Origin of the sequence: Rhodococcus sp. JVH1 (assembly GCF_000280725.2) — a bacterium.
GTDB classification, from domain to species: Bacteria; Actinomycetota; Actinomycetes; order Mycobacteriales; family Mycobacteriaceae; genus Rhodococcus_F; species Rhodococcus_F jostii_A.
In genome coordinates this window covers 7511464-7626520 of the sequence record NZ_CP166289.1, presented here as the reverse complement: position 1 = coordinate 7626520, position 115057 = coordinate 7511464, and the positions used below count along the sequence as shown (strand labels likewise).

The window sequence follows — 115057 nt, the reverse complement described above, 5'->3', positions numbered from 1 at the left end:
GCCGTGGGTTGTTCATCGAGCCGACCATCTTCGTCGACGTCGACAACACGATGCGCGTGGCGCGCGAGGAGATCTTCGGCCCGGTGCTGACGGTGCTCCGATTCGATTCCGATGAGGAGGCGGTCGAGATCGCCAACGACAGCGACTACGGACTCGTCGCGGGGGTCTGGACCAGAGACCACGGCCGGGCTCATCGCGTGGCCGGCGCCATCGAGGCGGGGCAGGTCTTCATCAACCAGTATTTCGCCGGTGGTGTCGAAACCCCGTTCGGTGGCTACAAGTTGAGCGGTTTCGGCCGGGAGAAGGGCTTCGAGGCGCTCAAGCACTACTGCCAGCTCAAGACGATTACCGCACGGTTATGAGGTCCGCAGATCACGTCTCTCGATGACTAAGTACGCCGACGAGACAATCAACGGGATAGATCGCAGCACCCATAAGCGGCGCAGTAGCTGGGGCGTCGACGGGAGTGCGCAATGCACCAAACCCGAGGAGGCCCGAGTCGTCCACAATGCCGATCGGCATCGCTTCGAACTCCGGGTTCGAGGAGAGCCGGTCGGCATTCTGGGGTATTTCGATCTGCGACACCTCACTGAACCGCTCAGGATCCAAGGCAATATCGGGCCCAGCCCGAGGACGTCGTGACGTCCTACTCGCACACGAGAGTCGTGGAAAGATCCGAAAACCGTGCATTCGCTGCCCTATTCGTGCGACAGGCGCTCGACCTCGCCCGCGACAACCGATGAAAGGTGCGACCGGTCTGCCCGTATGTTCGAAGTTCCTCGACGATCGCCCGGAATACGGCGATCTCATTGTTCGCCTGGACAGTAGGCGGGCGCGTCACACACCGCGACAACGCCCCGGTACAGAGCACAGCTCAGCACGGGGGGCGTTCTCCATCGCTGAGGCATTGTGGAAGAAATTTCCCAAGTAGTTGTTGCGGGTCATGACGTTGTAGACGCCCGGCGGAGCATAGGCTGAGCGAAGGGACGGGCCTTCCGACGGCAGGATGAGAAGTACCACCAACGCATCCGCCGACAGGAAGAACCCGTCCGTGCTCCACCGTAACGCGCCGCTGTCCGTCGAAGGCCGCCGCCGACTCGTCGAACGTTGCCAGACCCGTCCCATCGCCCACGTCGCCGCCGAGATGGGCATCTCCCGCGCCTGCGCCAGCAAATGGGTAACCCGCTTCCGCGAGTTCGGGGAACTGGGACTGCTGGATCGCCCGAGCGTGCCCCACCACCAACCGACCGCCACCCCCACCTCGGTGGTGGCACGGATCGAGAAGCTGCGCCGCGACAAGAAATGGTCGGCCCGCCGCATCGCCCACGAACTGAGCAGTGATGGCACCGCGATATCCGTGCGCACCGTCAGCCGACACCTGGCCCTCCTCGGACTGAACCGGCGCAAGTTCCTCGACCCCACCGGTGAGAGCAACCGTGAACCAAGGCGAATCGTCGCCCGCTGGCCGGGGCACATGGTGCACGTGGACGTGAAGAACGTCGGGCGGATACCGGAAGGCGGTGGCTGGCGTGCCCACGGCAAGGGCTCTGACCAGGCGAAGGCCGTCGAACCCGCCAAGGCTGCCGGAGCCCGCGCCGGATACGTATACCTGCACTCCGCCGTCGACGGGTTCTCCCGCCTTGCCTACACCGAGGCTTTGACCGATGAGAAAGCCTCCACAGCAATCGGATTCATGCATCGAGCCCGGGTGTTCTTCGCTGCACACGGCATCGGCCACATCAATCGGATCGTCACCGACAACGGCTCATGCTACCGCGCGAAAGACTTCGCCAAGGTCCTGCACGGCGCGCGCCACCAGCGGATCAACCCATACACCCCACGGCACAATGGCAAGGTCGAGCGCTACAACCGGATCCTGTCCGAGGAGTTCCTCTACGCCCGAACCTGGACCAGCGAGCAGCAGCGCTCACAAGCTCTCGAAGTGTGGAACGTGCACTACAACTACCATCGACCTCACACTGCCGCCGGAAACCGGCCACCCGCGAGCAAGCTCCACGCCGGTGTCACCAACGTTATGGCCTCATACAAGTAGTAGCGATCCGCTGGCATGTAGAAGCCACGGACCGCGACCGGGAACCCCGTAGCCCTGTCAATCCTCCCGATCGCGACTGACTTACCTCGTACCTACACGATCGCAGTGAACACCGCGCGATCGTCACGGCCGTCCCGTCCGGAATCGCGGGGCACACCCCGCGAGCCCACCGTGATTTCCGCAGGTATGGCGCGATCGGGTGTTGTCCTGGGTTGCCCACTCCGATCCACTCCGCATGCCGCCCGCTTGTCGCCACCAAATCGGACGGACGGATGCCGGCATCTTCCGAATGACGAACCTACCCGCAGGCGAACCACGCTTCGCCCGGCTGTTGAAGGGGTCGTGCCGAGACGGGCAGTCAGCGGTGTTGCCAGACAGGGGGACGTTTGGCGAGGAAGGCGGTAATCCCCTCCTGCGCATCGTAAGTGGTGGCATTCACAGCCATCGTCTCTTGCATCTGCCGGTACGCTTCGTCCTCGGACAATTCGATTTGCCGGTAGAAGGCTTCTTTCCCGGTAGCCAGGGTCAGTGCGCTCGCCCCCGCGACCGTTTCGGCCAACGATCGCGTTACCTCGGTCAGGGTTTGGGGTTCGGCGACGAGGTTGATCAGACCCCAGGTCTCTGCCGTGACCGCATCGATCATCTCACCGGTAAGGAGCATCTGTAGGACCCGCTTTCTGCCGATCGCACGGGAGAGTGCGACCATCGGTGTCGAGCAGAACAAGCCGATCTTGACCCCCGGAGTGCCGAATCGAGCCGTCGAGGACGCCACCGCCAGGTCACAGGCAGCGACGAGTTGACAACCCGCGGCGAGTGCCACACCCTGCACCGAGGCTATGACCGGTTGAGGAACGCGATGTATCGCCTGCATCATCTCGATGCAAGCAGCGAAGACCGCGCGTCCGTCATCGAGAGAGCACCCAACGAGTTCATTGAGATCGTGGCCGGCGGAAAATGCCGCCCCGCTCGCCTGGAGCACGATCACTCGGATCGAGTTATCGCCTCCCAACGCACCGAGAGCGTCCCGAATCCCTCGCATCACGTTCACCGACAGGGGATTACGACGATCAGGATCCGTCAGAGTGATCCAACCAATGGGTCCGTCGGCGCTGATGCCGATTGAAGCCGAGCCAATTCTCGAGTCGGTCATCGTCTCCCTTTCTAAACCAGCAGCAGGACAATGCAGCCGCTGGGCGCTGATGGCACTCGGCCTAGCTGTTGCGGATACGCTCGGCGGACGCGAGGGACTTCAGGCCGTACACGACAGCACCTCCGGCTCTGAGACTGGCTGCGATATAGGTCGCCTCCGCCAACTCTTCATCGCTTGCACCGCAGGCGACGGCATCATTGGTGTGCACCTTGATGCATCCTTCGCACTGCGTGGTCAGTGCGACCGCCACGGCCATGAGTTCTCGGTATTTTCGGGGGATCTCACCGGGTCCGGTGAAGACCGAGGCATTGAAGGCGGCCAGCGCCTGCCCCATAGAGCTGGCTCGGTCACCGAGCGGCGCCGTGCGATGGTTGTGCGTCATCACAGTCATCAAGTTTCCTTCAGATAATGGCTCGAAGAGCGTTTCGAGACAACGGTCGCCAACGTCACCTTCGTGTGGACATTGGCCGAGTTCGTCTAAACCGCATTCTGCGTCGATGTCTTCTCCCGCCGAATTCTGGGTTGGCGGGTGATGACTACGAGGCCACGCCGTTGGTCAGCGGCGTCCTCGAGCAAGCGCTGTTCACGCGACGGAGGACTGATTTCCGTTTCACTCTAACAGGTTTGGTGCATCACGCGGATGCGGGCAGCCTGTACAGGTCGCTCGCGTTCACCGAGGCGTTGGTCGAATCCGGAATCACGGGCTCGATCGGCAGCGTCGCCGACGCCCTCGATAATGCCATGATGGAGTCGGCCATAGGGCTCTACATGACCGAGCCCATCCGCTGGGAATGGGTATGGACCGGACGGGCCGAGGCGGAGCGGGAGGCGGCCGAGTGAGTTCGCTGGTTCAATGCTCGACATAGACCTGGGGCACCGTGGGAGCAGCAGCCAGATAGCTCAACCGTGGACAACATCAGATCGGCCATTGTGGCCCGACCAGCGACGCTATCTCCGACATACTGAAAACGGGAATTGACAATGCAGACTCGGTGTTGGACTATCAACACACGGCGTGCCGACTAGCGGAACAGCATGCCAATAGACAGAGCTGCGGCGCGGATCTCCTGCGCACAAACCGACACGAAGGCGGAACCATGGGCGTGGGACTTGACGATGACCTGCTACGTGACTTTTTCGGCAACGCCGAACAACGTGCGATTTTCGACGGACCGCAGCGACTGCAGGGGTGGCTGGATGTAGAGCGCGCTCTAGCACAAACTCAGGCTGAACTCGGAATCATCCCGGCCGAAGCTGCGCAGCGTATTTCAGCGCACTGCCAGAGCGATCTTTTCGATATCAATAAGCTGCGCCAACACGTCAACGCAACGCAACATCCAATCGTTCCGATGGTTAACGCGCTGGAGAAGTTGGTTGGCACAGAGTTTGGACAGTTCGTGCACTATGGTGCAACTTCTCAAGACATTATGGATTCCGGTCAAGCCCTTCAACTGCGTCAATCACTGCAGGGTATTGAGCGCGACGTAGCTGCAGCCACGAAGGCAGCCGCGTCGCTCGCTCTGAAACATCGCAACACTACTCAAGTTGGTCGAACGCATGGACAACACGCCGTTCCGATCTCATTCGGCCTGAAGGCCGCTACCTGGGTAGATGAGCTGCAGCGGTTGCAAACACGCATAGCAGAATCGCGCGCTCGAATTCTCACAGTTCAGATCTTCGGTGCCGCCGGAAGCATGGCGGGGTACGGTGACCGTGCCTTCGAGGTGAAGGCGGGTGTGGCGTCGCGGCTCGGCCTCACGGAACCGGTGGCACCCTGGCACGCGACTCGAGACCGCATAGCCGAGCTAGGTTCCTTGATGGCCCTCCTCGCTGGTGTATCCGAGAGGATCGCGGCAGAGGTGATTCGCCTGCAATCCACAGAATTTGGGGAACTGGTCGAGCCACTCCAGCCGGGTCACATCGGATCATCGACGATGCCGCAAAAGCGAAATCCGCACCTTTCCGAAGGCATCGTAGCCAAAGCACGAATTGCGCAAAGCCTATCCGCTGGGCTACTCCGAAATGGCGCTCACCAGCACGAACGAGACATGGGGGCATGGGCTGTCGAGTGGCTGACTGTCCCTGAGTTGATGGTTGGATCTGGCGCGATGGCAGCCGATCTGAACCATCTGCTGGAAGGTTTGCAAGTAAATGCCGAGTGTATGCGAAGAAATGTCGGAATCACCGGGGGCCAGGTCAACGCCGAATCGCTGATGATGATTCTTGATTCATCAATTGGACGTGATCATGCCCATCACCTTCTTGTCGAGTTGACCCGATCCGCCGACCTTCAAAACCTGAACTTCTCCGAGGTTGCGACAGCCGATGAACGAGTAGCCTCCCACCTGTCGCAGGATCAGATAATGAAAGCTCTTGATCCAGCGCAATACCTAGGTTTCGCGCCCGAGGTGGCAGACCGCGTCAGTCGCGCGCTCACCGCTGAGGCGGAGGACCGACCCTCCATCAGCTCATAGCAACCGTACGGATCCGACACCTGTTCAATCTTACGGCGAGCAGGCCAGCGACAGGAACGATCCACTCAACTTGTACGGCGTTCCAGAGAAGTTGATTTCGAGCGCACACTCGTGCCCTATTCGGTTCAACGAGGGCACGAGCGCGGGAAACCCACCGGCGGTCGTGACTACCTTGTCGCGCACACCACACAATATGCAGTCGAAACAAGGCCGAACGCAAGCGCTGGGCTGACGAATCGTAAGGAACAAGAATTGAAACTTGGACTTCGGATACCACAACGCGACAAGGTGAACCTTCGTCTAGACGTCACCGAGGTGGCTCAGACTGCGGAAAATAACGGATTTGAGAGCCTCTGGGTCTATGAGCGAAGCCTCTATCCACTAACGCCCGAGGAACCCTATCCATACTCTGATCCGCCCGGTGGCGATTGGCCATCCTATTATCGGCAAACCGCAGATCCACTCAGCGTACTTGCCGCTGCCGCGATGGTAACGAGTCACGTGCGTCTTGGGACGAGCGTGCTGATAGCCGCGCAACATATTCCTTTCCAACTGGCGAAAACAATAGCAACAATCGATCAGATCAGTGAAGGCCGATTCGTCGCGGGATTCGGTGCCGGATGGTCGAAAGACGAAATGCGCGCCGCAGGAGCGGATCCCAAGTTTCGAGGGCGCTACCTCGACGAGACGCTCGATGTCCTCGCGGCAGCATGGGGACCGGACCCAGTGAGCTACCAAGGACGACGAACGATCGTCAACAACGCTATCGTGGCCCCAAAGCCGGCGTCACGAGTGCCTGTTCTCATCGGGGGCGGAGGTACCCCCCGGACCATCGAACGAATCGCTTCTCGAGCCGATGGATGGCTGTCTATTCCCTTCGGCTCAAAAGGTTTCCAGGAGATCGAATCCACCTGGAACAAGATCCGCGAGCGGGCCGTCGAACTAGGTCGCTCCGCCGAACACCTCGAGCACATCGTCTGTGCAAATATAACTCTCACCTCCGAGCTCGCGGGGGCCGAACGCACACCTTTCGTCGGCACGCTCGACCAGATTGTCGAGGACGTCGTCGCTGCGTCGAAAGTGGGCGTCGACGAGCTGATCATCGATCTGAACCTTCAAGATCCTTGGTTCACCGAGAGCAGAAAAATGCTGGACACGGCACTCGAGATCTTCCACCGTGTAAACAAACGCTGAACATACGGTAGCCGATAAGATGTCGGGTTCTTCGGAATCACAATAGGGAGATATCGGCACGAGGCAGCGTGCATACCGGTCCCCTGATCGCGACCACAAGGGCCACCGGAAACGCCGCGGATCCCGTCGGCCACCGCGAAGGCCGCAATCGCCTTCGCCGACCCATGGCCACCTCCGCCCATTGGCCATCATGGTCATTCGGTTTCATCGGACTGGCGTGGTTCAGCTATCGGTTACTGCCTACAACGAGGCCAAGGACGCCACAGAAGGTGCCGTTGGGAAACAGGCACAGGACGCAAACCCGGGAGCCAAAAGGACTCGTGATGCCGTACTTGATCGGAGTCGCGATCATCATCGTCACGCTGGCCTTCCTGCTACTCGAGACTTTCCGGCTGTATGGTCGCCGGGATCATTGCGTGATCACCGCGTAGGTGCCCGCTCGCAACTCGATCGAGGGTCGACGAGCCCGTGACAGCGGCCGAACCGATTGCCGGGTTCGCGATCAGGGCGAGAGCGGAGAATCCGGCGATCGCGCCGGCACAGACGATACGGCGCGTGATTGATGCAGCCACGAGAATGTGGCTTTTCGATTGTCACCGCGCCCCTGCGCACCGGTTGCCCAGGCGTCGCTTCCACCGATTGTGGTAACGATGCAGCTGTCCGATCCGGAAGCGTCTTGGGGACGACGAACCCCCGCTCCGATTTCGTTACCGCCCGCCTTCGACGGGAAGCTTTCGCGGCTGCCCTTTGGCGCACGATGTTGGCGAGCTGACAGTCGACCCAGCAATCCGCGGCTGGTTCGATCGGCTACCGGGGCATCAGTCTGTCGTTGTGGTCGCCGCCAAAAAGCAAGCAAGGTGTGGAATCCGGTGACGCAGCGCTCGACGGATCAGAGCAATGAACTCACGTTCGCTGCAGTGTCGGAGACCTGCTTCCCCCACCAGGGCACACGATTCTCGTCGAAACGGGTCTCCGGCATCGAGATGCCGATGCCACCTACCGGGCATCCCCCCTCCCCCAGCACAGCTGCCCCGACGGCACATACTCCCATCCGGTTCTGATTGACGTTCACCGCATATCCGACGCGGCGGATCTCCTCGATCTTCTTTCGGATAGATTCGGGATCGGTGTCGGTCTGCGGAGTCAGTTGCTGGATGGGACTGGAAAGAATTCTGTCGACCTCATCGTCCGGCAGGCACGCCATGATCGCCATTCCCCCCGACGTGTGAGGTAGCTGCCATGTGCTGCCGACCTTGATGAAGGTGCGAACCGCCTGATGGGAATCCATGCGTTCGATCTGAACCACCCGTTCCGCACCATCACGGACCTGGAGCGTGATGGTCTCGTTCGTCAGATCCCGCAGCTCACGCATCGGTTCGAGCGCGACCGTTCGCAAGTCTCCCTTGTCCCAGCCGCGCCTGCCCACGGCGAGCGCCCGCGAGGTGAGCTTCCATCGCGTGTACTCGCTCCCATCGCTGCGGATCCAGCCGGCGGATGCGAGCGCCTGAAGAGTCCGCTGCACGGTCGATTTCGGCAACTGAAGGGTGCGTGACAGTTCGCCTACTCCGACCGGCTGGCTCTCCGCCACAGCTTCGAGTACGCGCAAACCTCGTTCGATGCCTTGCACCTACTGTTCCTCTCCCTCGACCGCCGCTCCGCCGCGGTGCAACATTTCGTACTGTGCCGATTATCGGCACAGTATGTCGAAATGTCCAGTCTCGATGTCCGCTACCGGTTCACCGGAGGCGAATCTCGGCGGCCGCGCCGACGCCGACAGGCGGCGAACTGTCCGCGAGGATCTTGAAGACGCCCGTCGCCGTTGCCACCACCGAATCGTTCACCCGCAGGTCGGAGTCCGCGAAGACGATCGATGCCGTGCGCCGCACGATACGGGGTGAGCTCGTCAAGAGGTCACCGACCCGGACGATACCGAGGAAACTGACATTCAGTTGCACGGTCGCCATGTTCTGCGTGCCGGTTTCCGCGAGGGCGGTCGAACCGAGGGCTCGGTCGGCGAAGGCCATGATCAGGCCGCCCTGCACGACTCCTCGAAGGTTTCGATGTTTGGGTTCGCACCGCAGTCCGTATTCCCGTGCACCGCCATCTCCGCGACGCAGCAGCAGTGGACCGATCAGCCCGATGAACCCACCGTCGTGCACCTCGTCCCATTCGACTTCGCTCACGCCCACCTCTACTTCTACTTCCATCCTGGCTTCGATCTTTCATACCCATCGAGTCGGGTCGCGATCTGATGGGCGGCGCGGAGCCGCCGACGGCGAGGTTGGAGGAACTCGCTCGTCGGCGGCCCGCGAGGTTGCGCGGGCCTCGTGCCTCGTGACCACCACGAGCACTGCCGGCCGCGCAACCCGTCAGGGGGTTACGGGGTAGCCGAGAGCACCTTCGACGGCACAGCCGAGTCACGGATTTCCCACAGCACCGGCTTGATGCACCGGAAGAACTGGGCTGCGTCCTCGCTCATCGGGAAGTGTCCGAGTCCCGCCATCGGAACGACCTTCGCACCCTCGATCTGCGCGCCGAGTTCCGCGGCCTCCTCCGGTCCCGTCGCGAAGTCGTATTCGCCGTTGAGGATGTACACGGCGGTCTTCGACGTATCGATGTTCTGTGCCGTTTCCCGAAGATCGTGCTCGACGCTGTAGTAGTGGAGATCACCCTTGAAGACCGGAGGGGATCCTTGGCTGTAGACCCAGGTCGTTTCCCTGCGGCCGACCTCGGGCGCCGTCGGCGAGGTGAGCGCGTACATCGCCGCGGGCTTGGAGTCGTTGCTGATCTCGGGGTGGAACCAGTAGTCGAGGTAGAAGCCGGGCGAATGCAGCGCCGCCTCCAGCGCGATCACGGCACGGAAGACGCCGGGGTAGTGCAGTGCCAGATCGGGGGCGAGGTTGCCGCCCATCGAACTGCCCATGTACACCGCGTCCTCGCAGTCGAGGGCCTCGGCCAGGGCAACGACGAACTTCATGAAGAAGTCCTGGGTCAGGTTGTACTCCTGCTCCCACCATCGCACCGAGAGCGGCGGCAGCGACCGCCCGTGATACGGCAGATCCCACGTGATCACGCGGAAGTGCGAGGTGATCTCCTCGTCCTCGAGGAGATGACGATACTGGCGGCCGTCACAGCCGGCGGTGTGCTGGAGAAGTAGCGGGATTCCGGACCCGCTCTCCTCGTAGTAGACCCGGTACTCGACGTCGTCGATCGTGAGATGGACGTACCGTCCGACCGCCTTGTCGAACTTCGTCGTGGTCATTTCGCCTCCTCGGCAACGTTGGTGTACGAACGCATGAAATCGAACACTCGTCTGAGCGCGGCGTAGTAGGCGAAGAACATCTTCATGTCTCCCCCATAGCGGAAGTTGTGCCGGGTGACCGCCGAGAAGAGGTCCTGATAGAACGGGCGAGGCACCCGCTGGAAGAACTTGCTCCATTCTTCGATCGGCGCCGAGATCTCGATGTCGTAGTTCCGCGCAACCGTCATGAGGTTGTTGCCCTCGGGCGGTGTCATGGAGTCGAGTCGACCGTCACGAATCACCAGCACGTAGGTTTCATCGCCGATCTCCAACCGGACGATGGCGTTCCAGAAGCGCGCCGCAATCTTGAATTCGGGATCCAAGTTGAGCGCCTCTGTGAACCTCTCCGTGTCCACAAATGGCATGGCCTTTCCCTTTCCAGTAAGTCGCTATTCGACCTGCGATCACACGCGGGCGGCGTGGGGTTCGCGAGACATGGCGGCCGCGAGCCACCCCTATCGGGACTGTGCCGTTCAGCGGTACGCCGTGTCAGTTTCGAGTATGTGTACTGCCTCACAATTTGTCAATACGCTGACGTGGACCTCCGTTGCCCGAGCTCGCCACACCCCACCCAGCGCCGAACGGCATCGCTCGGAGACGCGAATACTCCCTGGGGTTCGACAACTGACCTGAATCTCACTATGTGGCACCGCTATTCCAGCATTTGGCTATGCGCGATAGCTTCTGTGTACCGCCGCCACTTCCGCCCGCTGCACCCACGCACTCGGGCTCGGCGACTCGTCACGCGCGGAAACAGTCCCGCGTTCGCAGTTCGGAGATCTGATGAAAATTGCAGTCATTCCAGGGGACGGAATCGGCCCCGAAGTCATCGACCAGGCGGTCAGGACCTTGCACGAGGTTGCCCCCACCATCGACACCAGCTACTTCGACCTGGGCGCCCGAAACTTCCGGGAAACAGGTCGTCTGCTCGCCCCGGAAACACTCGACGAGATCCGGCATCACGATGCGATCCTGCTCGGTGCCATCGGCGACCCCACTGTCCCCGCCGGCACGCTGGAACGTGGCATCCTGCTCGAAATGCGCTTCGCGCTAGATCATCACATCAACCTACGCCCGACGAAGACGATGCCCGGCGCGCCGCGAGTGCTTGCCGGAGACGTGAATGTCGACCTGTTGGTAGTCCGGGAGGGAACCGAAGGCCCGTACACCGGCAACGGGGGCGCACTCCGCGTCGGAACGCCGCATGAAGTCGCTACCGAAGTCAGTGTCAACACACGCTTCGGAGTCGATCGACTTCTCCGGGAAGCGTTCGAGCGCGCCACGGTCAGGCGGCAGAGGTTGACGATCGTGCACAAACCGAACGTTCTCGTCTTCGCAGGCTCCTTGTGGACGCGCGCTGCCGACGACCTGTCAGCGCTGTATCCGGACGTCGAGGTCGATCACATGCTCGTCGATGCGGCCATGCTGCACCTCGTCACAAACCCTGCCCGATTCGACGTCATCGCCACCGACAACCTCTTCGGCGACCTCATCACCGACCTCACGTCCGCCCTGGGCGGGGGTGTCGGGCTGGCGGCAAGCGCGAACATCGACGGCTCACGGAGGAATCCCGGCATGTTCGAACCGGTTCACGGGAGCGCCCCGGATATCGCAGGTCGAGGCGTCGCCGATCCCACAGCCGCGATCCTGTCGGTCGCGTTGATGCTGCATCACCTCGGGCGGTCACCTGAGGCGAACGCCATCGACCAGGCCGTTCAGGACCACGTCGCGACCCGCGGACCCGAATCCTGCTCCACCGAGGAAATCGGTGAGCAGATCAGGAGCCGAGTGGGCTCCTGATCACTCACACTGCTTCGCCATCGGCCGGCTGCCAGTTCGCGATGAGTTCCACGAGGCCGGGAAAGCGCTCATCGAGGTCTTCGATGCGGACTCGGCTTCGTCGCTCGAGCCCGTGCTGCCGCTGTCGGATGACACCTGCCTCCCTGAGCGCTTTGAAGTGGTGGGTGAGGCTCGACTTCGGCCGGTCGAATCCGAACCAACCGCAGGTGTGGTCGTACTCCTCAGAGCTGGTCAACAGCCGATTGACGATTGTGAGTCTCAGCGGGTCGGCGAGGACGCCCATGACCCGCTCCAGACGGATCTCCGATGCCGCGGGTTCGGGTAGCGGCGTCGGCAGAGAAGGCTCTTCGCTGTCGCTCATGCGATAGGTCGGCGCAAGGTCGGTCATAGATCCAGCATAGCGGCAGTACGAATTTTGTCGTACCATCTCTGTACGAATAATCTCGTACTAGTACGACCGGTATCGAACCGGGTGCGGAAGAGGAGACAGCGATGGCGAAGAGTTCGGCCGGCCCGAAGGAACTGAGGTGGTCCCTGGCCGCCGCCAGCACGGTGACAGCCGTCTTCGTGCTGTCCAACGCGCCCACACCGCTATACACGCGCTGGCAAGCAGAATGGGAATTCAGTTCCGGAACGTTGACGATCGTGTTCGGGGCCTACATGGTCGGGCTGATCGGGACCCTTCTCGTCGCCGGGAAACTCGCCGATCGATACGGGCGGAAGATCGTGCTCGTCCCAGGCCTGATCGCCGCGGTCACCGCGGCGGGGCTCTTCCTGTCGGCCACGAACGTAGTGTGGTTGCTGGCGGCCAGGCTACTGGCCGGCGCCGCGGTCGGCGCGGCCGTCACCGCGGGCATGTCGGCGACGATCGATCTCGCCCCCGACCACCGGCGCCGGACCGGATCCATGATCGCCTCCGCTGCAATGGTATTCGGTGCCGGACTCGGCCCCCTCCTGTCCGGGGCGCTCTCCCAGCTCATCGACACACCACAGTCCTGGATATTCGGAATCGTGCTCACGATAACGACGCTGACGCTGGTCGTCGCGATACGGTTGCCACTCCCCCACGGATTCGCAGAGGACGGTCCGGTCGGACCTCTCTGGTCATGGCCTTCCGTTCCTCGTCCGAATCGCCGTGAACTCGCTTGGGGAGCAGCAGCATTCGCTCCAGGCATTACCTCGACCTCCTTCTTCCTCTCCCTCGGGCCCACAGTCCTCGCCACCGGCATCGACGCCCCCAGCCCACTACTCGCGGGCGCGGCGGCATGCGGCATGTTTCTGGTAGCGACCGGAATCCAGTTCGCCCTGGCGCATCTGCGTACCAGAACCCATCTCGCCCTGAGTTCCACTGCCGCGTTCGTCTCGATGGCGACGCTGACAGTGAGCGTCACCCTCTCCCCGACGCCGGCGTTGTTCGTCATCGCGGCACTTCTTGCCGGCGCCGCACAGGGCCTCGGCCAACTTGCAGCATTGACGCTGATCGGCACCCGCATCCCCTCGAACCATCGCGCCGAAGCGAACGCGACATTGAACATCGCCGGCTACATTCCTGCGGCTCTGCTCCCCGTGGGAACGGGCTACCTGATCCAATTCCTCCCCTTCGGCGCGGCCATCGTCACGTTCGCGGCAGCCGTCATGGCATTCTCCCTCGCCGCCCTGATCACCGTACGAATCAGCACGGCCGAACACCTGCGTCCCCGCGCCTCGGACGGGCACGTGATCCGCGGGGAGACGGATGCCACCGCCGAGGAAGCACTGCTGGAGGGGGCACGGCCATGACACTCGGGCGGTCGCATCGCCGGGCGTCTTCCGTCTCCCGGTCGATGGGTCGGACCCCGTCAACCCTTGTCAGGAGCTCCGCTGAGGGGCTTGACTGAAACGTGGGTCTCGATCGCCCAGGATGAACAGACAGGGAGGATGCAGATGCCAACCCATCAGGCAGTTCACGTCCAGGCCCCCGGCGAACCGCTGACACTCGTCGACGTCGAAACAGGGTCGCCCCCGCGCGACCACGTACGCATCGCGGTGTCGGCGTGCGGAGTGTGCGGCACCGACCACGCCTTCGTCAACGGCGCGTTCCCGGACATGTCTTGGCCTCTGACACCTGGACACGAGATCGCCGGAACCATCGCCGAACTCGGTGAGGGCGTCGACAACTACGCCGTCGGCGACCGCGTCGCCGTGGGTTGGTTCGGTGGGCACTGCAACCAGTGCATCCCCTGTCGTCAGGGCTCCTTCATTCATTGCGAGAAGCTGCAGGTGCCGAGCTGGCAGTATCCCGGCGGATACGCCGAGTCGGTGATCGTTCCAGCAAACGCACTGGCCCGGATTCCGAACGAATTGTCCTTCGCGGAAGCAGCACCCATGAGTTGCGCTGGGGTCACCACGTACGACGCGCTGCGCAAAACCAGGGCGGTACCGGGCGACCGCGTCGCCATCCTCGGGATCGGCGGACTCGGCCACCTCGGTGTGCAGTTCGCCCGGGCGATGGGCTTCGAGACGATCGCCATCGCCCGCGGCGCCGACAAAGGCGACGACGCTCGTCAGCTCGGCGCCCACCACTACATCGATTCCACCGCCGGCGACGTCAGCGAAGCGTTGCAGGCTCTCGGGGGCGTATCCGTGGTTCTGGGGACCGCGGCGAGTTCGAAAGCGATGGGTGATGTGGTCGGTGGGCTGCTTCCGCTCGGTGAACTCACGGTCGTCGGTGTCACGCCCGACCCACTGCCGATCAGCCCCCTACAGCTGATCACTCCCGGCGTCGATGTCACCGGCCACCCGTCCGGCACCGCCCGCGACGTCGAAGAGACGATGCACTTCGCGGTCCTGTCAGGCGTGCGCGCCCGAATCGAGGAACAGCCCCTGGCTCGAGCGGCGGAGGCCTACGCCGCGATGGAGGAAGGACGCGCACGCTACCGGATGGTCCTCACGATGTGACCGTTCTCGGCAACGGTTGATCGACTGCCTTCAGCGGAGTTCGTTGCCGCTGCGCCGTCCGATGCCCCGGGTGCCGGACGGTCCGTGGAGCTTCTCGTACGCGGCCTTCTCGGCGTCATGACGGGACGCCTTCCTCGGGTTCTCCAGGTCGGGCGGCAGTCCGTGCCTCTCGAGACGTCGAGATCGGTTCTGCGCCATGTACGACACCGCATAGAACACGGCGAGCAGCACTCCGAGTAAGACCATGGACGCTCGCAGTCCGAGCGGCCCCGGGAACAGGAAGAACGCGGCGAAGACCGGAACGAACGGGACCATGCTGCGAAGGAGGTGCCGGGGAACCGCCCAGTCACCGACCAGGTCGTTGCGGACCCAGTCCTGCATGGAGTCGGGAAGTTTGCGGCCTACCGCGTAACCCAGCCACTGTAGGGGGCCGGGCCGGGTTCGTTGCGTGTTTCGCGACATGACAATTACCTGTTCATGTTGTGCTGAAGTCGAATTCGACATGATTGTCCTCAGTGATCGAGCGCGCCCGCTCTGAGCGCAGCCTGATTGACGCGGGTGAGAACGTCGTGAAGTTCTTCGAGTTCGGCCAGGCTGACACCGAGCTTTTCGATCACGGCGGGCGGAATCTTCTCGGCCTCCGCACGTAGCGCGGCACCGGCTTCGGTCAGTTCGACATCCAATTGCCTCTCGTCGGCGCGGCTGCGGGTGCGGGTGATCAGTCCGGACGCTTCGAGACGCTTGAGGAGCGGCGAGAGGGTGGGTGAATCGAGTTGCAGTGCGGTCCCGATCTCCTTGACCGCCATCGGGGCCTTCCCCCAGAGAGCAAGCATGACCAGGTACTGCGGATGCGTCAGCCCCATCGGTTCGAGCAAGGGGCGGTAGACGGCGAGCACCGCCCGGTTCGCGATCGCAAGCGCGAAACACACCTGCCGGTCGAGAGCGAGTAGGTCGTCGCCAGCCTTCCCCTGCTGGATGTCTGCGGTCATGCCACCAGGCTACCAGAATAATTCGTGCAATAACTAATATTGCACGAATCATTCTGGAGGTTGCCGCCGATCGTCACGGGAATCGCGCAACGAGGGCATCGAGGCCAGTTCGCGGGCCGGAGAAGAACGGCGTCTCCAGCCGAACGTGCCTGCGCGCGTCGGTAGCGCGAAGGTCTCGCATCATGTCGACTATCCGACTCGGGTCCGGAGCCTCGAAGGCGAGGATCCACTCGTAGTCGCTCAACCCGAAGGAACTCACGGTGTTGGCCCGCACGTCCGGGTAGGCGCGAGCCGCTCGGCCGTGTTCGGCGAGCTGCCGTCGCCGTTCGGCGTCCGGCAGCAGATACCACTCGAGCGATCGGTTGAACGGGTACACGCACACGAACTGACCCGGCTCCTCGTCGGCCACATATGCCGCGATGTGGCTGCGGTTGAATTCGGCAGGCCGGTGGAGCGCGACCGCACTCCATACCGTCGTGCACGCTCGACCGAGTCTGCAGCGCCGGAAACCGGAGTAGGCGGCCTGCAATTCCTCGACGGTGTCGGCATGCGTCCACATCATGAAGTCGGCGTCCCCACGTAGTCCTGCGACGTCGTAGATTCCGCGGATCGCGACACCCGACTCGGCGACTCGCTCGAGGTAAGTGTGCGCATCGTCCACGACCTCGTCGCGCACATCCGGCAGCGCGCCGGGGACCACCTGGAACACGGTGAACATCATGAACCGCACGCGCTGATTGAGTTCGGTGAAGCGAGACCGGGTCAAGGCGCGGGCTACCTCTCGACCGGAGCGCCGACCAACGAGCCGTACTCCACCCAGGAGCCGTCGTAGTTCCGGACGTCGGGGTAGCCGAGCAATTCGTGGAGAACGAACCAACTGTGCGCCGATCTTTCGCCGATCCGGCAATAGACGATGATGTCCTTCGTCTCGTCGAGGCCGGCGTCGCCGTACAGGGCGCGGAGCTCGTCCTCGCCGAGGAAGGTGCCGTCGTCAGCGGCAGCCTTGGACCACGGCACGTTGACGGCAGTCGGGACGTGCCCCGGAACCTGGGGTTGTTCCTGCGGGAAGTGCGCCGGCGCGAGGATCCTCCCGGAGAATTCGTCGGGAGACCGGACGTCGACGATGTTCTTGCTCCCGATCTGCTCGATCACCTCGTCGCGGTGCGCGCGGATTCCCGACACGGGCTCGGACGCCACGTAGTCGGTGGCCGGCCGGGTGACCTCCTCGCTCGACAGGGGCCGGCCGTCGAGCTCCCACTTCTTGCGTCCGCCGTCGAGCAGCCGGACGTCGCGGTGGCCGTAGAGCTTGAAGTACCAGTACGCGTAGGCGGCGAACCAGTTGTTGTTCCCCCCGTACAGGATCACCGTGTCGCCGTTGGCGATTCCTCTCTCGGACAGGAGTTTCTCGAACGATCGCCGGTCGATGACGTCGCGGCGTACCGGATCTTGAAGATCGCGCTTCCAGTCGATGCGGACGGCACCGTCGATGTGGTTCGTCTCGTACTGCGCGGTGTCCTCGTCCACCTCGACAAGGACGACGTCGGGGTCGTGACCGTGTTCGACGACCCATTCGGCGTCGACCAGAAAATTGCTTCTACTCATGGTTCATCCTTCACTTCGTCGGCAACCGGGTGTGCACATATAATTAATGCACGATCTATTCGCCTACGCTACAGTTTTGCGCACACAGTTTCGACAGGAGCACCGATGACCACACCGAAGACCCGCTCTGTTCAGGCGAAGGCCCCGCGCACGGAGGGGCAATGGGCTCAGGGCGACCGTGAGCCGCTCAATGTGAACGAGCAGGTCAAACAGGATGACGACGGCCTCAACGTGCGCAAGAGAATCGAGGAGGTGTACTGCCGTACCGGTGTCGCCGGCATCGACCCGACCGATCGGCGAAGCCGCTTCCGCTGGTGGGGGCTCTACACGCAGCGCGCACCTGGCATCGAGGGCGGCCGAACCGCCACGTTGCCGCCGGAAGAGCTCGAGGACGAGCACTTCATGCTCCGGATCCGCATCGACGGAGGGGCACTGACCACCGAACAGCTGCGCGTCGTCGGTGAAGTCTCCCGACTGTTCGCCCGCGACACCGCGGATCTCACCGACCGCCAGAACATTCAGCTGCACTGGATCAGGGTCGAGGACCTACCCGAGATCTGGCGGCGACTCGAAGGGGTAGGCCTCACGACCGCCGAATCCGCAGGCGACACGCCGCGCGTGGTCCTCGGCTCGCCGATGGCCGGCATCGCCGTCGACGAGGTTCTCGACGCCACACCCGCTCTGCACGAGATCACACGCCGATTGATCGCAAACCCCGACTACTCCAACCTGCCGCGTAAATTCAAAACCGCCATCTCCGGTCTCCAAGACGTGGTCCACGAGATCAACGACGTGGCGTTCATCGGTGTCGACCACCCGGACCATGGCCCGGGACTGGATGTCTGGGTCGGTGGCGGCCTGTCGACGAATCCACGGATCGGCGAGCGCCTCGGCGCGTGGGTACCACTGGAAGACGTGCCCGACGTGTGGATCGGAATCGTCTCCCTCTTCCGCGACTACGGGTATCGGCGACTGAGGGCGAAGGCACGCCTGAAGTTCCTCGTCTCGGACTGGGGTGTCGAGAAGTTCCGCGACGTGCTCGAGAAGGAATACCTCGGACGCGCGATGCTCGATGGACCAGCACCCGAACCGCTCGACGAACCACGCGATCACGTCGGCATCCAGCGCCAGAAGAACGGGCTGAACGCCGTCGGGATCGCACCCGTCGTCGGCAGGGTCGGCGGCACCGTGCTGACCGACTTGGCACGAGCAGCGGAAGCATCCGGATCCCGACGCGTCCGCATCACCCCGATGCAGAAACTGGTGATCCTCGACGTCGAGGACGACAGTATCGACTCCCTCCAAGCCGACCTCGAAAAGCTGGGTTTCCCCGCCCGTCCGTCGCCCTGGCGACGGAGCACCATGGCCTGCACCGGCATCGAGTTCTGCAAGTTCGGGATCGTCGAGACCAAGGCGCGAGCCGCCACACTCATCGCAGACGTCGAGAAACGACTTGCCGACGTGCAGGATCAGCTCGAGCACCCGATCACAGTGCACCTCAATGGGTGCCCCAACTCGTGCGCCCGCATTCAGGTCGCCGACATCGGTCTCAAGGGCATGATCGTGACCGACGTCGATTCCAACCAGGTCGAGGGATTCCAGGTCCATCTCGGCGGCGGCCTCGGGCTGGACACGAGCTTCGGGCGCAAATTGCGCGGCCACAAGCTCCCAGCCACCGAGGTGCCAGATTACGTCGAGCGGATCGTCCGCCGGTACGTGGCCGGCCGCGAAGGCTCCGAGAAGTTCGCGACCTGGGTCCAACGCGCCACCGAAACCGATCTCGCATGATCGGCTCGCACTGCCGTGCACCACGCAGTCGAGGCTGAGGACGTCCCGGAGCACCCGACTGTCGCGGTCTGCTACGTGCCGGAATCGGTGACGGGCTCGCGCTCGGGGACTGCGGCCGCATGGTCGTTGACCACGTGCTTCCACCACGAATCGAGCGGGCTCGGTTCCGGCCACACGATCGCGTCGGCCGGGAGCGGCCCTGTACTTTCCCGCGGGTGGCTCGATTCCTGTCGCATCAGCTCGCCTGTGCGTGTCGGCGGGGCGGAAGCTGGTTGACCAGCTGCTCCCACTCTTCGAATCGGGCAGCTTCGGGCGAGCGACGACGGGGCGAGGGTCCGGCAGCGAGGTCGACCAGGCTCCGGGCAGCGCCGAGGACGGTCAGGTGATGACGCCGCGCGACGTCGAGGAGTTCGTCGAACGCCTGGGCGTCACTGCAGCCGCGACCGGCGATCAGGATTCCCTTCGCCGTGCCGAGTAATTCGCGTCCGTCGGGACGCCTACGAGGGATCAGGCGTGTCGGGCCGGGAGTCGGAGTGAGTGGTTCGATGCTGTCCTCGATCATTCCGCGATGCTCCTTCGCTCTCGTGCATCGGCTTCCGACCCGCCGGTGTGCCGACGATCCCGTCCGGACGCAAAATGTGAGTCACGTCACTGTCGATGCCTCCACAGTTCTAGCCGACGGCGCCGCGCCTGTCATCTAGACAAATGTCCAGCTGTGCCGTCACATGACAAAGCGCTCAGGTAGTGGCCACCAACAAATCTTCTCCACTCGACGGGCGCGGGCCGTCGGATCGATCGGCGAAGTAGCGCTCGGCGAGTGAAGTTCCCGCCACATGCTGCGTGTCGGCGAAGCCGGCCTCGCGGGCCAGGGACAGCATTTCCTGCGGGGGCGAGAATCGAAGCCCGCCGCAGCCAGCTGCTCCGACCAGGACTCGCTCGCCTCGAAGTCGACCGGCACCAGCCGCAGCCAGTCGGGAACACCGAAGCCCGGCTCGATCAGCCGGTTCCGCTTCCAGGTTTGGGGGCCGGGCTGGTCGACCTCGAACCGCGAGCTGCGGGCCGATCTCGTCGACGAGAACGTGCGGCGGCGCGTCGACCTGTACGTGCATCGCCCGCCACAGGGCAACTCGCACGGCAGTGCTGTCCGGTCCGTCCGTCCGCTCGCCTGTCGTCGCCATGACGTTCTCGCTCCTCACGGTCAGTTCTCCGCCGTCCGATGCCACGCCCCAGCTAACGCCCGCCGCTACCAGCGTATATACCTCGTATGAATCCTTCAGTGACCCGAGCCGCCGGCCTGTTCACAGCCACGGCAGCCGCGTTCCTCGCGTTCGCCACGCCCGCGCAGGCGGACTCCCCCACCCCCGTCTACTTCCGGGTGGGGAACTTCAACCGCTCGATCGCACCCGACGAGACTGTGGGATGCGATCTGCCGCAACCATTGCCGATGGACTTCCCGATCCTCGGCGAGTTCGGACTGCCGTGGCTGGGACCCGTCCGGCACGTCGTCATCGACCTTCCCTGGCTTCCGGCGCACCCCACCTACCCGCCCGGCACCCCGTTCACCCTGCCCGGCGGCAACCCCGACATCTCCGAGGTCGCCACCAGCCAGAGCATGAATCAGAAGACGATCACCCACGGCGGAACCACCTGTCTCGCAGTGTTCATGGGCGAGGTCACCTGCACCGCCAAGGGCCACAGCTTCGTCTTCACCGTCTACGGAATCCACGCGCACTGAACCGGTACCGCATATGCAACGTCACACGGCGAGGTGCCGGGCGAGGTAAGCGGCGGTGGCGGAGCCGGCCGTCTCGGCAACGACCGTCGGTGGCCCCGAGGCGATGATCCGGCCGCCGTTGTCTCCGCCGCCGGGCCCGAGATCGATCATCCAGTCCGCCGAGGCAATGACCGGCATGTCGTGTTCGACGAGTACGACGGTATTTCCCGCCGCGACGAGACGTCGCAACACCGTCATGAGGCGGTCGACGTCGGCAGGGTGCAATCCGGTTGTCGGTTCGTCGAGTACGTAGAGCGTGTGCCCGGATCGGATGCGTTGCAGTTCGCTGGCGAGCTTGACGCGTTGTGCCTCCCCACCGGACAGGGTGGTGGCCGATTGGCCGAGTCGCATATATCCGAGACCCACTTCGACCAGCATGTCAAGGCTTTTCGCTGCTGCCGGAACGTGACTCAGGAACGCGCGGGCGTCGTCGACCGTCATCGCGAGAACGTCGGCGATCGTTCGGCCGTCGACGAGGACCTCGAGGGTCTCTGCGTTGTATCATGCGCCTGCGCACGCCGGGCACGGTGCGGAGGCCTCGGGTAGAAACAGCATGCCGATGGTGATCGAACCGGCGCCCTCGCATTCCTCGCAACGGCCGCCGCTGACATTGAATGAGAATCGGCCCGGGCTGTATCCGCGTTCACGGGCAACGGGGTGTGCGGCGAAGAGTTTCCGGATTACATCGAAGAGACCGGTGTAGGTGGCAAGATTCGAGCGTGGAGTCCGCCCGATGGGGGTCTGGTCCACGCGCACCAGCCGATTGATCTGTCCGAGCCCGTGGGCGGCCACGACCGTCGGCTCGGTGTCGTTCTCGCGCTCCTCGGCCAGTACGACTGTGGAGTCGTCGGCCTCGTCTCCCCCGGTGTCGGTGCCGAGTTCGCTGTCGACGCCGAGGTGTTGGGCGACGACGTCGGTGAGCACACGGCTCACGAGTGTGGACTTGCCTGATCCGGACACGCCTGTGACCGCGGTGAGCACCCCGAGCGGGATTCGCACGGTCAGATCCCGCAGGTTGTGCATCGTGATGCCGGCGAGCTCGATCCACCTGCTCGGCGGCCCGGGCTCGGGGCAACTCTCGGGTGTCCCGAAAAGGTATCGGCGAGTGACGGATTCGGGGATGTGAGCGAGACCGTCCACCTTACCGCTGTACAGCACCCGCCCGCCGTGCTCCCCGGCTCCGGGACCGACGTCGACGATCCAATCAGCCGCGCGGACGACGTCGAGGTTGTGTTCGATGACGAAGACGGAGTTGCCTGCCGCACGTAGCCGGCGCACGGCGGTGACCAGCGCCTCGGTGTCGGCGGGATGCAGGCCGGCGGACGGTTCGTCGAGGACGTACAGCACTCCGAACAGGCCCGATTGCAGCTGGGTGGCCAGCCGCAGGCGCTGAAGTTCTCCCGGCGAGAGGGTGGTGGTCGAACGGGCAAGGCTCAGGTAGCCCAGCCCGAGTTCGGTCAGACCCGCGAGGCGTCCGCGAAGGTTGTCTACCAGCGCCACGGATGCGCGTTCGGTTGCGTCGCTTGCGTCGGAACCGCGGGATGCGACGGCGTCGAGGACCGACGCCAGATCGGCCAGTGACAGTTCCGTCGCGTCGGCGATGTCGAGGCCGGCGAACCGTACGGCCAGCGCCTCGGGGCGCAGCCGTTTGCCGTTGCAGGCACTGCAGGGCCGGGACACCAGATATCGGGCGACCTTCGCCCGCTGGGTTGCGCTCTTCGTCGTCGCGAATGTGTGCAGGACGTAGGTGCGGGCGCTCGAGAACGTCCCCTCGTAGTCGCGCACCATCTTGCCCGGGTCACGCACCGGTGACACCGTGACCGTGGGTTGTTCCTCGGTGGTGAGGATCCACTCGCGCTCGTCTTCCGGAAGCTCGGACCAGGGGCGGTCCACGTCGATACCGAGTGTGTCGAGGATGTCGCGGTAGTTCTTGCCCAGCCAGGCGCCGGGCCAGGCGGCGACGGCACCGCCGCGGATACTTCGGCTCGGGTCCGGCACCAGGGCATCGATGTCGACGTCGTGGGTGCGTCCGAGTCCGTGGCAGGCTGGGCATCCGCCTTCGGGTGTGTTGGGCGAGAACGCGTTCGAGTCCAGGACGGGGGCGCCCGGCGGGTAGGTACCGACTCGGGAGAACAGCATCCGCAGCACGTTCGAGATATGAGTGAGGGTGCCGACCGACGATCGGGCGGAGGTATGACCGCGGGCCTGCTGCAAGGCAACCGCCGGTGGAAGCCCGGTGATGTCCCCCACCCTGGGCGCTCCGATCTGATCCATCAGCCGGCGTGCGTACGGGGTGACGGACTCGAGGAACCGCCGTTGCGCTTCGGCGTAGATGGTGCCGAAGGCCAACGAAGACTTCCCCGATCCCGAGACCCCGGTGAACGCGACGATGCAGTCCCGGGGAATGAACACATCGACGTGGGCGAGGTTGTGTTCTCTGGCGTCGAACACTGCGATTCCGTTGAATTCCTGGGCATGTAACGGTTCAGCGTGCGGTCCGGGATCGAAGGTGGGCACAACTGCTCCAGGTGTCGGTTCGTGCTCGGACAGGTTACGTCCCAGTCTTTCTCGAGACGTGGAACCATGTGTACTGGCGACGCTCATTCGGGGAGAGTCCGCCCCAGATTCCGGCCCGACCGATGCCATCAGCCCACCTGCGCCAACTTGATCGCCGCGGCCTCGATGGTCTCCTCGGAGAGCAGGACCTCGAGGGCCGCGTCGCCGAGAGGGATGAAGCTGTCGTCGCTCGTGACGCGTGCCAGCGGGCCGGTGAAGCCGTCGTCGATCAACGCCGTCACCACACCTTCGGACACCCCCCCGACTTGCGGGTCTCGTCGACGACGAGCACCCGGCCGGTGGCGTTCGCCTCCCGGAGAATGTCGTGCACCGGCAGCGGTGCGAGCCACCGCATGTCCACCACGTGCGCGGCGATGTTCGCCCGTTCGAGACGGCGCGCGACCCGCAGACTCATCCGGACCCCGTTGCCGAACGTGACGATCGTCAGGTCGGTGTGGCCATAGCGGCGACGGTGGTGGTGAAGTAATCATCGATTTGTTCGGCCACGAATCCGGCTCCTGAGAGGCAGATGATCGTCTGCTGGGCGGTGTACTGGGCGGAGGTCAGACGATGTTCGTTTCGCCTGCGCCGATACCGGAATGGGCGAAGCGGTCCAGGGCGAAGGAGCTGATGTCGTATTCGGGCTCCTTGCCGTGGTAGAGGTCGCGCACGATCTCGCCGGTCGCCGGTCCCATCAGGAAGCCGTGGCCGGAGTAGCCGGTGGCGATGAGCAGGCCCTCGACCTCGGTGGAGCGATCGATGATCTGGTTGCGGTCGGGGGTGACCTCGTAGAGACCGGCCCACCCGGTGCTGATGCCGTAGTCCAGTACAGCCGGCACCCGGGTCTCGGCGATGGCGCCGAGTCCCATCAGCCAGTCCTCGAGTTCGAACCTGAGGTTGAATCCCTCGCGCTCGTTCGGGTCAGACCAGCCGAGAAGCAGGCCTTTGCCTTCCGGGTGGAAGTAGAAGTTCGACGGGAAGTCGATGGTCAGCGACGGCGAGGATTCGGGCAACTCGGAGAGCGGCTCGGTGAAGGCGATCTGTCGGCGGACGGGAACGACGGGAATGTTCACCCCGAGCATGGTGCCGATGCCGGCCGACCAGGCTCCGGCAGCGCACACCACGGTGTCGGTCTTGATGCGTCCGTGTTCGGTCACGACCGCGGTGATCGTGCCGCCTGCGCTCTCGATGTCGGTGACCGCGCAGTGACGGACGATGCGAGCACCGTGTCGACGGGCAGCGGCGGCGTATCCCATCACGACCGATTCGGGGGTGGCCTTACCGTCCTGGGGCGACCAGGAGGCGGCGAGGAGCCCGTCTGTACTGATGAGCGGCGAAATCTTCTGTGCTTCTTCGGGGGTGACCATGCGGCTCGGAACGCCGTGGCGGTTCTGCAGCGCGACGCTCTCGGTGAAGATGTCGACGTTCGCCTGGTCCGAGAGGAGATAGAGGTAGCCGTCGCGGCTGAAGTCGATCTCCTGGTGGTACTCCTGCGCGAACCGCGAATACACGTCGAGGCCGCGCAAACCGATCGCGATGTTGGCCTCGTTGCTGAAGGAGGCGCGAACACCGCCGGCGGCCTTGCAGGTCGAGCCGCAGGCCAACTCGCCCTTTTCCAGGAGGACGACATCGGAGACCCCGGATTCGGCGAGGTGGAACGCAATGCTGGCGCCGATGACGCCGCCGCCGATCACGACGACGGACGCCTGTTCGGGAAGTTCCTTGCTCATGTCGTCCTCTTCTTTCCTTCGAGAGTAGTGATGTGATGCCCGACCGGTTTCCGGGACACCTGAGGAACGACCGGGTCGATGGCTTGCCTGGAAGAATGGCGCGCGCCCGCAAGTGGTCACCGCGACGATCGGTCAGATCCGACAACTGGGTCCGGCAGGAGTAGCCGTCGGCCAGGATCGTGGTGTCCGCGTCCGCCCCGGCCACGGCGGGCAGGAGTTGCTGCTCGGCGACTGGAGAAGGGGCATTACGAGGTGTCGTGGCGAGGCCGCGGGCTACCGGCCGCAATTGACCGACAAGCAGCAGTGTTGCGGGCTCACCTGGATCTCCACGGGGCAGCTCACCGCGGCGAAGAAGATCCTCGGCTGCACCGTGGACGCATTGTCCGGTAGTGCCGCGGCCGGAATTCCGATCGTCGGAATGGAGCCGTCCTGCACGGGTGTGCTGCGCTCGGATGCCGCGGAACTGCTGGGTAGGTCGGCCGAACCAGCACCTGCACCGTGGCGTGCCCGACCTCGGGGGTGAAGTAGTTGGTGAACGAGTCCACGAACAGCAGCACCGGGTCACCGGTCGTGGCGCGGTCGTTCTCCGTGGCCTTGAACCAGGACCGGAACGTCTGCTTCGCGAACGGTGGGATGGTGCGGCGCTTGTCGACTCCGGCCGACGACAACGCCAGTGGTCCGATGCCGGGAACGCGCATCGCGGCGTTGACCAGACCGGGCGCGTGGCTGGCGATCTTCGCCCAGCGCGGAAGCCATCCCAGCGAGTAGTGCGAGGCGGGGCGGATGCGGCCCTTGTAGCTCTGGTGCAGCACTTCGGATTTGAACGCGGCCATGTCGACACCGGTCGGGCAGTCCGAGGAGCACCCCTTGCAGGACAGACACAGGTCGAGGGCGTCGTGAACCTCGGGCGATCGCCAGCCACCGTCGATGTCGGTGCCGATGATCATCTCCTGCAGCACGCGCGCCCGGCCGCGGGTGGAGTCCTTCTCCTCCCGGGTCGCCTGGTACGACGGACACATCACTCCCCCGGTGGCGGTGTTGTCGGCCCGGCATTTTCCGACGCCGGTGCAGCGGTGCACCGCCTGGGTGAAATCTCCGTCGTCGTGGTGGTAGGCCAGGGCCAGGTTGCGGCGCAGGAGTGGGGCCGCGGGAATGCGCAGGTCCGCGTCGACCGGGTGGGGGTCGACCACCACTCCGGGGTTGAGGATGTTGTCCGGGTCGAAGACGTGCTTGACGGCAGCAAAGAGTTTCATCGCGTCCGGTGAGTACATCAGTGGCAATAGTTCGCTGCGGGCGCGGCCGTCCCCGTGCTCACCGGACAGGGATCCGCCGTAGCCGGCGACGAGCCTGCTCGCCGCGACCAGGAAGTCCCGGAAGATGCCGTCGCCGCCGGGCTTGTCGAGCGGCCAGTCGATGCGCACGTGCATGCATCCGTCACCGAAGTGCCCGTACGGCAGGCCGGTGACGTCGAATTCGTCCATCAGGGCGCCGAAGTCGCGTAGGTAGTTGCCCAGCATGGCCGGTGGCACGGCCGCATCCTCCCATCCCGCGTGTGCGGGAAGGCCGGCAGGACTGCGGCCGGCGAGTCCGGCACCATCGGCGCGAATCCGCCACAGCTGGGCGGTGCGACCCTCGTCGGTGACCACGAGGCTGTCCACGGCTCCGCAGTCCCGTCCGACCTGCTGGGCCCTGGCGATCGTCACGTCGAGGTCGTCGCCGACGACCTCGACGAACAACCAGGCCGCCCCCGCAGGCAACGGCGGAACCGCATCCGGGCCGCGGCGCTCGCGCACCACCTCGACGATCCGGGAATCGATACCCTCGCAGGCGGTCGGATCGAACTTCAGCACCAGCGGGGTCGCGTCACCCGCCGACGCGATGTCGGCGTACCCCAGCACGACCAGGACGCGGTGGGCGGGCTCGGACACCAAGCGGACCGTCGCGCGGGTTGCCACCGCGAGGGTGCCCTCCGTGCCGACCAGCATGCGGGTCACGTCGAACCGATTTTCCGGCAGCAGGTGTTCCAGGGCGTATCCGGACACCTGACGGCCGAATTGCCCGAGCTCGGTGCGAATGGTCGCCAAACCGGCGCGGGTGACCTGCTGCAGTGCACTCAGCGCCGGGGAGGCCGTCACCTCGCCGGCCGAACCCAGTTGCAACGACTCCCCGGTCCCGGTCAGAACGTGCAGGCCCTTCACGTTGTCCGAGGTCCGGCCGTATCCGAGCGTGCGCGAACCGCAGGCATTGTTTCCGATCATGCCGCCGATGGTGCAGCGAGTGAACGTCGATGGGTCGGGCCCGAATCGTAGGCCGTGCGGTGCAACGGCCTGCTGCAGCACCGTCTGAATCGTGCCCGGCTCGACGGTGGCGGTCTGTGCGTCCCTGTCGATCGACAGCACCCGGTTCATGTGCCGGCTGAAGTCGAGAATCAGTCCCGTCCCGACGGCGTTACCTGCAACGGAGGTGCCACCACCGCGAGAGGTCAGCGGCACGCCCTCTCGGCGGCACACCGCGAGGGCGGCAGCGACCTCGTCGGCGTGGCGCGGCCGCGCGACGACCAGCGGTCGCACCCGGTACAGGGACGCATCGGACGAATAGGCAGCGCGGGTGGTGCCGTCGGAGAGAACATCGCTCACTCCCGAACTGCGCAGCTCAGCGGCCAGTGATTCAGCGGAGATCATTCGTAGCATGCTACAACCTCTAGCATGCTACGAATAGCCCCGTGTTGTTACAGTGATCGGGTGGCAGACGAAGCGCTCGAACTCGAACCGCTCACCCCGTTCGCGGGACGACGGATGGAGCAGGCGATCGCGGCGGTGCGGGCGGCCATCGACGACGGCCGCATGAAACCGGGAGTGAAGTACTCGGTCTACCAACTCGCCGAGGGTCTGGGCATCTCCCGAACCCCGGTGCGGGACGCTTTGCTGCGCCTGGAAGAAGTCGGAGTCATCAAGTTCGAAGCACGCCAGGGCTTCCGCATTCTCCTCCCCCAGCCGAAGGAGATCGCGGAGATCTTCGCAGTCCGGTTGGCCCTGGAACTACCCGCGGTCCGCAAGGCCGCAGCCGTGGCCGACCCCACGCTCTCGGATGCACTGCAGCGGCAACGACGCCTGATGCAGGACGCCGCCGCCGGCGGCGACGAACACGAGTTCGCCCATCATGATCTCGGGCTTCACGACCTGATTCTCGACGCCGCCGACAACGCCCGAGCCCGCGCGATCGTCAAGACCCTTCGCGAGACCACCCGGCTACTCGGGGCCAACACCGCCGACAAGACCAGAACACTCACCGACATCGACGACGAGCATGCGCCCATCATCGATGCCATCATCGCCGGGGACCCCGACGGAGCCGAAGCCGCCATGCGCGTTCATCTGGTCAACACCGGGAAACTCCTTGTCGCCCAAGCTGTTCTCAGCGAAAACTCCGGCCTCTCCGTCGACGAGATCTGGTCTGCCGTCATCTCCTGACCAACGCGTCACCCCTGCGGCGGCTTCTCCGGTGTCGCGCGCCGGTGCACGGCAAGTTGCAGTTCGAACAGGAGCCGGTCGGCGGCGTCCTGCAGACCGATCCCGATGATCTCTTCCACTCGGCGGATCCGGTACCGCAGCGTGTTGGGATGCACGCTCAGTGCGGCAGCCGCATTACGAACGTCCCCGTGCTCAACGAGGTAGGTCTCGGCGCTCTCGCACAGGTTGGAACCATGCTTGCGGTCGTACTCGTACAGCGCATCGATGCGCGGATCGTGCAGTTCCGGGTGTTCGCCGACGAGGTCGAGGATCTCCCCGAGCAGCACCGCTGTGCGGGATTCGGCGAGCGTGGTCACCCGCCCCTCCGGGAACGTGGCGGCAGTGCCGTCGAGAACCCGGTCGACCTCGACCCGTGCCGCGGCCACCTGCGCGAGGTCGGGAACCGGAACGGCGATCGCGGCCCGCAGCACGATCGAACGCTTGGTCTCGAACTGGTCGACGAGCTGCCGCGTCCAGGCGGTGACCCCCGCGGCGGACTTGTAGCGAGGAAGGAGCACATAGGCGCGATCACCGATCACGGTGGCGACCGAATGGCGGCTGAACGAGCTCGCGTGCAGGCGGAGCATGCTGCCCATACCGGCGAACTCGCCGGTGGCCGTCGAGCTCTCGGAGCCGGTCGGCGCGAAGCCCACGACAGCGGCCGCGCCGCTCATCGGCAAGTTCAGGGCGCTGGCCACGGAGGGAACGTCGACACCCCCACCACGCGCACCGAACAACCGTTGGACCAGCAGCCCCTCGGTGGAGGGGGCGTTGAGACTTCGGGAGATGATCCGGGCTGCGATCGCCGAAGCGCCGCGCAACACGTCCACCGCATCCGGTTTGAACGGTGCGTCGCCCTGTTGCACCCAGATCGAACCGAGAAGCCGCGGTGCGGTCGAGGTGTTCTCGGTGGACTGGCGGATGCTGACCACCAGGCGCCGCTTGGTTGCGAGTTCCTCGTGCGCGGGCACGTCGATGACCTCGTCGCTTTCACGGAGCCGGTCGAACACTCCCCACTTCTGCAGTGTCTGCAGGTAATCGCGTGGGCCCTCACGGCCGAGGATCGACAAAGCGCGCAGTTCGTCCGCCGCTTCGTCGGAGGCAGAGTATGCGAGCACCTTCGACTGGGCGTCCTCGATCGAGACCATCCCCCCGGCGTTCTGGGCGACGATCTGCGCGAGGCCGAACAGGTCGGTGTCCGTGGCAAGCAGATCCGGGTCCGCAGGTGCGCCACGCCCGCGGCGAGAGCGGTCGAGCATGCGCTGGACCAGCGGGAACACGTGATCCCACCGGGCCTTCGGGTGCACCGCCACGAGGGCGACGCCGGCACGGTGCGCCGCCGCCTGCACTGCGCTCGACTCGTGCGCCGTCTTCGACATCACCGCATGCGGCCGGTGCCGTCGCGCCCGCCCGGAGACGTCGTCGAACCAGCGCACGGCGTCGGCGTCGGCAACCCCCACATGGAGATACAAGTCCTGCATCGGAGATTGCGATTCGGTTTCGACCGTCAGGTCGGAGCTGTCGACGAGCGCCACCGATGCAACGTCGACGTCGTCACCCGCGGGAGCGTCGATCAGCTCGACGACCGCGGTGTCGAGAGCACGGAGAAGCTCACGCAGCGTGATGGTTTCGGCAGAAGTAACGGGCGCCGCGGCTGCCGTGGCAGGACTTCGATTTCCGGAAGGCACCGACATCGCTCCGTTCGGAAGGTGAAAACACGTTTAGCCAACAGTACAATGATGGTCAGCAATTCTTGTCCGGCTGGCTCAATATCTCGGCTGTGTTCTGGTGTTGACTACGTCTAGTTCGAGCGGCGGTTCCTTCGCCGCCACACCCCCGTAGGAGGTTCCATGGACGCCGTCACCACCACGCCCCAGCCGATCAACGAGCCGGTGGGCTCCTTCGCACCGGGGAGCGCCGAGCGTGCCCGACTGCAGGCGAAGTTGGCCGAGCTGGGTTCGAATCCCACCGAGATCCACAACGTCATCGGCGGTGCGCACCGGCGCGGCAACGGCCCCGCGATCGACGTCGTGCAGCCGCACCGGCACGCCGCGGTCCTGGGCACCTTCACGAATGCCGGCGCCCAGGACATCCAGGATGCCGTTGCAGCCGCCACCGCCGCCGCTCCGGCCTGGCGGGCACTGTCCTTCGAGGACCGCGCCGCAGTGTTCCTGCGCGCGGCCGACCTGCTGTCCGGACCGTGGCGTGAAACCCTCGCCGCCGCAACCATGCTCGGCCAGTCCAAGACCGCGTACCAGGCCGAGATCGACACCCCGTGCGAACTGATCGACTTCTGGCGCTTCAACGTTCAGTTCGCCCGGCAGATCCTCGCCGACCAGCCGATCTCCTCCCCCGGCGTGTGGAACAAGCTCGAATACCGCTCCCTCGAGGGCTTCGTCTACGCCATCACCCCGTTCAACTTCACCGCCATCGCCGGTAACCTGCCCACCGCACCCGCCCTGATGGGCAACACCGTGGTGTGGAAGCCGTCGCAGACTCAGGCCGTCGCCGCGTACTGGACGATGAAACTGCTCGAGGCCGCAGGCCTGCCGCCCGGGGTGATCAACCTCGTCAACGGCCCCGGCGCCGAGGTCTCCGACATCGTTCTCGCCGACCCCCGCCTGGCCGGGATCCACTTCACCGGGTCCACCGCCACCTTCCAGCACCTGTGGCGCCAGGTCGGCGACAACATCTCGAACTACAACAGCTACCCACGCCTGGTCGGCGAAACCGGCGGCAAGGACTTCGTCCTCGCACACAGCTCCGCGAACCCCGACACCCTCACTACCGCCCTGCTGCGCGGCGCATTCGACTACCAGGGCCAGAAGTGTTCCGCGGCCTCCCGCGCGTTCGTCCCGAAGTCGGTGTGGGCGAAGATGGGCGACGACTTCATCGAGCAGGCGTCGACGCTGAAATACGGGGATGTCACCGACTTCTCGAACTTCGGTGGCGCCGTCATCGACCAGCGAGCGTTCGACCGCAACGCCGACGCCATCGCCCGCGCCAAGGCCACCCCCAGCCTGACCATCGCCGCCGGCGGCCACGTCGACGACAGCGTCGGCTACTTCGTCGACCCCACCGTCCTGCTCGGTGACGACCCCACCGACGAGGCCTTCCACACCGAATACTTCGGACCGATCCTGTCCGTCCACGTCTACGACGACTCCACCGCCGGATCGTTCGACAAGGTCCTCGACCTGGTCGACAAGGGGTCCGCCTACGCGCTGACCGGCTCGATCATCGCCGACGACCGCACCGCGATCGCCCAGGCGACCGACGACCTGCGATTCGCCGCCGGCAACTTCTACATCAACGACAAGCCCACCGGCGCCGTCGTCGGACAGCAGCCCTTCGGAGGAGCCCGCGCGTCGGGCACCAACGACAAGGCCGGCTCCCCGCAGAACCTCCTGCGCTGGGCCTCCGCCCGCACCATCAAGGAAACGTTCGTCCCGGCCACCGACCACCACTACCCCCACCAGGGCGCCGACTCCTCCGAGGACATCTGATGGCGGCCGCGGATCTGCTGCGGCCTGCCCTGCTCGCCGCAGCCCGCTCGCCGCGGATGGAACGCACGGTCAGTCGCATTCCGGTGACCAAGAGCCTCGTCGACCGGTTCGTCGCCGGCGAGACCGAGGATCAGGCGGTGGCCGCGACTATCGATATCCTCGGCTCCGGCCGCTACATCAGCATCGACTACCTCGGCGAAGACACCACCGATCTCGGGCGGGCCTCCGGCACCGTGTCGCATTACCTGACGCTGTTGTCGTCACTGGCGCAGCGTGCCCCGGCCACTGACTCCGGCGGTCGGCCGCGCAGCATCGAGGTCTCCCTGAAGCTGTCCGCGCTCGGACAGTTCCTTCCCCGGGACGGTCACAACGTGGCACTCGAGAACGCCCACAAGATCTGTACCGCGGCCGAGGAAGCCGGCGTCTGGGTCACGGTCGACGCCGAGGACCACACCACCACCGACTCGACCCTGTCGATAGTGGGAGAGCTCCGCGAGGACTTTCCCACTCTCGGCACCGTGCTGCAGGCCTACCTGAAGCGCACCGAAGCGGATTGCCGGGACCTTTCCGGGCCCGGATCGCGGATCCGGTTGTGCAAGGGCGCGTACAAGGAACCTGCATCTGTTGCCTACCAAGGTAAGCCCGCGGTCGACGAGGCTTACCTGCGGTGTCTGCGGATCCTGATGAACGGCGAGGGCTACCCGATGGTCGCCTCCCACGACCCGGCCATGGTCGACGCCGCACTGACGCTGGCGAAGGCCACGGGTCGCACCACCGACGAGTTCGAGATCCAGATGCTCCACGGCATTCGGGACACCGAGCAGTTGCGTCTGGTCGAGCAGCAGCAACACGTGCGGGTCTATCTGCCCTACGGCGAGCAGTGGTACGGCTACTTCATGCGCCGTCTCGCCGAACGCCCCGCCAACCTGGCCTTCTTTCTCAGGTCACTGACCTCGACGAAGTAACGGGCGCAGGACGCCGTCGCGGTACGCCAGGCAGGAGCGACTCCCACCGCATCTCACGCGATGCCCGGATGCTCCGGCGCGCCTTCTCCCGCGCCACCCGCCCGGGTGAAGAACGAGACGCGGCCGTTGGTCTCGAGCACAGCAAGCTCGATTTCGTCGAACCGGCGGATGCCCTTCTGCCGGGCATCCGCCATCAGGTCGTCCAGCGACATTCGCTCGGTGCTTAGCCGCTGCAGGTCGGGTATCCCGTCACGAACGATGATGACGGGAACACCGTGCGTGACCCCACGCACGCGGGGGAATCGCGCATTGGCCCATGCCAGGGCCAGTGTGAGCAGGGCGAACACTCCGACCGCGAGGACTGCGGACGTCACGGAGTAGTCCTGTTGCGTCACACCCTGCTGAACGAGGTCGCCCATGACGACAGGACCGCCGCACGGATCACGATCTCCATCAGGGCACCAGCCAGGTTGTGAACTCCAGGGTGACCACGTCGACTTCCTTCTCGGACACCGACACCGATCCCGAGTGGCCGAGCTGACTCGAAGGCTGAATGTAGGCGTCGAAGCCCAGGGTGAGTGTGTCTCCGGGCGGTGGATCGATCGTCATGTAGGTCCGCGAAGCGTCGCTGGTTTCTGCGGACGGCTCCGGTGCATCCCTGGGTCTCGAACATGTCGAAATTAACTGCGCGCGACTGCACTGCACACGAGGCGTTGTTTGATTCGCTTGTGGCACGGGTAGGCGGAAGATGCAGCAGCGTCGATGTTTCGGATGGGAGGAACACGAGATGGCACGCAAGGATTCGCAACCCCAACTCAAAGACCAGGAAATGTACGAGGAACTCCGCGAGAAGGGCGATTCCAAGGAGAAGGCCGCACGAATCTCCAATGCCGCGGCCAGTCGTGGGCGCGAGAACGTCGGAAAGTCGGGCGGGAAGTCGCAGTCATACGAGGACTGGACGGTCGACGAGCTCCAGAAACGTGCCAAAGAGCTGGGTTTGCAGGGTTATTCGAAACTGAACAAGAAGGAGCTCATCGACGAGCTTCGCAATCACTAGCCGGGCGGCCGCGCATGTGGCCGTTCGATCCTGCGCGATCGAGGCCTCACCAGCCGTTGCAACCCGAAGGTCAGGAGAACAACGTGCTGCTCGACGGTATCAACCACATCGCCTGGATCTCGAAGGATGCCGCCCGCTTGGGCCGGTTCTACGCCGATGTGTTCGACGCCGACGTCGGACCCACACGCACCCACGGCGACGACGGCAAGGAAACGATGACCGCCATCCGCATCGGCCCGCACACCGAACTGAACATCTTCGTGATCGAAGGCAACACCGAACCTGAGCGCCAAACACCCATGTGGGGACGGGGACGCATCGATCATGTCGGCCTGCAGGCCGCCTCACACGAAGCATTCGCCACGATTCCGCAACGTCTGATCGACGAGTCGGCCAGCGACGGAGCCGTCAACGACTTCGGCGCCGTCCAGAGCATCTTCTTCCGCGACCCCGACGGACTCGAAGGGGAAGTGCTTATCGCCAAACCCCGGTAGTATGCCCTGGCGACAGACACCGGGAACTCGATCCCGTCATGGCCGATGACCTGGATTTCGACCTCCATCGATGCAGCAGGTCGCACCGTGGAACCGCCACCGATCCGCACAGTGACCGACGCGAGGAGTGCCGAAGATGTTCGATCTCGAACCCGCCACCGACGTGATGACCGCTCTCGTCGAGTCCGTGCGCGACGATCAACTCACAGCACCGACACCGTGCCCGGAGCTCACCGTCGGTGATCTCCTCGACCACATCGACGGGCTGTCGCTTGCGTTCACCGCCGCCGCGACGAAGACCCCGCCGGCCGGGGGCAGCCAACCACCCTCCGCCGACGCCGCTCGTCTCGGCGCTGACTGGCGCACCCGGATCCCCCAGCGTCTGGCCGCTCTCGCCGGCGCCTGGCGCGAAGAAGCGGCGTGGCACGGGATGACCCAGGCCGGTGGGCTCGACCTACCGGCCGACGTCGCAGGAGCGGTCGCGGTGGACGAGATCGTCGTGCACGGCTGGGACCTCGCCGTCGCCACCGGTCAGAACTTCGACAGCACACCGGAACTACTCGGCGCCGCATACGAGTTCGCGAAGTCATCGGCCGACCAGAACCCGCACGGCACGCCAGGACTGTTCGGGCCACCGGTGACCGTTCCACACTCCGCGCCACTGCTCGAGCAAGTACTCGGCCTCACCGGCCGCGACCCACAGTGGGTTCCCGCCGCGACGTAGCTGTCCGCTCTGTCCGCCGCGGACAAAGCCTGGGGCGAACTCGAGCCCGGCAGAATATTTCGGACCACCCCCCGAGCATAGTGTCATGGATCACACGGCAAATCGAAGGGGAACGAAACAGTGTCCGACATCGGCTATTCAACCTCGTGGGGCGCTCCGACGACGGCCGCATCGAGGACTCCGTCGTGGGTGGTGAGTGCGTTCTCGATCTACTTGGGGTAGATGTTCTCGCCGCCGCGGATGATCATGTCCTTGATGCGGTCGACGAGGGTGAGGTACCCGTCCTCGTCGAGTCGGCCGACGTCGCCCGTGTGGAGCCAGCCGTCGACGATGGTCCGGTCTGTCTCCTCCGGACGCCCCAGAGCCGTGCATCACGTTGGCGCCGCGAACGACGACCTCGCCAACCTCTCCCGGGGGAAGCACGGCGCCGGACTCGTCCATTATCGCGAGGGTCTACCCCGGCCCCGCCCGCGTCCTGCCGATGATCGAGGACACCGAAAAGACCGGCGACGCCCGCGCCCTGGTCAAGGGCATCCTCGACCGCAAGGAAAAGCTGATGGGCTTCGGGCACCGCGTCTACCGCGCCGAAGACCCCCGCGCCCGGGGGCTCCGCGCCACCGCCAAACGGCTGAACGCCCCCCGCTACGAGGCGGCCGCCGCCCTCGAACAGGCCGCCCTCGCCGAACTGCGCGAGCGCCGCCCCGACCGGGCCATCGAAACCAACGTCGAATTCTGGGCCGCGGTCATCCTCGACTTCGCCGAGGTCCCCGCGCACATGATGCAAGCGATGTTCACCTGCGGCCGCACCGCCGGCTGGTGCGCCCACATCCTCGAGCAGAAGCGTCTCGGCAAGCTCGTCCGCCCCGCCGCCATCTACACCGGACCCGCGCCCCGCACCCCCGAATCCGTCGACGGCTGGGACCAGATCGCCACGACGTAGAGGTCGACACCGTTGAGAACGCGACGCCGAGCCGCGCAAGACGCCGTCCACGGGCGGGCGCCTACTGGCGGCGGATGGGCCTTCGAGCCTCGATCATCGGTGCTGTTCGCGGTAGCGGCTCGGACTGATGCCGTAGGTCGCCGTGAATGCTCTGCTGAAGACGGACAGATCGATGAACCCGAATTGGGCTGCGATGTCGGTCAGGGATCGGGGAATGTTGCGTGGGGACACCATCGCTTGGCGGCAGGCCTCGAGGCGGTGTTCGCGAATCGTGGCAGCAGCGGTAGCGTCGAAGCGCGCGAACACTCTGTGGACGGTTCTGGTGGAGACGAAGAAGGCCTGAGCGATCCCGGACGGGGACAGGTCCGGGTCGTCGAGGTGCTGTCCGATGTACTGCACCATGTTCGCGTGCAACTCCCGCATGGCGGCATCTGGATCGTCGGGCTGACATTCCTCCTGCGCCGCGGTGATGGCCAGGTCGGCCAAACCGCCGGCGAGGCCGATCGCGCCTCCCGAGGAGACCTCCCCGTCGGCGACGAGGAGACTGGACAACATTGGTGACAGTAACTGTCCCACAGGGGAGGTGGAGCTTACGGTCCGCGCTGTCAACTGCTGCGACTGGCTCTCGGTGAGCGACACCGAGGCGCGCGGCCAAGTGAACACGCGCAAGTGCCAGTCCGGATGCAGGTTCCAGGTAAAGGGTCGTGAGGTCTCGTAGAGGGCGAAATCACCCGGGCCGAGAATGCAGGTACGCCCGTCCTGGATGAGCTGTCCCTCACCCGCGACCACCATGCCGATCTGCATCAAGTCGAGTGGGTGGCGGTCGGCAAGCCTCGCCGTTCGGCGGAAGGATTGCGATGTCGCGGTGACGTCGGCAGCCATCAGGTGCGCGAAATGCCGGGTATGGACCGCGCCGGTGAAGTGCGTGGGCTCGGCGGGATCGATATCCAGCGCGACGAAGGTGTCGCGGATCGTGTCGATCCAGGTGCCGAGCGCGGTGGTCCGAACCACCTCGCGGCGCTGCTGAGGTGTCGACCCGGCGCGCGACAGTGACGGTTGCAGCACCGGCGTGTTCGCGGGCCGGCAATCCGAGCCGTCCCCATGCACGAGGTCGCCATCAGGCGGTGGCAACGACGTCATGAACAGCTCCCTCTCCTCGCGTGAACCCAACGCTATGAGCGGGGAAACCGCATGTCAACGCGCGCTCGCCTATTTACGCGGAAGAAACACGATTTCCCACCCGTGACAAAGCCGCATACGTGTCGGGGCGTGATTCGCGAACCCTGCGAATTCCGGCGCCAGTGGTTCCGCCCCCCGCGGTGACGATGTCGCGGAGTGCAAAGGGGGTAGTCGCTGAGCGTCAAACATCACGCCTCGGAAGCTCCTACCGTTCGAGTACGCCGGAAAGACCGGATGGCTCACGGGACCTCCTGGTCCGATTAACGATTCCTCGTCCCGGCCGCTAGCGGATCGTCGATGTAGACAGAAGGACAAACTATGGAAGTCGCCGCCGTTCGCCGCTCTGTGGACCCCCACCGAGTAATCGCTCTTCGCGGAGCGACATAGCATGCCTGTCCTGCTGCTCGACGCTGTCATTGCACTTCTCCGAATGCTGATTCGCCCCCACCGTTGGCCGGCCGACCTGAGGGGCGGTGTCAACAGAATCGCGGCGGCACGAGCCTACCGACGGTCGATGGCGCTGCACGCGCATATGGCGGGTACACACGACGAGCGCGTGTACGCCGAGGATTTCGGCGCCACAGCTCTCCCGGCAGTGACCACAAGTTCTTGCGCCGAGCGTCGCTGATCGTCGAACTACCTGTCGCTCGCAGTCAAATCCACACCGGGACAACACGGTAGCTTCGATACCAACCGAGTTGCCGAACGTTCTCGGCAAGCCCCACTCATGAATGAGGAGTCTTCATGGAATCTGCAATCGGCGACCATCTCACTTGTCCGCGGAGCCTGACTCGGCGTGTGCCCGAAGACTACCAACCCCCTTTCCCCATGTGGGTGGGACGTGCTGACGAACGCCTACAGCAGGTGGTCATGGCGTATCTCGGCGTGCAGTTCCGCGGCGACGAGCAACGCCCGGCCGCGCTTGCGGCCATGCGCGACATCGTTGCCGGCTTCGATCTCGACGACGGCCCGTTGCACCACGACCTGACCCATCATGCGGACAATCAGGGCTACGAGAATCTGATTGTCGTAGGATACTGGAAAGACCTTGCTGCCCACACTCGTTGGATTCAAGGCTCTGCCGTCGCCGACTGGTGGGCATCAGATGAACGACTGTCCGAGGGACTTGGCTACTTCCGCGAGATCGTTGCCCCACGTGCCGAGCAATTCGAAACGCTCTACGCCTTTCAGGACCACCTCCCCGGTGTCGGCGCTGTCATGGACGGGATCAGCGGCGAGATCAACGAACACGGGTACTGGGGTTCGATGCGCGAACGTTTCCCGATCTCCCAGAATGACTGGATGCAGCCCTCGGGCGACCTGCGGGTGATCAGCGGCAATCCCGCTGCCGGTGGCCGTGTCGTGGTACAAGGCCACGACAATATCGCGCTGATTCGGTCCGGCCAGGATTGGAAGGATGCCGAATCCGAAGAACGCGCCCTGTATCTCGAGGAAATCCTCCCGACCTTGCAGCAGGGCATGGATTTTCTTCGCGACAACGGCGAGTCGGTGGGCTGCTACAGCAACAGGTTCGTGCACAACATCGATCTGGAAGGGAACTATCTCGATCTGAGCTACAACATCGGCCATTGGGGTTCGCTCGACAAACTCGAGCGCTGGGCAGAATCGCATCCGACCCATCTGCGAATCTTCACCACCTTCTTCCGCGTCGCCGCCGGCCTGTCAAAACTTCGGCTCTATCACGAGGTCTCGGTGTTCGACGCCTGCGATCAGCTGTACGAGTACATCAACTGCCACCCCCAGACCGGCATGATGCGCGACGCCCAACCGGTCAAGCACGTGAGGAGCACCACCTGATGACAGTCATCCGACCGAACGACGATGCAATCGGTTCTGCCGCAGATCATTACGGACTACATTTCGACGCTGCGACTCGGCAGGAGTTCGCAAACCTGGTCGACGGCGCGCTCGGCTCCTACGATGTGGTCGACGACCTGTATGTTGACGAGAGTTTCTCGGCACCCTCCCGCGATCATGCGACACCCGATGCGAGCGACAATCCCTTGGGCGCATGGTATGTAACCACGAGTATCTCGACCGCGACGGGTGGGCCTCTGACCGGCCGGCGGGTGGCGATCAAAGACAACGTGACCGTCGCCGGCGTGCCCATGATGAACGGATCGCGATCGCTGGAGGGGTTCGTTCCCACCCGTGATGCAACCGTGGTCACCCGACTGCTCGATGCCGGCGCCACGGTGGCGGGCAAGGCGGTGTGTGAGGATCTGTGCTTTTCCGGTTCGAGCTTCACTCCGGCCACCGGTGCGGTGCGCAACCCGTGGGACCCTGACCGCGAGGCCGGTGGATCCTCCGGAGGCAGCGCAGCCCTCGTCGCAGCCGGCGATGTCGATCTCGCGATCGGCGGCGATCAGGGTGGGTCGATCCGCATTCCGGCCGCATTCTGTGGCGTAGTCGGCCACAAGCCCACGTTCGGGCTGGTCCCCTACACCGGTGCCTTCCCCATCGAGCGCACGATTGATCATCTCGGGCCCATCACCCGCACGGTGGAAGACGCCGCCCTGCTTCTGTCGGTGATCGCCGGCCGTGACGGCCACGATCCCCGCCAACCGGACAACCTCGTGGTGGAGGACTATGTCTCGACCCTCGACACCGGGATCGACGGCCTGCGGGTCGGCGTCGTGAGTCAGGGATTCGGGCACGCGAACTCACAGCGAGAGGTCGATGATGCGGTCCGCGCGGCCACACAACGCTTCACCGAGGCCGGCGGCGTGGTCGACGAGGTGAGCATTCCGTGGCATCTGCACGCGTTCCACGTGTGGAACGTGATCGCCACCGACGGCGGCGCCTATCAGATGCTCGACGGCAACGGCTACGGCCTCAACGCAGACGGCCTCTACGACCCCGAACTGATGGCGTACTTTGCACAGCAACGCATCCGGCACGCTGATGCCCTGTCCGAAACCGTCAAACTCGTCGCCTTGTGCGGCCATCACGGTGTGACCGCGTTGGGCGGATCGAGCTACGGCAAGGCCCGCAACCTGGTACCGCGCGCTCGCGCCGCCTACGATGCGGCGCTGGAGAACTACGACGTCCTGGTCATGCCGACCCTGCCCTACGTTGCCTCCGAACTACCGGCGCAGGATGTGGACCGAGTCACCTACGTCACCAAAGCCCTCGGAATGATCGCGAATACCGCCCCATTCGATGTCACCGGCCACCCGGCCCTGTCAGTGCCGGCAGGTCTGGTGAACGGCCTTCCCGTCGGAATGATGATCATCGGGAAACGATTCGACGACGCCACGGTCTTACGCGCCGGTCACGCATTCGAACAGATCCGCGGCGCCTTCCCCACGGCGACCGGCCAAACGGCCACCAGTGCACGTCTGAGTCTCGCCTGAGACAACGCGCGTCCTACCCGCCCACTCACACCACCACTTCACAAGTATCAGCCCCTACAGAAAGTGGAAACAATGTCGGCAACGATCGAACACACACCAGACAACGCGGCACCAGCTCAAGCGCCGGCGTCGGATCGCGCGTGGGCCCTGTTCCGTGCGCTCGACGGAAAGGGTCTGGTCCCGGAGGGTTACACCGAAGGGTGGAAGAAGACCTTCGAGGAGGACTTCAGCCCGAAACGCGGCGCCGAACTCGTCGCGCGAGCCTGGACCGACCCGGAATTCCGCGACCTGCTCCTCACCGACGGCACCGCGGCCGTGGACCAGTACGGATATCTGGGACCGCAGGGCGAATACATCGTGGCGCTCGAAGACACCCCCACCCTCAAGAACGTCATCGTATGCTCCCTGTGCTCGTGCACCGCGTGGCCCATCCTCGGGTTGCCGCCGACCTGGTACAAGAGCTTCGAGTACCGTGCCCGCGTCGTCCGTGAACCTCGAAAAGTGCTGTCGGAGATGGGAACCGACATCCCGGAGAATGTCGAGATCCGTGTGTACGACACCACCGCCGAGACCCGCTACATCGTGCTCCCCCAACGGCCGGCCGGCACCGAAGGCTGGAGCCGAGAACAACTGCAGCAGATCGTGACCAAGGACTGCCTGATCGGGGTCGCAGTCCCGCAGGTCTCGGCCAACTGAACCACCAACCAAAGGAGATAGCCCCATGGATGGAGTACACGATCTCGCCGGTGTTCAAGGATTCGGCAAGGTGCCCCACACCGTCGACGCCGACATCGGCCCCACCTTCCACGCCGAGTGGGAACACCTCCCCTACAGCCTGCTCTTCCTCGGAGCGGCGGACCTGGGTGCATTCAGTGTCGACGAGGTCCGCCACGTCGTCGAACGGATGGAACCGCGCCACTACATGATGACGCCCTATTACGAGAGGTACGTCATCGGCGTTGCCACCCTCATGGTCGAGAAGGGAATCCTCACCCACGACGAGCTCGAAGTCCTCGCCGGGGGCCCGTTCCCCCTGTCCCGGCCGGCCGAGTCGGAGGGACGTCCTGCCCGCACCGACACGATCACTTTCGAGGTCGGGCAGCGTGTCCGGGTCCGCGACGAATACGTTGCCGGTCATATCCGGATGCCCGCCTACTGCCGCGGCAGGGTCGGTACCGTCACCCACCGCACCGGCGAGACATGGCCGTTCCCCGACGCCATCGGCCACGGCCGCGCTGACGCCGGGGAGGAACCGACCTACCACGTCGAGTTCGCGGCCGAGGACCTGTTCGGAGACGACACCGACGCCGGCAGCGTCGTAGTCGACCTGTTCGAGGGGTACCTCGAACCGGCAGCCTGACCCGCTGCCGCACTGTCACCAACGGCGTGGGCGGGTACGCGTTCCCGCCCACGCCCTCCCTAGCCGGGATCTCCCCGACCGTCGGAAGGACTCCAAACAATGGCCGACACACGACTTCCTGTCACCGTGCTGTCAGGATTTCTGGGTGCAGGAAAAACCACCCTCCTCAACCAGGTCCTGCGAAACCGGGAGGGCCGGCGGGTGGCCGTCATCGTCAACGACATGAGCGAGATCAACATCGACAGCGCCGAAGTCGAACGGGAGATCTCACTGAGCCGCTCACAAGAGAAACTCGTCGAGATGACCAACGGCTGCATCTGCTGCACTCTGCGCGAAGACCTTCTCGCGGAAATCAGTGCACTGGCCGCCGATGGACGATTCGACTACCTTTTGATCGAATCGTCCGGTATCTCCGAGCCGCTACCGGTCGCTGAAACGTTCACCTTCATCGACACCGACGGACACGCTCTGGCAGATATCGCCCGCCTGGACACCATGGTGACCGTCGTCGATGCCCACAGCTTCCTTCACGACTACCAGACCGGCGGCCGCGTCCAGACCGACGCACCCGACGACGAACGCGACATCTCCGACCTGCTGGTCGATCAGATCGAGTTCGCGGATGTCATTTTGGTCAGCAAAGCCGACCTCGTCACTTCGGAGCACCTGACCGAACTGACCGCAGTCCTGCGCTCACTCAACCCCACTGCGCGCATACAGTCGATGTCCCACGGCCAGATCCCCCTCGACACCATCTTGGACACCGGCCTGTTCTCCTTGGAGAAGGCCGCCCAGGCACCCGGCTGGCTCCAAGAATTACAGGGCGAACACACCCCCGAGACGGAGGAATACGGAATCAGTTCCGTCGTCTACCGTGAACGCGCCCCCTTCCACCCCGGGCGGCTGCACCGGTTCCTCACCAGCGAATGGGCCAACGGTCGTCTTCTGCGTGCCAAAGGCTATTACTGGAACGCAAGCCGATTCACCGAAATCGGCAGCATCTCCCAGGCCGGCCACCTGATCCGACACGGCTACGTCGGACGCTGGTGGAAGTTCCTGCCCGAAACCTACTGGCCTGAGGACGACTACCGCCGCGCGGGGATTCTCGGCAAATGGGAAGAACCAGTTGGTGACTGCCGGCAAGAGCTGGTCTTCATCGGCCAGGGAATCGACCCCGACGCACTGCGCCACCAACTCGATGCGTGTCTGCTGACCACCGCCGAGATCGAACTCGGCCCCGACACCTGGACAACATGGCCCGACCCACTCGGCGACGGCCATACCGACCAGGTCATCAGCACCGTTGCCCAAACGCACAGCGTCTGAACCCAACCGGCAGATCTCCGGCACGGCTCGGAGCGTCGACCCTGGACCGGGGGAACTTCACGTCGTTCCCTCCGATCTCGCGGAGTTACCGGACAAGGCGAGCCGGCGCTCGGCGAGCATCACGTGCTGTGCGAGGACGGGGCCGATGCCGGCGAGCGCTTCCGGACTCGTCATCTGCTGGTGCGATACGGGAACGGCGTGTTCGATAATCTCGCCGCTGATGTGGGGCTTCCACGCGGAGACGCCGGTGGGGGCATCCACAGAGTCCGCCGCACCGAAGAACAGCAGATCGAGGCCGATCGGTGTCGACGGGCGGTGCGCGAGGGCGAGGGCGACCGTCTGGGTGAATACCCGGTGGACGGCGTCGAGGTCGTCCGCGGTCACGGCTGCGAACAGTCCGCCGGTGCGGCGCAGCACCTCCACCGCGCGATCCGTGGTCGCCGCCGCATCCTCGTCACCCGGGACCACCGCGCCGAGCTCCGCCAGAAGTGCAGCCACGGTGGGCTTTTCCGTTGTGAGACCTAATCCTTCGGTCAGGTGTGTGTCGAGCATCGCGAGGGTGGCCACCTCGTCGCCGCCCGCCGTGAGCTGCACCGCCATCTCATGGGCGATCTGACCACCGACCGAGTAGCCGACCAGGTGATACGGGCCTTGCGGCTGCACCGCGCGGATCCGCTGGACGTACCGGGCGGCGAGATCCTCCAAGGAGTCGACCTGCAGGTCGGGGTCGGTCAGCGCAGGGGATTGCAGCCCGTACACCGGGCGGTCACCGAGGTACTGCACCAGCCCGGTGAAGCACCAGGCCAACCCGATCGCGGGGTGGATGCAGAACACCGGGTTGCCGGTTCCGGTGGTTCGCAGCGGCAGCAGCACGTCGAGCGACGGGTCGGCGGCATCCTCCGCCCGGGAGTCCTCCGGCGCCGTGGCGATCATGTGTGCCAGGGCTTCCGGCGTCGGATGGGTGAAGATCCACTGCACCGGCACGGCGCGCGCAGACGATTCGGCAATCCGGGCGATCACGCTCGTCGCGGTGAGCGACGTACCGCCGAGGGTGAAGTAGTTGTCGTCGAGGCCGACCCGGTCCAGCCCGAGCCCCTCGGCGAACGCGGCGGCCACCACCTCCTCGGTCGCGTTGCGCGGTGCCCGGTACGCGGCGCGCGCCGCGGTGAAGTCCGGCTCCGGCAGGGCGGCGCGGTCGAGTTTCCCGTTCGCGGTGACCGGCACGGCGTCGAGGACCGTCACGGTCGCGGGGACCATGTGCGGGGCCAACCGCGCACGGGCGTGCGCCAGGACCGCGGACGTGTCCAGCAGCGAACCCGCAGCGGGGACCACGTAGCCGGCCAACCGGTCGCCGCTGGTGTTCACGACGGCGCGATCGATACCGGGGTATCCGAGGAGGGCCGATTCGATTTCGCCGAGTTCGACGCGGAAACCACGAATCTTCACCTGAAAATCCGAGCGACCCACATACTCGAGCACCGGCCCACCCTCCGAACGCCGCCACCGCACCACATCCCCCGTCCGATACATCCGATCCCCCGGCCCACCGAACGGATCCGCAACGAACCGCCCCGCCGTCAACCCCGACCGGTTCCGATACCCCCGCGCCAGCGCCGGACCCGACAAATACAACTCCCCCGCCGCCCCGAACGGCACCGGCCGCAACCGCCCATCCAACACCAGCTCACCGAACCCACGAACCGGACCACCCACCGTCACCGACTCCCCCACCACCAAACCACCACTGACATTCGACATGATCGTCGCCTCCGTCGGCCCATACGCATTGAACATCCGCCGACCCGCAGCCCACCGAGCAACCAACTCCGGCGGGCACGCCTCACCCGCCACCACCAGCGCACCCAACGCCCCCAACCCCACCGGATCAACCGACGACAACGCCGTCGGCGTCAACACCGCATGCGTCACCGACTCCCCCACCAGAATCCGCGCCAACTCCTCCCCACCGTAAACCGTCGGCGGAACCACCACCAACCGCGCACCCAACCCCAACGCCCACACCAACTCGAACACCGACGCATCGAAACTCGGTGACGCACAATGCAACACCCGAGCACCCGCACACACCCCGAAACCCGACCGCTGCGCAGCCACCACATTCGCCAACCCCCGATGCGTCACCACCACACCCTTCGGCACACCCGTCGACCCCGACGTATAAATCACATACGCCGCCTGACCCACCCGCACCGGCGCACCCCGATCCACATCCGTCACCACCCCCGCCGACACCGACGACAACCGCGACACGACCACCGCATCATCGAGCACCACCCACCGCACCGAACCCGGCAACCGATCCCGCACCTCCGAGACCGTCACCCCCACCACCACACCCGAATCCACCAGCATGTGCTCCACACGCCCCACCGGATACTGCGGATCCACCGGCAAAAACGCCGCCCCCGTCTTCGCCACCGCCCACACCGACAACACCGACTCGACCGACCGCGCCACCGCCACAGCCACCACCGACTCCGCACCCACCCCCGCCCCCAACAACACCCGCGCCAACCGATTCGACGCCTCATCCAACTCCCGATACGTCAACCGACGATCCCCACACACCACCGCCACCGCACCCGGATCCACCACCACCGACGCCGCCAACAACTCCGGCAACGACACCTCCGCCACCGACACCCCACCCACCACCGGAGTCAAGCACTCCAACTCCGCCACACCGATCACGGCGATGTCGCCGATCGGGCGGTCGGGCGACGCCGTGACCGCGTCGAGGATGCGGACGAACTGGTCCGCGAACCCGCGCACGGTGCTCGCGTCCAGGATGTCGGTGGCGAAACCGAATGCGGCGGACATTCCGGCAGGTTCGCCGGTTTCGTCGACGTTCTCACCCAGGGTCAGGCACAGATCGCATTTGGCGACCTCGACACCGGCGTCGACGACCTCGACGATGAGCCCGGGCAGTTCGAGGCGGCTCTTCTCGGTGTTCTGGAACTCGAGCAGCACCTGGAACAGCGGGGTGTGCGCGGTCGAACGGACCGGGTCGACCGCCTGCACCACCCGGTCGAACGGCACCTCCGCGTGCCCGAATGCCCCGAGGTCGGTCTCGCGGACGTGCGCCACCAGGTCGGTGAAGGAGCTCTCGGGCGCGACCCGGGTCCGCAGCACCACGGTGTTGACGAACATGCCGACCATCTCGTCCAGTGCCGCGTCGCCGCGACCGGCGACGGGCGTTCCCACCGCGAGGTCCGTCTCGCCGCTCAGCCGGCCGAGCAGGACGGCGAGTGCGGCGTGCGCGACCATGAACAGCGTCGAATCGTGGTCACGGGCGAGGTCGGACAGCTTCTTGTGGAGGTCCGCACCGATCGCGAACGGCACGGTGGCGCCGTGTGCGGACCGCTGCAGCGGGCGCCGCCGGTCGGTCGGCAGCTCGAGCAGCTCGGGCATCCCGTCGAGGGTCCGGCGCCAGTAGTCCAGCTGCGCCGAAAGCAGCGAGTCCGGGTCGGTGTCGCTGCCCAGGGTGCGGCGTTGCCACAGCGCGAAGTCCGCGTACTGCACCGGCATCGGCGCCCACCCGGGGGGACGTCCGTGTGTACGCGCGGTGTACGCAACCATCACGTCGCGAGCGAGCGGCGCCATCGACGATCCGTCCGCCGCGATATGGTGCAACACGAGAGCCACCACGTGTTCGTCCGGACCGATCTGCAGCACCGCAATGCGCATCGGGACGTCGCGGCTCACGTTGAACTCGGCCGACGCGAGGGGCACCAGCTCACTGCGCAGCGCCGCCTCGTCGGACACGGTGACCGGGGTGAGGTCGAGGGTCACCCGGTCCGCGGGCAGCACCACCTGATGCGGGCCGTCTGCAGAGCCGGGGTAGACGGTGCGGAGCGGCTCGTGTCGTTCGACGACGTCGCCGAACGCGGCGCGCAGAGCTTCGATGTCGAGTTCGCCGGTCAGGCGCAGCGCGATCGGAACGTTGTAGGCGGGCGAGGCCGTGTCGACCTGGTTGACGATCCACATCCGCTGCTGTGCGAGGGACAGCGGCACCCGGTCCGGGCGCGGGGCCGCCGTGAGGGCGGGACGCGCCGCAGTGCTGCGATCCGCGGTAGCGGCACGGGCGGCGAGTTCCGCCACCGTCGGCGCCTCGAACAGCTCCCGGACCCCCAAGGCGACGCCCAGCGCGGAGTTGATGCGGGCGACGGCGCGGGTCGCGCTCAGCGAGTTTCCGCCCAGGTCGAAGAAGTTGTCGTCGAGCCCGGCCCGGTCGAGTCCGAGCACCTCGGCGAAGACGTCTGCCACGGTGTGCTCGGCCGTACTGGTCGACGCGCGGAACACGGTGCGGACGATCGCGAAATCCGGGGCCGGCAATGCTTGCCGGTCCAGCTTGCCCACCGGGGTGAGGGGCAGCTCGTCGAGGATGACGATGGTCGCGGGCACCATGTGGGCGGGCACGAAGCCGCGCACATGGTCGGTCAGTTCGGCGACGTCGGGTTCGTCGTCACCGGACGGCAGGACGTACGACACCAGGACGGTGTCCCCGGACGGGGCGGTGCGGCCGAGTGTCACGGCGAATCCGACGCGGGGATGCCGTGTCAGCGCGGCGTCGATTTCGCCGAGTTCGACGCGGAAACCACGAATCTTCACCTGAAAATCCGAGCGACCCACATACTCGAGCACCGGACCACCCACCGAACGCCGCCACCGCACCACATCCCCCGTCCGATACATCCGATCCCCCGGCCCACCGAACGGATCCGCAACAAACCGCCCCGCCGTCAACGCCATCCGATTCCGATACCCCCGCGCCAGCGCCGGACCCGACAAATACAACTCCCCCGCCGCCCCGAACGGCACCGGCCGCAACCGCCCATCCAACACCAGCTCACCGAACCCACGAACCGGACCACCCACCGTCACCGACTCCCCCACCACCAACCCACCACTGACATTCGACATAATCGTCGCCTCCGTCGGCCCGTACGCATTGAACATCCGCCGACCCGGAGCCCACCGAGCAACCAACTCCGGCGGGCACGCCTCACCCGCCACCACCAGCGCACCCAACGCCCCCAACCCCACCGGATCAACCGACGACAACGCCGTCGGCGTCAACACCGCATGCGTCACCGACTCCCCCACCAGAATCCGCGCCAACTCCTCCCCACCGTAAACCGTCGGCGGAACCACCACCAACCGCGCACCCAACCCCAACGCCCACACCAACTCGAACACCGACGCATCGAAACTCGGTGACGCACAATGCAACACCCGAGCACCCGCACACACCCCGAAACCCGACCGCTGCGCAGCCACCACATTCGCCAACCCCCGATGCGTCACCACCACACCCTTCGGCACACCCGTCGACCCCGACGTATAAATCACATACGCCGCCTGACCCACCCGCACCGGCGCACCCCGATCCACATCCGTCACCACCCCCGCCGACACCGACGACAACCGCGACACGACCACCGCATCATCGAGCACCACCCACCGCACCGAACCCGGCAACCGATCCCGCACCTCCGAGACCGTCACCCCCACCACCACACCCGAATCCACCAGCATGTGCTCCACACGCCCCACCGGATACTGCGGATCCACCGGCAAAAACGCCGCCCCCGTCTTCGCCACCGCCCACACCGACAACACCGACTCGACCGACCGCGCCACCGCCACAGCCACCACCGACTCCGCACCCACCCCCGCCCCCAACAACACCCGCGCCAACCGATTCGACGCCTCATCCAACTCCCGATACGTCAACCGACGATCCCCACACACCACCGCCACCGCACCCGGATCCACCACCACCGACGCCGCCAACAACTCCGGCAACGACACCTCCGCCACCGACACCCCACCCACCACCGGAGTCAAGCACTCCAACTCCGCAGCGCCGACCACGGCGAGCGGAGTACCGGGGTCGGCGGCGAGCAGTTCGTCGATCAATCCGACGACACCGGCGTGATGCGACCGCAGGTCGTCGTCGCGGTAGCGGTACGGGTTGGCCTCGAACTCCACGATCGTCGACGCCGGAGTGCCGCTCCGGTACACGTTCACGGACAGGTCCGGGACAGGACCGGTGGTGAGGATCCGGAAGTCACCGGTCAGCGAGCCGAAGGTGAGATCCTGGTCGAAGAGCATCACGTTGATCATCGGTCCCGAGATCCTGCGGGCCTCGGCGGACACACCCAGCTCACGCAGAATGTCCTCGACGTTGCCGCGTTGGTGCCGCATTGCACCCATCAGTTCGTGCTGGACCCGGGTCACGAGGTCGCCGACGGTGTCGTCGGATCGGACCTGCACACGCAATGGCGCAACGTTGGCGAGCATGCCGCCGGAACGGCGCAGTACAGCGGTGGTGCGCGCGGACAGCGGAATGTCCACGAGCACGTCCTGCCGTCCCGTCCGCCGCGAGAGGTAGCAGGCGAAGGCGGCGATCAACGCGGCTGCTGCCGTTGCGCCCGGCCGGCCGTCGGTGTCCTCGAGCCGTGCGACGGTATCGGCGGACAGCGCCGCGCGCACGGTCAGGCTGTGGGCGGCGGGTGGAGCGTCGACGTCGGTCAGGGAGGCGCCGTTCGTGCGTGTGTGGAGACGTTCGGCCCAGTAATCACGGTCGGACGAGAACCGGTGGGACGCCCGGTAGTCGCCTTCGAGGCGGTGCAGGGTGTGCAGGTCGGCTGCACGGTTCGGTTCGAGCTCGAGACCGTGGACCGCCGCGGTGTACAGGGCGGCGACACGGTTGACCATCGTCATCGCCCCGTATCCGTCGAGGGCGACGTGGTGGATCCTGCTGTACCACAGGTGCCGCTCGTCACCGACCCACAACAGCGACGATTCGCACAGATAGTCGTGCTCGAAATCGACTCGTGCCGTGTAGTTCTCCTGCATCCACGCCTCCGCGGCGGCCATCGGGTCGGATGCACTGCGGAAGTCGACGATTCCCATGGCCGCATCGGCAGGCGGATCGACCACCTGGTACGGCTCACCGTCGACATCGACCAGGCGCAGGAACACCGACTCGTATTCGTGGCCGGCAACGAGCGCTACCTCACGGAACAACTCGACGTCCAGCTGCCCGCGGATGTCGACGTACTGCGCGATGCAGATCGGGACGTCCGGGGCGAGTTGCTGCGCAAACCACAGCCCGTGCTGCGCCGCGGACAGCGGGAACGGATCGGATCGATGCTCTCGGTAGTTCGCTCGCGCAGCGTGTTCCATCAAATCACCAACCAGGGTGCTTGCGCCGCTGGATCGACGGCGGGACGCTCGGTCCTTGTGGGCAGGGGCAGCCGGATATACCGACGCCACTACAGTCCCGCGGATCGCCATGCGCGAAAACACACCCTAGGTGTGTGGTGTGGACACCCTGCACCGCCCGCGCGACCCCACGACGAAGATGCCGGAGAACTATGCTTGGCCGTGAGCTTGTTCGAGGCGCGACGACCTGGAACGCCCCCGAGGAGGTCCGCGATGAAGGCGATCATCCACACTCGGTTCGGCGGTCCCGAAGTACTCGAACTCGCGCAAGTCCCGAAGCCGACACCCAAGGACGGCGAAGTCCTGGTGAAAGTCCACGCGACAACGGTGACAACAGCCGAATGCAAGATGCGCCGCGGCGAGCCTTTGTGGGGCCGGTTGATCCTCGGCCTGCGAAGGCCACGGAGGAAACTGCGGACCCTGGGCCTGGAACTTGCCGGAGAGATCGAGGCCGTCGGCAAGGACGTCCGCCGGTTCCGGCCGGGCGATCAGGTATTCGGGTTCACCGGTTTCGACATCGGCGCCTACGCCGAGTACAAGTGCCTACCGGAAACCGCCTCGCTCGCACTCAAGCCGGTCAACAAGACCTACGAGGAGGCCGTCGCCGCCGTCGACGGTGCCACAACCGCACTGTTCTTCCTTCGGGACAAGGCGAAGGTGCGAACCGGACAGAAGGTTCTCGTCAACGGCGCCTCCGGCAGCGTCGGCACCTACGCAGTGCAACTCGCCAAGTCGTTCGGCGCGGAGGTCACCGGAGTGTGCGGTCCGCACAACACGGAGTTGGTGAAGTCCCTGGGCGCCGACAAGGTCATCGATTACACCACCGAGGATTTCACCGACAACGCCGAGGAATACGACGTCGTCTTCGACGCCGTCGGCAGGAATTCGTTCGCTCGGTGCAAGGGCTCGCTCACCGAGCACGGGTGCTACGTTCCCACATCCGGGCTGAACAACAACCTGCTGCAACTCTGGACCTCGATCCGAGGCGGAAGGAAAGTCGTCACCGGTATGTCCATCCGCAAGAACGACGCATTGGCGTACATCAAGCAGCTCATCGAAGCGGGCAAACTGCGGATCGTCATCGACCGCAGCTATCCCCTGGAACGAATCGTCGAGGCGCATCGGTATGTCGATACCGGACACAAGAGTGGCAACGTCGTCATCACCGTGGCGCAGACGGGCCGCCCCGGGGATCGGGTTCCAACCACCCGCATGCCCACATGACCCACTCGGGTACGCGCGTTTACGAGATCGCGACCTGGGGGAATCTCGTACACAAAAGGACGGTGCCAGATGTTGAAATCCGAGAACCCGAACCCCGTGCGACCCACCCGAAGCTTCCTGGACCGGCGCCGCGGGCCCTCCGACCGTGAACTGTTGACCACCGCGAAGGCGGTGCTGATCACCAGCCGGGGCTACAGCGATGCGCAGGCGTTCGACGAACTGCTCGACGTGGCACGACGGCACCACCTCTCTGTGCAGGGTGCCGCCCGGTGCCTGATCGACCTCACCAGCAACACCCGGCACCTCACCAGTCGCCGTCCGGGCACGTTCCCCGAGTGGGAAGGACTCCGCGGACAGCCTCCTTCGGGGCCCCACCGGCCTTCGCAGCGCATGGCCAGCCTGCACGGGCGAAACCATCCCCACCTCGCGACGCAGATACGCCCGTGACCTGCGCGGTCCGTCGGCTGTCGGCGCGCCGGGGTCGTCGCAGCGGCTGCGTACCCATACTCCTGCGGCAGATCGCCGCCCGGTCTCTAGGCTGGATTGCGCGGGACGGCGACCGTTGACCCCACCCACCGTCGCAGGTACGCACGCAGTTCGTCCTGGCTCCGCGGCGGGTTTCCGGGCGAGATGAAGAACGACTGCATCGTCCGCAGCTGATATTCGACGAGCTCACGCAGGGCGGGCTCGTCGTAGCCGTGCCGCTCCCAGTCGACGTCGAAGCGTCTGATCATCGTCATTCCGAAGGTGAGGGCCTCGTCGGACGTGATCCCCTCGGTGTGGGAATGAGAACCGGACAGCATGATGCCGAGCTGCGGAATGCGGGGCGCTTCGTTGAGTGTGTAGATCACGGCCTCGACCACAGCTTCAGCGGGGTCTTCGATACCCACGAGGTGTTCTGTGAGGCGGTCGAGGAATCCGGCGACGGCGGCGATGGCTGCGGCTCGTAGGAGGGCGTCGGTGCTGGGAAAGTATCGGTACACCGTCTGACGGATGACGCCAAGGGATTCCGCAACGTCGGCGATGCTGATCGCCGTATCTTTCCGACTGATGAGTTCGACTGCGGCGGTGACGATTCGCCGGGACGCTTCCTCGTCACTTCCAGGCGGACTACCACCCCACCCACGCCTGCCAGCCACTGTCTTTCCCTACCTCTCACAACGCGCCGCTGGGCCCGAACGGCATGCAAGGGCTGTCGGCGCACCGCCCCACCGGACTCAGAGGTTACCGCGAACGCTTGGCCCTCCACCCCGAAGCCCTATTTCGCGGACGCTCTCCAGGGATTCGCCGAATTCCGGGTGCGCGATGTTGAGCCGGACCACCACCGCTTCCACCGGCGTGGACTACGGACCCGGGGTTGTCGCTGATGGTCCGGGACCCGAGCGCGACGCCCGAGCTGCAGCTCGACGCCACTCGAGCTCGTGCCGATGAAGTCCGGAAACTCGCGCTGGCCTTCCTCTCGCGGTCCTACCCTGGTACGCGAGAGACGGAAGGCGGATGAGTGCTGCTGCTGCAGAACCGCACCACGATCGTCCACGGGCAGTGGCGCCATCGGCTCCGCGGTCGCGCGGGCGTAGGCGCGGGAAGGCGCTGAGGTGCACCTCACCGGACGCACGCGCGCCACGCTCGAGGATGTCGCCCACCGCATCAGGGACGAGGGCGGGATTGCGCACGTTGCTGTTCTCGATGCGATGGACCGGGACGCGGTTGAACGGCATGCCGCGGCGGTGGCGGACCAGAGCGGCGGCATCGACGTCTGCTTCAACGCCACCTTCAACGACGACATCCAAGGCACGCCGCTCGTCGACATGCGGGTCGGCGACGTCATGCAGCCAGTCGCCAAGGCGGTCACGACGAGCTTCACCGTGGCCACGGCCGCTGCGCGCCACATGGTGGGACGCGGCACCGGCGTCATCCTCGTCATGGCCGGCGGACGGGAGGCTATCCCGAACCTCGGTGGCTCCCACGTCGCGTGGGCCGCACTCGCCGGACTGTGCCGACAGCGAACGCGGCTGTCTTCGCCGCGTCCGACTGGGCCACGACGATGACCGCGTCCGAGATCAACCTCACCGGCGGCACTGTCGTCGACTGACCCGGGCCTGGAGGCGGGACGAACGCCCTCCTCCTTCCGGGTTCGGTGGCAACCGAACTGTGAGTACCGACAGCGCCAGGTCTCCGGAACAGGCGCGGGACCGCATCGCGATCGGTGACCGGCACCCCATCGTTGATGGAGCCGCGACCGAGGCTCGTTGGCATGCGCAAAACCGAATTGTTCAGATCGGTAACCCGTTGCTTGGGAAACTTAATCATACAAACCCATCGATGTGTGTATGTTGTTAAACGCTCGGGTCTCTACCTGCCCAGAGGCTGCAGCCCACTCATGTCGCACGAGACGAGGTATCCCACATGACCGACCTGCACCCCAGAAAGATGGATTTCGCGTTCGACGAACAGGACGTCCCGTTCCTCTGGAACCCCGACAACCCGGCCTGGTCGAACATGTCGAATGCGATCTCGTTCCTGGCCGTCGGCTTCGAGAAGATGATCGTCAAGGCGATCATGCAGGCAAAACCACGGATGACCGACCCCGAGGTCGCAGAAGAGGCCATGGCGTTCATGCGTCAGGAGGGTCACCACTCGACCGCGCATCGCCAGCACGTCAAAGCCCTGATCAAGCGATACCCGGGGCTCCAGAACACCCTGGACGCCGTGATCGGCGAGTACGACCTCCTCACCGAGGCGACGACCCTGAACTACCGACTCGCCTACACCGCGGATCTGGAGGCAACCTTCACGCCGGTGTTCAAACTGATGCTCGACAACGACGCGACCCTCTTCCGACCGGGAGACGACCGCGTCGCGTCCCTGTTCATCTGGCATTTCGTCGAAGAGGTCGAACACCGGAGTTCCGCGATGATCATCTTCAATTCCCTTGTCGGGGAAGAGCTGTACCGGATGCGGATGGCGCCGTCGATCTTCGCACATGTGATGAAGGTGATGCGGATCGCCTGCGCCGGCTTCAATCAGCACGTGCCGATCAGGGAGCGGAAGGTCGATTCGATGTCGATGTTCGCCACGCACCGCACGAAGCAGAAACTGCTCACGTCGTTCGCGCCCTACCTGAGCAAAGGCGTCATGCCGCGTGCGTTCGACGACCTCCCGCGCGGTGAACAGCTCACCGCACTGGCCGGCATCGTCCGTAGTCAGATGCCGAAACACGACCCCACCCACGAAAAGCTGCCCGCGCTCGCCGACGAGTGGTTCGCCCGATACGACGCAGGCTACGACTGCACCCGGTGGTACACCGCGGACTCACGCGAACGCCGGACCGATCCCGTCCCGGCGGTGGTCAACTGATGGCCGACCTCTGCTCACCCACCTTCGACCAACTCTCGGCAGCGCTCGGCTTCTCGTGCGCCGAGGCCGGCGGGCTCGTCGAGGTCCGTAGCCCGTCGGCGCTGGAGAACTGGACCCTGCCGGTTCTCGAGCTCACCATCGTGGTCGGGTCGGTGCTCGCGCTCGTATTCGCGATCCTGCGCTGGCGCCGCAACGGCGATCCGACCAACCTGGTGCTCTGGTTCGGCGCCACGGCGTACCTGTTCGTCATCGAGCCACCGCTGTACTTCCCGGCGGCCTTCGGGATCGAAGAGCACGTGGACACGATGTTCGCGCACAACGTGTTCACCGTGGACTTCCTGTGGGGCCGGTTGCCGCTGTACATCATCGCGATCTATCCGCTGATGGCCACGCTTGCCTTCGAGCTCGTCCGGATGCTCGGCGTCTTCCGGAAGTACGGCGCACTCGTCGGCGCAATCTGCGTCGGCTTCGTGCACCACGCGTTCTACGAGATCTTCGACCACCTCGGACCGCAGCTGAGGTGGTGGGAATGGTCGACCACCAACCCGGTCAACCAGCCCATGTTCGACTCGGTCCCACTGCCGAGCGTGGTGGTGTTCGCGGCCCTGTGGCCCATGTCGCTGGCCCTGTGCGTTCAGTTCTTCGTGGGCCGCTACGCCGACCGGGGCCGGGACTTCACCGGACTCGAACTGGTGTGGCGCACGATCGTGATCGGTCTCCTGGCGTCGGCGGGCACGTTCATCCTCCCAATCCCGGCGACGGTCCTCGGAATGGAGAGCACCACGGTCCGGGGAATTCTCTACGCGGCCGAACTGATCGTCATCGTGCTCGTCGCGATCCCGATCCTGGTCCGGCAGTGGTCGCGGCTTCGACGGGGGACGTCCGACGTTCCGATCTATTCGAACGATTTCGTCCGTGTCTACAGTGTGGTGTACCTCGGCGTGATGGGCATTCTGTGGGTGACCGCGTTGCCCAGCTACTTCGGCGCCGTCGACGGCGTCACAAGCAACGGCGATCCCATCGGAAATCTCTGGTACACCATCGCCTGCTTCGCGATTGCGATTCTGTGCGTCGCCGCCACCTTCACGGTGCCGCGGGGCCCCGCTGACGGACGCGGCCCGGTCTCCGGTGAGGGTGCGGTGCCGAACGCGGTCCGATAGGCGCGACGACTTGAGCGACTGCGTGGCCGGTGCGACCCCGCCCGTGATCTGGCGGTGATGCGCGCAGATCACGGGCTGGGATGTCGCGAACTACAAGGCGCCGAGCGCTTCACAGGCCTTTCGCACGCCTTCGCCGTAGGCGGAGTCAGCTCGAGTGCAGTTGGCGATGTGGCGCTCGATGATTGCAGCCGACGCTCCGGTGATGGCACGGGCGGTGTTCTCGAACAGCGCTGTCTGCTGTTCGGCAGTCATGCTGCGGAAGAGGTTGCCGGGCTGTTCGAAGTAGTTGTCGTCGTCTGCGCGGTAGTCGAACCGGTCGGCGACCACACCGACTTCGAGTGGCGGTTCGGCGTAGCTCTGCTGGTCGGCGAATCGGCCGTGTGAGTTGGGTTCGATGCTCGGGACGCTGCCCTGGTTGCCGTCGACCCGCATGACGCCGTCACGGTGGAACGAATTGACGTGGGTTGCCCCTCTGGGACTGTTGACCGGGATCTGGTGGTGGTTGACGCCGAGACGGTAGCGGGCAGCGTCGCCGTAGGAGAACAGCCGGCCTTGCAGCATGCGGTCCGGTGAGAACCCGATGCCGGGGACGATGTTCGCCGGGGAGAAGGCCGCCTGCTCGACGTCGGCGTGGTAATTCTCCGGGTTGCGGTCGAGTTCGAGTTCCCCGACCTCGATGAGCGGATAGTCCTTCTTGGACCACACCTTGGTGAGGTCGAAGGGATGATAGCGGTAGGTCTGGGCGTCGGCTTCCGGCATGATCTGCACGAAAAGGGTCCACTTCGGGTAATTGCCCTCCTCGATTGCATTGAAGAGATCGCGCTGCGCCGACTCGCGATCGCCGGCGACGACGACGGCGGCCTCTTCGTCGGTGAGGTTCTTGATGCCCTGCTGAGTGCGGAAGTGGAACTTCACCCAGGAGCGTTCCCCGGCGTCGTTGACGAACGAGAAGGTGTGTGATCCGAAACCGTGCATGTGCCGGTAGCCGTCGGGGATACCGCGGTCGGACATCACGATGGTGATCTGGTGCAGCGCCTCCGGGAGGTTGGTCCAGAAGTCCCAGTTGTTCTCCGCCGAGCGGAGGTTGGTCTTCGGATCGCGCTTGACCGCGTGGTTGAGGTCGGGGAACTTGAGGGGGTCGCGGAAGAAGAAGACAGGGGTGTTGTTGCCGACGACGTCCCAGTTGCCTTGCTCGGTGTAGAAGCGGACGGCGAATCCGCGGATGTCGCGTTCGGCGTCGGCGGCGCCGCGCTCGCCGGCGACCGTGGAGAAACGCAGGAATACTGCGGTCTGCTTGCCGATCTCCGAGAATACGGCGGCGTTGGTGTGTGCGGTGATGTCGTGGGTGACGCGGAAGGTGCCGAACGCGGCCGAACCTTTGGCGTGCATGCGGCGTTCGGGGATGACTTCGCGGTCGAAGTGCGCGAGTTTCTCGAGAAGCCAGACGTCTTGCAGGAGCATCGGACCGCGTGCGCCGGCGGTGAGGCTGTTCTGGTTGTCGGGTACCGGCGCACCGGCGACTGTGGTGAGTCCGTTCGGGTTGGTCATCGATTTCTCCTGTCTGACACCCGAGTCTGGGCGGGTGAATGTGGTTCGGCGAGAGCATCCCTCGCGGGAGAGCGCAGCGATGTCTCAATCTGACATTCCCGCGGTACGGTCGGTCAGAGCACGATGCCGAATTCGCGGATCTTGCGGTAGATCGTCGCTCGGGACATGCCGATGGCGGTGGCGGCGGCCGTCTTGTCGCCGGCATGAAGCGCGAGCGCGTCCACGATCGCGTCCCTCTCGAGCGCCTGCATCCTGGTCAATGTTCGGCGTGTGGTGGAACGGCATGCGGGAGGCAGCGTGTCGATTTCGACGACACCGGCCCGTTGCCGCCGGTAAGTGTCCTCGAGAACCTTCTTCAGCTGGGTGACGTTTCCGCGCCACGCCAGACGCGCGAGCTGATTCGAGGCGGCTGGAGCCAGGGTGAGGCCGGTGGCCCCCAGGGTGTCGAGGAGGCTGCGCACAAGATCCGGAATGTCGTCCAGGTGGTGCCGTAGGGGTGGCACCGTGACCGACTTGGGGAACATGCGCAGCAGTGGAGTGGTGTCGGTCGAGTCCTGGGGATACCGGGTGAGCACCACCCACGGTCTGCGAGGTGGCTCCTGCGCCTCGGGGCCCTGCAGTAGGTCCGCGAGCGCGGCGAGATGAGCGTCGTTCAGGGCGTGTGCGTGCAGTATCGCCAGGTCGGATCCGCTGTCGAGTTCGTCGGAGGCCTCGGTGAGGAGATCGTCGCCGAGTGCGGTGGCGTCGAGTACGGCGAGTCCGCGGTCCGGTACGAGTTGGTGCGCCGCTCGGATCAGGGCGGTCTTGCCGACGCCGGGTTCTCCGTCGAGGACGAGCCAGTCCTGTCGCCGGCAGGCGACGACGACCGCCTGAACCGTGTGCCGCCAGAGCGGGCTGGCTCCGGCGATCGCGGGCGGAATCGGCGCGTTCGCATTCAAAGTGGAAAGACGCCGCGAAGCAAGCTGTTTCGTGATCCGGACGATTCCCCCGGTCAGCCGGCTGCCGGTGAATGTCGGCTCGTAACTCAGGCGTGCGACCGTTCCACTGGGCAGATCGGTGAGGATCGTGACCGGTGTCGTTTCGCCGCCGATGTCTCGGGTACGTTCGAGAATCGCCATCTGGTCTGGTGAGTCGAATTGTTGCTGGGCCAGCGAGTTCATCATCACGACCTCGTCACCGACAGCGACGACGGGTCGGCCGGAGTGCCGGCATGCGGACCGGTACGCACTGAAGAGCGCCCGGTCCGGTTCGGTGGCGTCGTCGAGAATCCGCTCGCGAAGGCGGGCTGCGGCGAGTGTGGCGAAGGACAGCAGCAGGGTGTTGGAATTCTGCGCGGCGGTGGTCAGGTCCACGACACCGAGAACCGCCCCGGTGATGGGGTGCGTCACCGGCGCTCCCGCGCAGGAGAAGGACCGCAGCGGACCACTGAAATGCTGGTCTCCGTCCACGAGGAGTGGCCGGCCGACCTCGAGCGCGGTGCCGATTCCGTTGGTGCCGACCTGGGTTTCCGAGTAGCGAAAGCCCGGGGCGAGGTCGACTCGGTCGAGTGCGGTGAACAAGGCGCTGTCGCCACCGGTGCGGGAGAGCACGATGCCGTTCGCATCGGTGAGAATCAATGATACCGGCTCGTTTTCGATGTAGGCGGTCACGTCGGGCAGTACGGATCGGGCGGCGCGCTCGAGCACCGTGTCGGTGGCCACGCGCTCGACGTACGCGGCGGCGGGCCGGTCGTCGTCACCCAACGCCTGCCGAGATCGCGACCAGGACACCCGGAGCCAATTGCTCAGACGAAGGCAGTCCGATCCCGCAGGCGAACTCGAGGGCGGAGCCAACTCGGAGTCCGAGTTCGAATTCCGCGTCGTGCGGTGGTGTGACGTGCTGATGGGGTGTGGGGTCACTCGCTCTGGTCTCCTGTGTCGGCTGATCGAGGGCGTGAGGGTCTGCCGCGGCGCGGGGCAAGTGTAGGCAGCCACCGCCCACCCGGAAGTGACCTGCGTCTCACACTGAGACGAATGAGAGCTAGATCACGGGGTTCAATCAATTTCCACAACGTCCCCCCACAGCCGGCACCCGGCCGGCTCACGATCCAGGAGGCGCACATTGAGTAGGCAAAGCCTGACAAAGGCCCACGCGAAGATCACCGAACTGTCATGGGATCCGACATTCGCAACCCCGGCCACCCGGTTCGGCACCGACTACACCTTCGAGAAGGCTCCGAAGAAGGATCCTCTCAAGCAGATCATGCGGTCCTACTTCCCGATGGAGGAAGAGAAGGACAACCGCGTGTACGGCGCCATGGACGGTGCCATCCGCGGCAACATGTTCCGGCAGGTGCAGCAGCGGTGGCTCGAGTGGCAGAAGCTGTTCCTGTCGATCATTCCGTTCCCGGAGATCTCGGCCGCCCGAGCGATGCCGATGGCCATCGACGCCGTCCCCAACCCGGAAATCCACAACGGGCTGGCGGTGCAGATGATCGACGAGGTTCGTCACTCGACGATCCAGATGAACCTCAAGAAGCTGTACATGAACAACTACATCGATCCCGCCGGGTTCGACATCACCGAGAAGGCGTTCTCGAACAACTACGCGGGCACCATCGGCCGGCAGTTCGGCGAAGGGTTCATCACCGGTGACGCAATCACTGCCGCGAACATCTACCTGACCGTGGTCGCCGAGACCGCGTTCACCAACACCCTGTTCGTCGCGATGCCCGACGAGGCCGCCGCCAACGGTGACTACCTGCTGCCGACGGTGTTCCACTCGGTGCAATCCGACGAGTCCCGGCACATCTCCAACGGCTATTCGATCCTGCTGATGGCGCTCGCCGACGAGCGCAACCGGCCGCTGCTCGAACGGGATCTGCGGTACGCATGGTGGAACAACCACTGTGTCGTCGACGCCGCGATCGGCACCTTCATCGAGTACGGCACGAAGGACCGCCGCAAGGACCGCGAAAGTTACGCCGAGATGTGGCGGCGGTGGATCTACGACGACTACTACCGCAGCTACCTCATCCCGCTCGAGAAGTACGGCCTGACGATCCCGCACGACCTGGTCGAGGAGTCGTGGAAACGGATCACCGAGAAGGGCTACGTCCACGAGGTGGCCCGGTTCTTCGCCACCGGCTGGCCGGTGAACTACTGGCGGATCGACACGATGACCGACAAGGACTTCGAATGGTTCGAGCACAAGTACCCCGGCTGGTACTCGAAGTACGGCAAGTGGTGGGAGGAGTACAACCGCCTCGCCTACCCCGGCCGTAACAAGCCGATCGCGTTCGAGGAGGTCGGGTACCAGTACCCGCACCGGTGCTGGACCTGCATGGTGCCGGCCCTGATCCGCGAGGACATGGTCGTGGAGAAGGTCGACGACCAGTGGCGGACCTACTGCTCGGAGACTTGCTACTGGACCGACGCGGTCGCGTTCCGCAGCGAGTACGAGGGCCGGGATACCCCGAACATGGGGCGTCTCACCGGATTCCGGGAGTGGGAGACCCTCCATCACGGCAAGGATCTCGCTGACATCGTGCAGGATCTCGGTTACGTGCGCGACGACGGTAAGACCCTCATCGGTCAGCCGCACCTCCATCTGGACGACCCGAAGAAGATGTGGACTCTGGACGACGTACGAGGCAACACCTTCCAGAGTCCGAACGTGCTGCTGAACCAGATGTCCGAAGCCGAACGCAACGCGCACATCGCCGCGTACCGCGCCGGCGGCACAGTTCCGGCCTGATTCAAGGCCCGGTGGGTGGCGCCGCGGCCACTCCGGCGCCACCCACCGCTTCACCATTCACTTCACGAGCCCAGGAGAACCCCCGTGGCCGACAAGCACGTAATCAACTTCGAGCCCGTCGACATCGAGATGGAAGTCGGCGAAGACGAGTACATCCTCGATGCCGCATTCCGACAAGGCATCCACCTGATGCACGGCTGCCGTGAGGGACGCTGCTCGGCCTGCAAATCCTTTGTCCTCGACGGCGACATCCAGATGGAGAACTACTCGACATTTGCGTGCAACGACGCCGAGGTCGACGAGGGGCACGTGCTGCTGTGCCGCTCAACCGCATACAGCGACTGCACGATCGAACTGCTCAATTTCGACGAGGACGAACTTCTGGGCGGTGTCCCCATCCAAGATGTGCGCACCCAGGTGACCGGGATCGAGTCGATGACCAAGGACATCGTGTCGCTGCGACTGGCGCCCGTCGAACCCGCTGGGTACGAATTCAAACCTGGTCAATACTCCGACCTGCACATCCCGGGAACCGACGAGCATCGGTCCTTCTCCATGGCGACAACCCAATCGACGCCGGGGCACGTCGAATTCCTCATCAAGAAGTACCCCGGCGGCAAGTTCGCCGGCCTGCTCGAGGACGGGATATCGGTAGGTGACGAGATCGCCCTGACCGGTCCGTACGGGTCGTTCACCATCAAGGAAGGCCACGTTCTGCCAATGGTCTTCATCGGCGGCGGCGCGGGGATGGCTCCGCTGCTGTCGTTGCTGCGGCACATGAGCGAGACGGGCAACACCCGGCAGGTGCACTTCTACTACGGTGCCCGCACCCCGCAGGACCTGTTCTACCTCGACGAGATCCTCGAACTCGGACAGGGACTGAAGGATTTCAGTTTCGTGGCCTGCCTGTCCGAATCGATGGACCCACCGCCGGTGGGTGCGATCACCGTCGAGGACGGCAATGTCACCGACGTCGTCAGCTGCAGCGAACCCGAGCTCGGGCGGGCCGAGGTGTACCTGTGCGGGCCGCCGCCGATGGTCGACGCCGCCCTGGAACTGCTCGAGGCGAAGGGCACCCCGCACGACCAGATCTTCTACGACAAGTTCACCAGCCCCGCCTTCGAGTAGACGTCCCTCGGAAACCACCTTCCTGCTTCACCGACAGAACTGAGAAACGAGATGACCGCAACCTCCGAGTCCAAGCAACGCAGCTTTCCGAAGATCGAGTTCACCGACTCCGAAGCCGGTGCGCTGGAGTTCCCCAGCTCCCGCAGCCGCTCGTTCAGCTACTACACACCGGCCAAGAAGCGGTCGACGATGTACGAGGACGTGACCGTCGACGTGCAGCCCGACCCCGACCGTCACCTCTCGCAGGGCTGGATCTACGGCTTCGGTGACGGACCCGGCGGTTACCCACAGGAGTGGACGGCCGCGAAGTCGTCGAATTGGCACGCCTTCCTCGACCCGAACGAGGAGTGGGACCAGACCATCTTCCGCAACAACTCCAAGGTGGTCCATCAGGTCGAGTTGTGCCTGTCCAACGCCAAGCGTGCCCGAGTTTACGACGCCTGGAACACCCCGTGGCTGACGTTCATCTCCCGCAACCTGGGGGCCTGGATGCACGCCGAGAACGGGTTGGCGCTGCATGTGTTCACCTCGATCCAGCGGTCCTGCCCGACGAACATGATCAACACCGCCGTCGCGGTGAACGCCGCCCACAAGATGCGCTTCGCCCAGGACTTGGCCCTGTTCAACCTCGACCTGTCCGAGGCCACCGAGGACTTCGACGGTCTCGCCCACAAGGAGGTCTGGCAGTCCGCACCCGAGTGGCAGCCCACCCGCGAGGTCGTCGAGCGGCTCACCGCGGTTCCGGACTGGTGTGAGCTGCTGTTCGCCTCGAACATCGTCTTCGAGCAGCTGGTCGGCACCCTGTTCCGCAGCGAATTGGTCATGCAGATCGCCGCCGGTAACGGTGACTACATCACCCCCACCATCGTCGGCACCGGCGAACACGACTACGACCGCGACCTCGCCTACACCCGCAACCTGTTCCGGTTGCTCACCCGAGACCCCGAGCACGGGGAGACGAACAAGGAGCTGTTCGGCACCTGGCTCTCGATCTGGGTGCCACGGTGCCTCGACGCCGCCCGGGCACTGCAGCCGATCTGGTCACAGCCGGCCGACAAGGCGATCACCTTCGCCACCAGTTTCGACGCCGCCACCGACAAGTTCCGTTCCCTGCTCGAGGACCTCGGGCTCGACATCCCCAAGGAGTTGGACAAGTGAGCATGCAATTCGGATCGTCCACCGAGTTCTCCAACATGTGTGGCGTGACCTTGATGAACACCCCCATCGGCCGTGTCGTCGCGGAAGTGATGGGCGCCAAGGACGGTGTCGAGCTGACCGAGTACCCGTCGATGATCCGCGTCGACGGCCAGAAGCTGCTCGACTTCGACTACGAGGAACTCACCGACGCCCTCGGCCAGGAATTCGACGGCTCCATCTTCGAGGAGATCAGCTCCACCCACTACGGGCGCATGGTCCACCTCGACGAGAAGACCCTGCTGTTCGCCAGCCCCGAGGACGCCGCCGAGTACATCGGATTCGACCTCACAGCGCAGTAGATCGCAGCTGTCCGGGGCCACACAGGGTGGCCCCGGACACCCCCAGCCCACCCGAAAACCAGGACCAAGCGAGGACCCGATGTATCAGAAGGACGGTCAGAAATACTTCATCGTGGACGCGCATGTAGCCCTCTGGGACGCCCGCGAGTCGAACCAGAAGAACGTGCACGGCAAGCAGTTCATCGACTGCTTCTACGACTACCACAAGAACCTCAGCCCCGAAGAGGTCGTGTGGGACTACGACACCTACACGTACTACGGCGGTGACCGTCTGATGCAGGACCTGTTCGTGGACGGATACGTCGACCACGCGATCTTCCAGCCGGCGTTGCTGAGCGAGTTCTACCGCAACGGATTCGGGCAGACCGAGGAAGCGTTCGCCCTCACTCGGAAGCACCCCGACAAGCTCACCTACAACCACGCCTACGACCCTCGTTACGAGGAGGCCGGGCTCGAGCAACTGCGCAGGGACGCGGCTCGGATGAACCTGCAGGGCGTCAAACTCTACACCGCCGAGTGGCACGGCGACTCCCGCGGCTACAAGCTCGACGACCCGTGGTCGCGGCGCTACCTCGAAGAGTGCATCGAGCTGGGCATCAAGAACATTCACATCCACAAGGGCCCCACGATCCGCCCCCTGGACCGCGACGCCTTCGACGTGGCGGACGTCGACAAGGTCGCGACCGACTACCTGGACCTGCGGTTCGTCGTCGAGCACGTCGGCCTGCCGCGGCTCGAGGACTTCTGCTGGATCGCGACCCAGGAGTCGAACGTCTACGGCGGCCTCGCGGTTGCCCTTCCGTTCATCCACACCCGGCCCCGCTACTTCGCCCAGATCATCGGCGAGCTCCTCTACTGGATCGGTGAGGACAAGATCCTGTTCAGCAGCGACTACGCGCTGTGGACCCCGAGGTGGCTGATCGAGCAGTTCGTCGACTTTCAGATCCCCGAGGACATGCTGACCGACTACGCCCCGATCACCGTCGAGCAGAAGAAGAAGATCCTCGGCCTCAACGCGGCAGCGCTGTACGACATCGATGTTCCCGCGGACCTGCAGCTGCCCGAGCCGGCCGGGCAGGAAGGTGTCGAGGTTGCGGCAGGAGCGAGGGAGGTCGTGTCATCATGACCACCCTTGCCGTCGGCGCGGAGGAGGACATCCTCGCGGCGCTCGCGACGGTCACCGACCCGGAGCTCGACGAGCCGATCACCGATCTCGGTTTCGTCCGGTCGGTGATGCTCGACGACGACGGGGTGACCGTGCACCTGCGGCTGCCTACCGCGTTCTGCTCGCCGAACTTCGCCTACCTCATGGCCTCCGACGCCCTCGACGCCCTGCGTCTGGTCGAGGACATCGGCGAGGTGCGGGTGCTGCTCGACGACCACCACGACAGCGACAAGATCAACACCGGTCTCGCGGCGGACGCCGGATACGTCGGGACGTTCGGCTCCGAGGCGGAGGAGAGTCTGCACGAGTTGCGCCGAACGTTCCGGTCCAAGGCACACGCCGCGGCGATGGAGCGGTGTGTCGAGGCGCACCTGAAGACCACCGATGTGGGTGTGAACGAGATCTACCGGCTCACCCTCAGCGACCTCGCCCCCGGGAAGGCCAAGGCCGCGCTGCTGCGTCGCCGGATCGGTATCGGGTTGAGCATCTGCCCCGCCAGTCGGGTGTTCGTCGACGACGACGGGAAGCGCATCGCCCCGGAATCGGTGCCGATGCGGCTGCGCTTCGCCAAGTCGGTGCGCATCTCGATGGAAGGCAACGCGCATTTCTGCCGCGGCCTGCTCGCCACCCGCTACGCCGACGGCGAATCCGTCGGCGCCACACCGCGAATCACCAATCTCAGAACCAGGAGCCCGCGATGAAGGCCGTGCAAGTGGTGGGATACCACACCAAACTGCAGCTCACCGACATTCCCGAACCCACGATCGACGGCCCGCTCGATGTCATCGTGCGCATCGGCGGCGCGGGTGTGTGCCGCACCGACCTGCACATCCTCGAAGGGCAGTGGGAGGCGAAGTCCGGTGTCGCGCTGCCGTACACGATCGGCCACGAGAACGCCGGCTGGGTCCACGCCGTGGGTGACGCTGTCACCAACGTGACGGTCGGCGACAAGGTGATTCTGCACCCGCTCATCACATGCGGACTGTGCCGGGCGTGCCGATTCGGAGACGACGTCCACTGCCAGAACAGCACATTCCCCGGCATCGACGTCAACGGCGGGTACGCCGAATATCTGCGCACCACCGCCCGCAGCGTGGTCCGGATCGACGACTCGCTCGAACCGGCCGACGTCGCCGCCCTCGCCGACGCGGGCCTGACGGCGTACCACGCCGTTGCCAAGGTCGCGAAGACGACTCGGCCCGGAGACGTGTGCGTCGTGATCGGGGCCGGCGGGCTCGGTCACATCGGCATCCAGGTCCTGAAGGCGATCTCCGGCGTCACCGTGGTCGTGCTCGACCGCAACCCCGCGGCCGTCGAACTCGCCGTGAAGATCGGCGCCGACCACGGCATCGTCGCCGACGGCACCCACATCCAGCAGGTGCTCGACCTGACCGGCGGTCACGGCGCCGAGGCCGTCGTCGACTTCGTCGGCGAGGGCGGTGCGACTGCAGAAGGGATCGCGATGCTGCGCCGCGCCGGGAACTACTACGTCGTCGGGTACGGCGAGAACATCGACGTCCCGACGATCGATGTGATCTCCACCGAGATCAACTTCATCGGAAATCTCGTCGGCTCCTACAACGACCTCCAGGAGCTCATGACCCTTGCCGCCCAGGGCAAGGTCACCCTGCACACCACCCGGTACCGGCTCGAGGACTTCCAGCAAGCACTCGACGATCTCGATGCCGGCCGGGTGCGCGGCCGGGCGATTCTCGTCCCGTAGCACATCGCATCCCCCGCTCGAGTACGCACGAAAGGAAACATCAGCCATGGCAAAAGAGCTGCGGTACAACACGGACGCCCGGGCACGACTCGAGCACGGCGTCAACGCCCTCGCCGACGCGGTCAAGGTGACCCTCGGCCCCAAGGGGCGCAACGCGGTGCTCGAAAAGCTCACCGGACCACCGACGATCACCAACGACGGCGTGACCATCGCCCGCGAGATCCAGCTCCGCGAACCCTTCGCCAACATGGGCGCCCAGCTGGTCAAGGAAGTGGCGATGAAGACCAATGGTGTGGTCGGCGACGGCACCACCACCGCAACCGTGCTCGCCCAGGCTATGGTCCGAGAGGGGCTGCGGTCCGTCGATGCCGGCTCCAACCCCATGCGGGTGCGCCGCGGCATCGAACGGGCCGTGTCCGTGGTCGTCGACTCCCTCCACGAACAGGCCTCCCAGATCGGGGGGCAGAGCGATCTGCAACGGATCGCGACCCTCGCCGCCAGCGACGACGAGGTGATCGGGCACGCCATCTCGAAGGCCGTCGACTACGTCGGCAAGTCCGGGGTCGTCACCACCGAGGAGAGCGACACCCTCGGGCTGTCGGTCGACATCGTCGACGGCATCGAGTTCGATCACGGCTACATCTCCGGCTACATGGTCACCGACCCGGAGCGGATGGAAGCGGTGCACACCAATCCGCTGATCCTGCTGACCAACAAGAAGATCACCCAGGTCCAAGACATCATGCCGAGCATCGAGGTGGCCAAGCGCGCCGACCGGCCCCTGGTGGTGCTTGCCGAGGAAGTCGACGGGCCGGCCCTGCAACTACTCGTCGGCGGCAACATGCACAAGACGATGCAGTCGGTGGTCGTCCGGGCCCCCGGTTTCGGACACCGCCGGGTCGCCGAGCTCGAAGACCTCGCGGTGGCACTGGGTGGGCACGTGATCGCCAAGGACACCGGCATCGAACTGTCCGAAATCAGTGTCGAACATCTCGGTTCGTGTGACCGCATCACCGTCACCGAGAACGAGACCACGATCGTCGGCGGGCACGGGGACCAGCGCCTGCTCGACGCCCGCATCGCCCAGCTCGAGTCCCAGCACGAGCGCGCCAAGATCGAGGCGGACCAGGAAAGCCTCGAACTGCGCATCGCCCGGCTCACCGGTCGAGTTGCCGTCATCCGCGTCGGCGGCGCGACCAGCGTCGAGCTCAAGGAGCGGATGTTGCGCGTCGAGGACGCTCTGGCCGCCACTCGCGCCGCGGTGGAGGCGGGGATCGTCTCCGGTGGTGGTACCGCGCTGGCGCAGTCGCATCGGGCGTTGGCCGATCTCGACCTGACCGGCGACGAGGCCATCGGGTGTGACGTCGTGCGCCGCGCCCTCGCCGAACCGCTGCGCTGGATCGCGATCAACGCCGGGTTCGACGGCGACGAGGTCGTCGAGGTGGTCGCCGGTTTGCCGCTCGGGCACGGGTTCAACGCACTCACCGGTGAATACGGGGACATGTTCGACGACGGGGTGATCGATCCGTTCAAGGTCACCCGCGCCGCACTCGAGAGCGCGGCCTCGATCGCGGCACTTCTGATCACCACCGAGACCGCTGTCGTGGAAGAGGTGCTGGGCAATCCCGGCGCCATCATGGCACCCGGTTTCGGCGATCTCGCCGAGGGCATGGTCCGCCCGTCGAACATCTACTAGAGCAAGCCCGTGGGTCACCGCCTCGACGGTCCTGCGAGGCGGTGACCCACTCCCCCGTTCCGGCGGCGAGGCATTCGTCCGAAAGAAAGTGAGTCATCGTGATTTTCATCGTCGTGAAGTTCAATGTCCTCGACAAGTACCGGAACGATTGGTTACTCGTCACCAAGGAGTTCACCGACGCGACCCGATCCGAGCCGGGCAATCTCTGGTTCGAATGGCATCGCAGCGCAGACGATCCCGCCGAGTTCGTGCTGATCGAGGCGTTCCGGGACGGGCAGGCCGGCTCCGACCACGTCGCTGCCGACCACTTCCGGAAGGGATTGGACGCGATGCGCCCGGCACTGAGCGAGACACCGCGCATCCTCCACACCGAACTACCCGGCACCGACTGGTCCCGCATGGGCGAACTGGAGATCAACCGGTAACCCGGTGCGGTGCACAACCTGACGGAATACAAGATTATGGAAGGACAAGCATGACCGTGGTGACGACAGGCCCCGTCGCGGGTCTGCTCGCGGCACTGGGCGATGCCGTGGTGACCGACAGCGACACCATGATCGCCTACACCCGCGACCAGTCGTTGCTCTCCCCCTCCGGACATCCGATCGCGGTGGTCCGCGCCCGGACCACCGATCACGTCGTGACAACCCTGAAAACCGCCCACCGGTACGGCATTCCGGTCGTCACGAGAGGGGCGGGCACCGGTCTCGCCGGCGGGGCCAACGCGATCGACGGCTGCATCGTGCTCAGCACCGAGAAACTCGACCGCATCCTCACCATCGACCAACAGTCCCGCACCGCCACGGTCGAGCCGGGAGTGATCAACGGTGACCTCGCCGCCGCGGCCGCGGAGCGCGGACTCTGGTACGTCCCCGACCCCGGCAGTCGCGCCGTCTCCACGATCGGGGGAAACCTCGCGACCAATGCCGGCGGAGCATGCTGCGCGAAATACGGGGTCACCGGCGACCACGTCGCCCGGATCAAGGCGGTGCTCGCCGACGGCCGGATCATCCACACCGGTGCCGCCACTCGCAAGAATGTCGCCGGATTGAACCTGACCCAACTGCTCGTGGGGTCCGAGGGCACGCTGGCCGTCATCGTGGAGGCGACCATGCGGCTGCGTCGACCACCGGCACGCACGGCCACCGTCGTCGCCGCCTTCGCCGAGCCCGTCCAGGCGGTCGACGCGGTGATGGCGATTCAGGAAGTGGCCGACCCGAGCCTGGTGGAACTCATGGACCGCACCACCGTCTCGGCCGTCAACGACATGACCCACATGGGTCTCGACCAGACGGCCGGCGCGCTGCTGTTGATCCAATGCGACGGCGACGCGGCCGAGCAGGAGGCCCGGCGCAGCGCGGACGCGTGCCGTGCCGCGGCCACCGAGCTGTACGTGAGCGCCGACCCCGCCGAAGGTCACGCCCTCATGCAGGCCCGCAGTGTGGCGCTGACCGCCCTCGAACGCCGCGGCAGCACTCTGCTCGACGACCTGGCCGTGCCCGTGCCCCGGCTACCGCACATGCTCGACGCGATTACCCGCATCGCCGACCACCACCACCTCCTCATCGGCACCTTCGGGCACGCTGCCGACGGCAACCTCCACCCCACGATCGTGTTCGACGCCGCAGATCCGGACGCCACCGAACGGGCCCACCAGGCCTTCGACGAGATGGTGGCGGGATGCTTGGCGCTGGGCGGATCCATCACGGGCGAGCACGGCGTCGGCGACCTCAAACGCCGCTACCTCGAACCCATGATCGGCTCGGTGGAGAGGTCCCTGATGGCAGAAGTCAAGGCAGCGTTCGACCCCACCGGAATTCTCAATCCGGGGCGTGCGATATGACACCCACGAAACCACATGTCCGATCGAAGCGGGACGACGACCTCGTCCTGGAGTTCGGCAATCGGTGGGCAGTGTTCGGCGGCGGCAGCGCCGAAGACATCTTCGTCACGTTCGGGTGGACCGAGGCGCGGTACTTCGAACGCCTGAAGGTCCTGGCCGGGCGCCGTTTCCCGCCCCTCGACGACACCCTCCGGCACCGTCTTCTCGCCGTGTGCGCCGAGCGGCTACAGCGAATCGCTCATCCCCGTTCCCCTGCGTCGAAAGGCCACGTCGATGACAGTGCATCCCGGCCGACGCCGCGGCCCTCTCCGCACTGATCCCGGTCCTCCACCACCCCGTCTCATATTGAGACCCGTCTCACATCGAGACGACGTACCCTCAACTACGTGAGAGGCGGAGAATCGGGGCGTCAATACAGCATGACCAGCAAGGATCTACAGAAGGCGCGAGAGCTGTTCCTCGCCGACGACGGCCTCGACAGCTCCGTTCGCCAGCCCATCTCGTACTCGTGGCAGCGATCGAAGTCGCTCAAGGTGCGCCCCGACCAACTCGACCTCCCGTTCGTACGAGAGCCGAATCTGGACTGCCCTCTCGTGGCGGCAGCCGAACCCGTGCTGCGGCAACTCGCGGACGGACTGGTCGACGAACCGGTGAGCGTCATCCTGACCTCGGCTGACGGAGTGATCTTGACCAGGATCACCGCCAGCCGACGACTCAATCGCACACTCGACGACGTCCAACTGATACCCGGTTACAGCTACTCGGAAGAATTCGTCGGCACCAACGGAATCGGCACCACTCTCGAAACTCGTCAGCCCACCCTGGTGACGGGCGCCGAACACTACGCCGACTGTCTCGGGCAACTGGCATGCGCCGGTGTCCCGATCACCCATCCGATGTCGGGCGCCCTCGTCGGCGCGCTCGATCTCACCGGCTGGGTAGAGGACGGGGGCCCGCTGTTGGCCACCCTCGCCAAATCCGCCACGGCTCAGATCGAAGGTCGGCTCCTGGCACAGGCCAGTGCGGACCAGACCGCGTTACTCAACGCCTATCTGAAGGCCTGTCGACGGTCACCCCGAACGGGGGTGTTGGCGCTCGGCGACGACGTCGTTCTCGTCAACCGAAAACTACGCGTGGCACTGGATGCCCAGGATCAGGGTGCGTTGCTCGAACACGCCGTCGACCTGAGCGGCGCTCCGGCCACCCAACGACACATCGTCGCCCTCCCCAGCGGGCAGACGGCCCGGCTGTCCTCGGTCGAGGACTTCGGGCTCGGGGCCCGACGGCAGCTGGCCTTGTTCTACGTACATCTGCTGGAGATCCCCACATCGGGTTCCCCTGCTCTGGAGAGCATCCGCGTCTTGCCCGGAATCACCGGTAACAGCGCGTCCTGGCGTCGCAGTTGCCAGCAGATCGCTCGCTGCGCGCGCGAACAACAGTGGGTCACCGTCTCCGGCGAAGCCGGAAGCGGCCGCGCATCAGCTCTCAAAGCTGTTGCCATCGAGCATATTCCCATCCGCACACGGATCTTCACGGTGGCCGAACTGGCGGGCGACAGCGCCGGCCTGCCGGCACTCGAACAGGAACTCGGACAAGACCGATTCAGCGTCATCCTGCGCGACATCGACCTCCTCGGCGAGTCGCAGCTGCGGACTGTCGCCGACCTCGTTCAAGGACGCGAACACGCCGGATGGATCGGCGCGACCATCGGCGGAACCGATCACAACACCGACCTCGACACGCTGATCCTTCCCCACTTCAGCCATACCGTCACCATGCCCGCGCTGCGTCATCGCATCGACGATCTTCACAGCTTGGTACCGCATTTGCTGCGACAGCTAGGGCGCGGCGCGGACTTGTCTCTCTCGCCTGCGGCGATGCGCCAACTCTGCAAGTACAGCTGGCCCGGCAACGTCACCGAGCTCCGGCAGGTTCTGCACGACGTGGTCCAGCGTCAGCGCTCCGGGGTCGTCGAGGTCGAGCAGCTTCCCCCGATGTGCCGAGCTCTGAGCCGACACACACTCACACAGATCGAGGCCCTCGAACGCGACGCCATCGTGCGCAGCCTCGAAGAGAACCACGGCAACAAGAAGGCCGCAGCAACAGCTCTCGGCATCTCACGGGCCACCATCTACCGCAAGATCAAGGAATTCGGCATCGACATATGACGTCGCCCGCACCGCTTGGTGTCAGGAAATGAGACACGCATCACACCCCAGCCGGCGGATCATGAGGTCAGACAGAGAATCCCGCGCGGATCAGCAACTCGTTGAGGGCCAACCTTTTTCGAGTACCGGTACGCGACGGGGACCGACGTGAGGACGACCCATGACTACGAACCCGCTCGGCGCGGATACCGACTCGGTCTCCCCCGGCAGCACCACCTCCCGGGTGTGGCTGGTCGCCGCGCTGGCGCACACGTGCGAACCCACCGACCGTCCCGCGGTACGTGACGATCTGATGCGGACCTGGGTTCCGGAGCCGGGCAGCGGTTACCGCACCCACGATGGCCGTCGCCGGGCGACCTGGGCGCAATTGCACTCCCGGTTCGATCTCGTCGAGGTGACCCCATGACTACCTCCTACGCGATCCGTCTCGCACCGGCCCGCCACCGCTCATCTGGGGTGAGACGGTCCTGCGCGACCGTGCTGAGTGATCAACTGGCCAGGGAAGACGCCGCTGAGGATGCGCGAACCTTGGCCCCCGACGATCGGACGACGTGCCCGCTGCACCGACGGTGGATTCACCAATGCGTCGCGTCGCCGACACACGTCAACGCCGTCACGCGACACAGGTGGTGCCGCCAGTGCGCCGTGCCGCTCACCGTCACTGTCGACGAAATCGCACGGACCGTCACGATGGTGTGCCCGTCCTGTGGTGACGGCGGAAGCCCCGCCACCACCAGACTGGTGTCCGCGTGTTGCGCCAGCCTCGGCGAGGCCTCGAATCACACTTCGCGGACAGGCGCGTAGTGCTCTACGAGCGGGAAGGGATCGTAGAAGTGGTGCAGCAGGTCCTTCCACTGCTGGTACCGGCTGGATTGCCGAAATCCTTCGGTGTGGTCTTCGAGTTCTTCCCACTCGACCAGCAGGAGATAGACATTCGGTCGCTCGAGGCCGCGTGACAATCGCAGTCGCAGGAATCCGGGCATCGACGAAATGATCGACTCGGCCCGCCCGAATGCAGATTCGAATTCCTCGACTCTCTCGGGTGCCACGGACAGCAGGGCGTGTTCCAGGATCATCGGCACAGTATGCGACGCCGCCAGGAATGCACCGCCACGGATTCCGTCGCACAATCGAAAGGAGGAGAACCGCAATCCTGCCGGAGGTCGGATGATGCGTCGGGAGGAATCGGCACCGGTACCCACGCCGATCCGGTTGTGGCGACTCGGGCCGTGGAGTCGCAACCGCCTGATGCGCCGCGGCGACCGATACGAGGCCGTCCTCGTGCTGCTCGCCGCGATGCTGATACTGCTGCTGGTCCCGTGCGCCGCCGCATTCGGAACGGCGACCCACACCAGGTTGGAACAACAAACCCAAACGCTGCGCTCCGGCGTGCACCAAGTACCCGCAGTCCTGCTCGAGGACACCCACCCAGCACCCGACACGCCCGACGACGCACTTCGACACAGCCACAACCAGGACAGTGCCCGAGTCCGCTGGTCCACGCCCAACGGGGACCACACCGCCGTGGTACCCACCGATGCGCACGCGACGGCGGGGCAGACCACCACCATCAGCGTCGGCGCCGACGGCAACCTCACCGGCCCCATCCGAAGTAACCGGGAAGACACAGTGGTGGCCGTGACTGCCGCATGCGGGGTATGGGCGCTCGGATCCGGCGGCATCGTCCTCGTCCCGGCACTCGTACACGCAGTGTCGGCCCGGACCCGGATGCGGCAGTGGGCATCGGAGTGGACTCGGTTCGACGCACCACCGCGATGACCCCCAGGACCCTCTACCCAGCGGCAGCCGGCCTCGAGAACAGCTCGCGGTGTGCGGCGACGTACTGCTCGACCGACTGCGCGGGCTGCCCGGTGACGTCCTCGACGTCGGTGGTCAGCCGATTGTAGCGATCGTCGCGGTGCAGTGTGGCGACCGTGAGAAGGTGTTGCACGGTGTGCGACGAGATACCGGGCACCGCGCCCATCAGCTCCACGAAGCTGCCGTAGGGCAGATCGGATCCCGTTACCGGCCGACCCAAGCCACGGGTGTACTGCTCGGCGAGGCCATCGATGTCCAGGACGGCGGGGCCGGTCAGCTCGAAGACCTGCCCGATACGTCCTGCCGGATCCTGAAGAATGGCGGCGATGACGCGGGCGACGTCGGTGGCGGCAACGGGCGAGGTCCTGCCGGTACCGAACGGCAAGGCCAAGACGCCGCGTTCGGCTACCGAACGGCTCGCCACGACGGTGAACAGCGGATTGTCCAGGAAAACCGTGGGTCTGACATGGACGACGGGCAGACCGGACCAGTTCATGATGCGCTCGGCGAGCCAGTGCAGCCGTTGGTGCCGAGACTCGTCGGTGCTGGTCGACGTCATCTGCGACACCGTCATCTGCGACATGTTCACCAACGCCTCGAGATCGCCCCGCTCGTTGGCGATCGCGCAGACGACAGCGGCGGCCTCCAGATAGTCCGCGGAGACACTCATGTTGAAGAACATCCGCCTCACGCCCGCCAACGCTGCAGCGACGTCGCCAGGGCGGGTCAGATCGCCCACGACGATGTCCGCTCCCAGCTCCCGTAGGGCATCGGCGCGGCCGTCGTCGCGATGAACCATCGCCCGCACGGGCTCGCCACTGCGGAGCAGCAGCTCGGCGACCAACCGGCTGATACTGCTGTAACCACCGCCGACACCGGTCATCAGGAACGGCGCGCGGTCACTCATGACCGAATCTCACTGTCCGCGTCAGCCGTGAGCCACGACTGCCCTGCTGATACGAAAATGCGCGCGATAGCCATCGTGAACCTCCTGGTTCTACCGGCCGGCGCAAACAAGCCAACGCACGTCAGCCACCCAACGAGTAAGACACGGATTCGTCGGACGGCACAAGTGCTAGCGGCCGTCTCGGATGAGCGGGCTGACAATCGCGCCTTCCTCTGGGCTGCCCGAGCCGACGTCGCGAGGGCCCGTGCCGTGGAGGCGATCGCGGAAACGTCCGAGAGCTGCTCGCCGACCGCGCCCAGATCTCGTCTGGCTCAACCTGGACCGCACGACCGTGATGCGGCAGGTCACCACCCGCACCATTCGGCGGCATCTGCGCCGTAAAGTGCTGTGCTACAGCACCATCGGGATGCCCTTAAACCGCCTCTTCCTCCTCCGCGACTACATCGTGCGGTGGGTCCTGTCGTTCGAGGCGCGCCGGCGACATGCTCCGGAGCACTGATACCGGAGGCGGGCACGGGCGCAAGATAGTTCGTCAACTCGGCCGTCACCGCAGGCGATGTCGTGATGTTTGGCGCAAACGCGGCCGGGTGCTGCCGCCGCCTCAGGCTGTAGGACGGGTGTCTACGATTGCCCGACCCGGTCGTTCACGCACCGGCTGTCACGTCACGCACAGGCGCCTCCCTAGCTTCAGGAGTCCACACCGTTCACATTGGTAGTCCCCTGATGGTCAACGTGAGGTACGCATCCTCACGGTGGCCGGTGTGGAACTTCGTCACCTCATCAGTTTTGCTGCTGTCGCTGAAGAACTCAAATTCGGACGGGCTGCGACGCGATTGCATACGTCGCAGCCACCGCGATTTGGGTGTTGTGTTGTTTGAGCGGAATACCCGCACGGTACAGCTCACAGCTGCCGGGGCGGCGTTTCTGGGCCGGCGAAGGAAGTGAACCATCCCGGGTCCGATGCACACACTGTTATTTGTGTGCGACCGGTTGATCGGCACGTTGTGCAGCGTAGTACCTGGCCTCGTACTCGGTGGGCGGGATCCGCCCAAGGCGGTGCATCAGCCGGTCGGTGTTGTACCAGTGCACCCACGCCGAGGTGGCCTCCTCGACGTCGCTGACGGTGCGTAGCAGCCCGATGCGGAACGGGGAGTCGTCGGCGATGCACTCGGCCTTGTAGAGCCCGACCGTCGTCTCGGCGAGGGCGTTGTCGAAGGCGTCGGCCACCGACCAAATCGACGGCAGCAGTCCCTGCAGGAACAGGGTCTCCCCGAAACGCAGAGCCGTATATTGCGACCCCGCGTCGCTGTGGTGAATGGTGTTTCCGCGCAATGGGTTACCTTGCATCGTCCGCATGGTGCAGGCCTGGTTCACCGCCCGCCGCGATCGCGGTCTCCTTCGACGTCGACACCTCCCAACCGACGATCGTGCCGGCGAACGCATCGATGACGAACGCCGTGTACGCGAAGCCGGACACCCTCCGGACTTACGTGAAGTCCGCGACATAGAGCGCGTCGGGCCGGTCGACCCGGAAGTTCCGGTCGACCAGATCCGGCGGCCGCGTTGCCGACGGCTCCGGCACGGTGGTGCGGACCCTCTTCGCCCTGCTGGCACCGCGCCACCCGTTGACGCGCATGAGCCGTTCGACGGTGCAGCGGGCCACCTCGATGCCCTGGCGGCGCAGGTGGGCCCACATCTTCAACGAGCCGTACAGCGACTCCGGTCTGCGTCGACCGTGCTCGTCCCGCTCGACGTAGTAGGAGGCCAGCACCGCGGTGATGGTGGCGTCCCACAATGCCCGTTTCGACAACGGCCGGCTGCGCCAGGCGTAGAAGGTTCTCGGGGCGATCGTGCACCCGTGCTCGGTGAGCACCCGGCAGATCGGTACGACCGAAGAACTGATCGCGGTGTTCGGCGATGAACCGGCAGATCACTTGCGTGGCGGGTCGCACTCCCGCGCGAAGAAAGACGTTGCAGCCTCCAATATTTCGATGGTCTTCTCGAGCTCGGCGTTCTTCCGCCGCAAAGCCCTCAGTTCGGCCTCAGCCTCCGATGCCGACGCAGCCGGGATGCCGCCACCCGCCGCCTCGGCCTTACGGACCCACACCCGCACCGTCTCCGTCTTCAGCGACATCCGCTCGGCGATCGTACGGATCGCCTCGTACTCCGAGGCGTACTCGTCACGGTGTTCGAGGACCAGGCGCACGGCCTTCTCCCGCACCTCGGCTGGATAGACATTCGGCATAAGGATCACCTTCCCAAGAAAGAAGGTGTGCATCAAACCCGGGACGATTCACATAGCCACACCTCTCGTGACCTGCTGGACGCACCCTAGATCGGGTACAGCCGGGGGCGTTGACGGGCGATCAGCTTCGTCGCCTTCGTCCCGGCCGATCCCCGGCCACGCCCAGATAGCGGTTTCCAGGTCCCACGCGGGCCCCCGGGCCAGCGGGGACCGGTTCACCGCGACCAGATCATCCGCGGGCCCCCGGTCCACCTCACCGGCCCGGTCCCCGGTGCTCGACCACGAATCGAAATGCGCCCCGACATAGGCATCGCCGCCCGGATACGGGCGGCCGTAGTACCGGATCAGTGCCGCGACCGCTACGGCGTCCGAGTCCATTGCGAGTGGTCGGCAACCGCAATGTCATACCCCGCACTCTCCGACCTCCAGGCGCCGGAACCGAACCGAGGTGGTCGCTGCGCGCCCGGCCCGGCCGGAATTAGGGCGACCGCCGCGCGGCCGCCGGCCGTCTCCGGCACAAGCGTGCGCACCTTCCCCGCCAGATCGGGCAGACCCAACGCACCTCGCCAATCACCGTAGGCCCGCGCCGGGGCAGCCAGAGCCGGTTCCACGTCCACCAGCACCACCGGGCGGGTGGAGTACACGAACTGGGCGATCTCGTCGGCGGTCAGGATTTCCCCGAGCGGCGGCGTAGTTGCTGCATTCCCGGTCATGGCCTCTCCCCATTGTCTGAGCTGGCTGGACGTGGTGTGGACAGTATCGCGTTGTGGCCGTGGCCCTTCGGACTTCGCGGGAAGTGGCATCGACCCAGGGCAGAGGGGTGAGATGCCTCCGCTTCCGACAGGTGTCAGGGCAGGCGGGTGAGGTGTCGCGGTCGGCCCACCGGGCTGCTCCGAGCAGCGGCATTCTTGCCGATACGGCAAGAACTCTCGCCGAAACCGTCGGTGCTATTGCACTGTGTCGGTATGGAAGAAGCGGGCGAGGTCACCGAGGTCAAGACGACATCAAGCGAGGCGGACGAATGGGATGCGCGCTACAGCGAGCGGGCTCGCGTGTGGAGCGGAGAACCCAACGGCGCACTTGTCGACGAGATGACCGGCGCACGGCCGGGACGCGCCCTGGACGTCGGTTGCGGTGAAGGCGCCGACGCGCTCTGGCTCGCCCGCCAGGGATGGGCCGTGACCGCGCTGGACGTTTCGCGCATCGCCCTCGACCGCGCCGGGGCCCACGCCGACGGGGAAGACGTGGACATCACCTGGGTATTGAGCGGACTACTCGATGCCGATTTGCCCGCGGGTGGTTTCGACCTGGTCTCAGCTCAGTACCCCGCGTTGCGCAGAACCGCTGAGCGTTCCGCCGAATGTGCGTTGATATCCGCCGTCGCACCGGGCGGCACCTTGCTGGTTGTACACCACGACATCCCCGACGCGGATGCGGCGCGCGAGCACGGCTTCGATCCCGCCGACTGGGTCACCCCCGGTGACGTGGCGGCGCTACTCGATTACAGCTGGCACATGGACGTCAACGAGGTGCGGGAGCGTTCGATCAGCGGCGGCGCGGGTGCACACCACACCCACGACGTGGTTCTGCGCGCGCACAGGCTGCCCCACCAAAGCCCTTCCATCGGGCACCGGACAGCCAATGGTTCTCTCGGCGCAAACGCAGAATCACACAGGAAAACAACGACGGGAACAGCAGCGCCCGCTTCAACTCCGTGTCGTCACTCACACGATCGCGCCCGCTACTGGGACCACCGACAGGCGCGTTGGGTCAAGCATCACGCCAACCAGACCCGAGACTAGAGGCCATCATCACTGGACTGGACGAGACGCCCACCCCTAGCAGGATTGTGGCCCGACAGAGAAGATGGTCAGGAAATGTCGCCGTGGGATGTCGAGAAGCCGCGCGCGGCTTCGTCCCCGGAGTGAACACGGCCAGAATGGGCCGTACCGCACCAAGGAGAACACGATGGCCAAGTACCTGCTGCTCAAGCACTACCGGGGCGCGCCCGCATCGGTCAACGACGTGCCCATGGACCAGTGGACGCCGGAGGAGATCTCCGCCCACGTGCAGTACATGAACGACTTCGCCGCTCGGCTCGACAGCACCGGCGAGTTCGTCGACAGCCAGGCACTCTCCCCGGAGGGCACGTTCGTCCGCTACGACGGCGAGGGACGACCGCCGATCACCGACGGCCCGTTCGCGGAGACCAAGGACCTGATCGCCGGCTGGATGGTGATCGACGTCGAGACCCACGAGCGGGCACTCGAGCTGGCCGGCGAGCTGTCCGCGGCCCCGGGTGCGGAGGGGAAACCGATCCACGAATGGCTCGAAGTGCGCCCATTCCTGGCCGCCTCTCCCACCGCTACGGAGTGCGGCTTTCACAACGGGTGATGACATGTCCCCCGATCCTCTGATCGCAGTGCCGGGGCCGCTCGAACAAGGCGGACTGTCTACTTCGTGGGCAAGAGTGGGCTAGAGTCGGCGACGCTGCGGATGCACCGGTTGAGCCGGAGGCGTTCACCCCTTCTCGGGGTCGGGGCCTCCGGTTCTCTGCTTCGAGAGCCGCTCGTCGGTCATCCGCTTCTTCAACTCCCGGCGGGCGCGTTGCTTCGGCGTCTCCTCGGGCTCGGGTTGCTCGACGCCGACCGGCCGGAAGTGCGCGCGCCCCAACTTGATCTCCGGATGCACGACCAACGCGGGCTGTCCCTTGTCGTCTGTGGACAGTCCAATCCCAAAGCGCCTCATTCCTCGGGGACATCCTGCAACCGCACGATCATCCGCCGGCCGATACTCCCATCCGGGTGACGGTAACGCCCCTCGTCTGCCGAGATCACCTCGAACCGCATCCCCCGCGGCAGCAGGTGCGCAGTGTTGTCGACCGACTCCGACCGTCCCACATACATCAAACGGTCAGTCCCGATCTCGAACACCACATCCCGCTCTCCGACCGTCGGGTCGAGTCGTGCGGGCATGGGTTGCCATCGTGTGCCTGTCGAAATCCTGGCGCGATCCCGGCTCCAGGGTCGAGGACAGCTTGACCGGTTCCTGCGGGACCGTGTGCGGGAGCGTCACCGCGCAGTACAGGATGCGTCCTCGGTGGTTGAACCGTTCCGCGATCTGGATCGCAGCCAGCGGGCGGCGTCGTGGCGGTAACTGTCGATGCCCTTATAGGCGGCGATGTCGGCGGGAAGTTCGGTGACGATGTCGGCGAGTTGCTCGGCCCACGCGGGAATGGTGGCGATGTCCGACAGTGGCGCCATGTAGGTGTGGATGTTGAAGACGAGTGCTCCGGTGAGGGGCAGTCGGATGAGGTGTTCGAGTTCGATCCGCAGTTGCACGCGTCCGTAGTCTCCGTCGGCGATGAGCTTCGGAATGTCGTCTTCCCATTCTGGCCGGGTTTCGAGGCTGGTGTCGCGGTGCGGTGAGCCGACGGCGGAGAAGGTCCAGTTGGCGCGGCGGAAGATCCGGTCGGTGGTGAGATGGCGCATGAACTGCTGCGCACGGCTGGTGATGCCGCCGCTGGTCAGCCCAGGCACCGGGCGGTGAATTTCGTTGAAGTTCATACCGACGTCGAACTTGATCGACCAGTCGGCTGCGAAGGTGACGATGGCCGCGTCGAACCAAAGTTGGTCGTGGCGCTCGGTGAGCAGGAGGATGTCGTCAGGCACCTGGCAGCCGATGAAGGTCAGCGGGTCCTCCGGCAGCGTGACCAGATCACCCATTTCGAAGTGTTGGTCGATACCGAGCAACGTGTTGCGCCAGTGGTACCGGATGCCCTGGCCGGTCAGCTGCATGGTCTCCGGGTAGGAGTCGGCCATCTGCCGCATGAGGTAGAGCATGACGTCCCAACAGGCGGGCATCATGTGCGGCAAAATCTGCACTCGACCTGGGTCTTTCGCCAGGATCTCCCGTTTGAGCTGCATCATCGGCACGTATTCGAGGCCGAGGTCGACGACGTGTCGACCCCAGCCCCCGGCGAGGGTGGGGGTATAGCGGGGTGCGGGCTCGACATTGACCGCGTAGCGGAAGGTTTCGTCCCCCGCCGGGAAAGGCCAGGGCAAACAGGTCAGGTCGCTTGTGAGCAGTTCGGTCACGGTACTTCGCTCCAGAGTCGGGACGGAAATGGCGGTGCAAGGGTGATCTCTGGTCGGTCGTCAGGCAACCGATGCCAGATACATCGCACGATGCGAGGAAGTGTGCGGTCGCACGACGAGGTCGCGGGCGCAGCCCGAGCACTCGATGGTGTGGTCGGGGCCCGCGAGGGCCCGGGTGGCGGTGTCGCAGTGCGGGCAGAACACGCTGATCACGTCCACGTGCGAGATGTGGATGAACAACTCGCACGGCAGAATTCCCGCGGCGCGCGCTACCGCAACGGCCTGCATCACCCCGTACTCCGCCCCGGCAATCATGATGCGGACCCCGACGGTGCTGGTGTCGATCAGGTCAGCGATACCCGCACCGTCGGGGAGGCTGTACAGCGTCACTGCGCGGTCCGCGGAGGCGAGATCCCGCCCCCACTTTGCGACCTTGGCGGTGGTGCTGGGGGCATCACCGATCGCGATCAGGAGGTACTGGCGGCCGGATAGGTCCATGCTGGCTGCGGTGATGCCGACCTGCGCGGTGGCGATGTCGGACTCGTCGATGCTTGTCATGACATTCCTCTGAGAGTCGTTGAGGAGCAGGCTCTGTGGTTTGGTGTTCGAGGATCGGAGGAGAGGATCCGGGCGCGCTCGGCAAGTTCGGCGCGGTGGTGATCGTCGATGACGACTCGTCGCTCACTCCCGACACCCGCCGCGGTAGCTACTCGTGCACCGGAGGGTTCGATATCGGCGCTGTACCGGTACCGGTCGCGGGGAAACGGAAATGGGAAGTGTATGAGGCCTTCCGTGGCGGTGCCTGATGCGGCGGAGGTCATAGCTCCAGCTCCAGATCCGCGCCGGCGGCCCGGGACACACACGGCATCATCACGTCACCGGTGGACTTCTCCTGATCGGTGAGATAGAGGTCGCGGTGCTCGATCTGTCCGCCGCGCACCGCGAGCTTGCATTCCCCGCATACGCCCTGCCGGCACAGGTTCGGCACATCGAAGCCGTTGTCCAGCAGCGCGTCGAGCAGGCTGGTGTCGGGTCCGACCGTCACAGTGGTACCGGTTCGGCCCAGGGTCGCAGTGAAGGGTTCACCCCCGGCGGAGATGCCGGAGGAGAACGGCTCCGAGTGCACACGCTGCAATGGCCAGCCCTGGGCGAGCGCGGCTTCGGTGACGGCGTCGATCATTGGCGTCGGTCCGCAGGTGTAGAGGTGTGTGCCGATCGGCTGGCGGGTCAAAGTTGGTGTCACGTGGTCCCAGAACTGTTGCGGGGTGTTCACAATCGTCAACCGGTCCCCGCACAGTTCCATCAGGTCGTCGACGTGTGCACCGAAGCCGGAGCGGAAGGAATAGATCACCTCGAACGAGCGACGCCACTGCACTGCCGCACGCACGTGCGACAGGATCGGGGTGACCCCGATGCCGCCGGCGACGAGGACGTGGTGGCGTGCGTTCGGAATCGGAGCGAACGCACTGCGCGGGCGGGACGCGGTCACCTGGTCGCCGACTGCGAGGTTGTGCACCCACCGCGACCCGCCGGCGCCGGCCCGTTCCAGTCGAGCAGAGATCGAGTAGTGGTCCGGTTCGATCGCCGGGCCGGTCAGGGAGTAGGAATTGCGTGTCCCCGGCTTCCAGGTGACCGCGATGTGACTGCCCGGGGTGAAGGACGGCAACGTTCCGCCACCGACTGGTGCCAGGACAACCTGACGGATGTCCTCGCACAGCATCGTGGTGTCGGCAACGACGACCGAAAGGTCGCTTCCTACCGCGGCGTTGGTTGTCGCGGCCTCGACTACTTCGGTCACGTCAGGTCCTCCGAATCTGCTTGATAGCCAAGATAGGCATGGTGACGGCGGGAGAAGTGGTGGTAGACGGTCAGCGTGACGGTGTGGCAGTGCGCGCAGAACACCTGACGTGTCCGCTGAGTGAATCCACTGTTGCCATCGAGAATGTCGATCACGCCGGTCCCAATCCGTGCCCACACCTGAGCGAGCCGGTGTCCCGATCCGACGACGACGAACCGCCAGCCCACACACGCGACGTCGTCGGGGTCGGTGAGTGCGAGCTCATTACGCACAGCGGCCGCAGCCGGCGCGGTCATGCTCACTGCCATCGCTGGTTACGGTGCGAAGGAGCGCTGACCGACATAGAACGCCAACGCACCCTCAGGGGTAGTGAATCGGATCCGCGATCCCTTCGGGAAGAAAATTGCGTCCTTCGCCTTGGCGACCTCCTTCTGTCCGGTGTCGAGATTCTCGAGAACGAACTCGCCCTCGAGCACAACCTTCATTTCGTCGTACTCGTAGAGGTAGTCGAGGGGATCGTCCGTGTGCCGGAGTTCGAAGTAACCGGCCGACATCTCGGACCCGTCTGGGTTTGCGTACACGTCGTCGATGAAGCCTTCGGTGCCCGGGTATTCCGCAACCGGCATCTGCGGCAGAGACTTCCAGAAATCTGCAGTGACCCGGAACGGTGCGACGGTCTGTCCGATCGCACTGGAATCGGCAACGGTCATTGGGGTCCTCCTGGGGATGGGATTGCACGATCGACACTCGATCACCATGTGATGAAACTGAAGATAATGGTAGGAAACCATGCCGTGGGTTACGCTCTCGTAAACGCGCGTGACAAGGAGGTTTTATCTGTAGGAGCTGCGGGTGAGGTGAGAGAGTCGACGTGGCACCGCCGCTCGGGGTCACCGGCGGTGCCCGGCTCGGACCATCCCGAGGCAGCGCTGTCTGCAGGGCTTGGTGGCTCGCTGGTCGAAGCACTTCGGGGACAACGCCGATGGAAGGTTGCGCTTGTCCACACCCTTCACCCGCTGTTCTGGATCTGGACACGAAAGGCGGGGACACGACCGACCGGACCGACCGTCCTGGCCGGCCATCCGGAGGGATCGATAGTGGGTGCATTCACTCAGAAGGTCCTGAGAGCCCGCTGGTCCGCGGACGAACCCCCATCGGTCCTGCACTTCCCCGCAGGAAGCACAGGCGATCACCAGCGTTTGGAGGCACTGACGTCCGGAGTAGCCGACGCGGCCGTTCTGGGCTCCGCGTTCGCCCCCAGCGCCCTGTCACGACTCGGGCTCACCGACTCGCTGTTCTTCGGCGTCGCCCTGAAATTCCCCACTGCGGGTGTCGCCGTCGACGTGGCGAGAACCAGCGTCGACCACCCGTCGGTACGAAAGGTCGTCGCCGCACAGACGGCGGCAATCGCGAAGGTCAAGAGCCGGGATCCCGTGGCACTCGATGCGGTGGCGTCGCTGCGCACGACAACAGCCGGACAGATGCGCAGCACTTGCTGGCGGACTACCTGTCCCCCAGTACGGTCCCGATCCACGCGACGTCCACGCCGTTGGTGCGGATGCGCTCGAATGGCTGGCGGTCGCACTGAACACGGGCGAGCACACCGCCGCCGACTTCTACGAGGCGGTCCGGTGACTTCCTCCCGACGTGAGCAACTGGTCGTACACGCGCTGCTCGCAAGCCAAGGCACCACGGTCACCGCGCGCAGGCACCAGTTGACGATCGACGAAGCCCCGCGATACGGCGGGCACGATTCCGGCGCAAATCCTGTCGAGCACCTGCTCGCCGGACTTGCCGCTGCCTCACTGGTGGTACTTCGGCTGCTCGGCGAGGTCGCGATAGCCGAGTCGGCCACGCTCACGGTGTCAGCCGGCTTGAACGTCGACGCGTGATGGGAACCGATGACGGCGCCGTCATCGAAGCGATTCGTCTGGACTGACACGTGGCGAACGCCGAACACGCCGAGCGCTTGCGTGCAGCACTTCCCCACCTTGCGCGTCGTCGACCGGGTCAGGCTCTGATCGATGCTGCATCCGTATCCACGGAAGCGGTGTCCATCCGCGAGTTGACGACTGCGGACGAGTAGCCCGCGAAGCCCCGCGGCTTGTCAGAGATCGAGTACGAGGTCGGTTTCGGGTTGCGAGCAGCACAAGAGAGTCGTGCCTGGCATCGGGGGCTCCAGGGGGTCCGGTCGGTATCGAACGGTTCCGGAGAGGATCGGGGTCTGGCAGGTGTGGCACACGCCGGTGCGACACGACCAGCGGGTCGGAACGTCGCAGGCTTCGGCGAGATCGAGGACGGTGCTGTACTCGTCGCTCCATGGCACGGTGAGTCCGCTGCGGGTGAACGTGATGCGCGGCCCGCTGCCGACGGGTCCAGGGGGCAGATGTGGCGGGGTGTGGGTCGCGTCGGTGAGTCCAGGATTGATGGCCGGGAGTGCGCCGAACAACTCGGTATGGATGCGGTCGGACTCCACACCGAGGTGCATGAGTGCCTCGCGCAGCACGGCCATGAACGCGGTGGGACCGCACAGGTAGGTGGTCACGTTGGTGGGCAGGTCCAGGGCGGCCAAGGCTTCGCGGTTGATGCGGCCGGGGAGGGCGGGCGGAACCAGGTTCGCCGTCGAACTCTGGACGGTGTAGTAGACGTGTTCGTGACCTCGGTCGACGCTGGTCAGCAACCGGTGCGCTTCGGCCGCGAAAGCGTGTTCGGCGGCTGAATGGGCGGTGTGCAGCCACCAGATGTCGCGCTTGCTGTGGGCTGCGGCGAGTGCATGCAGCATCGCCAGAACGGGGGTCACCCCGACGCCGGCCGAGAGCAGGAGCACGGGCGTCGTGCCGTCGTGATCTTCGGGAAGGACGAAATCGCCACGCGGAGAGGCGACGTCGAGGGTGTCGCCGACACGTAACTGCGTGTGGAGATAGGTACTGACGAGGCCGTGGGTCTCACGTTTGACGCTGATGCGGTACTCGTTGTCCGACGGCGCGGCCGACAGCGAATAGTTGCGCACCGGTGGTGGTTCGCCGGCGCCGGCGACGCGGAGGGTGAGGTACTGGCCGGGTTTCGGACGGGTCAACGGGGCGTCGTCCCGTGGTGCCAGGTGGATCGACGCCACCGTTGTGCTCTCGGAAACGATCCGTGCGACGCGCAGCGGTCGGAAGCCGGCCCAGCCGTCCGGTTGGGCTCCGGCGGGCGGCTCGCCGGCGCAAGTCGGGTGCTCTGCGGCGTCGAGCAGATCACGAAACGATCGCTGCCAGCCGGGGCTGAGCGCGGGGATGTCGACTGCGTTCCGGAGTTGGCCGATGTCCCGGTCGGGCAGGTAGAGCAGTGCGTCGATCGCGGCGACGCTCATGCGGTGCCGGCCGATCCGGGTGCGGATGATCTCGTCGCCTGCCTGCACGTGACCTTCGGCGATGACCCGGAAGTAGAAGCCGGGCCGGTGGTGAGCAACGAGCAGCGCCGGCATCTCGGGTTCACCCAGACGCATTCCGACCCGATAACAAGTGACGCGTGGCTGAGTGACCTCGAACTCGGCATCACCGATGCGATAGCGGTCACCGATGTGCACCTCGTCGTCGGGTAGGCCGTCAACGGTGAAGTTCTCACCGAACTGACCGTTTTCGAGATCGTCGCGACCGAGATGACGCCGCCAGAAGTCGTAGGACTGACATTGATAGACGAGCACGGCACGTATTTCTCCGCCGTGACCGTCTAGGTCTCCTTGACCGTCGCCGTCGATGTCGAGCGTGCGGACCATGCGTGGACCGTCGACGGGGTACTTGAAGATGCCCGTGTGGACGGTCCTGCCTTGCCACGGCACGTCCTTGGGCATACCGACGTTGAGTGACTGCAGGCGTGCCACTGTGGTTGCCCTCACTGTTTCGCGCGGAACAGGTTGCCGGAGGTGTCCGTCGTTCGCGCCCCGGTCATCGCGATGAGCAGCGTCGTCAACCAACAGCGACCACCTCGTCTGCATCTCTCCTACGGTTGGCACATAGGCGTCCCGTCGCAGAACATTCTATATCCGACTGTGATCTGCGCCACTCGGCCTGGGCTGGCCCGTTGTGGTCGCCTGTCTACGGGAATCTGGTTGCCAGCCACGCGCCGATGTCGGCGGCGGCGAGGCTGGCACCGGTGGGTGCGCCGTCGTGGATCGGTCCGCCGAAGTGGGTGCCGGCAACGCGGACGTGGGTTTTGTCCGTCGATCCGAGTGCATCGCACATCGTCTTGGCATCGTCGGGGAAGCAGGCCTGGTCTCCGGTGAGTTCGACGAACAGCGTCGGTGCGGTCACCGTCGGGGCGCAGCGCAGGAAGTCGGCGTTGCTGCTGAGCCCGGACCAGGTCGACAACCAGGCGTCCGGCGTGGAAAAGCGGCCGAAGCCGACGAGTCCGTAGTTGGTCAGGTCGGGTCGCCGGCCGAACAGCGACCCGTAAGGGCGTTCGTTCGGGTTCAGCGATAGATCGACGAACCGTAGGTCCGCATCGGTGCGATAGACGGTCAGGACGCGGGGCGCGAGGGCGGCGCGGCGATCTCCCGGATCCGACGTGCTCTTGTACCGTCGGCGCGCGTCGGCCGCTTCGTCGATGCGTTGCCGGGCGATGGTGTCGAGGCGGGTAATGCGGTCGTGCTGTGCTCGGCGGTAGCGGGTGATGAATTCCGGTGAGTAGGAAGAACTGTGGGGTGGATCGGCGAATCCATTCGCTGGATCGAACGGGTTCAGGTCCGGATCTGTCGAGAGCGGGTCGGACTCGTCGACGACCGACGGGTCGATCAGCCGCAGCAGCAGTGCACCCTGACCGGGGTGCGGTGCCATGAATATCGCCGCGTCGGGCCGGGGCATGTCAGCGCCAGCCAGATCGATGGGTCTGTCCGCGGGGGTATGCGTCAATCGCTCCTCCGACGGCAACCCAGCTTGCTGGTGGTAGAACGCAAAGAGGGTCCCGCCGCCGGAATGACCGAGGGTGACGATGTGGTCGAAGCCCCTCTCCCGCAGGAATATTTGCCCGGCCGCGACATCCAGCAAAGCCTGCTCGTGCACGAGAGCGATGTCGTTGTTGACCGATCGAGTGCCCTGCGTCCACACCGCGTATCCGCGGGCGAGCAGCTCGGGCACCAGCACGTGGTGAGTCAGATCCTGGCGCGGGTGCATCAGCGCGACGACGGTGTGCGCGCCGGACACCATCCGCAGGACGCCGGAGACCTTCGCTCCGTCCGCGGTGGTGAGTTCGTGTACCGACGTGACGGTGGTGTCGGGGGCCTGGGCGGCGTCGATGTACCGGCCGGCGCCGAGCCGCTGGGTGCTCTCACTCATTGCGGCTCGACTCGCATGGCGTCCTTGTCCCACTGTGTGATTCGGGACTGCGCCAATCCGGCGACGCTGCTGTACCAGACGGCGTGGCGGCAGCCGGTGGCACGGCGGTCGATGACGATGGCCGAGTCGGAGACGATTCGGAAGTAGGGTCCGACGTGGTCGACGGTGACCGCCGGGTTGCGACCGGCCACCTCGGCGACAGCTGTGTTCTCCGGGACGTCGAGGATGAACAGGGTCGTCATCGTGTCACCATCTCCTTCGATTCCTGCTCCTGCTGCCAGGCCGCTGCCCGTTCGGTGATCAGTTCGGCTTTGCGGGTGAGCAGCGCGGCCATGCTGGGGTCCGGGCCGGTCACGACGTCGACGAGGGCGTCGATGGTCAGGTTGGCGTCGAGGTCTTCCTGCGGGGTGACCGGGCGCAGCGCCCGGGTAATTTCGATCATGTAGCCGTTGGGGTCGTGGGTGTAGATCGACTCGATCGTCTCGTGCTGGATCTGCATCTCCACCGGCCACGAGCTGTGGTCCAAGCGCCGCCGGTATTCCATCAGGTCGTCTTCGCTGTCCACGTGGATTGCCAGGTGACGGGAGCGGATGAAGAAGATCGGGACGTCCTCGGCAAAGCGCGAGTAGGAGTCGCCCTGCGGGCCGCCGTCGAACGGTTCGAGGCCGAAGTAGTAAAAGAAGGCCAATCGGTCGTCGTTGCCGATATCGAAGAAGAAATGGATGAAGTCGGGGTGTTTCTCCGGGCCCCAACCGGCCGCGCAGATCGAGTGCACCACCGGGAACCCGAGAACGTCGCGGTAGAACGTGACGGTCGCGGCGGGGTCGAATGTCGGGTAGGCGACGTGGTCGACGCCTTTGACTGTGTGTTGCAGGTCGGACATGGTGAACTCCAATGGATTCGAGGCTACTGAACAGCGGTGGCCGGAGCATCGGCACGCAGCAGACCGCCGGCTCCGGGAATGTCGACCGCAAGGTCGAGCGCCCGCAGCAGGCTGTAGGCGCCGGCGGTGGCGGCCGAGAGGACGGGCAGCCCGAACTCGTCTTCGGCCGATTGGACGAGGTCGAGTGAGGGCATCTGCACGCACGCGGAGAGCACCAGCGCGTCGGCTCCGGCGCGGTCGAGCGATCGGGCGGCATCCATCACCCGGTGGCCGGGGATGCAGCCGACCTCCGCGTTGTCGGCGACTTCGAGGGCTCGCCAGTCCGTTACCCGGATTTCTTCGGCCTCGATGTACGCGACGACCTGCTCGGCGAGGGGACGCATGTAGGGGGTGACCAGGACGATCCGTTCGGCGTGGATCGCGTGGAGTGCTTCGACGAGTGCGCCCGCGCTCGAGCGGATCGCCGCTTCCGAACCACCGGTGGCCAGTTGCTCGGCAATCAGCCCCTCCACTCGCTGATGCTCTCCGGGCCCCACCGACATCAGGGCGACCAGGCACGCGTAGAGGATAGCGTCGACCCCGGCATCACCGAGCTCGAGGATGCATCGCTCGCGTTGGGCGTTCATCGCCCGTAGCTGCTCAGGGGACACGGACTGCATCCGCATCCGGCTCGAGTGAAACGAGAACCGCGCGTCCGCATGCCGGTTGAGCAGTGTCGGCATTTCCGTCTCGACGGTCACATTTGAACTCGGTACGACGAGCCCGATGCGATGAATGCCCATGTTGTGGCCCTTCTGAGGGGGAGTCGGACGTAGATTTACGCCTATGACGAGTATTCGACGCCAATGATGATTCGTCAAGACCCCGAGTGGCGCGAGCGTGGGTTCGCCGCAGCTTTCCTCGCATCCGTGACGACACTCACAGTTGCCTCTTGACATGTCATCAGTGACGTCGAATACTCGACACAGACGTAAGGAGTGTTCGAGGATGACCTCACACCGCCCCCTGAATTTCCCCCAGCACGAAGGAGCGCAGCTGCAATGGCATATGTGATCGGAGTGGACGTCGGTGGCACGTTCACCGACGCGGTATTGGACGACGATGCCGGCACTGTTCTCGCCGCGAAGGCCCCCTCGACACCGCCGGACTACTCCCGCGGCGTGATCGATGTCCTCGAGGTACTCGCCGGGCAATTGGGCTGCCCGCTCGAGGAAATGCTGGCAAACACCCATCACATCGCACACGGCACCACGTCGTCACTCAACGCGCTCGTCATGGGCAACGTGCCCCCGGTCGGCTTCCTCACCACCAAAGGCCATCGCGACTCCATCTACATCATGAACGTCGAGGGCCGATACCTGGGCGGCTCACCGGAACAGTTGCAAAATGTCATGGGACAGAGCAAATCTCATGGACTGATACCGAAGAAGCATGCCCTGGAAGTCACCGAACGACTCGACCGCGACGGCAACGTCGTTGTCGCACTCGACGAAGAATCCGTCCGTCGATCCATCCGCGCGCTCCTCGCCGACGGCATCACCGCGATCGCGGTCTCACTGCTGTGGTCGTTCCGCAACCCGACGCACGAGCAGCGCATCCGCGAGCTCGTCCACGAGATCGACCCGACGGTGTTCGTGTCCCTGTCGAGTGAGGTGAGCCCACGCATCCGCGAATTCGCCCGCAACGCGACGACCATCATGAGCACCCAGATCGGACCGGGGCTGCGTGACTACCTCGGTTCACTGGAGTCCGAGCTGCGGGACCGCAAACTCGCCGGACCCCTGCTGGTGATGCAGAGCAACGGCGGCGCCGTCGCAGCCGCCGAGGCACCGAAGAACGCGATCAGCACCGTCGGATCGGTGCTGACCGGTGGCGTGGTCGGTGCGGTGTCCCTCGGCAAACAACTCGGCCACCGCAACATCATCGCCACCGATGTGGGCGGCACCACCTTCCTTGTCGGCCTCGTCGTCGACGGCGAGCCCGTCCGGGCATCCAGCACGATCATCAACCACCACCCGATCAATGTTCCCACCCTCGAAGTACACGCCATCGGATCCGGCGGCGGCGCCATCGCCTGGGTCGACCCCGGCGGCAATCTCCAGATCGGCCCGCACAGCGCCCAGGCCGTCCCCGGCCCGGCGTGCTACGGCCAGGGCGGCATCGAACCGACCAACGCCGACGCGAACCTGGTTCTCGGGATCCTGCCCGAACACGGGCTCCTCGGCGGCCGTAAGCCGCTGGACAAGGACCTCGCGCGGGACGCGATCCGCACCAAGATCGCCGAACCCCTCGGGCTGTCGATCGAAGACGCGGCCGCGGCCATCTACGCCGTACAGAACGCCCAGACCGGTGACCTGCTGCGCAAAACGGTGGTCGAGGCGGGACACGACCCCCGCGACTTCGTGCTCTACGCCTTCGGCGGTGCCGGCCCAGCCCACTGCGCCGCCTACGCCCGCGAGGTCGGCGTCAGGGAAGTCATCGTCCCACTAGGCCAGGTGGCCTCGGCGTTCTCCGCCTACGGATTGGCCTCGTCCAACATCGTCCTCGCCGCCGAACTGTCCGACCCTGCCGCCATGCCGCTCGATCCTTTCCGTGCCGAGCGCAACTTCGCCCAACTCGAGTCCCAGGTCCTCGAGCAACTCAACCGGCAGGGGTTGACGTTCACCGGGGTGGAGATCGAACGCGAAATCGACATGCGCTACACCATGCAACTCGCGGAGGTAGCGACAGCGGTACCTGCCGGCAGCCTCGACGCCGCCGGTATCCACGCCGCGTCGGACCTCTTCGAGCAGCGGTACGCCGAACTGTACGGAAAAGACAGCGGTTTCCGTGAGGCCGGAATCCAGGCCATCACCTACCGTGTCCGGGCCACCGGCCTCCTGCCGTTCTCCCCTACCCTGCCGGAGGTCAAGTCCGCGGACTCCGCCGATCCCACACCGGCACACATCGGAACCCGAAAAGTGTGCCTGGACGGCCGGATCGGGTACGTCGACACCGACGTCTACGACTACAGCAAGCTGCTCGCCGGACACGTCCTGCACGGGCCGGCCATCATCGAAGTCCCCACGACCACCGTCGTCGTTCCCCACGACACCACCGGCACCGTCGACCGCCTCGGCAACCTCACCATCGTCGCCCAGTAGGAGCACCGAAGATGACCATGCAAATCCCCGGCTCCGAAATCTTCTCGAGCCGACCGATCGACCCCGACGCACTCGCGCGATCGCTGCCCCCGACGCTGGCAGTCCACACCGTCAGCCAGGAGCACATCGACAACCTCGACCCGCTGACCTACGAAGTCATCCGGCACCGGCTGTGGTCGGTCACCGACGAAATGGGCGAAGCACTCAAACGCATGTCCGGCTCCCCCATCGTCACCGACGCGAACGACTTCGACTTCGCGATCAGCGACGAGATCGGGCAGGAAGTGCAGGTAGGCCTGTACAACACCATGCTCGTCGGCGCCGTCGACCTCGCCATCTACTGGACCCTCCAGCACCGCGCGACCAACCCTGGCATCACAGAGGGCGACATGTTCCTGTGCAACGACCCCTGGGTCGGCGGCGGACTGCACCAGAGCGATGTGATCGTCTACCAACCAATCTTCCACGAGGGCAAGCTCTTCGCCTGGACCAGCGCCATCTGTCACGAACCCGATCTCGGCGGATCCGGGCTCGGCTCGTTCGACCCCTCTGCCGAGGACGTGTTCTCCGAGTCGCTGCCGACACCCCCGATCAAGGTGGTCCGCGACTACGAACTGCAACGCGACGTCTCCGACGCCTGGGTGCGGCGCTCGCGGGTGCCGATGCTCGTCGGACTCGATCTCCGCGCGAAGATCGGCGCCAACACCGTGGGGCGCAACCGACTGCTCGCGGTGATCGAGCAGTACGGCGCCGACACCGTCAAGGCCGTGATGAAGCGGATGATGGCCGACGCCGAGGGGCGTCTGCGCGGCAAGCTCACCTCGCTGCCCGACGGAACCTGGAAGGCCACCGGCTACCAGGATCAGTCACACACCGGCGACCGCGGGATCCACAAGATCACCGTGGCCATGACCAAGACCGCCGACCACCTCACCTTCGATTTCACCGGCACCGACCCGCAGACCGGCGTCATCAACTGCACGTACGCGGGCATGCGCGGCGGAGTCATGCTCGCCCTGCTTCCGATCCTCGCCGGGGACATCCCCTGGTCCGCGGGCGGACTGATGCGCTGCTTCGACCTGGTCTCCGAAGAGGGCACGATCAACAACGCCACCTTCCCCGCCGCGGTCAGCCGCGGACCGATCGGCCCCGCCTGGCTCACCGGCACCCTGATCGCCGAATGCCTGTCGCAGATGCTCGACCGGTCGGTCGATCTCGGCACAAGCGTGCAGGCCGCGTGCTGCGGCACCTGGGACACCGCCGTGATCGCCGGTCTCGACGAACGCCCCGAACAGTCGGTGCCCTTCCTCAACATCATGATGGAGCCGATGGCCGGCGGCTACGGGGCCCGCCCCACCGCCGACGGCATGGACACCGGTGGTCTCTTCTGCATCCCGATGGGCCGCATCCCGGACACCGAAATGACCGAATTCCTCTACCCGCTGCTCACCCTGTGGCGCCGCGAGGAACCCGACTCCGGCGGACCCGGACGGCAGCGCGGCGGTGTCAGTGCCTCCATCGCCATCACCCCCTACGGCACCAGCCTGCCGATGGGCCTGGTACTGGCGTCGGCGGGCAAGGCCGTCGCTCAGAACAACGGTCTCGCAGGCGGATACCCCGGCAATACCGGCGTCGAGGTCCTCGCCCGCGGCACCGACATCGTCGAACAGTTCGCGGCCGGCCGCATCCCCGGCGCCCTGGACGATCTCGGTGGCGGCCGTGAACTCGGAGCCTGCTACGCCGAGAGCTACGTGGCACCCGGTGAGGTGCTGTACATGCACTGGCAGGGTGGCGGCGGCTACGGTGATCCGTTGCTGCGCGACCCGGCCGCCGTGGCAGCAGACTTCCGTGAAGGCAAGGTCACCGAAAACGGTGCCGAAACCGTCTATGGAGTCATCCTCTCCGGCGGAGACGTCGATGAGATCCGGACCTCGGATCGGCGGGACGAGATGCGCACGGAGCGTCGAGACCGCTCGGGGACTACTCGGTCCGACGCCCCCGCGCTCGATCTGGCCGGGGCTCGCAGACTCGACGACAACCTGGCGGAGGTCACGATCGGGGACACCCGCGCGATCGCCTGCGCCCAGTGCGGACGCCTTCTCGGAGACGACAAGACCAATGCTGCGCTGGACCTCGCCCGGTTCGAAGGCCCCTCCTCGACCGCCGGACCACAGGTGACCTCCGATCCGCGCGAGTACGTCGACGCCCCCGTCGTCTTCCGGCAGCTGTGCTGCCCCGGTTGCTGGACCGCTATCTACTCCGGCATCGTCCCCGCCGATCACCCTGATCACGCCCTGGACATCGCCCGCCTCCTCCCCGCGGTAGCGGAGCGATAATGTCGGCGAACCCCGTGATGACACTGGAAGCAGGAGGATTGCGGTGACCTTCTCGGATTGGGGCGGACGCCTCGTCACCTTCCCCGCGGACCGGGCCGGACACTACCGCGAAAGCGGGATGTGGAGCGCCGATCCCACCGGGCGGCGACTGCACCGTATCGCCACCCGGTTCCCGGATCGAACGGCGGTGATCAGTGCGGAGGGTTCGATGAGCTTCGCCGAACTGGACCGTCGGACCGACCGGATCGCGGCCGGACTGGTGCGGCTCGGGCTCGACCGACTCGATCCGGTCATCTTCCAGCTGACCAATCGCCTGGAGACCGTCCTTGCCTGGTATGGCTGCCTCAAGGCAGGCCTGGTTCCCGTCGCGACGTTGGCCGCGCACCGCATGCACGAGATCGGGCACGTCAGCCGGAAGGTCGGCGCCGTGGGGCACATCGTCGAGGCCCGCACCGCGGGATTCGATCTCGTCGAGTTCGCACGCGAACACGCTGCCGGGCATCCCAGCATCCGGCACATCATCAGCGTCGGCGACGAGGCGGGTAAGGATCAGCCGGGTGTGACCCGACTGGAAGACATCGGTCGCGAGACCGATCCCGCCGCAGCCCGTGCCGTGGTCGAACAGATAGAAGCGCGGATCGACCCACTCGACGTCGTCGCGTTCCAGCTGTCCGGCGGTACCACCGGTGTGCCCAAGGTGATTCCGCGAATCCATGCCGAATACTGGAACAACGCCCTGCTCTACGCACAACGACTCGGCTGGGACGAACACAGTCGCGTGGCACACCTGATACCGATCATTCACAACGCCGGAATCTCGTGTGGGCTGCACGCGGCGCACTCCGTCGGCGCCTGCCTGGTACTGGCCACCGCTGACGCTCCCGCGGCGTTCGAGTTGATGGCACGGACGGAGGCGACCGAAGTCCTCATCGGGCACGGCCACTACCAGGCAGTTCTGACCCCGGACTTCGACAAGGCCCGCGCATCTCTCCGACGGGTCGTACTGTCGGGCGCCAAGGTTCCACCCGAACTGTTCGAACGAGTCGACGACGGTGCGGGGCATTGGGCCGGCCAGCTGTTCGGCATGTCCGAAGGGCTGCTGACGGTGACCCCGATCGACTCCCCCACCCACGCTCGCCTGACGACCGTGGGGACCCCGATCGCGTCCGACGACGAAATTCGCATCCTCGAGCCGGGTACCGAGATAGATCTCCCCGACGGCGACGTCGGAGAACTGTGCTGCCGCGGCCCGTACACGATCCCCGGCTACTTCGACGCCCCGGAGCACAACCGAGATGCCTTCACCTCCGACGGCTTCTACCGCACCGGTGACCTCGCCGCGATCACCGTCATCGACGGCGAGCGGTATCTGTCGATCGAGGGCCGAATCAAGGACCTCATAAACAGGGGCGGGGAGAAGATCAACGCGGAGGAACTCGAATTACTCCTGCTCGAGCACCCTCGCATCGCCAACGCGGCGGTAGTCGCCATGCCCGATCCCCGCCTCGGGGAGAAAACCTGCGCATATCTGGTGGCGACCGATGAAGAGCCGTTGTCGATGAAGGCCATTCAAGAGCATCTGGCCCGGCTCGGCGTCGCCAAGTTCAAGTGGCCCGAACGGCTCGAATGGGTGCCGTCCTTGCCGCACACCAATGTGAACAAGATCGACAAGAAGCGGTTGCGTGCCGCAATAGCCGCGAAGGTGCTCGCCGAAGCCGAAGCCGATGCGCGCGGCGCGGTCGTCTAGGACCACCTGTTCCGTTCTGGATCAACATCTTCGGGGCATGTCCACACGGGCATGCCCCGAAGACGATCACTCTCCGCACGACATCGACCGCACGCATCACATTGACTGTTCGACACAAACGTAGAATACTCGACTTTACCGTCACACAGACTGGAGTTTTGCCATGAATCTCGCGCGAGTCGCAGTTCTCGGAGGTGGACCCGGCGGTCTCTATGCCGCAAGACTGCTCAAACTCAGCCATCCGGACGCCGAAGTGACCGTGTACGAACAGAGTGCCCCGGACAAGACATTCGGATTCGGCGTCGGCCTCGCCTCCCGCACGCAGCGCAATCTTCGCGAGGCCGATTCGACATCGCTGGAGGCCATCGTTGCCGCTGCACACCCGCACGACATGTCGATGCAGGTCGGCGAGCACATCGCCCGGCTCCAGAGCGGCGACCTCCTTGCGATCGCGCGCACATCCCTGCTCGAAGTGCTGCAACAGCAAGCCCGACAGGCTGGTGTCCGACTGCACTTCGGCGAACGCCGGGACTTCGCCGACCTCGACGCGGACCTGATCATCGCGGCCGACGGCATCAACAGCGGAACGCGCACCCAGCTCGCAGACCGCTTCGATCCACACATCGACACCGGCACCGGCCTGTACCTCTGGTGCGGAACCGATTTCGCTCTCCCGAGCGCGATATTCACACCGGTCACCACCGAGCACGGCACGTTCGTCGCGCACGCCTACCCCTACGCGCCCGACCACAGCACCTTCCTCATCGAAACCGACGAGGACACGTGGCGGCGGGCGGGATTCGACGTATCCACCGAGCAGACAGCACCACTCGACAGCGACGAAACCTCACTGCACTACCTGCAGGCAGCGTTCGCCGGCACTCTGCAGCACCACCGGCTGATCGGTAACCGCACCCGCTGGATGCGCTTCCGGACAATCTCGTGTGGGCATTGGCACAGCGGCAACGTCGTACTCCTCGGCGACGCCGCCCATACCGCGCACTACTCCATCGGCTCGGGCACCAAGCTCGCCATGGAGGACGCCATCGCACTCGACCACGCACTCACCGCCTCCCCGAACATCGAGGACGCGCTCGCACAATATGAGCGAACCCGCCGCCCCGCCGTCGAATACCTCCAGCACATCGCGCACCGCAGCGAACTCTGGTGGGAGTCCTTCCCGCAGCGGATGAACCTACCCGTCGAACAGCTGCTGATCGCGTACATGACCCGCGCCGGAAAGGTCAGTCTCAGCCGATTCCACGACACCGCCCCCACGCTCGTGCGGAAGGGCCTGGCGAACTACGCGGACGTGCCAGCCGACGCGATCCCCGGCACCGACATCACGGACTGGACGATCGGGCAACCACTCGACCACGGTGACCGCCGATTCGAGCACCGGATCGCACCGGCGGACCTGCGCGACGCAGCCACCACCACAGTGCTCGACATCGACTTCGATTCAGCCTGGGGCCCGGAGGCTACCGCACTCGTCGAGACCGCACCAACCGCGCGAACTCTCTGGCTCACCGGCCCATCCACCCGCTCATCGCTGCTCAGCAGACTCGATTTCGCCGAACGTCTCGGTCACCACACAGACGCACTCGTCGTCGTCGAGGCGCCCGGTTCCTGCCGCGCAGATGTCGCAGCAGGTTTGGCCAGCGTACGGATGCACCTCGCGTTCTTCAGCGATCCGGCGACGTCGGACGCTGATCCGGCGCTTTCCGGGTTGCGGGTCTCGACATGAGTACGCGACCAGCGACCGGCGCCCGTTATCCTTCGGACATGACAAGCGAGGAGGCCCCGAACGAGCGCCGACCCCGAGGCCGGGGCAAATCCCGTTCCAGCGATCAGGCCGCGACCGAAAGCGCGGGCCTTCGCAGCAACCCTCGCCGTGAGCTGGTGGAAAAGCAGATCATCGAGCAAGCCACTCGACTGTTTGCCGAACGAGGATTCGCGAGCACCACGCTGCAGGACATCGCCGACGCAACCGGCCTGACACGGCCGGCCCTCTATCACTACGTGGCCAACAAAGACGAGCTCCTCTCCCGCCTGGTCAGCGAGAGCACCGAGACACCGGCCGCGTTGCTACACACCATCAACGAGCGCACCGATCTGGGTCCGACAGAAAAGCTCCGCGAGATGGCCACCGCCATCGCTCTGCATCAGGCGCAGGCTCCGGATCGATTCCAGTTGATCATCCGTTCGGAAGCCGAATTACCCGAAGACATCTCACGCAACTACGAGCAGAGCCGTCGACACGTGCTCAAGGAATTCATCCACGTCATCGAAGACGGTATCCGCATCGGCGAAATGCGACCGGTCGATCCGCGAACCGCAGCTCTGGCCGTCATCGGCATGCTCAACTGGATCGCCTGGTGGCATCAGCCGGGAAACGCAGACGACGACCGAGTCATCGCCACTCAACTCGCGGACATGGCAGTACGCTCGTTGGTTCATCAGGACCCACAGTCGGCGACCCCGGAAGGTCCCGCGCGAGCGATCGCGATGATCCGCCAGGACCTGAACTACCTCGAACGGCTGCTCGACGAATCACGCCCCGACTGACCGCGCTCGACAGCAACGGCCCTGATTCTGACGGAGGTCACGCGCGTCGCAGCGCCAGCACGGGGATTGTCCGGATGCCCGCCGTCTTCTCCGCATATTCGGCAAAGCCGGGGTACCGGCGCGCCTGCTCGGTGTAGATCCGATCCCGTTCGTCACCGGTCACCTCGACGACAGTCACCGGGTACTGCTCGGTGCCGCGTTCGATCTCGGCCTCACCTGCGCTGACGAGGTTGTAGTACCAGTCGGGATTGCTCGGGGCACCGGCCTTGGACGCGAAAACGTAGATCGTGTCCGGACCTTGCTCATCGGGTAGATACATCATCGGGCTCACACGATCGCGCCCAGTCTTACGGCCCCGGTGGTGAACCAGCACCACCGGGGCGCCCTCGAACGGGCCACCCACTCGGCCCTGATTTGCCCGGAATTCGGCAATGATATTCACGTTCCAGTCGTCGGGGGTGCTCATCCTGGGAATTGTCCTAGCCCGCCACCGGAACGGGCGGCATTTCCGGTCGACGTCGTCGTCTCGTGTCGCACTCTTTCCCGCTGACCGCGATGGCGACCATTCCGGCACCGCCAATCCGACGCCACGCACATGCAGGCGTCAGTCGCCACCAGGCCCGAGTGGAAAATCAGTCCTGCTTGGGAACCCAGTGGTCGGTTGCGAGCTCGTAACTCTGTTTGAGCTCCCCGTACGCCGCTCGTTGGGCCTCCTCGCCCTCGCCGTACCGCCGGACGGCCATCTCGTGGGCCGCCGCGAAGGCCGCCTGTACCTCCTTCGACGATCGCCGCAGTGTCTGTGGGAGCTCGGTTCGGTTCACCGCTCCACTCCTTCTCGGTCGTGGCCGTGATGTACCCCTCGATTGTCCGCCCGGTACCACCGCGGCGGTACCGGGTTGACCGGGTTTTCCGATCTCGGCCGCGGGGCGCCTGCGGGCAGGGTCTGCGCAGGGCACCCGGCACCGAGAATCACAGGCATCGAAGCGGGTCTCCACGGTGGCCTGCCAACGATGTAGACCGGGGAAACACCTGGCACCGGGGCCCGGTATGGGTAACAATGACCCCGGAAAACACACAGCAACGCCAATTTCATTCTCGCCGAAGGGAAGTCCGCACCAGAGGAGACTCGATGCCTGTTTCGCCACACACATTGTTACAGCACGTCCAGGATCGCACCACCGACCTACGCCGATGGTTGGATACCGGCGAGAACACCGCCGCCCTGACGGCGTATCTGCGCGACGAACCCGTCGACCACCGATGGCTCACCACCTACAAACAACTCACGCACGACCTGCTGAGGGCGGTAGACCATGCCCGCCCGCCCAGCGCGCCGCACGAAACCCAGGCGCCGAACGCCGGCCGGCCGCCGGACCGTCGATGAACGACGACCAACGCCGGGCTCTCGAGCACGTACGCGACACCTGCGCCATGCTGCACAGCTTCCTGACCACCCACCCGAGCGACCGACCGCCCGAACGGGTCCGATCGGCCACCTTCGAGCAGCTCACCGACGAACTCCTCGACGCGGTTACCGCAGCGCAGAATGCAGGAGTTCCCGAACAACGCATCTTCGACAGCATGTGACAACCGTCTGCCGGCCCGGTCCCTGGCCGAAGCGCCCCGGGATCGAAGTTCGGCTCTCTAGCTGGTGCCGGGCGCGGAATACGCAATGCCGGGTGCAATTCCCGCTCGTATTCCGATTGCTCCGGCCTCCCCACGGTTGGCGACGTCGAGTTTCTTGAGCACGCTCGCGACGTGAAACTTGATCGTGCTCTGGCTGATCCCGAGTTCCTCGGCGATGGCGCGATTGCGTTTGCCCACCGCGAGGTGCGCGAGGACTTCGAGCTCGCGGGGGTTCAGGGTGGACAGAAGATGCTCGTCGGGACGGGCGGCGGGCGGGTCCAACGGGATGGTCAGCGTCACCCGACTCCCCCATCCGGCGATGGACTCGATGTCGATCCGGCCGCGCAACGTGTGCAGGCGTCCGGACAGTTGCCGAGTCAGCGCGTTGCGGTCGATGGTGCCGGGCCCCTGGTCACGGACCTCGATCAGGACGTTGTCACCGTCGCAGTCCCACGCGATCCGCAGCCGGGGCAGCACCGGTTGTGCGCCGAATGCCAGCACGATGGCGCGAACCATCGCGCGCGCCGCATGCGCCACCTCACCCGGAAGCGGACGGCCGTCGGCCGGCGGGTCGACATAGTCGACGTCGACCTCCCGATGCCGCAAGAGAGGTCGCAATTCGCCCTGCAACCTGGCGAATGCCGTGGTGACCGCCTCCTCTGACAGGGCCCGATCGGCGGCACCCGCCGATCGCAGCGCGATCAGTGCGGCCGATGCCGTCTCGCTCGCGGTGATGCGCGACCGCCGATCGTCGAGGTCGTTCGATCGGAGGGTTCCGAGGATCGACGACAGGGTCGCCTCGTGCACCTCCGTCAGTTCGGCGATGGTGCGGGCGCGTTCACTCGACGCCGCCCGTGACTCGGCGAGATAGTCGGGGCTGGCCTGTGCCACCTGTTGCTGGATGGAGGTCGCGACGATCCCGAACATCGCCGCGACCCCATCGGGCTCGGGTGGGCCGGCCTGAGATGGCCGCGGGACCAGGACGAGCAGCGTGTCGCCGGAGTCGCGGACCGCCCAGACCCGGCGGCGTCCACCTCCCAGTGAACGGATTCCGGCGACGACACCGCCGGGTTCGATGGATTGTTTGATCTCGTCGAGTTCGTCGATGGTCACACGGTCGACTATCTCGCGGTTTCCGGCGACTTTGCGGGGGCGTCCGGTGCACTCCCGGGTGAAGATCACCAGCGCGTCGTGCGGCCACCATCGGCCCAGGAACCGGGAGAAGCGGGTCGCGATGTCCGGGAGCGGTCCCGTGATCACCTTCCGCATCTCCACCCAGGGGTCGACCTGCAACCGAGCCGAGTCCTCCACGCTTACCACCCATTCACAGTATGGCCGGGTACGACGCAACGGCACTGGCCAAGCGGCCGGCCCGAACCGGCCGACCGGCCGGGTGCCGCGGCGCACCGGAGTCGGCAGCCTTGGATCAGACCGGAACGGCTATCACCGAGGAGGACCATGACCGTCACCGTCGAGCAGACACGCACACGGTTCAGTGACGGGCGCCGCATCGTGCTCGACGAGAACGAGCGCCTACTCAATTCCGTTGCCGCAGAACAGTGGGACCGCGCGGGTTCGCTCATCACCACCGCGGGGGCAGTGTTCGTGATCGGCAACGGGCGCAGCGGCCTGGCCGTCCAGATGGCCGCGATGCGACTGATGCACCTCGGCCTGCGCGTCCATGTGGCCGGGGAGGTCACCGCCCCTGCCATCGGCGACGGCGATCTGCTGATTGCCGTCTCCGGGTCGGGCACCACCGCCTCGGTCGTCGGCGCAGCCGATACCGCGAACAAGGTGGGTGCCTCGGTGCTCGCTGTGACTACGGCCTCGGACTCGCCGCTCGCCCGGCGCGCCGACGAGATCCTGGTCCTGCCTGCGGCCGACAAGCAGGAACACAGCGCAGCCATCACCGCCCAGTACGCGGGCAGCCTGTTCGAGCAGTCCGTGCTCCTCGCCTTCGATGCCCTGTTCCAGGCGCTGTGGAGCAATGAAGACCAGACCGCCGAGCGGCTGTGGGAACGCCACGCCAACATCGGCTGACCACGAATCCCATCAGAAGATAACCAGGAGAAACACATGACGAAGCTGCAGGTTGCTGTCGATCTACTCACCACCGCCGACGCGCTGGCCCTGACCAACAAGGTGGCCCCGTACGTCGACATCATCGAACTCGGCACCCCACTGATCAAGAGCGCCGGCCTCAGCGCCATCAGCGCGATCAAGGCGGCGCACCCGGACAAGGAGGTCTTCGCCGACCTCAAGACCGCCGACGCCGGCTTCCTCGAGGCCGACCTGGCCTTCTCCGCCGGCGCGGACCTGGTCACGGTCCTCGGCGCCGCCGGTGATGCCACCATCAAGGGTGCGGTCGAGGCAGGCCAGAAGCACGGCAAGAAGGTCGTCGCCGACCTGATCGGCGTGGAGAATCGGGTCGAGCGGGCCCGCGAGATCGCCAAGCTCGGTGTCGCGTTCGTCGAGATCCACGCCGGCCTCGACGAGCAGGCCCAGCCCGGATACTCCATTCAGACCCTCCTCGACGACGGCAAGATCGCCGGTGTCCCGTTCTCCGTGGCCGGTGGCGTGAAGGTCGACACCATCGCCGCCGTCCGTGACGCGGGTGCGGACGTCGCCGTCGCCGGTGGCGCCATCTACAGCGCCGAGGACCCCGCCGCGGCCGCGAAGGCACTCAAGGAAGCACTGACCAAATAGCACGCGATTGCTGACGTGAAGGCCCTGAACACATCCAGTTCAGGGCCTTCACTCTTTCGCACCCCAGGTCAGATTCCGTCCCGGTGCAGACAGCCTAGAGGGGTTCTCCGCCGGCAACAGATGGCGGAGAACCCCGTGAGTGGTCGTGGCGCCTCGCCGGCCTCCATGCCTGGTTAGGACGCCAACTACCGACTGCGCCGCGAGCGGGCTGATCGACCAGGCGTTCGACGGCGACCGAGATGAGCGTCCACCATGGCATGCCCCGGCCGGAAACGCCCGACACCTGTGAAGGCAGCCGTGGTGTGCAGGTCGCGCCTTGATTGAACCCGGCCGCAGTGGGTATGCAGGCACTGCCCCCACGCCGGGTCCCACACCTGGGCGCCGCGCACCCGGTCTCGATCGCCCCGACGATCACCTCACCCGCCCCGGCGACCGAGCAACGACGGCGGGCGCCGGTTCCGGCTCGGGACACCTCGCCCGCTGCTGTGACCGCCTGGGACACGGAAACAATGAGCGAACGGCTCACTTCTCGGACTGTGGCCCCCGCTCGGCCACCTCGCGCACCGCCGCGGCGACCGCTGGCGCGACACCCGCGTCGAACACGCTCGGCACGATGTAGGTGGCATTGAGCTCGGACGGCGACACCCTGTCGGCGATCGCGCCGGCCGCGGCGATCAGCATCTCGTCGGTGATGTCGACCGCGTGCGCGTCGAGCAGACCGCGGAACACCCCCGGGAAGGCGAGCACGTTGTTGATCTGGTTCGGGAAGTCCGACCGGCCGGTGGCCACCACGGTGGCATGTTCGCCGGCGGCGACCGGGTCGACCTCCGGGACCGGATTGGCCAGCGCGAACACGATCGACTCGTCGGCCATCGCCGCGATGTCGTCGCCCGTGACAATGTTCGGCGCCGAGACCCCGATGAACACGTCCGCCCCGACCAGCGCGTCCCGCAGTGATCCCGTCCGACCCTCCGGATTGGTGTGCTCGGCGATCCAGGTACGAAACTCGTCGGCGGTGTCGTGCGGGGACAGAATTCCCTTCCGTCCGCAGCCGATGATGTTCGTCGCGCCCTGGGCGACGAGCAACCGGATGACGGCGTGCCCGGCGGCGCCGACGCCGGACACCACGATCCGGGCCCGGTCGAGCGACTTGCCGACCACCCGCAGCGCGTTGGTCAGGGCGGCCAGGACCACGATCGCGGTGCCGTGCTGGTCGTCGTGGAACACCGGAATGTCGAGGATATCGCGGAGCCGCGCTTCGATCTCGAAACACCTTGGGGCGGAAATATCTTCAAGGTTGATGCCGCCGTAGACGGGTGCCAGGGCCCGGACAATCTCGACGATGGCATCGGGGTCCTGGGTGTCCAGGCAGACCGGCCAGGCGTCGACCCCGGCGAATTGTTTGAACAGTGCCGCCTTGCCCTCCATCACCGGGATCGACGCCGCGGCACCGATGTTGCCCAGGCCCAGGACCGCGGACCCGTCGGTGACCACGGCGACGGTGTTGCGTTTGATCGTCAGGCGGCGCACGTCCTCGGGGTGTTCAGCGATGGCGGTACACACCCGGGCGACGCCGGGGGTGTAGGCGCGGGAGAGGTCGTCGCGGTGTTTGAGCGGAACCGTGGGGACCACCTCGAGCTTGCCGCCCAAATGCAGAAGGAAGGTGCGGTCGCTGACCTTGCCGACGATCACCCCCGGAACCTCGGCGATCGCGGTAGAGATCTGGTCGGCGTGCGCGACGTCCGAGGCGTCGCAGGTGAGGTCGATGACCATGTGGTCGGGATGGCTCTCGACGACATCGAGCGCCGTCATGGCACCCTTCACCGATGCGATCGCGGCCGCCAACGTCGACGTGGTGCCGGCGCCAACCGGTGCATGGACGCGGACGGTGATCGAATAACCGGGGCTAGGACTGGGCATGTGAAGCTCCTGGATACTGAATGATGACCAGCAGGGTTCCGGCCGGATCACCGGGTGCCCGATCGGCACGCACGCACCGGGTGTTTCCGCCCGCAACACCCTTAGTCTGCGCTGCCATCGCCGATCCGGACAAGAGGACACCCATCCGGCACCGACAAGCCGCGATGAATCAACGGCCTAAGTTGCCCGGTCGGACGGAACACTCCGTGATTCGAAGCGGGGAGCCGTGCGGCGGCAACGTGCCCGGTCCGAAGTAAGCCCCGGGCGCGTCGCCGTGCATTTGCGACGTTTAGTACACCTGTACTCGGGTAGGGCTACAGGACCAACGTAAGGGGCAGCCATGTCAGCACAGCAAAACATCGAGACCGCCAAGAATGGGTACGCCGCGTACTCGGCGGGCGATGCCGAGAAGGCTATGAGTTTCTTCGACGACGACATCGAGTGGATCTCGCCCGGCAACAGCACCGTCAGCGGCACGTTCCATGGCAAACCGGAGGTCGGCGCGATGTGGATGAAACTGGCCGAGAAGTCCACAACGACAACACCAGAGCGTTTTCTCGCCGACGACGATGTCGTTGTCGTTCTCACCCGAGTCGCCGCCGGTGGGGAGTCCGCCGACGAAGCCGATGTGCTCACTTTCCGCGATGGGAAGGTCGTCAAATTCCAGTCCGCCGCGGACACCGCGATGCTGGAACGAGTCTTCGGCACGAAGTAGCCGCGAACGGACACGATGGCATGACAGCTCGTGCCATCGATGACGTCGTGGGTAGCCGCGGTCGGAACCGCGGCTCAGGCTGGGTGTTGTCAACCGCGCTAACAGCATCCGGATCACGTGCCGTCAAACTGGCCCCAGGATCACACGATCATGGGTCGCAGGCGTTCTCTACCTCGTAAACACCACACGGCACTCCCCGACCGAGCCACTCGGATTGCGCAGTCAGTGGCCGGTGCCCGCTGCGAAGGTCTATCCGCTGGACCTGCGGCTCAGCCGCGCGGACACTGGGTGACGAGAGCACCAACCAGGCCAACCGGCACCACCTGCCCGGATGGACGCTCAACCGAATTGGCGGTGAGACGATGAATCGCGAAACGATTCAGGGGTGGGTCGCGGAACAGATACACCTCGATCCCGCGACCGCCACGTCGGCGCTGCTCGCGAAGCTGGACGATTTGACCGCGCGGGCCGAGGCGATGTGCGTCCGCCAACTGCTCGATCTGCCAGAGTTCCGACGCCTGGTCTGGTGAGCTTTCACCGCTCCGAGTGCGTGAATCCCGTCGCGGGGCTCGTGCAGTCGACTGACGATCACGTGCGGGTGCCCTTCTGAAACTGACAGTGGGCGCCCGGGGACCAAAAGCTCCTGAGCGCCTCCTGGCGGGTCGGCCGTCCGTTTGGGCTTGACCACAACGGAACCCACACCGCCACCCGACGGTCGGTGGCCGGATCACGCCACATCCCGAGCTTGCCGTAGTCCAGCTGGCCTCGTCGCCGTGCGGGACCACACCCGGGGCACCGTGACCTTTGACTCCGCCACATCATCGTCGATTTACGCTGCCACATAACGTCGAACGGTCGATTGCGACACCGTTGCGGCGTGGTCGTCACGCAGGCGTTGCGCGATTGTCGCCACCGTTGCCGTCGACTTCGACTGTCCGTCGATCCAGTCGTGGTGCGCCGCGATCGCCGGCCACGTCACCGCCCGCGCTGCCCGGTCGCCGACCTCCTAAAACCACCCGGCGATCAGCTCCCGCCAGGGCGCCTCGTCGAACTTCCCACCCTCCTTGGGTGCCAGCCCCGCCGCCAGCACGGGTGCCCCACCCGAACCATGCTGCCCGCCTTCAGGACTGGCCAGTGAAAGCGCCAAGAAGGACCCCGCCCCGCCGCGCGAGCTGTGCCGAGCCGTGCTGAGACGACCGAACGGGACGCCCGCCTGTGATTCCCAGACGTCAGGAGTGGTGCTCCGTCCTCGTCACAGGCCCAATACGCAACCCCAGAGTTCGCCGAGGGCGTGTGGGGGTTGTCTCTTCAGAAGACGCCGAGGCTCCCTGTTGGTTTTGGTCAACGCGTGATGTGCCAGAGAATCACGTCATGGACGTGGCGTGACTTGTCCATACCGCGAAACTCTGCCGTGTGCACTTTGCCGGCATCGATCGCGATGCTGCCGCCGGAGAAGAAGGCGCCCGCCCAACTTTTGTTGCTGACGACGGAGACCGAACGAATCTTGCCGTATGGAATCGACGTGATCGCGGTCTTGTTGCCGACAAAGCTCCTGTCCTGCAAAATGACACGCCGATCGGTCAGGGCAACGAACCCAGTACCGGTGCCGATGCAGTCGTAGACGGCGATGACCGATTCCCCCTGCAACAGTCCGCTTTGTATCTGCGCGAGCTGCTCGCGCTTGTCGAAGATGGGTTGCAGTGTCTGCATGTGGTGTCCTTGTACATTCGGGAGGGCAGATCGTGCCCGTCCGGGCGGGTGTGCCGCGTTCGATGTGAGTCGGCATATTCGCAGTCGACAATGCGGATCGAAGCCGCGCCTCGGGGAGTTCCAGAGTTGGTGTGCCGTCGTCGTCGCCGTAGGCGCCTGTTGTACGTCTGTGCCAACGACCCGGATTCTCGGATCGACAGGTGGCGAGCCACTGTGGGAAAGACCTGCGCTCCCCGACTGGCGTGTCCGTGCGCGGCAACCGCGTCGTCGACAGCGTCCGGCTCACCGACGGTGACATCGTTCGGATCGGCGGCCACGAGTTCGCATTCCAGATCGCGGTCGACCAGTGCCCTTGCAGGCCAACCGTCGGACGGTAGGCAGGGCCGGTCTATGCCCCGTCGACCGGTTCGCATCGCGTGCGGCCACCAACGCGGCGGGGCGGTGCGACGGGGAATCAGGCTGGGATCTCGTAGGCATATTGCGGGCAGAACGCCCCCACTGCGTCGCCAATGAAGAAGCCCACCTCGTACGGCGTGTAGTAATAGTCGGACTTGTTCAGGTACGCCTCGGTCATCTCGAAGAAGCCGTAGCCGCTCTCGAAGTCCCCGCAGATCTCGTAGCCAAACCCCACCGCGTAGTAGGACGAGCCGTAGGAAATGCCTTCCGCATCCAGGGCGGTCAGGTATGTCTCCTCCGGCGACAGATAGCTTGTGGCGTTGGCGGTGCCGACCGCGCCCAACGCGGCGGCGCCGAGAACGGCGGCGACGGCGGCGGCGCCGACGGCGGACTTCTTCAGACTGGTGAACATGGCGGGTCCTTTTCGGTGAGTACCTTGGCTGGTAGGAAAAGGATCCGAGACGCCGCTTGTTAGATTCTGAACAGAACCTTGTGATGGTCTCAGTGAGTCCGCCCCGGGCCTTTCGGCTCCGCCTTGACGGTGTGGATGTCGTCGAGACGGTCTTCGCGTTCCCGAGATTGCTGCGGGCGCTGCGGGCATACAGTTTCGCGACGACACCATCGGGGATCTTGCCGAGGTGGCCGCCGAACTTCCCGGACTCCTGGTGCCAGGCGACGCGGGGCCCCCGGCCCCTGCCGGGGCGAAGCGGATTTCGGTCTCGAAGGGCGCGGGGGTGTCGATGCCCCGGCGACGCAGGTACTTGCCCTGCTGTACGTCGGTCACTTACTCGGTGACCGCGAGCCGGCGGCCGTCGACCTTGACAATGTGATGCACGACGGCCCCACCTCACCGCCGTTTCCCGAGACCTGTTCGTAGGAGACCACATTCCTGGCGTAGAGAGTGCGTTGGCCAGGTCCTGAAAGAAGGCGAACACCTGGTTGACGGGGTGGTGGTGAGTCGGTTGTCGATGACTGCCGCAGAGAAGATGTCCCACCTGGCCGTTCCACCACCACCTCCGTCGTGACCCGGTGTGGGGCGGCGGTCCCGATGTTCCGGCGGACTGGTTGCCCGTGTGCTCGGATCGGGTTGAGCAGTTTCCTGTCCCTGTTAGCCCGTCTCCATGTCAGTTGAGGGTGCCGGTGCGGGGCGGATAGACGTGCTGGTTCTTCCCGCGAAGGGGCCACCTTGAAGCCGCGTCGCGCTGCTCGGCCGCTCATGGATGTCCTGGTCGATCGGCTCAGGATCCGCCGCGACCTTCCAGTCCACGGCGCCATGCGAGGCGGCGTCGAACCTGAGCCCGTCGACGCGGCCTTTCTCCCGCTTGGACCGGCGCCCGGCCGCGCCGAGCTTGCGGAGACCGTCACAAGATTCTATTCAGAATCCGACAAGCGACATCCCAGATCCTTTTCGTACCTGCTAAGACTCATAGAAGAGGACCCACCATGTTCCCCACGTTCGTCAAGTCCACCGCTCGCGTCGCCACCGCCACACCGGCGCCCCGAATCGCCGGCTCTATCAAGAGACACACCGGCCTTCGCGCCGCGATATGTGTCGGCGCTACGATTCCGCTGGCGCTCTTCGGACATGGAATAGCCTCAGCCGCAGGAACTGTCGAGATATATGGCAATGCCGGCGAGGTCGATGTATATGTCACCGACGGTACCCCCGGGGAGAACTGCCTAGTCAATGACAACGGCTACACGTTTGGCGGCGTAGTAGACGATGCGGGTTATCTGGATTTCTATATTCCAGCCGAGCCCGGCGACCACCAGGTGACAGTGGCGTGCGACCGCAGCGGAGGCTACGGCCAATGGGTCACGGTCGCACCCACCGGCCCCGGACCCGGACCGGCCCCGGCCCCAGCCCCAGGACCTGCCCAGGGCTACTTGGTTAACATCTGGGGCATCCCAGGCGGAGTCGATGTGAATATCACCGGCGCGGTGCCATGGGAGTGGTGTCGAGCCGACGCGGACAACACGCCGTTCTACGTTGAGGACCTCGTAGATGAATCGGGCAACCTGGTTCTTATTCTCCGCACGCCTCCCGGCCAGCAAACCGTGACCGTGGTGTGCGACAGCAGCGGAGCCGTCGCTCAAACGGTGACGGTCAGCTGACAGGTCTCGTCACCGGATTCTGGGGGCAGTCGGTCACCGATTACCCTCGGCCGACGCCTTCTTCGCCGAACACCCTGTCCTTGCCTGACTGACAGTCCGGTCCTTGCTTGACTGACAGTCCGCCCGCAGCGAACGGTGGCCGAGAGGCGTTCGTCCAGCGCGTCGAGTACCTCGCTGAGAAGTGCGGTGAGCACTTCCCGCGTCGACGTCGGGAAGCAACAATCCGGGATCAGGCGCGATCAACGGGTTCGTGGACCGTTGTCCGGGTCGTCGTTTACCGCCTGCGCAAGCCGGAGAGCCAACTGGGCGCCGTCGACACCGGTTCTCGTGGGGCCCGGTTTGGGGGGGTATCGTAGGCGAAAATCCGGCGGCATGGTCGACGGCGGTGCACCATGAGCGAAAATCCGGGTTCGCCAGGCGGTCCGCACTGGCAACCCAGCGGGCCTGAGTGGCAACCTCAGGCCCAACAGTGGCAACCGCACGCCCAGCAGTGGCCGCCCGCCGGTGGGCAGCCCCCTGGTCCTCCACCTCCACCGCCACCTCGTCGTTCACCGGGCGGTGGCCGCTGGCCTCTGCTGGTCGGGTTGATCGCCGCCGTGCTGATCGGACTGCTCGTCGGCGGCTATCTGTTGTTCGTGAGGGGTGATGCGGATGAGGGTGAGGTGTTGCTCGAGGCGGCGGCATCCGAGGGGCCGTTTCCGTGGACGCCGCCGGTGGTTCCGCCCGATGCGCCGACCACGCTGCCGGAATCGATGCCGACGATGGCTCCCAGTGCGCCGGATCCGGGACGGCCCGGATTGATTGCCGTGCCGGGCGACCGAACCGGAATCTACGGTGGCTCCCTCGAGTTGTCGGTCTGCGACAAGCCGAAACTGATCGGATTCCTCGAGCAGAATCCGGGGCAGCGGGCCGCGTTCGGCGAGGTGTTGGATATCACCGATGTCCGCGCCTATGTCGAGTCGCTCACGCCCGTGATTCTCGGTTCCGATACCCGGGTGACGAATCACGGGTACGAGAATGACCGACCGACACCGTTGCAGTCCGTGCTGCAGGCCGGGACGGCAGTCCTCGTCGACGACCGCGGTGTACCGAGGGTTCGGTGCCAGTGCGGGAACCCGCTGTTGCCGCCTCAGCCCACCAAAGCAGCCCCGACATACACCGGGCAGCGGTGGCCGGGTTTCGAGCCGGACAAGATCGTCGTCGTGCAGCCCGCGCCGACGCCGGTTACCCAGCTCACGGTCATCAACATCGTGACGGGGACACCCGTGGTGATCAACGTCGGCAGCGGGACACCGCAGCAACCGACGACGACGCCGACTCGTACCACGACGGCGCCACCCCCACCGCTCCGAACGACAGCGGCGCCACCCCCACCGCTCCGAACGACAGTCGCGCCACCGCCACCCCTCCGGACCACAGCGGCGCCACCCCCACCGCCGCGGACTACGGTGGCGCCACCCCCGCGGACGCAGCCGCCGACAACGCAGGCGCTGCCACCCGCCGACTGGAGTATGACCGCCGAGGCTTTCCGCGGCCAGGACGGAGGGCGAGCGTCGTTCGACTGCCCGCCAGGAGGAACCTTCGGCTCCGTGTGGGGTTCCGGCACCTACACCGATGACTCCAGCGTGTGCACGGCCGGTGTGCACGCGGGGGTCATCTCCCAGCAGAGCGGCGGGGTGGTGATCATCGAGATCTCTCCCGGTCTCGGCTCCTACCAAGGATCGACGGCCAACGGTGTCACGTCCCAGGACTGGGGAAACTGGTACGGCTCGTTCCAAGTCGCCGGTGGTGGCTGACCGCGCTCGGCCGGCGACCAGATCAACCGTCGCCCGACAGTTGCAGCACTCTGTCGCCGTCGGTGACGACGAGATCACCGGTGGCCGTGACCGCGACCCAGATCGGGCCGTGCAGTCCGGTGAACGGGACGACGGCCGGCGTATCGGCACCGGCCCGAAGTGCGACGACGCGGCCGCCTCCGTAGTCGGCAACAAACACACCGGTGGAATCTGCCGCCACACCGGTCGGGGACGCGAGGCCCGTGAACGGCAGCACGGTCTGGTCGGTGGCGCCGGAGGGCAGGAAGAGCACGCGATTGTTGTCGGTATCGGTGACGAATACGTCTCCACCGGAGTTGACCGCCACCCCGACCGGTCCGTGCAGGTCGGAGAACGGCAGCACCTGCGGGCTCGCAGCACCCGCTGGCAGAGCGACAATTCTGTTGTTGTTGTTGTCGGCGACGAAAAGATGACCCGCGTCGCTGACCGCCACTCCGGCGGGCCCAGCCAGACCGGTGAACGGCAGCACCGTCTGGGTCGTGGCTCCCGCGGCGAGCTCGAGCACCCGGTTGTTGCGTGTGTCGGCGACGAAGACGTCGCCGGCGCCGTTGGTCGCCACCCCCGACGGGTGGTCGAGATCGGTGAACGGGAGTACCTCCTGGGCGCCGGTGCCCGCGGCCAGTCTCAGGACTCGATTGTTGTTGCTGTCGGCGACGACGAGATCGCCGGCAGTGTTGACCGCCACGCCGACCGGATAGTCGAGGCCTTCGAACGGCAAGGTGGTCTGCGTCGCTGACCGGTTCGGCCAGCTGACGAACACCACCGCGGCACCGACTGCCAGCAGTGCGAGGAGGGCCAGCGCAAGCAGAACCCCGGCCCGTTTCCGCCGGGGTGGAACGCTGTTCCTCTGCGGCGGGGGCGGTTGCGGTGCCGGAGGGGGAAGCTGTTGCCCTTGCCGGCGTGGCGTCGGCTGCCGACTCGTCGGGGTATCGGGTGCGGCGTGCACGTTCGCCGTCTGCCTCCGCGTGAGGATTTGCTTGGCCGTCTGCGCGGACTGCATGCGTGACAGGGCGAGCTGAACGCCCGCGGAAAGTGCGTGGCAGCTCGGCAGCCGGTCTTCACGGCGCTTCGTCAGAGCTGCGGACACGATGTCGTCGAAGGTCGGCGGAAGATCACCGCGCACAGCGCTGATCCGCGGTACGGGACCACAGAGATGACCGCGCATGACTTCCTGGGTGCTTCCGGTGAACGGGGGGTGTCCGGTGAGCAGGCAAAATAGGGTGCATCCCAATGAGTACACGTCTGCGCGCAGGTCGAGTGGGATGCCTTGGAAAGCCTCGGGCGCCGAGTACTGCAGGGTGGCCACCAGCGACCCGGTTCTGGTCAGGTGCTGCGTCTCGTCGAGGGCCTTGGCGATACCGAAGTCGGTGAGCAGTACCCGCTCGGGTTGCCCGGCGCCCGACATGCCCAACAGAATGTTCGCCGGTTTGACGTCACGGTGCAGCACGCCGTTCTCGTGCGCATAGTCCAGAGCCTTGGCTGTTTCGGCGATGATGTGCACGGCGCGCGGCGGGTCCATCGGACCCTCACGCAGCGCCACCGCGGCATCGGTTCCGGCGACGTATTGCATCGCAATCCAGTGTTGATTTGCTTCCCGGCCTCGGTCGAAAACGGACACGATGTTCGGGTGTTCCAGCCGCGCCGCGTGGTCGGCCTCGAGCTCGAAGCGGGAGCGGAAACAGTCGTCGGTGGTCAGGCTCCGGTCCAGCAACTTGAGGGCGGTGTTCCGAGGCAGGTGAGGATCGCGCGCGAGGTACACAGCGCCCATCCCGCCGACCCCCAACACCCTTTGGATGGTGTAGCCGGCGAACACGTCACCCGGCTCGAGTTCCGCACCACCCATCGGCAACACCGCCTTCGGTCGGACCTCTGCGCTGTATGTGAGCCAATTGGAGTGT

Annotated in this window: 103 protein-coding genes and 8 pseudogenes (1 of these 111 cut by a window edge); 59 read left to right on the top strand and 52 right to left on the bottom strand. The window is 65.4% G+C overall.

The window, feature by feature from the left end; translation table 11 throughout:
- Nucleotides 1–362 carry the end of an aldehyde dehydrogenase family protein gene (locus JVH1_RS35915; protein WP_009472870.1) on the top strand. 1075 nt of this gene lie to the left of the window's left edge, so 362 of the gene's 1437 nt are visible here — the last part of the coding sequence; the start codon falls outside the window, past its left edge; it ends in the stop codon at nt 360–362.
- 10 nt (nt 363–372) lie between these two features.
- Here the strand turns inward: JVH1_RS35915 and JVH1_RS35910 are convergent, their stop codons facing one another.
- A complete protein-coding gene (locus JVH1_RS35910) occupies nt 373–585 on the bottom strand; it encodes a hypothetical protein (protein WP_157173910.1) in 213 nt (70 codons plus the stop codon).
- A 466-nt stretch (nt 586–1051) separates the two neighbouring features.
- Here JVH1_RS35910 and JVH1_RS35905 point away from each other — a divergent pair, with 466 nt between their 5' ends.
- Nucleotides 1052–2053: an IS481 family transposase gene (locus JVH1_RS35905; protein WP_371113104.1), complete on the top strand. Its 1002-nt coding sequence runs from the start codon at nt 1052–1054 to the stop codon at nt 2051–2053.
- 358 nt (nt 2054–2411) lie between these two features.
- On the opposite strand, the gene JVH1_RS35900 is transcribed toward JVH1_RS35905, so the two are convergent.
- Entirely contained in the window at nt 2412–3203 is a 792-nt protein-coding gene (locus JVH1_RS35900) for an enoyl-CoA hydratase (RefSeq protein WP_009472873.1), read from the bottom strand.
- A 61-nt stretch (nt 3204–3264) separates the two neighbouring features.
- A complete protein-coding gene (locus JVH1_RS35895; protein WP_009472874.1) occupies nt 3265–3594 on the bottom strand; it encodes a carboxymuconolactone decarboxylase family protein in 330 nt (109 codons plus the stop codon).
- 45 nt (nt 3595–3639) lie between these two features.
- On the opposite strand from JVH1_RS35895, the pseudogene JVH1_RS35890 reads away from it, so the two are divergent.
- The 3 genes and pseudogenes from JVH1_RS35890 to JVH1_RS35880 all read left to right on the top strand — a co-directional run.
- Nucleotides 3640–4037, top strand: a pseudogene (locus JVH1_RS35890) (DDE-type integrase/transposase/recombinase); the annotation flags it as partial.
- A 263-nt stretch (nt 4038–4300) separates the two neighbouring features.
- Nucleotides 4301–5677: an adenylosuccinate lyase family protein gene (locus JVH1_RS35885; RefSeq protein ID WP_237735077.1), complete on the top strand. Its 1377-nt coding sequence runs from the start codon at nt 4301–4303 to the stop codon at nt 5675–5677.
- A 252-nt stretch (nt 5678–5929) separates the two neighbouring features.
- Entirely contained in the window at nt 5930–6871 is a 942-nt protein-coding gene (locus JVH1_RS35880) for an LLM class F420-dependent oxidoreductase (RefSeq protein WP_029538471.1), read from the top strand.
- An 889-nt stretch (nt 6872–7760) separates the two neighbouring features.
- On the opposite strand, the gene JVH1_RS35875 is transcribed toward JVH1_RS35880, so the two are convergent.
- The 5 genes and pseudogenes from JVH1_RS35875 to JVH1_RS35855 form a co-directional block, all read right to left on the bottom strand.
- The gene (locus JVH1_RS35875; protein ID WP_237726996.1) at nt 7761–8243 is read right to left on the bottom strand and encodes an IclR family transcriptional regulator; all 483 of its coding nucleotides are present in this window, start codon (nt 8241–8243) and stop codon (nt 7761–7763) included.
- 87 nt (nt 8244–8330) lie between these two features.
- Nucleotides 8331–8498, bottom strand: a pseudogene (locus tag JVH1_RS35870) (helix-turn-helix domain-containing protein); the annotation flags it as partial.
- A 109-nt stretch (nt 8499–8607) separates the two neighbouring features.
- The gene (locus JVH1_RS35865) at nt 8608–9054 is read right to left on the bottom strand and encodes a PaaI family thioesterase (protein ID WP_043777565.1); all 447 of its coding nucleotides are present in this window, start codon (nt 9052–9054) and stop codon (nt 8608–8610) included.
- 194 nt (nt 9055–9248) lie between these two features.
- Nucleotides 9249–10133 (bottom strand): alpha/beta fold hydrolase, encoded by an 885-nt coding sequence (locus JVH1_RS35860; protein WP_009472884.1) that lies wholly within the window; start codon nt 10131–10133, stop codon nt 9249–9251.
- On the bottom strand, nt 10130–10537 hold the full coding sequence (locus JVH1_RS35855; protein ID WP_009472885.1) for a hypothetical protein: 408 nt from the start codon (nt 10535–10537) through the stop codon (nt 10130–10132). Before JVH1_RS35855 ends, JVH1_RS35860 begins: the two co-directional genes overlap by 4 nt.
- 418 nt (nt 10538–10955) lie before the next feature.
- On the opposite strand from JVH1_RS35855, the gene JVH1_RS35850 reads away from it, so the two are divergent.
- A complete protein-coding gene (locus JVH1_RS35850; protein ID WP_009472886.1) occupies nt 10956–11972 on the top strand; it encodes a 3-isopropylmalate dehydrogenase in 1017 nt (338 codons plus the stop codon).
- 4 nt (nt 11973–11976) lie between these two features.
- On the opposite strand, the gene JVH1_RS35845 is transcribed toward JVH1_RS35850, so the two are convergent.
- A complete protein-coding gene (locus JVH1_RS35845) occupies nt 11977–12360 on the bottom strand; it encodes a helix-turn-helix transcriptional regulator (RefSeq protein ID WP_009472887.1) in 384 nt (127 codons plus the stop codon).
- Between the two features lie 104 nt (nt 12361–12464).
- Between JVH1_RS35845 and JVH1_RS35840 the strand changes: the two genes are divergently transcribed.
- Together JVH1_RS35840 and JVH1_RS35835 are read left to right on the top strand one after the other, a co-directional pair.
- Nucleotides 12465–13751, top strand: a complete 1287-nt coding sequence (locus JVH1_RS35840) for an MFS transporter (protein WP_009472888.1) — start codon at nt 12465–12467, stop codon at nt 13749–13751.
- Between the two features lie 144 nt (nt 13752–13895).
- Nucleotides 13896–14909, top strand: coding sequence for an alcohol dehydrogenase catalytic domain-containing protein (locus tag JVH1_RS35835; RefSeq protein ID WP_009472889.1), 1014 nt, complete (start codon nt 13896–13898; stop codon nt 14907–14909).
- Nucleotides 14910–14939: 30 nt separating this feature from the next.
- On the opposite strand, the gene JVH1_RS35830 is transcribed toward JVH1_RS35835, so the two are convergent.
- The 4 genes from JVH1_RS35830 to JVH1_RS35815 all read right to left on the bottom strand — a co-directional run bounded on the left by JVH1_RS35830 (nt 14940) and on the right by JVH1_RS35815 (nt 17500).
- Nucleotides 14940–15371 carry a DUF5313 family protein gene (locus tag JVH1_RS35830; protein WP_016881107.1) on the bottom strand — a complete coding sequence of 144 codons (432 nt, stop codon included), beginning with the start codon at nt 15369–15371 and terminating at the stop codon, nt 14940–14942.
- A gap of 50 nt (nt 15372–15421) precedes the next feature.
- Complete coding sequence (locus JVH1_RS35825) at nt 15422–15898, bottom strand: MarR family winged helix-turn-helix transcriptional regulator (RefSeq protein WP_009472891.1); 477 nt, start codon at nt 15896–15898, stop codon at nt 15422–15424.
- Nucleotides 15899–15971: 73 nt separating this feature from the next.
- Nucleotides 15972–16664, bottom strand: a complete 693-nt coding sequence (hemQ, locus tag JVH1_RS35820; RefSeq protein ID WP_009472892.1) for a hydrogen peroxide-dependent heme synthase — start codon at nt 16662–16664, stop codon at nt 15972–15974.
- Between the two features lie 8 nt (nt 16665–16672).
- Nucleotides 16673–17500 carry a sulfurtransferase gene (locus JVH1_RS35815; RefSeq protein ID WP_009472893.1) on the bottom strand — a complete coding sequence of 276 codons (828 nt, stop codon included), beginning with the start codon at nt 17498–17500 and terminating at the stop codon, nt 16673–16675.
- A 105-nt stretch (nt 17501–17605) separates the two neighbouring features.
- Between JVH1_RS35815 and JVH1_RS35810 the strand changes: the two genes are divergently transcribed.
- Nucleotides 17606–19288 (top strand): nitrite/sulfite reductase, encoded by a 1683-nt coding sequence (locus JVH1_RS35810; RefSeq protein ID WP_009472894.1) that lies wholly within the window; start codon nt 17606–17608, stop codon nt 19286–19288.
- A 71-nt stretch (nt 19289–19359) separates the two neighbouring features.
- Here JVH1_RS35810 and JVH1_RS35805 read toward each other — a convergent pair whose 3' ends face one another.
- The 3 genes from JVH1_RS35805 to JVH1_RS35795 all read right to left on the bottom strand — a co-directional run bounded on the left by JVH1_RS35805 (nt 19360) and on the right by JVH1_RS35795 (nt 20414).
- A complete protein-coding gene (locus tag JVH1_RS35805; RefSeq protein ID WP_009472895.1) occupies nt 19360–19524 on the bottom strand; it encodes a hypothetical protein in 165 nt (54 codons plus the stop codon).
- Nucleotides 19524–19850 carry an ANTAR domain-containing protein gene (locus tag JVH1_RS35800; RefSeq protein WP_009472896.1) on the bottom strand — a complete coding sequence of 109 codons (327 nt, stop codon included), beginning with the start codon at nt 19848–19850 and terminating at the stop codon, nt 19524–19526. Before JVH1_RS35800 ends, JVH1_RS35805 begins: the two co-directional genes overlap by 1 nt.
- Before the next feature lie 159 nt (nt 19851–20009).
- The gene (locus tag JVH1_RS35795) at nt 20010–20414 is read right to left on the bottom strand and encodes a class I SAM-dependent methyltransferase (protein WP_371113074.1); all 405 of its coding nucleotides are present in this window, start codon (nt 20412–20414) and stop codon (nt 20010–20012) included.
- 138 nt (nt 20415–20552) lie between these two features.
- Between JVH1_RS35795 and JVH1_RS35790 the strand changes: the two genes are divergently transcribed.
- Entirely contained in the window at nt 20553–21023 is a 471-nt protein-coding gene (locus JVH1_RS35790) for a hypothetical protein (protein WP_371113073.1), read from the top strand.
- A gap of 21 nt (nt 21024–21044) precedes the next feature.
- Here JVH1_RS35790 and uvrA read toward each other — a convergent pair.
- The 4 genes and pseudogenes from uvrA to JVH1_RS35770 form a co-directional block, all read right to left on the bottom strand.
- Nucleotides 21045–23579 (bottom strand): annotated as a pseudogene (uvrA, locus tag JVH1_RS35785) (excinuclease ABC subunit UvrA).
- A 128-nt stretch (nt 23580–23707) separates the two neighbouring features.
- Nucleotides 23708–24087: pseudogene (locus tag JVH1_RS35780) on the bottom strand (transketolase C-terminal domain-containing protein); the annotation flags it as partial.
- Between the two features lie 94 nt (nt 24088–24181).
- Nucleotides 24182–25348, bottom strand: coding sequence for an FAD-binding oxidoreductase (locus JVH1_RS35775; RefSeq protein ID WP_009472901.1), 1167 nt, complete (start codon nt 25346–25348; stop codon nt 24182–24184).
- Nucleotides 25349–25686: 338 nt separating this feature from the next.
- Nucleotides 25687–28029, bottom strand: a complete 2343-nt coding sequence (locus JVH1_RS35770) for an FAD-binding and (Fe-S)-binding domain-containing protein (protein WP_237735078.1) — start codon at nt 28027–28029, stop codon at nt 25687–25689.
- A gap of 60 nt (nt 28030–28089) precedes the next feature.
- On the opposite strand from JVH1_RS35770, the gene JVH1_RS35765 reads away from it, so the two are divergent.
- Nucleotides 28090–28818: a GntR family transcriptional regulator gene (locus tag JVH1_RS35765; protein WP_009472903.1), complete on the top strand. Its 729-nt coding sequence runs from the start codon at nt 28090–28092 to the stop codon at nt 28816–28818.
- A gap of 8 nt (nt 28819–28826) precedes the next feature.
- Here the strand turns inward: JVH1_RS35765 and JVH1_RS35760 are convergent, their stop codons facing one another.
- On the bottom strand, nt 28827–30551 hold the full coding sequence (locus tag JVH1_RS35760) for a CdaR family transcriptional regulator (RefSeq protein WP_009472904.1): 1725 nt from the start codon (nt 30549–30551) through the stop codon (nt 28827–28829).
- 156 nt (nt 30552–30707) lie between these two features.
- On the opposite strand from JVH1_RS35760, the gene pruA reads away from it, so the two are divergent.
- The gene (pruA, locus tag JVH1_RS35755) at nt 30708–32363 is read left to right on the top strand and encodes an L-glutamate gamma-semialdehyde dehydrogenase (RefSeq protein ID WP_009472905.1); all 1656 of its coding nucleotides are present in this window, start codon (nt 30708–30710) and stop codon (nt 32361–32363) included.
- A complete protein-coding gene (locus JVH1_RS35750) occupies nt 32363–33328 on the top strand; it encodes a proline dehydrogenase family protein (RefSeq protein ID WP_009472906.1) in 966 nt (321 codons plus the stop codon). Before pruA ends, JVH1_RS35750 begins: the two co-directional genes overlap by 1 nt.
- Before the next feature lie 53 nt (nt 33329–33381).
- Here the strand turns inward: JVH1_RS35750 and JVH1_RS35745 are convergent, their stop codons facing one another.
- On the bottom strand, nt 33382–33747 hold the full coding sequence (locus JVH1_RS35745) for a YetF domain-containing protein (protein WP_009472907.1): 366 nt from the start codon (nt 33745–33747) through the stop codon (nt 33382–33384).
- 34 nt (nt 33748–33781) lie between these two features.
- Complete coding sequence (locus tag JVH1_RS35740) at nt 33782–33937, bottom strand: hypothetical protein (RefSeq protein WP_009472908.1); 156 nt, start codon at nt 33935–33937, stop codon at nt 33782–33784.
- A 178-nt stretch (nt 33938–34115) separates the two neighbouring features.
- On the opposite strand from JVH1_RS35740, the gene JVH1_RS35735 reads away from it, so the two are divergent.
- The 3 genes from JVH1_RS35735 to JVH1_RS35725 all read left to right on the top strand — a co-directional run bounded on the left by JVH1_RS35735 (nt 34116) and on the right by JVH1_RS35725 (nt 35603).
- Complete coding sequence (locus JVH1_RS35735; RefSeq protein WP_009472909.1) at nt 34116–34385, top strand: Rho termination factor N-terminal domain-containing protein; 270 nt, start codon at nt 34116–34118, stop codon at nt 34383–34385.
- Between the two features lie 83 nt (nt 34386–34468).
- On the top strand, nt 34469–34879 hold the full coding sequence (locus JVH1_RS35730; protein ID WP_009472910.1) for a VOC family protein: 411 nt from the start codon (nt 34469–34471) through the stop codon (nt 34877–34879).
- 136 nt (nt 34880–35015) lie between these two features.
- Nucleotides 35016–35603 carry a TIGR03086 family metal-binding protein gene (locus JVH1_RS35725; protein WP_009472911.1) on the top strand — a complete coding sequence of 196 codons (588 nt, stop codon included), beginning with the start codon at nt 35016–35018 and terminating at the stop codon, nt 35601–35603.
- A 140-nt stretch (nt 35604–35743) separates the two neighbouring features.
- Here JVH1_RS35725 and JVH1_RS35720 read toward each other — a convergent pair.
- Nucleotides 35744–36053, bottom strand: a pseudogene (locus tag JVH1_RS35720) (class I adenylate-forming enzyme family protein); the annotation flags it as partial.
- Nucleotides 36054–36066: 13 nt separating this feature from the next.
- Between JVH1_RS35720 and JVH1_RS35715 the strand changes: the two are divergent.
- Nucleotides 36067–36543, top strand: a pseudogene (locus JVH1_RS35715) (citrate/2-methylcitrate synthase); the annotation flags it as partial.
- A gap of 93 nt (nt 36544–36636) precedes the next feature.
- Here JVH1_RS35715 and JVH1_RS35710 read toward each other — a convergent pair.
- On the bottom strand, nt 36637–37683 hold the full coding sequence (locus JVH1_RS35710; protein ID WP_009472913.1) for a helix-turn-helix domain-containing protein: 1047 nt from the start codon (nt 37681–37683) through the stop codon (nt 36637–36639).
- Nucleotides 37684–38466: 783 nt separating this feature from the next.
- Between JVH1_RS35710 and JVH1_RS35705 the strand changes: the two genes are divergently transcribed.
- The 5 genes from JVH1_RS35705 to zigA all read left to right on the top strand — a co-directional run bounded on the left by JVH1_RS35705 (nt 38467) and on the right by zigA (nt 43785).
- Entirely contained in the window at nt 38467–39540 is a 1074-nt protein-coding gene (locus tag JVH1_RS35705) for a phenylacetaldoxime dehydratase family protein (RefSeq protein WP_043777559.1), read from the top strand.
- Nucleotides 39540–41099: an amidase gene (locus JVH1_RS35700; protein ID WP_009472915.1), complete on the top strand. Its 1560-nt coding sequence runs from the start codon at nt 39540–39542 to the stop codon at nt 41097–41099. The genes JVH1_RS35705 and JVH1_RS35700 overlap by 1 nt, the downstream gene beginning before the upstream one ends.
- 72 nt (nt 41100–41171) lie before the next feature.
- On the top strand, nt 41172–41795 hold the full coding sequence (gene nthA / locus JVH1_RS35695; RefSeq protein WP_009472916.1) for a nitrile hydratase subunit alpha: 624 nt from the start codon (nt 41172–41174) through the stop codon (nt 41793–41795).
- 25 nt (nt 41796–41820) lie between these two features.
- Nucleotides 41821–42459 (top strand): nitrile hydratase subunit beta, encoded by a 639-nt coding sequence (nthB, locus tag JVH1_RS35690; protein WP_009472917.1) that lies wholly within the window; start codon nt 41821–41823, stop codon nt 42457–42459.
- Nucleotides 42460–42558: 99 nt separating this feature from the next.
- Nucleotides 42559–43785 (top strand): zinc metallochaperone GTPase ZigA, encoded by a 1227-nt coding sequence (gene zigA / locus JVH1_RS35685; RefSeq protein ID WP_009472918.1) that lies wholly within the window; start codon nt 42559–42561, stop codon nt 43783–43785.
- A 57-nt stretch (nt 43786–43842) separates the two neighbouring features.
- Here the strand turns inward: zigA and JVH1_RS35680 are convergent, their stop codons facing one another.
- The gene (locus tag JVH1_RS35680; RefSeq protein WP_371113072.1) at nt 43843–51000 is read right to left on the bottom strand and encodes an amino acid adenylation domain-containing protein; all 7158 of its coding nucleotides are present in this window, start codon (nt 50998–51000) and stop codon (nt 43843–43845) included.
- 252 nt (nt 51001–51252) lie between these two features.
- Between JVH1_RS35680 and JVH1_RS35675 the strand changes: the two genes are divergently transcribed.
- Together JVH1_RS35675 and JVH1_RS35670 are read left to right on the top strand one after the other, a co-directional pair.
- The gene (locus JVH1_RS35675; protein ID WP_009472921.1) at nt 51253–52263 is read left to right on the top strand and encodes an NAD(P)-dependent alcohol dehydrogenase; all 1011 of its coding nucleotides are present in this window, start codon (nt 51253–51255) and stop codon (nt 52261–52263) included.
- A 69-nt stretch (nt 52264–52332) separates the two neighbouring features.
- Complete coding sequence (locus JVH1_RS35670; protein ID WP_009472922.1) at nt 52333–52710, top strand: ANTAR domain-containing protein; 378 nt, start codon at nt 52333–52335, stop codon at nt 52708–52710.
- A gap of 86 nt (nt 52711–52796) precedes the next feature.
- Here the strand turns inward: JVH1_RS35670 and JVH1_RS35665 are convergent, their stop codons facing one another.
- Complete coding sequence (locus tag JVH1_RS35665) at nt 52797–53402, bottom strand: TetR/AcrR family transcriptional regulator (RefSeq protein ID WP_009472923.1); 606 nt, start codon at nt 53400–53402, stop codon at nt 52797–52799.
- A 456-nt stretch (nt 53403–53858) separates the two neighbouring features.
- Between JVH1_RS35665 and JVH1_RS35660 the strand changes: the two genes are divergently transcribed.
- The 3 genes from JVH1_RS35660 to JVH1_RS35650 all read left to right on the top strand — a co-directional run bounded on the left by JVH1_RS35660 (nt 53859) and on the right by JVH1_RS35650 (nt 56780).
- The gene (locus JVH1_RS35660) at nt 53859–54311 is read left to right on the top strand and encodes an SDR family oxidoreductase (protein WP_009472925.1); all 453 of its coding nucleotides are present in this window, start codon (nt 53859–53861) and stop codon (nt 54309–54311) included.
- A gap of 358 nt (nt 54312–54669) precedes the next feature.
- The gene (locus JVH1_RS35655) at nt 54670–55620 is read left to right on the top strand and encodes a metal-dependent hydrolase (protein ID WP_009472926.1); all 951 of its coding nucleotides are present in this window, start codon (nt 54670–54672) and stop codon (nt 55618–55620) included.
- Nucleotides 55620–56780, top strand: coding sequence for a hypothetical protein (locus JVH1_RS35650; RefSeq protein ID WP_009472927.1), 1161 nt, complete (start codon nt 55620–55622; stop codon nt 56778–56780). Before JVH1_RS35655 ends, JVH1_RS35650 begins: the two co-directional genes overlap by 1 nt.
- 90 nt (nt 56781–56870) lie before the next feature.
- On the opposite strand, the gene JVH1_RS35645 is transcribed toward JVH1_RS35650, so the two are convergent.
- Together JVH1_RS35645 and JVH1_RS35640 are read right to left on the bottom strand one after the other, a co-directional pair.
- Nucleotides 56871–58328 (bottom strand): catalase, encoded by a 1458-nt coding sequence (locus JVH1_RS35645; RefSeq protein ID WP_009472928.1) that lies wholly within the window; start codon nt 58326–58328, stop codon nt 56871–56873.
- A gap of 113 nt (nt 58329–58441) precedes the next feature.
- Nucleotides 58442–60070 carry a sigma-54-dependent Fis family transcriptional regulator gene (locus JVH1_RS35640; RefSeq protein ID WP_009472929.1) on the bottom strand — a complete coding sequence of 543 codons (1629 nt, stop codon included), beginning with the start codon at nt 60068–60070 and terminating at the stop codon, nt 58442–58444.
- 358 nt (nt 60071–60428) lie between these two features.
- Here JVH1_RS35640 and JVH1_RS35635 point away from each other — a divergent pair, with 358 nt between their 5' ends.
- From JVH1_RS35635 to JVH1_RS35575, 13 genes are all read left to right on the top strand, one after another.
- On the top strand, nt 60429–62063 hold the full coding sequence (locus JVH1_RS35635; RefSeq protein ID WP_009472931.1) for a methane monooxygenase: 1635 nt from the start codon (nt 60429–60431) through the stop codon (nt 62061–62063).
- 84 nt (nt 62064–62147) lie between these two features.
- Nucleotides 62148–63191, top strand: coding sequence for an FAD-binding oxidoreductase (locus JVH1_RS35630; protein ID WP_009472932.1), 1044 nt, complete (start codon nt 62148–62150; stop codon nt 63189–63191).
- Nucleotides 63192–63242: 51 nt separating this feature from the next.
- Nucleotides 63243–64349 carry an aromatic/alkene monooxygenase hydroxylase subunit beta gene (locus JVH1_RS35625; RefSeq protein ID WP_009472933.1) on the top strand — a complete coding sequence of 369 codons (1107 nt, stop codon included), beginning with the start codon at nt 63243–63245 and terminating at the stop codon, nt 64347–64349.
- Nucleotides 64346–64687: a propane 2-monooxygenase effector subunit MimD gene (gene mimD / locus JVH1_RS35620; RefSeq protein ID WP_009472934.1), complete on the top strand. Its 342-nt coding sequence runs from the start codon at nt 64346–64348 to the stop codon at nt 64685–64687. The genes JVH1_RS35625 and mimD overlap by 4 nt, the downstream gene beginning before the upstream one ends.
- A gap of 79 nt (nt 64688–64766) precedes the next feature.
- The gene (locus JVH1_RS35615; protein WP_009472935.1) at nt 64767–65813 is read left to right on the top strand and encodes an amidohydrolase family protein; all 1047 of its coding nucleotides are present in this window, start codon (nt 64767–64769) and stop codon (nt 65811–65813) included.
- Nucleotides 65810–66553: an iron-sulfur cluster assembly protein gene (locus tag JVH1_RS35610; protein ID WP_009472936.1), complete on the top strand. Its 744-nt coding sequence runs from the start codon at nt 65810–65812 to the stop codon at nt 66551–66553. The genes JVH1_RS35615 and JVH1_RS35610 overlap by 4 nt, the downstream gene beginning before the upstream one ends.
- Nucleotides 66550–67575 (top strand): NAD(P)-dependent alcohol dehydrogenase, encoded by a 1026-nt coding sequence (locus JVH1_RS35605; protein ID WP_009472937.1) that lies wholly within the window; start codon nt 66550–66552, stop codon nt 67573–67575. The genes JVH1_RS35610 and JVH1_RS35605 overlap by 4 nt, the downstream gene beginning before the upstream one ends.
- A 46-nt stretch (nt 67576–67621) precedes the next feature.
- A complete protein-coding gene (gene groL, locus JVH1_RS35600) occupies nt 67622–69271 on the top strand; it encodes a chaperonin GroEL (protein ID WP_009472938.1) in 1650 nt (549 codons plus the stop codon).
- Nucleotides 69272–69369: 98 nt separating this feature from the next.
- The gene (locus JVH1_RS35595) at nt 69370–69696 is read left to right on the top strand and encodes a putative quinol monooxygenase (RefSeq protein WP_009472939.1); all 327 of its coding nucleotides are present in this window, start codon (nt 69370–69372) and stop codon (nt 69694–69696) included.
- A gap of 50 nt (nt 69697–69746) precedes the next feature.
- Nucleotides 69747–71114, top strand: coding sequence for an FAD-binding oxidoreductase (locus JVH1_RS35590; RefSeq protein WP_009472940.1), 1368 nt, complete (start codon nt 69747–69749; stop codon nt 71112–71114).
- Nucleotides 71111–71431, top strand: coding sequence for a hypothetical protein (locus JVH1_RS35585; protein WP_009472941.1), 321 nt, complete (start codon nt 71111–71113; stop codon nt 71429–71431). Before JVH1_RS35590 ends, JVH1_RS35585 begins: the two co-directional genes overlap by 4 nt.
- A gap of 102 nt (nt 71432–71533) precedes the next feature.
- Entirely contained in the window at nt 71534–73282 is a 1749-nt protein-coding gene (locus tag JVH1_RS35580) for a sigma-54-dependent Fis family transcriptional regulator (protein ID WP_009472942.1), read from the top strand.
- A gap of 160 nt (nt 73283–73442) precedes the next feature.
- Nucleotides 73443–73688 (top strand): hypothetical protein, encoded by a 246-nt coding sequence (locus JVH1_RS35575; RefSeq protein ID WP_009472943.1) that lies wholly within the window; start codon nt 73443–73445, stop codon nt 73686–73688.
- A gap of 373 nt (nt 73689–74061) precedes the next feature.
- Here JVH1_RS35575 and JVH1_RS35570 read toward each other — a convergent pair whose 3' ends face one another.
- Nucleotides 74062–74358: an antibiotic biosynthesis monooxygenase gene (locus JVH1_RS35570; protein WP_009472946.1), complete on the bottom strand. Its 297-nt coding sequence runs from the start codon at nt 74356–74358 to the stop codon at nt 74062–74064.
- A gap of 94 nt (nt 74359–74452) precedes the next feature.
- Between JVH1_RS35570 and JVH1_RS35565 the strand changes: the two genes are divergently transcribed.
- Nucleotides 74453–75061: a hypothetical protein gene (locus tag JVH1_RS35565; protein WP_043777592.1), complete on the top strand. Its 609-nt coding sequence runs from the start codon at nt 74453–74455 to the stop codon at nt 75059–75061.
- A gap of 13 nt (nt 75062–75074) precedes the next feature.
- On the opposite strand, the gene JVH1_RS35560 is transcribed toward JVH1_RS35565, so the two are convergent.
- Nucleotides 75075–76007 carry an NAD(P)H-binding protein gene (locus JVH1_RS35560; RefSeq protein WP_009472948.1) on the bottom strand — a complete coding sequence of 311 codons (933 nt, stop codon included), beginning with the start codon at nt 76005–76007 and terminating at the stop codon, nt 75075–75077.
- A gap of 761 nt (nt 76008–76768) precedes the next feature.
- Between JVH1_RS35560 and JVH1_RS35555 the strand changes: the two are divergent.
- Nucleotides 76769–76940: pseudogene (locus JVH1_RS35555) on the top strand (LysR family transcriptional regulator); the annotation flags it as partial.
- Between the two features lie 39 nt (nt 76941–76979).
- Here JVH1_RS35555 and JVH1_RS35550 read toward each other — a convergent pair.
- Together JVH1_RS35550 and JVH1_RS35545 are read right to left on the bottom strand one after the other, a co-directional pair.
- Nucleotides 76980–78252: pseudogene (locus JVH1_RS35550) on the bottom strand (IS3 family transposase).
- A 359-nt stretch (nt 78253–78611) separates the two neighbouring features.
- A complete protein-coding gene (locus JVH1_RS35545) occupies nt 78612–78965 on the bottom strand; it encodes a hypothetical protein (protein WP_009472955.1) in 354 nt (117 codons plus the stop codon).
- Nucleotides 78966–79217: 252 nt separating this feature from the next.
- On the opposite strand from JVH1_RS35545, the gene JVH1_RS35540 reads away from it, so the two are divergent.
- Nucleotides 79218–80054, top strand: coding sequence for a bifunctional 2-polyprenyl-6-hydroxyphenol methylase/3-demethylubiquinol 3-O-methyltransferase UbiG (locus tag JVH1_RS35540; protein ID WP_009472956.1), 837 nt, complete (start codon nt 79218–79220; stop codon nt 80052–80054).
- 166 nt (nt 80055–80220) lie between these two features.
- Entirely contained in the window at nt 80221–80646 is a 426-nt protein-coding gene (locus tag JVH1_RS35535) for a YciI family protein (RefSeq protein ID WP_371113071.1), read from the top strand.
- A 126-nt stretch (nt 80647–80772) separates the two neighbouring features.
- Here JVH1_RS35535 and JVH1_RS35530 read toward each other — a convergent pair whose 3' ends face one another.
- From JVH1_RS35530 to JVH1_RS35500, 7 genes are all read right to left on the bottom strand, one after another.
- Complete coding sequence (locus tag JVH1_RS35530) at nt 80773–81000, bottom strand: hypothetical protein (RefSeq protein WP_043777720.1); 228 nt, start codon at nt 80998–81000, stop codon at nt 80773–80775.
- The gene (locus JVH1_RS35525) at nt 80997–81227 is read right to left on the bottom strand and encodes a hypothetical protein (protein WP_009473076.1); all 231 of its coding nucleotides are present in this window, start codon (nt 81225–81227) and stop codon (nt 80997–80999) included. The genes JVH1_RS35530 and JVH1_RS35525 overlap by 4 nt, the downstream gene beginning before the upstream one ends.
- 96 nt (nt 81228–81323) lie before the next feature.
- The gene (locus JVH1_RS35520; protein WP_009473077.1) at nt 81324–82349 is read right to left on the bottom strand and encodes a DUF3445 domain-containing protein; all 1026 of its coding nucleotides are present in this window, start codon (nt 82347–82349) and stop codon (nt 81324–81326) included.
- A 60-nt stretch (nt 82350–82409) separates the two neighbouring features.
- A complete protein-coding gene (locus JVH1_RS35515; protein ID WP_009473078.1) occupies nt 82410–82907 on the bottom strand; it encodes a dimethylamine monooxygenase subunit DmmA family protein in 498 nt (165 codons plus the stop codon).
- A 259-nt stretch (nt 82908–83166) separates the two neighbouring features.
- On the bottom strand, nt 83167–84147 hold the full coding sequence (locus JVH1_RS35510) for a PDR/VanB family oxidoreductase (RefSeq protein WP_009473080.1): 981 nt from the start codon (nt 84145–84147) through the stop codon (nt 83167–83169).
- Complete coding sequence (locus JVH1_RS35505) at nt 84144–84455, bottom strand: hypothetical protein (protein WP_009473081.1); 312 nt, start codon at nt 84453–84455, stop codon at nt 84144–84146. The genes JVH1_RS35510 and JVH1_RS35505 overlap by 4 nt, the downstream gene beginning before the upstream one ends.
- Nucleotides 84456–84461: 6 nt before the next feature.
- A complete protein-coding gene (locus tag JVH1_RS35500) occupies nt 84462–84857 on the bottom strand; it encodes an ethanolamine utilization protein (protein WP_009473082.1) in 396 nt (131 codons plus the stop codon).
- 921 nt (nt 84858–85778) lie between these two features.
- Between JVH1_RS35500 and JVH1_RS35495 the strand changes: the two genes are divergently transcribed.
- Entirely contained in the window at nt 85779–86039 is a 261-nt protein-coding gene (locus JVH1_RS35495; RefSeq protein ID WP_237735088.1) for a hypothetical protein, read from the top strand.
- Between the two features lie 215 nt (nt 86040–86254).
- Here JVH1_RS35495 and JVH1_RS35490 read toward each other — a convergent pair whose 3' ends face one another.
- From JVH1_RS35490 to JVH1_RS35470, 5 genes are all read right to left on the bottom strand, one after another.
- On the bottom strand, nt 86255–88009 hold the full coding sequence (locus tag JVH1_RS35490) for an MOSC and FAD-binding oxidoreductase domain-containing protein (protein ID WP_043777725.1): 1755 nt from the start codon (nt 88007–88009) through the stop codon (nt 86255–86257).
- A 214-nt stretch (nt 88010–88223) separates the two neighbouring features.
- Complete coding sequence (locus tag JVH1_RS35485) at nt 88224–89459, bottom strand: hypothetical protein (protein ID WP_009473086.1); 1236 nt, start codon at nt 89457–89459, stop codon at nt 88224–88226.
- Nucleotides 89456–89701, bottom strand: coding sequence for a hypothetical protein (locus JVH1_RS35480; protein WP_009473087.1), 246 nt, complete (start codon nt 89699–89701; stop codon nt 89456–89458). The genes JVH1_RS35485 and JVH1_RS35480 overlap by 4 nt, the downstream gene beginning before the upstream one ends.
- Nucleotides 89698–90342, bottom strand: a complete 645-nt coding sequence (locus tag JVH1_RS35475; protein ID WP_009473088.1) for a VOC family protein — start codon at nt 90340–90342, stop codon at nt 89698–89700. Before JVH1_RS35475 ends, JVH1_RS35480 begins: the two co-directional genes overlap by 4 nt.
- Before the next feature lie 23 nt (nt 90343–90365).
- Nucleotides 90366–91124: a maleate cis-trans isomerase gene (locus JVH1_RS35470; protein WP_043777728.1), complete on the bottom strand. Its 759-nt coding sequence runs from the start codon at nt 91122–91124 to the stop codon at nt 90366–90368.
- Nucleotides 91125–91382: 258 nt separating this feature from the next.
- Here JVH1_RS35470 and JVH1_RS35465 point away from each other — a divergent pair, with 258 nt between their 5' ends.
- The 5 genes from JVH1_RS35465 to JVH1_RS35445 all read left to right on the top strand — a co-directional run bounded on the left by JVH1_RS35465 (nt 91383) and on the right by JVH1_RS35445 (nt 100136).
- Nucleotides 91383–93485, top strand: a complete 2103-nt coding sequence (locus tag JVH1_RS35465; protein WP_009473090.1) for a hydantoinase/oxoprolinase family protein — start codon at nt 91383–91385, stop codon at nt 93483–93485.
- A gap of 11 nt (nt 93486–93496) precedes the next feature.
- A complete protein-coding gene (locus JVH1_RS35460; RefSeq protein ID WP_009473091.1) occupies nt 93497–95821 on the top strand; it encodes a hydantoinase B/oxoprolinase family protein in 2325 nt (774 codons plus the stop codon).
- 43 nt (nt 95822–95864) lie between these two features.
- Nucleotides 95865–97568: a (2,3-dihydroxybenzoyl)adenylate synthase gene (locus tag JVH1_RS35455; RefSeq protein ID WP_009473092.1), complete on the top strand. Its 1704-nt coding sequence runs from the start codon at nt 95865–95867 to the stop codon at nt 97566–97568.
- A gap of 163 nt (nt 97569–97731) precedes the next feature.
- Nucleotides 97732–99315: an FAD-dependent monooxygenase gene (locus JVH1_RS35450; RefSeq protein WP_009473093.1), complete on the top strand. Its 1584-nt coding sequence runs from the start codon at nt 97732–97734 to the stop codon at nt 99313–99315.
- Nucleotides 99316–99353: 38 nt separating this feature from the next.
- On the top strand, nt 99354–100136 hold the full coding sequence (locus tag JVH1_RS35445; RefSeq protein WP_029538303.1) for a TetR/AcrR family transcriptional regulator: 783 nt from the start codon (nt 99354–99356) through the stop codon (nt 100134–100136).
- Nucleotides 100137–100173: 37 nt separating this feature from the next.
- On the opposite strand, the gene JVH1_RS35440 is transcribed toward JVH1_RS35445, so the two are convergent.
- The gene (locus tag JVH1_RS35440; protein ID WP_009473095.1) at nt 100174–100602 is read right to left on the bottom strand and encodes a nitroreductase family deazaflavin-dependent oxidoreductase; all 429 of its coding nucleotides are present in this window, start codon (nt 100600–100602) and stop codon (nt 100174–100176) included.
- Between the two features lie 166 nt (nt 100603–100768).
- Nucleotides 100769–100957, bottom strand: a complete 189-nt coding sequence (locus tag JVH1_RS35435) for a ChaB family protein (protein WP_009473096.1) — start codon at nt 100955–100957, stop codon at nt 100769–100771.
- 308 nt (nt 100958–101265) lie between these two features.
- Here JVH1_RS35435 and JVH1_RS35430 point away from each other — a divergent pair, with 308 nt between their 5' ends.
- Together JVH1_RS35430 and JVH1_RS35425 are read left to right on the top strand one after the other, a co-directional pair.
- Nucleotides 101266–101520, top strand: a complete 255-nt coding sequence (locus JVH1_RS35430; RefSeq protein WP_009473097.1) for a hypothetical protein — start codon at nt 101266–101268, stop codon at nt 101518–101520.
- Nucleotides 101517–101723: a hypothetical protein gene (locus tag JVH1_RS35425; RefSeq protein WP_009473098.1), complete on the top strand. Its 207-nt coding sequence runs from the start codon at nt 101517–101519 to the stop codon at nt 101721–101723. The genes JVH1_RS35430 and JVH1_RS35425 overlap by 4 nt, the downstream gene beginning before the upstream one ends.
- Before the next feature lie 57 nt (nt 101724–101780).
- Here the strand turns inward: JVH1_RS35425 and JVH1_RS35420 are convergent, their stop codons facing one another.
- Nucleotides 101781–103073, bottom strand: a complete 1293-nt coding sequence (locus JVH1_RS35420; protein ID WP_009473099.1) for a LuxR C-terminal-related transcriptional regulator — start codon at nt 103071–103073, stop codon at nt 101781–101783.
- Nucleotides 103074–103220: 147 nt separating this feature from the next.
- Between JVH1_RS35420 and hxlB the strand changes: the two genes are divergently transcribed.
- Together hxlB and hxlA are read left to right on the top strand one after the other, a co-directional pair.
- Nucleotides 103221–103802 (top strand): 6-phospho-3-hexuloisomerase, encoded by a 582-nt coding sequence (hxlB, locus tag JVH1_RS35415; RefSeq protein WP_009473100.1) that lies wholly within the window; start codon nt 103221–103223, stop codon nt 103800–103802.
- A gap of 36 nt (nt 103803–103838) precedes the next feature.
- Complete coding sequence (hxlA, locus tag JVH1_RS35410; RefSeq protein WP_009473101.1) at nt 103839–104468, top strand: 3-hexulose-6-phosphate synthase; 630 nt, start codon at nt 103839–103841, stop codon at nt 104466–104468.
- Nucleotides 104469–104990: 522 nt separating this feature from the next.
- On the opposite strand, the gene JVH1_RS35405 is transcribed toward hxlA, so the two are convergent.
- Nucleotides 104991–106388, bottom strand: a complete 1398-nt coding sequence (locus tag JVH1_RS35405; RefSeq protein ID WP_009473102.1) for an NAD-dependent malic enzyme — start codon at nt 106386–106388, stop codon at nt 104991–104993.
- Between the two features lie 340 nt (nt 106389–106728).
- Here JVH1_RS35405 and JVH1_RS35400 point away from each other — a divergent pair, with 340 nt between their 5' ends.
- Both JVH1_RS35400 and JVH1_RS35395 read left to right on the top strand, forming a co-directional pair.
- Nucleotides 106729–107103, top strand: coding sequence for a nuclear transport factor 2 family protein (locus JVH1_RS35400; RefSeq protein WP_009473104.1), 375 nt, complete (start codon nt 106729–106731; stop codon nt 107101–107103).
- 362 nt (nt 107104–107465) lie between these two features.
- Nucleotides 107466–107633 carry a hypothetical protein gene (locus JVH1_RS35395; RefSeq protein WP_009473105.1) on the top strand — a complete coding sequence of 56 codons (168 nt, stop codon included), beginning with the start codon at nt 107466–107468 and terminating at the stop codon, nt 107631–107633.
- An 811-nt stretch (nt 107634–108444) separates the two neighbouring features.
- Here JVH1_RS35395 and JVH1_RS35390 read toward each other — a convergent pair.
- Entirely contained in the window at nt 108445–108813 is a 369-nt protein-coding gene (locus JVH1_RS35390; protein ID WP_009473107.1) for a PH domain-containing protein, read from the bottom strand.
- A 200-nt stretch (nt 108814–109013) separates the two neighbouring features.
- On the opposite strand from JVH1_RS35390, the gene JVH1_RS35385 reads away from it, so the two are divergent.
- Complete coding sequence (locus tag JVH1_RS35385) at nt 109014–109190, top strand: FHA domain-containing protein (protein ID WP_337460123.1); 177 nt, start codon at nt 109014–109016, stop codon at nt 109188–109190.
- Between the two features lie 77 nt (nt 109191–109267).
- Here JVH1_RS35385 and JVH1_RS35380 read toward each other — a convergent pair whose 3' ends face one another.
- Nucleotides 109268–109621, bottom strand: a complete 354-nt coding sequence (locus tag JVH1_RS35380; RefSeq protein WP_009473109.1) for a DUF732 domain-containing protein — start codon at nt 109619–109621, stop codon at nt 109268–109270.
- 1031 nt (nt 109622–110652) lie between these two features.
- On the opposite strand from JVH1_RS35380, the gene JVH1_RS35375 reads away from it, so the two are divergent.
- Complete coding sequence (locus JVH1_RS35375) at nt 110653–111324, top strand: hypothetical protein (RefSeq protein WP_016880952.1); 672 nt, start codon at nt 110653–110655, stop codon at nt 111322–111324.
- Between the two features lie 584 nt (nt 111325–111908).
- Nucleotides 111909–113120: a DUF6777 domain-containing protein gene (locus tag JVH1_RS35370; RefSeq protein WP_009473112.1), complete on the top strand. Its 1212-nt coding sequence runs from the start codon at nt 111909–111911 to the stop codon at nt 113118–113120.
- A gap of 22 nt (nt 113121–113142) precedes the next feature.
- Here the strand turns inward: JVH1_RS35370 and JVH1_RS35365 are convergent, their stop codons facing one another.
- Nucleotides 113143–115002: a serine/threonine-protein kinase PknD gene (locus JVH1_RS35365; protein WP_043777735.1), complete on the bottom strand. Its 1860-nt coding sequence runs from the start codon at nt 115000–115002 to the stop codon at nt 113143–113145.
- Nucleotides 115003–115057: the final 55 nt, after the last annotated feature.

What these genes read in the sequence shown, in the direction of transcription:
- JVH1_RS35855 (WP_009472885.1), bottom strand. Translation starts at nt 10,537, where the DNA reads ATGCCATTTGTGGACACGGAGAGGTTCACAGAGGCGCTCAACTTGGAT.
- hxlB (WP_009473100.1), top strand. Translation starts at nt 103,221, where the DNA reads ATGACCGTCACCGTCGAGCAGACACGCACACGGTTCAGTGACGGGCGC.
- JVH1_RS35725 (WP_009472911.1), top strand. Translation starts at nt 35,016, where the DNA reads ATGTTCGATCTCGAACCCGCCACCGACGTGATGACCGCTCTCGTCGAG.
- nthA (WP_009472916.1), top strand. Translation starts at nt 41,172, where the DNA reads ATGTCGGCAACGATCGAACACACACCAGACAACGCGGCACCAGCTCAA.
- JVH1_RS35825 (WP_009472891.1), bottom strand. Translation starts at nt 15,898, where the DNA reads ATGACCGCAGACATCCAGCAGGGGAAGGCTGGCGACGACCTACTCGCT.
- JVH1_RS35570 (WP_009472946.1), bottom strand. Translation starts at nt 74,358, where the DNA reads ATGATCCTGGAACACGCCCTGCTGTCCGTGGCACCCGAGAGAGTCGAG.
- JVH1_RS35440 (WP_009473095.1), bottom strand. Translation starts at nt 100,602, where the DNA reads ATGAGCACCCCCGACGACTGGAACGTGAATATCATTGCCGAATTCCGG.
- JVH1_RS35655 (WP_009472926.1), top strand. Translation starts at nt 54,670, where the DNA reads ATGACCGACCTGCACCCCAGAAAGATGGATTTCGCGTTCGACGAACAG.
- JVH1_RS35740 (WP_009472908.1), bottom strand. Translation starts at nt 33,937, where the DNA reads ATGACGATCGATCCACCGCCCGGAGACACACTCACCCTGGGCTTCGAC.
- JVH1_RS35835 (WP_009472889.1), top strand. Translation starts at nt 13,896, where the DNA reads ATGCCAACCCATCAGGCAGTTCACGTCCAGGCCCCCGGCGAACCGCTG.
- JVH1_RS35515 (WP_009473078.1), bottom strand. Translation starts at nt 82,907, where the DNA reads ATGACAAGCATCGACGAGTCCGACATCGCCACCGCGCAGGTCGGCATC.
- JVH1_RS35750 (WP_009472906.1), top strand. Translation starts at nt 32,363, where the DNA reads ATGGCGGCCGCGGATCTGCTGCGGCCTGCCCTGCTCGCCGCAGCCCGC.
- JVH1_RS35605 (WP_009472937.1), top strand. Translation starts at nt 66,550, where the DNA reads ATGAAGGCCGTGCAAGTGGTGGGATACCACACCAAACTGCAGCTCACC.
- JVH1_RS35470 (WP_043777728.1), bottom strand. Translation starts at nt 91,124, where the DNA reads ATGGGCATTCATCGCATCGGGCTCGTCGTACCGAGTTCAAATGTGACC.
- JVH1_RS35580 (WP_009472942.1), top strand. Translation starts at nt 71,534, where the DNA reads ATGACCAGCAAGGATCTACAGAAGGCGCGAGAGCTGTTCCTCGCCGAC.
- JVH1_RS35585 (WP_009472941.1), top strand. Translation starts at nt 71,111, where the DNA reads ATGACACCCACGAAACCACATGTCCGATCGAAGCGGGACGACGACCTC.
- JVH1_RS35645 (WP_009472928.1), bottom strand. Translation starts at nt 58,328, where the DNA reads ATGACCAACCCGAACGGACTCACCACAGTCGCCGGTGCGCCGGTACCC.
- JVH1_RS35815 (WP_009472893.1), bottom strand. Translation starts at nt 17,500, where the DNA reads ATGAGTAGAAGCAATTTTCTGGTCGACGCCGAATGGGTCGTCGAACAC.
- JVH1_RS35500 (WP_009473082.1), bottom strand. Translation starts at nt 84,857, where the DNA reads ATGACCGTTGCCGATTCCAGTGCGATCGGACAGACCGTCGCACCGTTC.
- JVH1_RS35400 (WP_009473104.1), top strand. Translation starts at nt 106,729, where the DNA reads ATGTCAGCACAGCAAAACATCGAGACCGCCAAGAATGGGTACGCCGCG.
- JVH1_RS35475 (WP_009473088.1), bottom strand. Translation starts at nt 90,342, where the DNA reads ATGTCCGACCTGCAACACACAGTCAAAGGCGTCGACCACGTCGCCTAC.
- JVH1_RS35830 (WP_016881107.1), bottom strand. Translation starts at nt 15,371, where the DNA reads ATGTCGCGAAACACGCAACGAACCCGGCCCGGCCCCCTACAGTGGCTG.
- JVH1_RS35670 (WP_009472922.1), top strand. Translation starts at nt 52,333, where the DNA reads ATGTTGAAATCCGAGAACCCGAACCCCGTGCGACCCACCCGAAGCTTC.
- JVH1_RS35805 (WP_009472895.1), bottom strand. Translation starts at nt 19,524, where the DNA reads ATGCGACAGGAATCGAGCCACCCGCGGGAAAGTACAGGGCCGCTCCCG.
- JVH1_RS35735 (WP_009472909.1), top strand. Translation starts at nt 34,116, where the DNA reads ATGGCACGCAAGGATTCGCAACCCCAACTCAAAGACCAGGAAATGTAC.
- JVH1_RS35625 (WP_009472933.1), top strand. Translation starts at nt 63,243, where the DNA reads ATGACCGCAACCTCCGAGTCCAAGCAACGCAGCTTTCCGAAGATCGAG.
- JVH1_RS35895 (WP_009472874.1), bottom strand. Translation starts at nt 3,594, where the DNA reads ATGACTGTGATGACGCACAACCATCGCACGGCGCCGCTCGGTGACCGA.
- JVH1_RS35885 (WP_237735077.1), top strand. Translation starts at nt 4,301, where the DNA reads ATGGGCGTGGGACTTGACGATGACCTGCTACGTGACTTTTTCGGCAAC.
- JVH1_RS35845 (WP_009472887.1), bottom strand. Translation starts at nt 12,360, where the DNA reads ATGACCGACCTTGCGCCGACCTATCGCATGAGCGACAGCGAAGAGCCT.
- JVH1_RS35525 (WP_009473076.1), bottom strand. Translation starts at nt 81,227, where the DNA reads ATGCCCGCACGACTCGACCCGACGGTCGGAGAGCGGGATGTGGTGTTC.
- JVH1_RS35395 (WP_009473105.1), top strand. Translation starts at nt 107,466, where the DNA reads ATGAATCGCGAAACGATTCAGGGGTGGGTCGCGGAACAGATACACCTC.
- JVH1_RS35575 (WP_009472943.1), top strand. Translation starts at nt 73,443, where the DNA reads ATGACTACGAACCCGCTCGGCGCGGATACCGACTCGGTCTCCCCCGGC.
- nthB (WP_009472917.1), top strand. Translation starts at nt 41,821, where the DNA reads ATGGATGGAGTACACGATCTCGCCGGTGTTCAAGGATTCGGCAAGGTG.
- JVH1_RS35790 (WP_371113073.1), top strand. Translation starts at nt 20,553, where the DNA reads ATGAATCCTTCAGTGACCCGAGCCGCCGGCCTGTTCACAGCCACGGCA.
- JVH1_RS35530 (WP_043777720.1), bottom strand. Translation starts at nt 81,000, where the DNA reads ATGAGGCGCTTTGGGATTGGACTGTCCACAGACGACAAGGGACAGCCC.
- JVH1_RS35840 (WP_009472888.1), top strand. Translation starts at nt 12,465, where the DNA reads ATGGCGAAGAGTTCGGCCGGCCCGAAGGAACTGAGGTGGTCCCTGGCC.
- JVH1_RS35860 (WP_009472884.1), bottom strand. Translation starts at nt 10,133, where the DNA reads ATGACCACGACGAAGTTCGACAAGGCGGTCGGACGGTACGTCCATCTC.
- JVH1_RS35565 (WP_043777592.1), top strand. Translation starts at nt 74,453, where the DNA reads ATGCGTCGGGAGGAATCGGCACCGGTACCCACGCCGATCCGGTTGTGG.
- pruA (WP_009472905.1), top strand. Translation starts at nt 30,708, where the DNA reads ATGGACGCCGTCACCACCACGCCCCAGCCGATCAACGAGCCGGTGGGC.
- JVH1_RS35445 (WP_029538303.1), top strand. Translation starts at nt 99,354, where the DNA reads ATGACAAGCGAGGAGGCCCCGAACGAGCGCCGACCCCGAGGCCGGGGC.
- JVH1_RS35745 (WP_009472907.1), bottom strand. Translation starts at nt 33,747, where the DNA reads ATGGGCGACCTCGTTCAGCAGGGTGTGACGCAACAGGACTACTCCGTG.
- JVH1_RS35850 (WP_009472886.1), top strand. Translation starts at nt 10,956, where the DNA reads ATGAAAATTGCAGTCATTCCAGGGGACGGAATCGGCCCCGAAGTCATC.
- JVH1_RS35380 (WP_009473109.1), bottom strand. Translation starts at nt 109,621, where the DNA reads ATGTTCACCAGTCTGAAGAAGTCCGCCGTCGGCGCCGCCGCCGTCGCC.
- JVH1_RS35390 (WP_009473107.1), bottom strand. Translation starts at nt 108,813, where the DNA reads ATGCAGACACTGCAACCCATCTTCGACAAGCGCGAGCAGCTCGCGCAG.
- JVH1_RS35775 (WP_009472901.1), bottom strand. Translation starts at nt 25,348, where the DNA reads ATGAGCAAGGAACTTCCCGAACAGGCGTCCGTCGTCGTGATCGGCGGC.
- JVH1_RS35430 (WP_009473097.1), top strand. Translation starts at nt 101,266, where the DNA reads ATGCCTGTTTCGCCACACACATTGTTACAGCACGTCCAGGATCGCACC.
- JVH1_RS35705 (WP_043777559.1), top strand. Translation starts at nt 38,467, where the DNA reads ATGGAATCTGCAATCGGCGACCATCTCACTTGTCCGCGGAGCCTGACT.
- JVH1_RS35480 (WP_009473087.1), bottom strand. Translation starts at nt 89,701, where the DNA reads ATGACGACCCTGTTCATCCTCGACGTCCCGGAGAACACAGCTGTCGCC.
- JVH1_RS35675 (WP_009472921.1), top strand. Translation starts at nt 51,253, where the DNA reads ATGAAGGCGATCATCCACACTCGGTTCGGCGGTCCCGAAGTACTCGAA.
- JVH1_RS35450 (WP_009473093.1), top strand. Translation starts at nt 97,732, where the DNA reads ATGAATCTCGCGCGAGTCGCAGTTCTCGGAGGTGGACCCGGCGGTCTC.
- zigA (WP_009472918.1), top strand. Translation starts at nt 42,559, where the DNA reads ATGGCCGACACACGACTTCCTGTCACCGTGCTGTCAGGATTTCTGGGT.
- JVH1_RS35590 (WP_009472940.1), top strand. Translation starts at nt 69,747, where the DNA reads ATGACCGTGGTGACGACAGGCCCCGTCGCGGGTCTGCTCGCGGCACTG.
- JVH1_RS35650 (WP_009472927.1), top strand. Translation starts at nt 55,620, where the DNA reads ATGGCCGACCTCTGCTCACCCACCTTCGACCAACTCTCGGCAGCGCTC.
- JVH1_RS35900 (WP_009472873.1), bottom strand. Translation starts at nt 3,203, where the DNA reads ATGACCGACTCGAGAATTGGCTCGGCTTCAATCGGCATCAGCGCCGAC.
- JVH1_RS35875 (WP_237726996.1), bottom strand. Translation starts at nt 8,243, where the DNA reads ATGCGTGAGCTGCGGGATCTGACGAACGAGACCATCACGCTCCAGGTC.
- hxlA (WP_009473101.1), top strand. Translation starts at nt 103,839, where the DNA reads ATGACGAAGCTGCAGGTTGCTGTCGATCTACTCACCACCGCCGACGCG.
- JVH1_RS35545 (WP_009472955.1), bottom strand. Translation starts at nt 78,965, where the DNA reads ATGACCGGGAATGCAGCAACTACGCCGCCGCTCGGGGAAATCCTGACC.
- JVH1_RS35615 (WP_009472935.1), top strand. Translation starts at nt 64,767, where the DNA reads ATGTATCAGAAGGACGGTCAGAAATACTTCATCGTGGACGCGCATGTA.
- JVH1_RS35425 (WP_009473098.1), top strand. Translation starts at nt 101,517, where the DNA reads ATGAACGACGACCAACGCCGGGCTCTCGAGCACGTACGCGACACCTGC.
- JVH1_RS35700 (WP_009472915.1), top strand. Translation starts at nt 39,540, where the DNA reads ATGACAGTCATCCGACCGAACGACGATGCAATCGGTTCTGCCGCAGAT.
- JVH1_RS35365 (WP_043777735.1), bottom strand. Translation starts at nt 115,002, where the DNA reads ATGGGTGGTGCGGAACTCGAGCCGGGTGACGTGTTCGCCGGCTACACC.
- groL (WP_009472938.1), top strand. Translation starts at nt 67,622, where the DNA reads ATGGCAAAAGAGCTGCGGTACAACACGGACGCCCGGGCACGACTCGAG.
- JVH1_RS35505 (WP_009473081.1), bottom strand. Translation starts at nt 84,455, where the DNA reads ATGGCAGTGAGCATGACCGCGCCGGCTGCGGCCGCTGTGCGTAATGAG.
- JVH1_RS35535 (WP_371113071.1), top strand. Translation starts at nt 80,221, where the DNA reads ATGGCCAAGTACCTGCTGCTCAAGCACTACCGGGGCGCGCCCGCATCG.
- JVH1_RS35770 (WP_237735078.1), bottom strand. Translation starts at nt 28,029, where the DNA reads ATGATCTCCGCTGAATCACTGGCCGCTGAGCTGCGCAGTTCGGGAGTG.
- JVH1_RS35680 (WP_371113072.1), bottom strand. Translation starts at nt 51,000, where the DNA reads ATGGAACACGCTGCGCGAGCGAACTACCGAGAGCATCGATCCGATCCG.
- JVH1_RS35560 (WP_009472948.1), bottom strand. Translation starts at nt 76,007, where the DNA reads ATGAGTGACCGCGCGCCGTTCCTGATGACCGGTGTCGGCGGTGGTTAC.
- JVH1_RS35375 (WP_016880952.1), top strand. Translation starts at nt 110,653, where the DNA reads ATGTTCCCCACGTTCGTCAAGTCCACCGCTCGCGTCGCCACCGCCACA.
- JVH1_RS35710 (WP_009472913.1), bottom strand. Translation starts at nt 37,683, where the DNA reads ATGACGTCGTTGCCACCGCCTGATGGCGACCTCGTGCATGGGGACGGC.
- JVH1_RS35810 (WP_009472894.1), top strand. Translation starts at nt 17,606, where the DNA reads ATGACCACACCGAAGACCCGCTCTGTTCAGGCGAAGGCCCCGCGCACG.
- JVH1_RS35460 (WP_009473091.1), top strand. Translation starts at nt 93,497, where the DNA reads ATGACCATGCAAATCCCCGGCTCCGAAATCTTCTCGAGCCGACCGATC.
- JVH1_RS35405 (WP_009473102.1), bottom strand. Translation starts at nt 106,388, where the DNA reads ATGCCCAGTCCTAGCCCCGGTTATTCGATCACCGTCCGCGTCCATGCA.
- JVH1_RS35610 (WP_009472936.1), top strand. Translation starts at nt 65,810, where the DNA reads ATGACCACCCTTGCCGTCGGCGCGGAGGAGGACATCCTCGCGGCGCTC.
- JVH1_RS35800 (WP_009472896.1), bottom strand. Translation starts at nt 19,850, where the DNA reads ATGATCGAGGACAGCATCGAACCACTCACTCCGACTCCCGGCCCGACA.
- JVH1_RS35485 (WP_009473086.1), bottom strand. Translation starts at nt 89,459, where the DNA reads ATGAGTGAGAGCACCCAGCGGCTCGGCGCCGGCCGGTACATCGACGCC.
- JVH1_RS35760 (WP_009472904.1), bottom strand. Translation starts at nt 30,551, where the DNA reads ATGTCGGTGCCTTCCGGAAATCGAAGTCCTGCCACGGCAGCCGCGGCG.
- JVH1_RS35465 (WP_009473090.1), top strand. Translation starts at nt 91,383, where the DNA reads ATGGCATATGTGATCGGAGTGGACGTCGGTGGCACGTTCACCGACGCG.
- JVH1_RS35540 (WP_009472956.1), top strand. Translation starts at nt 79,218, where the DNA reads ATGGAAGAAGCGGGCGAGGTCACCGAGGTCAAGACGACATCAAGCGAG.